A 114,440-nucleotide genomic window follows, 5' to 3' on the forward strand; every position below is an offset into this window, starting at 1 on the left:
TAGAGTTACGGCGGCTATAGCGGTGGGGAAACGCCCGGTCCCATTCCGAACCCGGAAGCTAAGGCCACCTGCGCCGATGGTACTGCACTCGACAGGGTGTGGGAGAGTAGGACACCGCCGGAACATCTTTCCCGAAGGCCCCCAGCACCCGCTGGGGGCCTTCGGCGTATTCGGGTACTTTGGTGGTATCCGGGTACATATCGAGAGATATGGATCCACAGAAAGCTCCCAGCGGTCGGGCAGTTCCGCTGAGGATGGGACGACAATGATCGAGGGCATGGTCATTCAAGCAGCGCCGGCCGCGCCGGCAGTCTCCGCTAACCGGCGGTCCCGGATCTTCACCTCGAAGAGTCCGCGGTCACTACGCCGGGTTTTGTCGGCGGTATGGCTGCCCGCGACCTACAGCTATGTCGGCCTGCTGTCCGCCATCGCCGTCGCCCTCACCATGGTGAGCGCGAAGTCCGAGACGCGCATCGTGTTGCATGCCAGTACGAACCTGCACAACCTGACCACGGGCCGGTTCGGCACGCTGTTCTCCAGCGCGTTCCTGGTCGGTGAGGGTGCCGCCACGGTGTTCGTGATCGTTCCGCTGCTCGCGTGCCTGCTGGCTCTGGCCGAGCGCAGGTTCGGCACCGTCAAGCTCCTCCACACCTTCCTGGTGGGCCATATCGGCGCGACGGTGCTGGTGGCCGTGGGCCTGTGGATCGCGGTGGAGTCGCAGCTGGTGCCGAACAGCATCACCATGGTCGAGGACGTGGGCGTCAGTTACGGCGCCATGGCCGTGGTCGGGGCTCTCGTCGCGGTGGTCCCCGCGCATCGCCGGTTCGTGTGGGCCGCCAGCTGGCTCACGCTGGCCCTGGGCGGGGTGGTGTGCTGGCACACCTTCACCAATGTGGGTCATTTCCTCGCGCTGTGCCTGGGCCTGGGTATCGGCCGGCTCATGATCCGGCGTCAGGCGACCCCGCATCCGCTGAACTGGCCGGAAACGCTGTTGCTGGCAGTCGGTTCCGTTTTCGCCTGCCTGATGCTGTTGGGCTGAGGCCCGGTCACTAGACTCGACCGGTGCGCCTTGTGATTGCTCGATGCCAGGTCGATTACGTTGGCCGTCTGACCGCCCACCTCCCCATGGCCCGCCGCCTGCTGATGATGAAGGCCGACGGCTCGGTGCTGGTCCACTCCGATGGCGGCTCCTATAAGCCGTTGAACTGGATGAGTCCGCCGTGCTGGCTGGAGGAACGCGAATCCGGTGCGGAGATCGGCCAATTGTGGGTGGTCACCAACAAGGCGGGCGAGGAGTTGCGCATCACGGTCGAGGAGATCGAGCACGACTCCAAGCATGAGCTCGGCGTCGACCCCGGTCTGGTGAAGGACGGCGTCGAAGCCCACCTGCAGGAGTTGTTGGCCGAGCACATCGAAACCCTCGGCGCCGGTTATACTTTGATCCGCCGCGAATACATGACGGCGATCGGCCCGGTGGACATCCTGTGCCGCGACGCCGACGGTGCGACGGTGGCGGTGGAGATCAAGCGCCGCGGCGAGATCGACGGTGTCGAACAGCTCACCCGCTACCTCGAACTCCTCAACCGGGACCCGCTGCTGGCCCCCGTCGCCGGCGTCTTCGCCGCCCAGCAGATCAAGCCGCAGGCGAAGACCCTCGCCACCGATCGCGGCATCCGATGCCTCATCCTGGATTACGATGCCCTGCGCGGCACCGAGTCCGACGTATTCCGCCTCTTCTGACCTTCGACACCATGCCTCGCCGGAAACCCCGTTCCAAGGAGTCGGCGCGATCCCACCGGGATCCGCGCCCCCTGGGCGACGTCTTCGGCCGCACCGAACCCGGTCCCGGCACCGATGACATTTTCATCGTCCGCACCGTCCCCGGTGCCCGTGCCGCCAAGTCATATCGTTGCCCCGGCTGCGACCAGGTCATCCCGCCCGGCACCCCCCACGTCGTCGCCTGGGCCGCCCACGGCGGGGAGGACGACCGCCGCCATTGGCACAACGGCTGCTGGAATGGCCGCAACACACGCACCATCACCCGCCGCTGGTCCTGATGACCACTGCCTCCAAGACCTACCGCGCCGGGTGGGCTGTCACGCGGATCGTGTGGGTGTGTTTCGTTCTGGCTGGCGCGCCGCCGGTGTTTCTGGTGCGCCGCCGCGCGGTGGCGCCGGATATTCCGGAAAGGCCTTATCGGTGGTGATTCCGGGTCGTGGTCGACAGGCGAGACCCGGGAAATGGGGGGATTCGCGGCGGAGACGTTGTCATTACACTGCGTGGAACTGAAATGACATAATTTCACAAGGGGTTCGAATGAAGTTCCGGCGAATCAGCCTGGTGCTGGGCGCATGCGCCGCTGTCGCGGTCACCGTCTTGGGCAGCCCGCTCGCTTCCGCGGACATCTCGAAAGTGGATGTCGAGCTCGGCCAGAGCGGCCCTTTCCACTCGTGGCAGGTGCTCGCGGAGATCAGTCCGTGCACCACCGCCACCATCACCTTCACCGACAACGGGCAGCCGCTGCACGGCAGTCCGGTCGCGGCGAGCTGCACCGGCGGCGAGGTCTTCGGCGTCGCCTATGCCGGCTTCACGCCGACGACCCTGGGCCTGCATCACATCGTGGTCTCTCAACTGAATTCGGATGGATCGGTCGAGAGCTCCAAGTCGCAGGACGTGAACGTCACCTACCTGCCCTGCCCGAGCACCGGCAGCGCCGCAACCCTGATCTGCAACGTCCCGCCCTACGCCATGCCCGGCACCGGTTCCGGTTCCTTGTCCGCCGGCACCGCCTCCTGACCACCTGAGAACAAATAGCTTCGAGAAGAGATTCGACATGGGATCCAGTCGAATCGGCCTAACGTTGAGCGCATTCGGGCAATCGTGTCGTCACAGCCGACATCGAGCTGATTCCTCGCTCTGATTGTCGATAGGCGCACATAAGGAAGGCCGCTTCCCCGGAGGGGAAGCGGCCTTCGAACGGATGCGGGTTGTCGCCCGGTCGGTGAATTAGCTGGAGACGTCAGCGTTCTCGCGCTCGTCGACGATCTCGTCGTCTTCGCGGGTGTCGGAGATGGCCTTGCGGCCGCTCTTGTTCAGGGAGCGCTGTTCCGGTGCGCCGTCGAGGAGTTCACTCTCGCGGTTGACGGCGGCGAGCATGGCCGGGACCGAGTCGAGCTGGCCGCGGATACCGAGCAGCTGGGCCAGCACGCGGCCGCGCAGCACGCGCATTTCCTCGGCGAGCTCCTTGGCGTGCGCGATCTTTCGATCCGCGGTGTTGGTCGCCGAGGTGATGAGGCGGTTGGCCTCGTCGGTGGCGTCCTTGATGCGCTGGGCGGCCTCGGCGCGCGAGCTGGCCTCCAGCTCCTCCATGGCGCGGGTCAGCTTGGTGCGCCGCTCCGCCATGGTGACCTCGAAGTCCTGCTGCGTGGCCTTGCGCTTGGCCTCGGACTCCTTGGTGAGGCGGTCGGCCTCGGCATTGGCGGCTTCGACGATCTTGGCGGACTCGGAGCGGGCGTTCGCGAGGGTCTGCTCGAATTCGATTTCGAGAGCTTCGCGCTTCTCCTTGGTTTCGGCGAGGAGCGATTCGTACTTCCCACGCATTTCGGTGGCCTGCTGCTCGGCGATCGAGATCATCTCGGCGGCCTCGGCCTGCGCCTGGGCGCGGACCTCGGAGGCCTCATCCGAGGCCAGACGCAGCATGCGGGAGATTCGATCGGACATGCCTTCGGCGGTGGTCGGCGGCACGGAGAGCCGGTCGACCTCCTTACGGAGCTCGTCGATCTCGTCCCGGGCATCCTCCAGCTGGGCCGCCAGATTGCGGGCCTGGGCTGCGGCGGCATCGCGGTCAGTGGCGGTGACCCTCAGCTCGGCATCGAAACGGTCGAAGTAGTTACGCACCTCGTCACGGTCATAGCCCTTCCGCACAACGGTAAAGGGCAGTGCAACGAAGCGATTACGATCGGGCTCAGTGGACGACATGACCCACAAACTACAGCCTGACGACCACTGATGGTGACCCGACCGCGAATGTTGTTATGCCCTCTTTAGGCGGACGGAACCCGGTACTAGTGGGTAGTTTTCGCCGCCGGTTCGACGAGTTCGACCAGCACACCGCCAGCATCCTTGGGATGGATGAAATTGATGCGGGAACCAGCGGTTCCACCTCGCGGCTCCGCGTACAGCAAACGCAAGCCCCGTTCGCGAAGTTGCGCGGAAACGGCCTCGACATCGGTGACACGATAGGCGAGCTGCTGCAGGCCAGGTCCGTTTCGGTCGATGAACTTCGCGATCGTCGACTCCTCGTTGAGCGGAGACAGCAACTGCAGAGCGACTGAGCCTGCCGGGGCGCCGGGCACCGACAGCATGGCCTCGTGCACGCCCTGCGCCTCGTTGATCTCGCGATGCGTCTCGACCATGCCGAGGTTGTCTCGGTACCAGGCCACCGCGGAATCGAGATCCGGCACAGCGATTCCCACGTGATCGACGGCGGTGACGTATTCAGACGGGATGAATTCGGTGTTCTCGGTGTTGCTCACACCAGTGACGGTAGCGCGCCCCTGGGAAGGTGGCCGGAATGCCGCGGGTTACCTTTGAGTACGGCTCCGATGGTTGGCGGAGCAGTCACCATACGACGTAAGCGAGGCTCATCGTGACCACCACCTCCGTCATCGTCTCCGGCGCCCGCACCCCGGTGGGCCGGCTGCTCGGATCGCTGAAGGACTTCAGCGGCTCCGACCTGGGCGGCATCGCCATCAAGGCAGCGCTGGAGAAGGGCGGAGTGGCGCCCGAGCAGGTCGATTACGTGATCATGGGCCAGGTGCTCACCGCGGGTGCCGGCCAGATCCCGGCCCGGCAGGCCGCGGTCGCCGCCGGCATTCCGATGGATGTCCCGGCGCTCACCATCAACAAGGTGTGTCTGTCCGGTATCAATGCGATTGCGCTGGCGGATCAGCTGATTCGCGCCGGTGAGTACGAGATCGTGGTCGCCGGTGGTCAGGAGTCCATGACCAACGCCCCGCACCTGCTCGAGAAGAGCCGCGAGGGCTACAAGTACGGCGACGTCAACCTGCGCGACAGCATGGCCTACGACGGCCTGTACGACATCTTCACCGACCAGGCCATGGGCGCGCTCACCGAGCAGCGCAACGACGCCGACCCGATCAGCCGCGCGGAACAGGACGCCTTCGCCGCCGCCTCGCATCAGAAGGCCGCCGCCGCCTGGAAGAACGGCCTCTTCGCCGACGAGGTGACCCCGGTCTCGATCCCGCAGCGCAAGGGCGACCCGATCGAGTTCGCCGAGGACGAGGGCATCCGCGCGGACACCACCGCCGAGTCGCTGGGCAAACTGCGCCCGGCCTTCCGCAAGGACGGCACCATCACCGCCGGTTCCGCCTCCCAGATCTCCGACGGAGCGGCCGCGGTGGTCGTCATGTCGAAGGCCAAGGCCGAGGAGCTGGGCCTGAGCTGGATCGCCGAGATCGGCGCGGCGGGCGTCGTCGCGGGTCCCGACTCCACCCTCCAGGACCAGCCCGCCAACGCCATCGCCAAAGCCTGTGCCAAGGAAGGCATTTCGCCCGCCGACCTCGACCTGGTCGAGATCAACGAGGCTTTCGCGGCCGTCGGCATCGCCTCCACCCGCAAGCTCGGCATCGACCCGGAGAAGGTCAATGTCAACGGCGGCGCCATCTCCATCGGCCACCCGCTCGGCATGTCGGGCGCCCGCATCGTCCTGCACCTGGCCCTCGAGCTGAAGCGTCGCGGTGGCGGTGTCGGCGCGGCCGCCCTCTGCGGTGGCGGCGGCCAGGGCGACGCCCTCATCGTCCGCGTGAAGTAAGAACCTCCGACGTACCGACCAGCCCCGGCCCGAACATGAGCCGGGGCTGGTTTCGTTGCGCCGCAAAGATTCCCACTCCGCCGCGACGAAGCAGACGCGCCATGACACGCGGCGAGCTCACGCGGCGTCGGTCGGCGCGCGGCTTCCCGAACGGTGGGCCCATCATCGGCGGCGTGGGCCGGAATCGAGTACGAACGGGGGAGTGCGGCCCGCGCAGCCGCTGGACGCCTACGCGGCATCGTCCTTTCGATTGATTCGCATACCAGGAATCCAGCACGCACGTCCACAATGTGACCAGGTCCACTACAGGGCGTCGTAGCCGTCCGGCAGAATGGTTGCCATGGGTGATCTCTTCGACCTGTCCATGGTCGCCAAGCGCGTGCGGTTCTTCGGCCTGCTGGAAGTTCCCTCCTGGGTGCTGTTGTTCATCGGCTCGGCCCTCAAGCGCGCGGATGCGTTGGGGATCGCCGATCAGCCGATCAAGTGGCCGGTGATGGTGTTCGGCATGCTGCACGGCCTCGTCTTCGTGGCCTACGCCATCAACTGCCTGCTGGCTTCGCGCGAGTTCGAATGGCCGGGCAAGACCACCGGTCTGGCGCTGCTGTCGTCGGTGGTGCCGTTCACGTCCGTGTTCTTCGAGCGGTGGGCGATCAACTCCGGTCAGCTGGGTGAACTGAGCCGAGTCGGGACACCCGCCGCCGCACGTTCGTGACAAACTGGATGTCGTGACTCGACCTGCACGCCGTCCTTCCGCCGCCGCAGCCGCCGCCATGTCGGGCGCGGTGGACCTGTCCGCTCTCAAGCAGCCGGCCGTCGCCGCGGATGTCCCGGGTGACCATGCCGTCACCGAGGCCAATTTCGAGGAACGAGTGCTGCGGCGCTCCACCCAGGTGCCGGTGGTGGTGGCGCTGTACTCGCAGCGCAGCCCCGGCAGCATCGAGTTGGTGAAGCTGCTGGAGAAGCTGGCCGGCCAGGGCGGCGGTGACTGGGATCTGGCCACCATCGAGGCCGAGGCCAATATGCGCATCGCGCAGGCCTTCGGCGTGCAGGGCATTCCGACCGTGGTCGCCGTGGCCGCGGGCCAGCCGCTCGCCGACTTCACCGGCAACCAGCCGGAGGAGCAGGTGACCCAGTGGATCGCCGCCGTGGTGGACGCCGTGCGCGGCAAGCTGCCCGGCGTCGGCGCGGAGGCCGCCACCGAGCCCGAGGTTTCCGAGGACCCGCGCTTCGTCGCCGCCGAAGAGGCTTTGGAGCGCGGCGAATTCGACGCCGCCATCGCCGCCTACCAGGCCATCGTGACCGCCGAACCGAACAATGCCGAGGCCAAGGCCGCGCTGCGGCAGGTCCAATTCCTGTCCCGCGTGCAGGACCTCGACCCCGCCGCCGTCGCCAAGTCCGACGCCGACCCGGCCGATCTGAACGCCGCCATCGCCGCCGCGGACCTGGAAATGTTCAATCAGCAGCCGGAAGCCGCCTTCGACCGTCTCATCGCCCAGGTCAAGCGCACCGCCGGCGATGATCGCACCCAGGCCCGCACCCACCTGCTCGAACTCTTCGAACTCTTCGACCCGGCCGAGCCGATCGTGGTCGCCGCGCGCCGCAAGCTCGCCGCCGCGCTGTATTAGTAACCCTCGTCATCCCGGGACGCAGGCAACCGCTCGTCATCCGGCCTACGTTTCGGCCGGATCCACTCCAGCAGCCGTGGATTCCGGTCAGAAGCGCGCCGGGATGACGAGCGGGGGACCTCAGCCAACTGTGGGGAGGCTGCTGAGGGCGGCGTCGACGCGGGACTGTGAGAGTTCGAAGTCGGGGATCTCGCCCGCGAGGTAGCGCTCGTAGGCTGTCATGTCGAAGTGGCCGTGGCCACACAGGGCGGTGAGCAGGACCTTCTCCTCGCCGGACGCGGTGCAGCGCTTGGCCTCCTCGATGATTGCCGCCAGGGCGTGCGAGGGTTCAGGGGCGGGGAGGATGCCCTCGGCCTTCGCGAAAGTGACCGCGGCGGCGAAGCATTCGCGCTGCTGCTTGGCGACCGCCTCGAACAATCCCAGCTCGTACATGTGCGACAGCAGCGGTGACATGCCGTGATACCGCAGCCCGCCCGCGTGCACCGGATCGGGGATGAAGTCGTGCCCCAGAGTGTGCATCTTCATCAGCGGTGTGAATCCCGCGGTGTCGCCGAAGTCGTAGGCATAGATGCCGCGCGTGAACGACGGGCAGGCGGCGGGTTCGACCGCGCGGATCACGGGATCGGCTCGGCCCGCGAGCTTTTCGCGCAGGAACGGCAAAAACAGTCCCGCGAAGTTGGAGCCGCCCCCGGTACAGCCGATGACGACGTCGGGCAGCCGTTCACCCGCGGCGGCGAACTGCTTCAGCGCCTCCTCGCCGATGACGGTCTGGTGCAGTAGTACGTGATTGAGCACGCTGCCCAGCGCATAGCGGGTGTTCGGGTCGGCGGCCGCCACCTCCACCGCCTCGCTGATGGCGATGCCCAGGCTGCCGGGGGAGTCCGGATGGTCGGCGAGGACTTTCGCGCCCGCCGCGGTTACGGGTGAGGGGCTGGCATGCACGGTCGCGCCCCAGGTCCGCATGAGCGTGCGCCGGTGCGGCTTCTGGTCGTAGGAGGCGCGCACCATCCATACCTCGCAGTCGATGCCGTACTGCGCGCAGGCGAAGGCGAGCGCGCTGCCCCACTGGCCCGCACCGGTCTCGGTGGTCAGCCGCCGCGTGCCCTCGGCGGCGTTGTAGAACGCCTGCGGCACAGCGGTATTCGGTTTGTGCGAGCCGGCGGGGGAGACGCCTTCGTATTTGTAATAGATGCGCGCCGGGGTGCCGAGCGCCTGCTCCAGCCGCCGCGCCCGGAACAGCGGTGTCGGCCGCCAGAGCCGGTACACGTCGATGACCTCGTCCGGGATGTCGAGGTAGCGTTCGCCGCTCACCTCCTGTCGGATGAGTTCCATCGGGAACAACGGTGCCAGATCCTCCGGCCCGACCGGCTGCCCGGTGCCGGGGTGCAGTGGGGGCGGCGGTGGCGCGGGCAGGTCCGGGATGACGTTGTACCAACGCCTCGGGATCTCGGATTCGTCCAGTGTGATCTTGGTGCGCTCGTCCACGGGACCCTCTCGGCTCGAAACGGCTGTCTGTCCAGACTGCGCCCGCAGCGGAGCCGTTGGTGTGGAATTCGCCGGATTGTCACTGTCCGCATCACCGAGAAATTAGTAAGCTAATGCTTATGATAAGCACCTACAAAGAATTGCTGGCCTCCGGGCCGGAACTGCTCGCGCTGGACGCCCGCGCGGTGCGTACGAGCATCGAGGTGGTGACGGGGCTGACCTCCGCCGACCTGGGTGCGACCACCCCCTGCGCGGGCTGGACTCTGCGAGACCTGCTGGAGCACATGATCGTTCAGCACTACGGGTTCGCGGCCGCCGCGCGCGGCGAGAACGATCTCGCGCTGTGGAAGCCGCAGCCCCTCGGCGACGATCCCGTCGGTGAATACCGGACCGCGGCCGAGCACGTGCTGGCCACCTTCGCCGAGCCGGGCGTCCTGGAACAGGAGTTCCCGCTGCCGGAGATCCGCGGCGGCATCGTGGTTCCCGCGCCGCTGGCGATCAGTTTTCACTTCATCGACTACATCGTGCACGCCTGGGATGTCGCGCGGGCCCTCGGAAAGATCGTGGAGTTCGACGCGGACCTGCTGAGCGCGGGGCTGCCGGTCGCCGAGGCGGTGCCGCGCGGCCCGGAGCGGGAGCAGCCGGGCGCATCGTTCGCGCCGGAGGTGGCGGCGCCGGAGTCGTCCGGACTGGATCGGATCCTGGCCGTCCTGGGCCGTTCGCCAGGCTGGCCCAAGTGATCGGGGATCATCCGCGGTTCCTCCCGCCCAGCGGGCAACCGGTCCGCTGAGCCCCCGGACAGGAGTCCCACTCGTCATCCCGGCATGCCTTCGGCCGGGATGGCTGTCGAGCCCGAACCGCACCCCGTCCGCGCGGATCTGTCAGAATTGCGCCGGCCTCGGCCGGATCACGGGGTCGATGACCAGATCCTTACCTGGCACCACGCCGCTGGACTCTGCTTTGCGGCTGGCGGCACGATCGTTACCAGCACCCGTAGTGACGAGGAGGACTTCCGACCAGCCCCTCAATCGGCGGGCGCCGTCTTCGACAACCATACGGCGCTGTGCGGCGCGAGCGTCAGGACGGCCGAGACCGGTCGGCCGTGCCACGGGATGGACTCCTCCGAAATCGCACCCGCATTGCCGGTTCCGTTGCCGCCGTAGGCGATGGCGTCGGTATTCAATACCTCGTACCACGAATCCGGTTCGGCCCCCGGCAATCCGATGCGATAGCCGTCGAGTTGGGCCCCGGAGAAGTTGTAGACGCAGGCCAGGATGGAGCCGTCGGCGCCATAGCGCAGGAAGGACAGCACATTGTTGTCGCGATCGTCGGCGTCGATCCAGGAATAGCCGCCAGGTGAGGTGTCCTGGCTCCACAGCGCGGGATTCGCGACATACAGCCGGTTGAGATCGCCGACCAGCTTCTGAATACCCTGGTGCAGTGGGTTTTCCAGCTCGTGCCAATCCAGCCCGCGATCATGGTCCCATTCCCGGAACTGGCCGAATTCCTGGCCCATGAACAGCAACTGCTTGCCGGGATGCGCCCACATGTACGCCAGCAGTGCTCGTACTCCACCCGCCTTGGTGAAATCGTCGCCGGGCATGCGGGTCCACAGCGTGCCCTTGCCGTGGACCACTTCGTCGTGGCTGATGGGCAGCACGTAGTTCTCGCTCCAGGCGTAGGTGAGCGAGAAGGTGATCTCATTGTGGTGCCAGGTCCGGTACACCGGATCGTGGGCCAGATACCCGAGGGTGTCGTGCATCCAGCCCATATTCCATTTCATGGTGAAGCCGAGTCCGCCCACCTCGGTGGCGCGCGTGACCCCGGGCCAGGTGGTGGACTCCTCGGCCACGGTCAGCACACCCGGAAAGTGCTTGTGCACGGTCGCGTTCATTTCCTGGAGGAAGGCGACGGCCTCCAGATTCTCCCGGCCGCCGTGGATGTTCGGCTCCCAGTCCGGGCGCGAGTAGTCCAGGTAGAGCATCGAGGCCACGGCGTCCACCCGCAGGCCGTCGACGTGGAATTCCTCGATCCAGTACAGCGCGTTGGCGACCAGGAAGTTGCGCACCTCGTGGCGGCCGTAGTTGAAAACGTAGGTGCCCCAGTCGAGTTGCTCGCCCCGGCGCGGGTCGGAGTGCTCGTAGAGGGCGGTGCCGTCGAATCGGGCCAATGCCCATTCGTCGCGCGGGAAGTGCGCCGGCACCCAGTCGAGAATGATGCCGATGCCCTTGCGGTGCAGGTGATCCACCAGATACCGGAAGTCGTCGGGGGACCCGAAGCGGGCGGTCGGCGCGTAGTAGGAGGTGACCTGGTAGCCCCAGGAGCCGCCGAAGGGATGCTCGGCCACCGGCAGCAACTCCACATGGGTGAAGCCCCGGGCCAGCACGTATTCCGCCAGCTGGTCGGCGATCTCGCGATAGCCGAGCCCGGGTCGCCACGAACCGAGATGCACCTCGTAGATGCTGACCGGTGCGCGCAGCGGATCGGTGCGCTCGCGGGCCCGTAGCCATTCCGCATCGCCCCAGGCGAATTCGCTCATGGTGATCACCGAGGCGGTCGCGGGCGGCACCTCGGTGGCGTAGGCCATCGGGTCGGCGTGGTCGACGGTGCGCCCGTCCGCCCCGTGCACACGGTACTTGTACAGCGCCCCCTCCCCGATGCCGGGCAGGAACAGCTCCCATACCCCGGAATCGCCGAGTTTCCGCATGGGCGCGGTGTTTCCGCTCCAGCCGTCGAAGTCCCCGATCACCGCTACGCCGCGCGCGTTCGGCGCCCACACGGCGAACGCCGTGCCGGACACCTCGCCGTCGAGGGTGGTGTACCGCCTCGGGTGCGCGCCCAGCGCCTCCCACAGCCGTTCGTGCCGTCCCTCGCCGAGCAGGTGCAGGTCGACCTCACCGAGCGTGGGCAGGAAGCGGTACCCGTCCGCGTCCACGACCGTGCGCCCGCCCGGATAAGAGGTGACGATGCGGTAGTCCCACAGCTCCGGGAACGACACGATGGCCTCGAACACCCCGTGATCACTGTGCGCCAGTGGATGATCCACGCCGCCGATCCGGGCCGCGACGGTCTCCGCGTGCGGCCGCAGCACCCGGATGATCGTTCCGTCGGGATGCGGGTGCGCTCCCAGCACCGTATGCGGATCGGGATGCGTGCCCGCCGCGAGCAGCAGAAGGTCGCGCCGATTCATCGGAACGATCGGCGGTAGGCGAGCTCGCTGCGCACGGCGGACGGCACCGGCGGCAGCCTGAGAATGTGCGCCGCCGCGCGAGCCGGGTCCAGGCGCACGTAATTGCACTGCCCCCAGTGGTATTCCTCGCCGCTGATCTCGTCGAACACCACCGGCCGGTCATGCCACTCGCGGCCGATGGCGGGCAGGTCCAGCGAGACCATGCCCTGTTCGGCGCCGAACGGATTCAGGTTCACCACCACCAACACGGCGTCACCGGTGGTGGGATCGAACTTCGAGAACGCCAGCAGCGCATCATTGTCCACGGGGTGGAAGTGGATGCAGCGCACCTGCTGCAGCGCCGGGTGCGCGCGGCGGATCTCGTTGAGCCGGGTCAGCCACGGCTCCAGCGATTCTCCGCGCGCGGCGGCCTCCGCGAAACGGCGCGGACGCAGCTGGTATTTCTCGGAATCCAGGTATTCCTCGCTGCCCGGCCGCACCGCCTGGTGCTCGTACAGCTCGAAGCCGGAGTAAACACCCCAGGTGGCCGCGAGCGTCGCGGCCAGCACCGCGCGGATCGCGAACATGCCCGGACCGCCGTGTTGCAGGCTCTCGTGCAGGATGTCCGGGGTGTTCACGAACAGGTTGGCGCGCGCCTCGTCGGCCTTGGCGGCCAATTCCCTGCCGAATTCCTCGATCTCGTGTTTGTGCGTGCGCCACGTGAAATACGTGTAGGACTGGCTGAATCCGCGCCGCGCGAGACCGTACATGCGGGCCGGGCGAGTGAAGGCCTCGGACAGGAAGATGATCTCCGGATTCTTTCGCTGCACCTCCTCGATCAGCCATTCCCAGAAGTCCGTCGGCTTGGTGTGCGGATTGTCGACCCGGAAAATGGTGACGCCCAAGCTGATCCAATGCCGCACCACCCGCAGCACCTCGGCGTACAGCCCGTCGGGATCGTCGTCGAAATTCAGCGGATAGATGTCCTGATACTTCTTCGGCGGATTCTCCGCGTAGGCGATGGTGCCGTCCGGCAAGGTGGTGAACCATTCCGGATGCGCCGCCACCCAGGGATGGTCCGGGGCGCACTGCAAGGCCAGATCCAGGGCCACCTCCAGGCCCAATTCCCGTGCGGCGGCCACGAAGTCGAGGAAGTCGGCTTCGGTGCCCAGCTGTGGGTGGATGGCGTCGTGCCCGCCCTCATCGGAGCCGATGGCCCACGGCGAGCCCACATCCCCGGGTCCGGCGGTCAGGGAGTTGTTGGGACCCTTGCGATTCACCTTGCCGATGGGGTGGATCGGCGGCAGGTACACCACATCGAAGCCCATGGCGGCGATGCGGGGCAGATCCTTGGCGGCCGTGGCGAAGGTGCCGTGTACCGGATTGCCCGCGGCATCCCAGCCGCCGGTCGAGCGCGGGAAGAATTCGTACCAGGCGCCGCAGAGGGCCCGCTGCCGTTCCACCCGCACGGTGTGCAGCGGCCCGTGAGTCACCAACTCCCGCAGAGGCGTTGCCCGCAGGATCGCGCTCACCTCGGCGCTGAAGGCCGGAGCCACCCGCGCGGGCAGCTGGGCGTCGCTGCGCAGTGCGGCGGCCGCGGCGCGCAGGATCTCCCACTGCGGCTTGGGCACCGCCAATGCCGCCCGGTCCAGCAGCCGTGCCCCGATCTCGAGATCGTTGGCCAGGTCGACGGCGCTCTGCCCGACCGCCAGCTTGGCCTCCACTCCGGATCGCCAGGTGGCGATGGGATCGTTCCAGCCCTCGATCCGAAAGGTCCAGCGCCCGGGCTTGGTCGGGGTGAACACGGCGTTGTACACGTCCGGCTCGTACTCCGGACTCATGCGAATGCGCTGTGTGCGTGACGAACCCGGCGACCGCACCGCGAGGGTGGCGGCCACGGCCTCGTGGCCCTCGCACCAGACCACGGCGCGCACCGGCACGACCTCGCCGACCACGGCTTTGGACGGCCGGCCGCCGGGAATCGCGGGGGCGGTGTCATCGATGGCGATGCGGCCGGTCACGCCTTCGAACTTACCGGAGCGGCTACTGCTGCCCGGGCTGGAGGAGCAGGAACAGGCCGTGCGCCTCGGCGCACAGGCGCTCGCCGTCGTGCAGGGTGGCGCGTACGAACACCTTGCGACCCTCCTGCCGCTCCACCCAGCCGCGCAGTTGCAGCTCGGTGTTCAGGGGCGTGATGGCCCGGTAGTCGATGTGCAGGAAGGCGGTGCGGGTGACCGATTTGGTGTACAGCGCCGCCGTCATGCCCAGCAGGTCGTCGAAGCCGAGCGCGATGTGGCCGCCGTGGGCCGCGCTGTTGCCACCCAGATGGAAGGTGCGGAAGGTGATGCGGGCCTGCACCCCGTCCTTGCCCGCGGATTCGACCTCGAACGGCGGCAGGGTGATATTGCCGCGCGCGGGCAGATCCGTGCGGTGCCAGGCGGGTGCGGCCCACTCGTCCACGACCGCCTCGTCGAGCTTGTCGTTCAGCTCTTTCAGCGTGGCGATGACGTCCAGCGCCAGCTCGTCGGACGGGGCGGCCAGCCGCACCCGGTCCATGAGCCCGCGCACCTGCTCGATGAATTCGCCATAGTGCGGTCCACCCCGGCTGGAATCGCGGCCCAGTTCGTGGATCGGCCGGAACCCGCCCTCGTGATGCTCCTGGGTGGGCAGTCCGTCGACCGCCTCCTGCTGCTCGCTCATGTGAAACACGTTATCGGTTGCCGACCGGATGCCCTTGCCCGGGGATGCTCTGACCAGCGTGAGATGCGCTCGAGGGTTCGCGGCCGTGCCGATTCTGGGCTTACGGAGCGTGGAAGCGGACGAGGGAAGAATCGAGACTTCGGGGCCGCGAACCCGCCCGGAGCCGAGCGGAGGGCAGAATAAGCATGGTGAAGGCATTGCGTCGATTCACCGTTCGCGCCCACCTGCCGGAGCGGTTGTCCGCATTGACCGAGCTGGCGACCAATCTGCGCTGGTCCTGGCATGGACCCACTCAGGATGTGTTCGCGGAGCTGGATCCCGGCCTCTGGGTGGAGGTCGGGCACGATCCGGTGCGGATGCTGGGGGAGTTGCCCGCGGCCCGGCTCGACGAGCTGGCGGAGGACGAGGCCTATGTGCGGCGGGTCGACACCGCGGCCGCCGACCTGCGGGACTACCTGGATCGTCCCCGCTGGTTTCAGAAGCAGCCGCGCGGGCCGCGCGGGATCGCCTATTTCTCCATGGAGTTCGGCGTCACCGAGGTCCTGCCCAATTACTCGGGCGGGCTCGGGATCTTGGCGGGTGACCATCTGAAGGCCGCCTCCGATCTGGGGTTGCCGCTCATCGGGGTCGGATTGCTGTACCGCTCCGGCTATTTCCGGCAGTCGCTGACCGCCGACGGCTGGCAGGCCGAGCATTACCCGGCGCTGGACCCCATGGGCCTGCCGCTGCGCCTGCTCACCGGCGGGGGCGCTGGGGCGGGGGGAGATTCAGCCGGTGCGCCGGTGCTCATTCACGTGGCCATGCCCGAGGGCAGGGTGCTGCGGGCCCGGGTGTGGATCGCCCAGGTGGGCCGGATTCCTCTGCTGCTCTTGGACTCCGATATCGCCGACAACGATCCGGAACTGCGGGCCGTCACCGACCGGCTCTACGGCGGCGACCAGGACCACCGCATCAAGCAGGAGATCCTGGCCGGTATCGGCGGCGTCCGGGCGGTGCGCGCGTACACCCGCGCCCACGGCCTGCCGGACCCCGACGTCTTCCACATGAACGAGGGCCACGCCGGTTTCCTCGGCATCGAGCGCATTCGCGAATACATGGCCACCGGAATGGATTTCGATTCCGCGCTGACCGCCGTCCGCGCCGGCACGGTCTTCACCACCCACACCCCGGTTCCCGCGGGCATCGACCGCTTCGCCGGCGCCCTGGTCCGCCGCTACTTCGGCGGCCCGCACGGTGAACGGGAATCGCTTGTGCTGCCCGGCGTTTCGGTGGATCGCATTCTGGCCATGGGCCGCGAGGCCGATCCGTCGGTGTTCAACATGGCCCACCTGGGCCTGCGACTCGCCCAGCGCGCCAACGGCGTGTCGAAGCTGCACGGCGAGGTCAGCCGCGCCATGTTCGCGCCGCTGTGGCCGGGCTTCGACACCGCCGAGGTGCCCATCGGCTCGGTCACCAATGGCGTGCACGCCCCCACCTGGGCGGCGCGCGAATGGATCGACAAGGCTCGCGAACTCATCGGCGACGAACTGGTCGAGGAAGCCCGCGGCTGGGAGCGGCTGTGCGATGTGGACCTGCGTGAGCTGTGGTCCATCCGGAACGCGCTGCGCGGCATCCTGGTCGGCGAGGTGCGCCGCCGCCTGCGCGACTCGTGGCTGGAACGCGGTGCCGCTGCCGCCGAACTCGGGTGGATCGACCAGGTTTTCGACCCGGGCGTGCTGACCGTCGGCTTCGCCCGCCGCGTCCCGACCTACAAGCGCCTGACCCTCATGCTGCGCGACCCGGAACGCCTGCGCGCCATGCTGCTCGATCCGCAGCATCCGGTGCAGCTGGTGGTCGCGGGCAAATCGCATCCGGCCGACGAGGGCGGCAAGGCTCTCATCCAACAGGTGGTTCGCTTCGCCGACGACCCGGCCGTGCGCCACCGCATCGTCTTCCTGCCCGATTACGACATGTCCATGGCCCGCTACCTGTACTGGGGGTGCGATGTCTGGCTCAACAACCCGCTGCGCCCGCTCGAGGCGTGCGGCACCTCCGGCATGAAGTCGGCCCTCAACGGCGGCCTCAACCTGTCCATCCGCGACGGTTGGTGGGACGAGATGTACGACGGCGAGAACGGCTGGTCCATCCCCACCGCCGACGGCGTCCGCGACGACCACCGCCGCGACGATCTCGAGGCGTCGGCCCTCTACGAACTGCTGGAACGCGCTGTGCTGCCGCGCTTCTACGACCGCGACCGGGACGGCCTGCCGGTGCGCTGGATGGAGATGGTCCGCCACACCCTGCGGACCCTGGGGCCGAAGGTGCTGGCCTCGCGCATGGTTCGCGACTACGCCGTCGACTACTACGCACCCGCCGCCGCGGCCTTCGAGGCGGTGTCCGCCGACGATTTCAAGGGCGCGCAGGATCTGTCGGCGTATCGCCGCCGCGTCGAATCCGCCTGGCCCAGTGTGAAAGTCGTCCAGGTGGACAGCTCCGGACTGCCCGACATCCCGGTCATCGGCGCGGAGTTGGCGCTGCGGGCCCGTGTCGATCTCGGCGGACTCACCCCCGGTGATGTCCGCGTACAGGCCGTGCTGGGCCGGGTCTCACCCACCGACGACCTCTCCGACATTCACACCTTCGACATGCGGCACACCGGAACCGATTCCGGCGTGGACGTTTTCACCATCCAGACGCCGGTCCCGCTGTCCGGTGCGGTCGGGTACACCATCCGCATCCTTCCGCATCACCCGCTGCTGGCCACCGACGCCGAACTGGGCCTGATCGCCTCGCCGAGCCCCTAGCGGTCAGGTCGGCGCGATCAGCATCCGCTTGAGGATCTTGCCGGTAGGGTTGCGCGGCAACGCCTCCAGGAAGGTGACGTCGCGCGGCACCGAGAATCGGCTGACCCGATGCCGGATGTAGTTGCGCACCATGTCCGAATCCAGCCCGGAGCCCGGCCGTTTCACCACGAAAGCGGCCAGGCGTTGGCCGAATTCGTGATCCGGCACCCCGACCACGGCCACCTCGCTCACCTGCGGCAGATGCGCCAGCGCCTCCTCGACGGCGCGCGGGAAGACATTCTCGCCGCCGGAGATGATCATCTCGTCGTCTCGCCCGGCCACGAACAGCTTGCCGGCGGCGTCCAGGAAGCCGATGTCGCCGGTGTCGAGCATGCCGTCGGCCTCCTCGGGCGGGGCGGCATCGGTGTAGCCGTCGAACAGCATGTGATTGCCGACGAAGATGCGCCCGGTCGCCCCCACCGGTACCGGCCGCCGATCCGGGCCCAGCACAGCGAGTTTCGTGCCCAGCGGCGGCCGCCCCGCGGTAGTGGGGGACATGCGCAGATCCGCGGAGTCGGCGATGGACGCCCACGAGACCTCGGTGGAGCCGTACACGTTGTAGAGGATGTCGCCGAAGGCGTCGAGGAACTTCAGTACCGTCGCACCGGTCAGGGGCGCACCGCAACTGGCCACGATGCGCAGACTGGACAGGTCGTAGCGGGCGCGAACCTGCTCGGGCAGGTCCAGGATTCGGTTCACCATGATCGGCACCACGACCAGCGCCGTCACCCGGTGCTCGGCGATGCGGCGCAGGCAGTCCTCGGCGTCGAAGCGGTCGCCCAGCAGCACCGTCGCCCGGATGGCCGTGGAGATCTGCAGGGCCCCCAGCCCCCAGGTGTGGAACAGCGGGGCCGGAATGAACATGGTCTCGTTGGTGCCGAACGGAATTCGCGACAGGAGTGCGGCCACCGTCCCGAAACCCTTGGGGTGCGGCCGCCGCGCGCCCTTGGGCGTGCCGCTGGTCCCGGAAGTGAGCACCACCAATCGACCTGGCCGCGGCGGTTTGCGCGGCGGCTCCTGCCGCATGGCGATGAGTTCCTCGATGGTGGTGCGCCCCGGATCCGGCGGCGCGTCGTCGCTGGTGAACCGGGGCAGGTCGGTGGGCAGATACCGCACCAGATGCTCGAATTCGCTGTCCACGAACAGCGCCGAGAGCCGATGTCGCTGCACGATCTCCTCGACCTGCCGCGCCGGTAGCCCGGTGTTGAGCAGTACCGCGTCCGCACCCGACTTGCCCGCCGCCACCATGCACTCGACCATGCCGGTGTGATTGCGGCACAGCAGCCCTACCGCGGTCCCCGGCCCGAACCCCAGCGCGGCGAAGGCACCCGCGAGAGCGCTACTGCGCGCGTGCAATTGGTGGAAGGTGCTCGAGTACCGTTCGTCGATTACGGCTGCTCGCCGCGGTGAGTGCGCGGCCGCCGCCGCATACCCGCCCGCCAGGCTGAAACCCCATTTGGCAAGGCCGCCGATCTGCCGCAGGCCGACATCGGGGCGATAGGTGCGCACCATGCCGGAGGCCACCATGCGCTTGACCACCCCGGCCTGTAAGCGCATCGGCGAATTCTCGCCATTGACCATGTACGAGGTCGGCGTGCCCAGGATCAGATCGCCCACCCGCTTCAGCCCCGCCAGCGTCCAGGCCACCACCGCGGAGTTGGGCAGGCGGGCCAGCATCGGATGCACCAGTCCGGCCTTGAAGTAGGTCACGTAGACCCGGGTTTGCCGCTCGTCGCCGTGCAGGCGCACGGTCGCGAAACTGCCCTGTTCGGGGCAGTGGATCTCGAACCCCTCGCCGGCGCGCGTGATGTGCAACTGCACGCGGAGCACCTGGACATCGATGGCATGGCCGCCGATCCGCATATTCGATGTCGGGTGCGCGTCGACGGTGTCGAGTTCTTCACACGCGCCGATTCCGGGAAATAGCCGGGGATAGGTCTGCGGGTCGACCAGGACATCCCAGATTGCTCGGCGATCGATCGCGAAGTCCGCGACCGCGTCTATGACATCGGTGACCACTGGCGTACTACTTCTGCCTGGCCGGTTCCCTGATCGCCCCCGGCTGATTGCGTATTTGTAACGTTCCAGCCAATAGCGGTCAAGGCTCCAGAATTACAGGCCGGTGGTTATTTAATTTGCCGATAAATTGCGAAAGTAGCGCCCGAAAAACAATGCTCAGGCAGGTGGGATTGCCCACAATTCGCGGTTTCAGTGACAGATCGTGCCATCGGGACAAGTACGGTGCCCACGGCAGTGTTCTACCCTCCCGCGGACTGGAGACACCACACTCATGAGCACCGACGTCCTCATACGCACCAAGGGGCGCGTCGACGCGTACTTCGGCATCAGCGAACACGGGTCGACCTTCAAGCGCGAGCTCATGGCCGGAACCGTCACGTTCCTGGCCATGTCCTATGTGCTCGCCGTGAACCCGCGCATCCTCGGTGACGGCCCGGCCGGCGATCTCCACGACAAGGGCATGCCGATCCAGGCCGTCTTCACCGCGACCGCCGTCGCCGCCATCTTCGGCACGCTGGTCATGGGCTTGTGGGCCAAGTATCCGGTCGCGCTCGCCCCCGGCATGGGCCTCAATGCCTTCTTCGCCTACACGGTCGTGCTGCATATGGGAATCCCATGGCAGGAGGCGCTGTCGGGCACGCTGCTCTCCGGCGTCATCTTCTTCGTCCTGGCCGTCACCAAAGTGCGCGAGAAGATCATCGAGGCCATTCCCATGCAGATGAAGCTCGCGGTCGGCGCGGGCATCGGCATGTTCGTGGCCTTCCTCGGACTCAAGAGCGCGGGCATCGTGACGGCCAGCGACGCCACTTTCGTGCACCTGGGCGACTTCCACGAGGGCACCACCCTGCTGGCGCTCTTCGGTCTCGTGGTGACCGTCGTCTTCCTTGCGCTCGGCTGGCACGGCGCGGTGCTCTACGGCATCCTCTGCACCACCGTTCTCGGCGTGGTCACCGGTCTGGTGCGGCTGCCGGACTCCCTCGCCGCCATGCCGCACGGACTGGACCAGACCTTCGGCCAGGCCATCATTCACCTGCCCGACGCCTTCACCGGGAAAATGGTGGTCGTCGTGCTGACCATGCTGTTCGTCGACTTCTTCGACGCCTCCGGCACTCTGATCGGCGTGGCCAACCAGGCGGGGCTGCTGACCGCGGACGGCAAACTGGAGCGCGCGGGCAAGGCGCTGGCCGCCGACTCGGTCGGCACGGCCGCGGGCGCCATCATCGGCACTTCGTCCACCACCGCCTATGTCGAATCCACCGCGGGCGTCTCGGCGGGCGGCCGCACCGGCCTGACCGCGGTCGCCACGGCCGGCTGGTTCCTGGTCGCCCTGTTCTTCTTCCCGATCTTCGCCACCTTCGCCGATGTGTCGGCCGTGACCGCGCCCGCGCTCATCGTGGTCGGCGTGCTCATGTCGCGCGCCCTGGGCGAGATCGACTGGAACAAGCTGGAATACGCGGTCCCGGCGTTCATCACCGTGATCATGATGCCGTTGACCTACTCGATCGCGAACGGCATCGCCATGGGCCTGCTGTTCTATCCGATCGTCATGCTGGCCAAACGGCGTGCGCGCGACGTGCATCCGGTCATGTGGGCGCTGATGGCGGTGTTCATCTACTACTTCTGGTACCTGGCCAAGTAGGGGCCACAACTCTCGGGCTCTCGGGGACTTACCCTGCAATCCCTTTTCGCGCGTTACCGGGCGCGAGGCGGTACAGCCTCGCGCCCGGTGTCGTTGAGGACCTGCTGTAGGCTCAAAGCGGACCACGGTCCGGATAGGACTGCCCGCGAGCCGAACAGACCCGAAAGAGAAGGACCCCGACATGACCGAAACCGTGAAGGCCAACGCCGCCACTGCTGCCGCCTCCTCCGGTGTGAACGGCGCCGACATCGGCCTGCTCGTCGCCCGGGTGGGCTTCGGCGGCCTGCTGGCCGTGCACGGCAGCCAGAAGCTGTTCGGCTGGTTCAACGGCTACGGCCTGGACGCGACCGCGCAGGGCTTCCAAGGAATGGGCTACCACCCGGGCAAGTCCTTCGCCACGCTGGCCGGTCTGAGTGAGATCACCGGCGGCCTGCTGCTGGTGCTGGGGCTGTTGACGCCGCTGGCCGCCGCCATCGCGCTGGGCACCATGATCAATGCGGTGAACGTCGGCTGGAGCGGCGGATTCGCGATGTGGGAACTGCCCGCCGTGTACGCCCTGGCGGCGGTCGCCTTCGCCTTCGCGGGCCCGGGTCGACTCGCGCTGGACCGGGGTCGCCCGTGGCAGCGTCAGGGTCTGATCTGGGGCGCCGGGGCGGTCGTGCTGGGCGTGGTCGCCGCTCTCATCACCCTCGCGTTGAAGTAGGCGGCGGAAAGTATCGGTGTCCCCGCGCCGCGTGCAGGGCTTGGCGCGGGGACGACGGACACGTCCGATGTGGGAATTGGGGGTTCACCGGAGTATCGAAAGCCAATTTACTTCTGATCAGAAGTAAGAACCACCCCTGTGACTGTTCTCACAGACGTCATTTCATTTGTGCGACACTATTTGTCAGTCTTTCGAGAGCTTTTGTCACAACGTGGGGATCTGATGTTTCCCAATACGGCGGCAAAGATGCTCGGAGATAACCGCCATAGCGTGCTGTGACCAGCCGCGAATCCAGAATTGCGATTACGCCGCGATCGTCCACACTGCGCAGCAAACGCCCCGTTCCCTGCGCCAAGAGCAGTGCCGCGTGATTGGCCGCGACGGACAGAAATCCATTGCCACCTCGCGATTCCACCGCACGCTGACGCGCCACCAGCAGGGGGTCGTCCGGGCGTGGGAACGGAATCCGGTCCAGGATCACCAGACTCAGCGACGGACCGGGGACATCAACCCCCTGCCACAGCGAAAGCGTCCCGAAGAGTGAGATTTCCGGGTCTTCGGCGAATTTCCGGACAAGTGCGCCGGTGGCATCGTCGCCCTGGCACAGGATCGGCGTGTCCAGGCGCTCGCGCAGTATTTCCGTGGCGGCCTTGGCCGCTCGCATGGACGAGAACAGTCCGAGGGTGCGCCCGCCCGCCGCGCGAATGAGGCGTTCGATCTCATCCAGGTACGCCTGCGGCAGGCCGTCCCGCCCGGGCGCGGGCAGATGCTTCGCCACGTACAGGATTCCGGACTTGGCGTGGTCGAAGGGCGAACCCACGTCGACCGAATTCCAGCGCAGCGATTTCTCGTCCGACGGGGTCTCCGCGCCATTGGCCAGCGCCGGGTCCACGGTGGCCGACGACTGCGGCGGCAGCCCCCAGGTCACCGCCAGATTGTCGAACGAGCCGCCGATCTGGAGGGTCGCCGAGGTGAGAACCACGGTGGCCGTACCGAACAGGCGGCTGCGCAGCAGCCCGCCGACCGATAGCGGGGCCATGTGCAGGGTGCGGCGGGCCACCCCGCGCACGTCCTCCGACGCCAGCCAGATGACATCGCGGTGCGCGGCCGGATCGGCCTCCTCGAAGGTGGTCAGCACCCGCACCGCCGCGTCGTGTATTTCCTCGACGGCCGCGAGCGCCTGATTGCGGGCCGCCGCGGATTCCGGGTCGCCCTGCGCGGAACCAGCGCCCTGCGGGGCGAGCGCGGTGCGCGCGTTCCAGGCGGCGTCACGAATCAGCGCGAGCACCGGGGCCGCGCCGTCGGGCATGCGATCCCAGCGTCCGGGGTTCAGCTCGTCGAGCAGGTTGTGCCAGGCCTCGGCCGCGCTCTCGAGCCGGTCCACCTCCTGTTCGTCGATGAGCTTCGAGCACCGCTTGGCGGCGGCGCTGATGGCGGGGGTGGACAGTTCGGCGGTGGCCACGCCGGTCACCCGGTCCACCAGTTCGTGCGCCTCGTCGATGACCACCACATCGTGTTCCGGCAGCACCTGGATGCCGCTGATGGCGTCGATGGCCAGCAGCGCGTGATTGGTCACCACCACATCGGCCTGCCCGGATTCGGCGCGCGCCTTCTCGGCGAAGCAGTCCTGTCCGAACGGGCAGCGCGACTTACCCAGGCATTCGCGGGAACTCACGCTCACCTGCCGCCATGCCCGGTCGCTCACGCCGGGGGCGAGTTCGTCGCGGTCCCCGGTCTCGGTGTCGGACACCCACTCGTGCAGCCGCTGTACCTCGCGGCCCAGTTTGGAAATGGCGAAGGCGTCGAAGAGTTCGGCCTCGGGCTCGTCCGGAATGGCGCTATTGATTTTGTTCAGGCACAGATAGTTGTTGCGCCCCTTGAGGATCGCGAACTGCGGCACCCTCCCGAGCGGCGTCGCCAGCGCGTCGGCCAGTCGCGGCAGATCCCGGTCCACCAGCTGCCGCTGCAAAGCGATGGTCGCCGTCGACACCACCACGGTCCTCCCGGTCCGCACCGCGTGCCGCAGGCTCGGCACCAGATAGGCGAGCGACTTGCCGGTGCCCGTCCCCGCCTGCACCGCCAGATGCTCGCCGGTGTCGATGGCGTGCGCCACGGCGGCCGACATGGTCTGCTGCCCCGTGCGCTCCTTGCCCCCCAACGCCTGCACAGCGGTGGCCAACAGCTTCGGAACGGGAGGCAGTTCGGGCACGCGGCCAGATTACTGCGCCGCGCCGACAGTGTTCGATTCGCGGCGGCTTCGCGGCCCTGGAGGTCTCGCTTCCCTCCTGCGCACCTCCATGGCGGCAGTCTACGAAGCCGTTCGCTTTCCCGCTCCGAGCGCGGGGAGGCGGAGCACAGTGCGGAACGAGACCGGCCGCGAACCTGCGATCCGGTTTCGAGCTCGAGGATCAGCTCTCCAGCGTTCCGGCCAGTTCGACGCCGCGGGCACGGAGTTCGTCCAGGGCGGTGGCGAGGGTGCCGGGGGAGACGGCGGCGGTGAGGCCGAGCAGGACGCGGGTGTCGAAACCCTGGGCGCGAGCGTCGAGGGCGGTGGCGCGGACGCAGTGGTCGGTGGCGATGCCGCAGACGTCGACGGCGTCGATCTCATGGGCGCGCAGCCAGTCGGCGAGGGTGGTGCTGCCGTCGGAGGCGGTGCCCTCGAAGCCCGAATAGGCCGCGGAGTACGCGCCTTTGGAGAAGACCTCCCGGATGGGCGTGGTGTTCAGGTTGGGGTGGAAGTCCGCGCCGGGGGTCCCGACGCGGCAGTGCGGAGGCCAGGTGTCGACGTAGTCGGGCCGGGCGGAGAAGTGCGCGCCCGGGTCGATGTGGAAGTCGCGGGTGGCGACGACGGTGGCATAGTCGGAGACGCTCAGGTATTCGGTGATGCGCTCGGCCACGGCCGCCCCGCCCGCGACAGCCAGTGATCCGCCTTCACAGAAATCGTTCTGCACGTCGACGACGATCAGGGCTCGGCTCATGGGCGTACCTCCCGGGAATCGGCGGCTGAACCAGGACGGCGCGCCGCTCGTATTGCATTGTGCCGCCCGGTGCCCCGCCGCGCCGCGTCGGCGTCGGTCGATGGATCGGGGGAAGCGATGAAGGGCGCCGCGCTCATGGCCCTGCGGTATTTCGTGGCCTTCGAGATCGCCGGTGTGGTGGCGGATCTGGTGTGGCACGACATTTCGTTCGAGGTCGAGGAGCTGCTGGGCACGCTGGCGCACACGGCCCTGTTCGCCGCGCCCGCCGCGGCGATCGCGGCGGGGCTGTGGCGGTTCAGCGCGAAAAGGTCGTCGGAATCGCGGGTTCGCCCGCCGACAGCTTCAGGCCCTCCCAGGGCAGACTGTTCAGGCCCTTGGCCACCTGTTCCCGGCTCTGCGCCAGGGTCGCGAGGTCCCCGACCGCCTCGCCATCGCGCACCAGCGGGACCTGGAGATCGCGGATCTCGAAGCCGTCCGGGTCCGGGCGGGCCGCGGTAGCGGGGTAGACGATCTCCTCCACGATGGTGCCGGTGCGGCGGGCGAGCCGCACGGCGCGCTTGGTGCCGCCCCGAGATTCTTTGTGGGGGCTGCGTTTCGCCACCGGAATGCCGTCCACCTCGACCAGCTTGTAGACCATGCCCGCGGTCGGCGCGCCGGATCCGGTGACCAGCGAGGTGCCGACGCCGTAGGCGTCCACCGGTTCGGCGCGCAGTGCGGCGATGGAGTATTCGTCCAGGTCGCCGGAGACCACGATGCGCGTGTGCACCGCGCCCAGGGCGTCGAGCTGCTCGCGCACCTGCCGGGCCAGCACGCCCAGATCACCGGAATCGATACGCACGCCGCCCAATTCGGGCCCGGCCACCTCGATGGCGGTGGCCACGCCGCGGGTGATGTCGAAGGTGTCCACCAGCAGCGTGGTGCCGACGCCCAGCGCTTCGACCTGGCTGCGGAAGGCCGCCGCCTCGTGCGCGCCGTCCGCGCCGCTGTGCAGCAGGGTGAAGGCGTGCGCGCTGGTGCCCGCGCTGGGCACGCCGAAGCTGCGGGTGGCCTCCAGATTGGAGGTGGCGTCGAAGCCGGCCAGGTAAGCGGCGCGGGCGCTGGCGGGGGCGGCCAGCTCATGGGTTCGGCGCGAACCCATTTCGATCATGCGGCGGCCGCCGGCGGCGCTGACCATCCGGGCGGCCGCGGCGGCGATCGCGCTGTCGTGGTTGTAGATGGACAGGATGAGGGTTTCCAGCAGGACGCATTCGGCGAAGCTGCCGCGCACGGTGAGGACGGGGGAGCCGGGGAAGAAGAGCTCGCCTTCGCGATAGCCGTCGATCTCGCCGCGGAAGCGGTAGTCGCGCAACCACTTCAGGGTGCGGGTGTCCAGGAACCGCTCCACGACCGCGAGTTCGGCTTCGCCGAAACGGAATTCGCTCAGTGCCGCCGGCAATCGCCCCGTCCCCGCGACCACTCCGTAGCGGCGGCCGTGCGGCAACCTGCGAGCGAATACTTCGAAGGTGCACTGGCGCTGGGCCGAACCATCGGCCAGCGCCGCGGCCAGCATGGTCAGCTCGTACTGGTCGGTCAGCAGGGCCGTACTGGTCAGTCCGTCGGCGATCATCACCGCGCCTATTTTGCCCTCCGCTTCGCTCCGGGCGGGTTCGCGGCCCCGAGGTCTCGATTCTTCCTTCCCTCGCTCCTCCGAGGCGCAGGTCTATGGAGCCGTTCGCTCCGTCGCCGCGGAGAATCCGGAATCGAGCGCTCCACATCTCTGCGCTTGGGCCGCGAATCAGGCGTTGAGCTGGCGCAAATGCGGTGCCGTTGCTCTTCGTTTGCCGCATGCGCCGCGTGCGGGAGCGACGCGCTTCGGCGTGTCGTGGGCTGTTGTCTTATCGCGGTCCAGTCGTACCCTGGGTGTTATGGGTCTGTGTAATCAGGACGTTGTCCGGGTCGCCGCCGGTCCGGCCGGCGTCAACGTGGCTATGTCGGCGGCACAGGCGACACCGGAGGCTGTGGAATACTCCGAGATTCTGGAGGCCGAGGACCGGCCGTGGGTCACCGTCGTATGGGACGATCCGGTCAACCTCATGCACTATGTGACCTACATCTTCCAGAAGCTCTTCGGCTATAGCAAAGGCAAGGCAACCGAGCTGATGCTGAAGGTTCACAACGAGGGCAAGGCTGTGGTGTCCGCCGGCTCGCGCGACAAGATGGAGCATGACGTCCAACGGCTCCACGCGGCCGGACTGTGGGCCACCATGCAACGTGACGAGTGATCGAGGCGACTACGGTAACCCTGTGCGGAAGTGGAGCAGAAAGAACTCCCTGGGCGGTCCGAAGCTGCGTTCGGAAATGGACGCCCACGAGGCGGAGGTATTGCGTTCGCTGGTCGGGGCCGTCACCGGACTGCTCACCGATCGCGCCCGCTCTGCACCTGAGGACGACCTCGCGGCGCTGACCGGGCTAGAGCTGGGCAACACCAGTCCGCCCGACGATCCGCGATTGGCCCGGCTGCTGCCGGACTTCCATCGCCCCGAACCCGGTTCCCCTGACGCCGACCGCGCCGACCTCAACGGCGCCCTGCGCAGCCTGCACGAGCCGGAGATCATCGAGACCAAGGTGGCCGCGGGCCTGGTCATCCTGGAGACGCTGCCGCCGCAGGGCGGCAGGATCGTCATCACCCAGGAACAGGCCGACGCCTGGCTCACCGCGCTCAATGACGTGCGGCTGGCGCTGGGCACGGCCCTGGACGTCACCTCCGACACGCCCGACCATTTTCCCGATGACGATCCGCGCGGGCCGAGTCTCGAGGTGTACCACTGGCTCACCTGGATGCAGGACTCGCTGATCCAGGCGCTCGCGCCCTAGCCATCGGACGCCACGTGGCCACCGAGGAGGAACTGCCGTGAACAGTGTGGCGGGACCACGTAATTCGATCACCGACGTCAGCGGCGTCCTGGTCGGCCATCATCACGCGCTGGACGCCGAGGCCACGCTCGGTTCCGGCGCGGCCACCGGCTGCACGGTGGTGCGGGTGCCGGGCGGCGCCGTCGCCTCGGTCGATGTGCGCGGCGGCGGTCCGGGCACCCGCGAGACAGACCTGCTGGATCCGGGAAACACTGTGCGGCAGGTGAATGCGATCCTGCTCACCGGCGGCAGCGCCTACGGGTTGGCCGCCGCCGACGGCGTCATGCGCTGGCTGGAGGAGCACAGGGAGGGGATCCCGATGGATCCCGCCGACCCTGCCCGCGTGGTGCCGATCGTGCCGGGGGCGGTCATCTTCGATCTTCCGGTGGGGGCGTGGAACATTCGGCCCGACGCCGACTTCGGCTACCTGGCCGCGGAGGCCGCGGGCACGGAGTTCGAGCGCGGTTCGGCAGGCGCGGGCGCCGGCGCGCGGGCGGGCTCGCTCAAGGGCGGAATCGGTACCGCCAGTGTGTGTTTCGACGACGGTCCGGCTGCGGGCATCACCGTGGGCGCGGTGATCGTGGCCAATCCGGTCGGCTCGGTCTTCGATCCGCGCACCGGATTCCCATGGGGCACGGGAACCGACGGCGCCGAGTATTTCGGGCTCCGTGCGGCCACCGCCGAACAGTTGGCCGCGGCGAACGCCCTCGCGGTGAAGGGCACCGTGCTCAACACCACCATCGGCGTGGTCGCCACCGACGCGGCGCTGGATCCGGCCGCCTGCCGCCGCTTGGCCGCTACCGCGCACGACGGGCTGGCCCGGGCCATCCGGCCCGCCCACTCACCGCTGGACGGCGACACCCTGTTCGCGATCGCGACCGGTACCGCCGAGCCGCGGCCGAGCTTGCCCATGCCGCCCGCCTTCCCCGCGGACCTGCTGATCCTGGACCAGCTGTGCACGGCCGCGGCGGTCTGTGTGGAGCGCGCGATCGTGGACGCCATCCTGTCGGCCACCTCGGTGGCGGGCATCCCGGCCTACCGCGACCTGTTCGGCGCAGAGGGGTGTGAGCGGATTCATCGGGAATAGCCGCATATTCTGACCTGTTGACGACAGCGTTTCGGCCTTTCGGCCGGAGGCGTCGAGCGGAAGGATGCGACTGTGCTGGTGATCGGAGCCGACCTCGTGGAGGCGATGGTGGCGCACGCCCGCGCCGACCACCCCGATGAGGCGTGCGGTGTCATCGCCGGTCCTGAGGGCTCCGATCGGCCCGAGCGTTTCATCCCCATGGTCAATGCCGCGCGCTCGCCCACCTTCTACGAGTTCGACTCGGGCGAGCAGCTGCGGCTGTGGCGGGAGATGGATGCCGCCGACGAGGAGCCGGTGGTCATCTATCACTCGCACACCGCCACCGAGGCGTACCCGAGCCGCACCGACGTCTCCTTCGCGTCGGAGCCCAATGCCCACTATGTGCTGATCTCCACCCGCGATCCGGAGCGGCACGACCTGCGCAGCTATCGGATCATCGACGGCGTCGTCACCGAGGAGCCCGTCGAGATCGTCGCGGCCCACAGCGAATCCGTCGACGCCTGAACGACTTTCAAGCACCCCGCACGCCGGAAGAATACAAGGAGTCCCCCCTCATGCCGGTCACCGTGTCCATCCCGACCATCATGCGCCCGATCACCAAGGGCGAGAAGCGCGTTCAGGCGCAGGGCGCGACCCTGGCCGCCGTCATCGCCGACCTCGAGGCCAACTACCCGGGCTTGGAGGCGAAGCTGCTCAAGGACGGCAAGCTGAACCGCTACGTCAACATCTACGTCGACGACGAGGATGTGCGGTTCAGCGGCGGGCTCGAGGCCGAGGTGCCCGCGGACGGCACCGTCACCATCCTCCCGGCGGTCGCCGGAGGCGCATCGGACACCGCCGACGGCGTCCGCTGACCATGGCGCGCTACGAGTCGCTGATCGCGACATTGGGCAACACCCCGCTGGTCGGGCTCAAGAATCTGTCCCCGCAGTGGGACGGTGACAACCACGTGCGGCTGTGGGCCAAACTCGAGGACCGCAATCCGACCGGGTCCATCAAGGACCGGCCCGCGCTGCGCATGATCGAGCAGGCCGAGGCCGACGGGCGGCTGACGCCCGGCTGCACGATTCTCGAACCCACCAGCGGCAATACCGGTATCTCGCTGGCCATGGCGGCCAAGCTCAAGGGGTATCGCCTGGTGTGCGTGATGCCGGAGAACACCTCGGTGGAGCGGCGGCAGCTGCTGACCATGTTCGGCGCCGAGATCATCGACTCCCCGGCCGCGGGCGGCTCCAATCAGGCTGTGGCGCTGGCCAAGCAGATCGCGGCGGAGAATCCGGACTGGGTGATGCTCTACCAGTACGGCAATCCCGCCAACGCGCTGGCGCACTACGAGACCACCGGTCCCGAGATCCTCGCCGACCTGCCCGAGATCACGCACTTCGTGGCTGGTCTGGGCACCACCGGCACGCTCATGGGCACCGGCCGCTTCCTGCGCGAGAAGGTCCCCGGCATCGACATCGTCGCCGCCGAGCCCCGCTACGGCGAACTGGTCTACGGCCTGCGCAATCTCGACGAGGGCTTCGTTCCCGAACTCTACGACGAGTCGGTCCTGACCTCGCGTTTCTCGGTCGGTCCTTACGACGCCGTCCGCCGCACCCGCGAATTGGTCCTCGAAGAGGGCATTTTCGCGGGTATCTCCACCGGCGCCATCCTGCACGCCGCCCTCGGCGTCGCCAAGAAGGCGCAGAAGGCCGGTCAACGCGCCGACATCGCCTTCGTCGTCGCCGACGGCGGCTGGAAATACCTTTCCACCGGCGCCTACGACGGCACCCTCGAAGAGGCGGAAGAAAAGCTCGACGGCCAGCTCTGGGCCTGATTCCAGCCTCGGCTTCCCGCGCCCGCTGCGAAAACGCAGCGGGCGCGCGGCATTTGCGGTCGAAGGTCGACCGCCGGCGGGCGGGTCCGCCCGACACCCGAACTCCGGCGAATGCCGACGCCCGCGCAGGGCCGCACCATCCGGCCAGGTCGCGGAGCCGATCACGGGTGTGCCGCTCGCCGGAGCGCGCCTCGGCGTCGGCTCCCTGCCGCAGCCCGCGGATTTCACGCGCCCACGCCGGGATGCCGTGCGCCGAGTTGATCTCGTGCTCGCAGGTCCGGAAGCTGTCGTGGCGGTGGCGCCGGTCCGGCCGTATCCGTGACCGGTCTGGTCGGCGATTCATGTCGGCCGGACGGTGAGTGACGCCGGGGGCATGGCCCCGGCATGAACAGGCGCGGATGACGACTTGCGGTCTCCGCCGCGGCCGGGGTCGAGCAGGCGTGTGGGAGGTTCGCGGATCGGGGAATTCCCCGAGGCGGTCGGGCGTATCGCGGCGGTAGGCTCGGGGCAAGGGCGGCTAGGAGGTCTTGGCATGGGCGGCGGGAGCGGCATGGGCGCGTCGTTCGATCCGGATCGGATCGCGCGGCTGCGGGGCCAGTTGGCGAAGCCGGCGGAGGGATCGGAGGGGAATGGCGCTCTGAAGCTGCTGTGGCAGCGTGCCATTGCGTTGACCCTGGGATTCACGGTGTTGCTGTATGGCGTCGAGGGGGTCAACAGCCTGACCGGCAACGAGCTGGATCAGGCGGGGGTGAAGCCGCGCAGCGGGGAGGGGCTGATCGGCATTCTGTTCGCGCCTGTGCTGCATGCCAATTGGGGGCATCTGTTCGGGAACACGCTGCCGGTCATCGTGCTCGGGCTGCTCACGTTGTTGACGGGGATCGGGCGCGGGCTGACGGCGACGGCCATCATCTGGGTGATCGCGGGAACGGGGCAGTGGCTCACCGCGCCGCCGCACAGTGTTTCGGTCGGGGCCTCGGTGCTCGTGTTCGGCTGGCTCACGTATCTGATCTGCTGGGGCTGGTTCTCGCGAAATGTGTTGCAGATCGCGGTCGGGCTGGTGGTGGCCGTGCTATACGGCTCGATCCTGTGGGGAGTCCTGCCCGGCAACCCGGAAATCTCTTGGCAAGGACATCTTTTCGGGGCGATAGGTGGAGTGGTTGCCGGATGGGTACTCTCTGGGAGTGAACGTCGTCATCGTCGCGGATCTGACGCCGGCCGTCTCGCGTTGTAGGGGTGACGCTGGACGTGGTCGGCGATATGGGGGATCCCTCCTTGAGTGAGAATGCAGCGTGGCAGCATGGGGGAATGCGCCTCACCGTCCTCGGGTGCTCGGGCAGCGTGTCCGGCCCGGATTCCCCGGCGTCGGGTTACCTGCTGACCGGCCCGGATATGACACCGACCGTCATCGATTTCGGCCCCGGAGTGCTCGGCGCGCTGCAGCGCCACCTCGATCCGGGTGAGGTCGACATCTTCCTGACCCACCTGCACGCCGACCACTGCCTGGATTTGCCGGGCCTGCTGGTGTGGCGTCGCTACCACCCGAATCCGCCCGCGGGTAAGGCCATCGTCTACGGCCCCACCGACACCTCGCTGCGAATCGGCAACGCCTCCGCGGAGATCGGCGGCGAAACCGACGATTGGTCCGACGTGATCGACATGCGGATCTGGCAGGCGGATACGCCGACCCCTTTCGGCCCCGGCCACACCGTCGAGGCCCGTCGCATGTACCACCCGCCGGAGTCCTATGGCCTGCGCATCACCACCGCCACCGGGCGCACCCTGGTTTACACCGGTGATACCGCCCTGTGCGACGAGGTCTTCGAGTTGGCCAGCGGCGCAAACGTTCTGCTCTCCGAGGCCTCCTGGACCCACGACCCGGCCAACCGCCCGCCGGGCATCCACCTGTCCGGTCACGAAGCGGGCCTGATCGCCGCCCGGGTCGGCGTCGGCGAACTCCTGCTCACCCACATTCCCCCGTGGACCTCCCGCGAGGACGTCATCGCCGAAGCCAAGGCGGTCTTCAGCGGTCCCGTCCACGCCGTGTCCCCGGGCGAGGTTTTCGATATCTGAGGCTCCCCCGCCTCGCCGGACCTTCAGCGGGCGGCTGAGTACGGGCGACTGTCGTGCATCCGTGCCGGCGGTTGGGCGCGGAACCAATTCACGCCGTACCCGATGAACCCCGACGGCTACGAAATCAGTGCTCACCTCTCCCGGGGAGGCAGGGGAGTCCGCTGAGGCGCGGGGCAGGCGGTATAGCCTGTTGGCCGTGTCGAAACGAGCCGATGGCAGGGCGGATGACGAACTCCGCGAAGTAAGGATCACTCGGGGATTCACCACGCATCCGGCGGGGTCGGTGCTGGTGGAATTCGGGCAGACGCGGGTGATGTGCACCGCGAGTGTCACCGATGGGGTGCCGCCGTGGCGCCGGGATTCCGGATTGGGCTGGCTGACGGCCGAATACGCCATGCTGCCCGCGGCGACCCATACCCGTTCGGGGCGAGAGTCGGTGAAGGGCAAGGTCGGTGGCCGCACCCAGGAGATCTCGCGGCTGATCGGCCGTTCGCTGCGTGCCTGCATCGACCTGTCCACCATCGGCGAGAACACCATCGCCGTGGACTGCGATGTGCTGCAGGCCGACGGCGGCACTCGTACCGCCGCCATCACCGGCGCGTACGTGGCGCTCTCGGATGCCATCACCTACCTGGGCGCGGCCGGGAAACTGACCGACCCGCAACCGATCTCCTGCGCCATCGCCGCGGTGAGCGTCGGCGTGGTCGATGGCCGGGTGCGGCTGGACCTGCCGTACGAGGAGGATTCGCGCGCCGAGGTCGATATGAACGTGGTGGCCACCGACACCGGCACCCTGGTCGAGATCCAGGGCACCGGTGAGGGCGCGACCTTCCCCCGCTCCACCCTCGACAAGCTGCTGGACTCCGCGCTCGCGGGCTGCGAGCAGCTGTTCGTGGTGCAGAAGGAAGCCCTCGCCCTGCCGTACCCGGGTGTGCTGCCCGAGCCCGAGGAATCCAAGAAGCGATGACTCGACGCGTCCTGGTCGCCAGCCGCAATGCCAAGAAGCTGAACGAGCTGCGCCGCATCCTGGATGAGGCTGGGATCGCGGGCATCGAGATCATCGGCCTGAACGACGTCCCGCCCTACGACGAGGCCCCGGAGACCGGCGCGACCTTCGAGGAGAACGCCCTCACCAAGGCCCATGACGGTTTCGCCGCCACCGGAATCCCCTGCGTCGCAGATGATTCCGGCCTGGAGGTGGATGCGCTGAACGGCATGCCCGGCGTTCTGTCGGCGCGCTGGTCCGGCGCCCACGGCAATGACGAGGCCAACAACACCCTGCTGCTGTCCCAGCTCGGCGACGTCCCGGACCAGCGCCGCGGCGCGCGTTTCGTCTCGGCCTGCGCCCTGGTCGCCGACGGCGTCGAAGAAGTGGTGCGTGGTGAATGGCCGGGCGTCATCGGCCGAAAGCCGGTGGGCGACGGCGGCTTCGGTTACGATCCGATCTTCTATCCCGCCGGAGGTGACGTCTCCTCCGCCCAGCTCACTCCCGCCGAGAAGGACGCCGCCTCCCATCGCGGCCGCGCTCTGCGCCAGCTTCTCCCCGCGCTGGCGGGTCTCGCCGCGGGCTGAATCGGCCCCCGCGATACGGCGATTCAGGGGCCGGGGTCGAGTACCCGGGCCCTGACCGTATCCGCCGCGCGGGAAACCGCCGGGCCGTTCTCGCATGGCGGCCGGCGCCGGTCGGTGCCACGGGCGGTGCGCCCATGCGGCGATGGAGCGGCCGATCGCGCACATCGGCCGGCCCAGGCCCGGGCGCTCGCACGGACCGCGGGGCACCTGGTTCGCAGATGTGCTCACGGGTCCTGAAACCGACCGCGCCCCGCCGATTCTTCGGCGGGGCGCGGTTTTCGTTCGATGCTCAGAGGCCGAAGGCGGATTTCACGTCGCGGGTGCGGTAGTGCTCGAACACGAAGGACAGGAAGGGGATCGTGCCCGCGAGGCAGGTGAGCGCGGTGGTCAGCGGCCTCCAGCGGGCCTTGATGCCGAGGTCGATGGTGAAGACCAGGTAGATCATGTAGAAGAGGCCGTGCACCTGGCCGATGTAGAACAGCCAGTGCGGGGCGGTGCTGGAATCGTCGAGGATCAGGTACTTGTAGATCATCTCGCCGCACAGCACCAGCAGCCACACACCGGTGATGTAGGCCAGCGCGCGGTAGCGGGTCAGCGCGCCGCGGATCTTCTCGGGCGCTGCGGCACCGAGCGGGCGGGGAGCCAGCGTGGTGGTCTCACCGGCGACGGGGGATTCTGCGGAGTTGTCGCGGGTGCTCAACCGGCGCTCCTCTCGGTGTGGTGCAGCCCGGCGTCACGGACCTTGTCGTCCATATCGCGGGCGTGCAGTTCGGCCAGGTACCTGTTGTATTCGGCGAGCTCGGGATCCTCGTCCTTGGCCGCCGTGGGACGCTCCGGCAGGATGCCCGCCGGAATCTCGCGCGGTGCCGCCGCTTTCGGCCGACGCGGCCGGGCGGCGGGCGCACCGGTCGGCGTGACCTCGGTGGTTGTGTCCGGAGCGGGAGCCGCGTCCTCCACGGATTCCTTCTCCAGACGCACGAATCGCACGTAGGCCCATACCACGAATCCCGCGAACAGCGGCCATTGCAAGGCGTAGCCGAGATTCTGGTACGTGCCACCACCCGATTCGAACCGGGTCCACTGCCAGTAGCCCAACCCCAGGCACGCCAGGAATGCCACGACCACGAAGACAATCAGGGCCGGACGGCGATGGGGAGCGGACACGCCCCCCACGGTACCTGCCTACTACGGCTCCCGTAGTAGGCAGGTCTGCTGATCAGAACTTGTATGTGACGCCGGTCAAACGCTCGGACTCTTCCCAGAGCCGGCGCATCAGTTCCGGGTCCCGCGAAATCTTGCTCGACGGCGACGGCTCGACCGGGCCCCGGCTGCCGAACCAGCGGGTCGGACCCCAGTAGACGGTGGGGTCGGCGTCGGGCTCGGTCGCGGCGAACAGGGAGGAGTAGGCCGCGTGGTAGGGAGACTGGCCGATGAGTCGGATGAACGGCTTGGAGATCGTGTCAAGGGGGGTTTCGGTGCGGGCGAACAGATCGGTGGCGGAGACGCCGGGGTGTACCGCGTAGGAGCGCTTGGACGAACCGGCCTCGGTCAGGCGCCGCTGGAGTTCGCGGGCGAACATGAGGTTCGACAGCTTGGACTGGGCGTAGGCGAGATTGCGCTGGTAGCGGCGATGTTCGTAGTTGAGGTCGTCGATCCACAACTTGGGGGTCTGCTTGTGGGCGATGGAGGCCAGGGTGACCACGCGGTCGCGGATCTTGTCCAGCAGCAGGCCGGTCAGCGCGAAGTGGCCGAGATGGTTGACGCCCCACTGGGTTTCGAACCCGTCCTCGGTGCGCGAGAACGGAATGTTCATCAGGCCCGCGTTATTGATGAGCACATCGAATTCGCCTGTGCTCGCGGCGAATTGACGTACCGAGGCGAGGTCGGCCAGATCCAGGTTCGCCACCCGCACGTCACCCTCGATGCGGTCGGCCACCTCCTGCGCCTTGGCGGCATTGCGGCAGGCCATGATGACGGTGGCGCCCTTGCTCGCGAGCACCCTGGTGGTCTGCTCGCCGATCCCGCCGTTGGCTCCGGTGATCACGAAGGTGCGCTCGGTCTGGTCCGGGATTTCGCTGGGCTTCCATGCCATGGCTGTTGACCTCGCAGGGTTCGGCGTTCGATGTGCGGGATCGCACTCGTCCCCTCGACCTTACTGCAGAGTAAGTTCTGGCGGTAGGCGAATCGGCCGCCCCGTGATCTTGACCGATGTGACCGGTGTCGGTAAACCTGGCTTCGTTCTAAAAATAGATCGACTACTAACTTGTGTCGGGTGTGGATATGCTCGTCGGCATGAGCGCACCCTCGGCCGAGACCGGTACCCCCGCGCTGGGCCTGCGCGCCCGCAAGAAGGCGCAGACCAGGCAGAACATCTCGAACACCGCCACTCGGCTGTTTCTGGACCGCGGGTACGACAACGTCACCATCGCCGAGATCGCGCAGGCGGCCGAGGTCGCCAAGATGACGGTGACCAACTACTTCCCGCGCAAGGAAGACCTGGTGCTGGATATTCACGACGCTTTCGTGGCGGGCCCGGCGACCGCGGTGCGTGAGCGGCAGCCAGGAGAGTCGGCGCTGGCCGCGCTGCGCCGCGCGTATCTCGCCGCGGTCGCGGCGAAGGATGCCGTGCTCGCTGGATTCTCCGGGCCGGACTTCGCCGCCCTGATCACCGGCAGTCCCGCGCTGGTGGCACGGCTGCGGGAGTTCCACGAGGACCGGGAGCGACATCTGTTTCAGGTGCTGGCTGAGGAAACAGGTTCCACCGCAGACGATTTCGCTGCTCGGATCGCGGCCGCGCTGCTGAGCGGAGTGCATCGAGTCCTGTTCGAGGAGGTGCTGCGCCGCACGGTCGCGGGGGAGCCGAACGAGGCCATCGCCGCGTCGCTGGCCGAGCGGGTCGCCGCTGCCTTCGACACCCTCGAGCCGGCGCTCGGCGACTACGCGGTCCGCACGAACTAATCGGTCGCTCTGCGGAATTGGCCGATCCGCCGTGTCGTTGCCACATATTCGCTGGTGAGCGCCACATACTGGGCCGATGACCGGTGCCAGCGCCACCGCCGAGAAGCCCGACGCGCCACCACAGCTGAGCCGGGTCCGCAGAAACGTCATCTTCGGAACCGTCGCGCTCGGCATGCTCATGGCCGCGCTGGATACCACCATCGTCGCCACCGCCCTGCCGACCATCGTGGCGGATCTGGGCGGGGCCGGGCACATGGCCTGGGTGGTCACCTCCTACTTGGTGGCCGAGGCCATCTCGACCGCCCTGTCCGGCAAGTTCGGTGACCTCTTCGGCCGCAAACTGGTCTTCCAGATCAGCGGCGCCGTCTTCATCATCGGCTCGATGGCTGCCGGGCTCGCGCACGGCATGACGCTGCTCATCGTGGCGCGCGCCATCCAGGGGCTGGGCGCGGGCGGGCTCATGGTCACCTCCATGGCCCTCATCGCAGATGTCATTCCGCTGCGCGAACGCGGCAAGTACCAGGGTGCGCTGGGCGCGGTCTTCGGCATCACCACGGTCATCGGGCCGACGCTGGGCGGGCTGTTCACCGACCATCTGAGCTGGCGCTGGTGCTTCTATGTCAACGTCCCCCTCGCCATCGTCATGATCGCCCTGGCGGCCCGCACCATCCCGATGATCAAAGCGGTCGTCCGACCGATCGTGGACTATCTCGGCATCGCGCTGATCGCGATCGGAGTCACCTGCCTGATCCTCGGATTGGAGTGGGGCGGGCAGGATTACGCGTGGAGTTCGCCCACCATCATCGGCCTGTTCGTGGCCGCGGCGGTGCTCGTGGGGACCTTCGTGGCCGCGGAGTTCCGAGCCCGCGAACCCATGCTGCCCATGCACCTGTTCCGCAGCAATGTGTTCACGGTGTGCTCGATCCTGAGCTTCATCGTCGGCTTCGCGCTGCTGGGCGCCATCACCTACCTGCCCGCGTATCTGCAATACGTGCAGGGTGTTTCGGCGACCGCGTCCGGCGTGCGGACGCTCCCGCTGGTGTTCGGCCTGTTCTTCACCTCGATCCTGTCCGGCAATATCGTCGGGAAGACGGGGCACTACAAGGTTTTTCCCATCATCGGCTGTGCGGTCATGGCGCTGGGCCTGTACCTCATGTCGACCATGGGCCCGAATACCGGCGTCTGGGTCATGTCCGTGTACATGCTGATCCTGGGTTTGGGTGTCGGTCTGGCCATGCAGGTGCTGACCATCGCGGTGCAGAACAGCGTCCCGTACTCGGATCTGGGGACGGCCACCTCCGGCGTCACCTTCTTCCGGACCATCGGCAGTGCGTTCGGCACCACGGTGTTCGGCACGCTGTACACCAACAAGCTGCGCCCGGATCTGGAAACGGCGCTCATCGAAGCCCGCGTCCCGCCGCAGGCGGCACAGAACCCCGCGCTGCTGCGGGACCTGCCGAAACAGCAGTCCGCGCCGATCATCCAGGCGTACGCGGATTCCATCGACTTCGTCTTCCGCTGGGTGGTGCCGGTGGCTCTGCTCGGCTTCGTAGTGGCGTTCTTCCTCCAGCAGGTGACGCTGCGCGACAGTGCGCGGGCCGAGGCCACCGATGTGGGGGAGCAGTTCTCCGTGCCGGACTCCGGCGACCGGTTGGTGCAGCTGGAGCGGGCCATCGCCCGGGTGCTGCGCAAGCAGCGTGACAATGCCCTGCCCGATCCGGGCATCCTGGCGGCGGCGGGCAGTGCGCTCGGCCGCGACGAGGCATGGGCGCTGGGCCAGGTGCACATGTACAACCGGCTGCGCCGCACCGCCACCATCGACGATATCGCCCGAACCCATTGGATCCCGGCGGAATTGATCGGTCCGGTGTACGCCAAGGCGGAACAGGAGGGCCTACTGCGCCGTGACGGAGACGAGCTGATCCTCACCGACAGGGGTGTGCAGGAGGTCGACCGGGTGCGCGGCGCGTGGAAGCGCTGGCTCGTCACGCAGCTCGGCGGTTGGGACCACGCCGATTCCTCCGACCGGATCCTGCTGGATCAGGCCATCGACAATATCGCCACCAGGCTGCTCGACGAGGCCGATCGCCCGGACGTCCTGCCGGTGCGCTGACCGACCTGGACCGCGCCCCGCCACGGAAATCGCGTCGGGGCGCGGCCTTTTCGAGCGTCAGACGGGCACGGCAGCGGGTCGCACGGTGGCGTCCCAATCGATCCGGAAGCGCTGCTCGGCGCCCAGCATCTTCTCCGGATCCATCCGCTTGAACATCAACGGCATCATCAGCTGCATGGCCTTGCGGGCGATGGGCCCGGCCGCCTTGGTCTGGTTCATCCGTGCGACCCGGGCCGCGACCCCCTCCACCCGCGGTCGCCGCAGTGCCTCGTAGGTGGCGAAAGCCATTGCCGGATCGTCGATATCGCGCAGGCACCGGGCCAGCTCGATCCCGCTCTCGATGGCCAGCGAGGCCCCCTGCCCGGAGGTGTTGCTGGGCGCGTGGATGGCGTCGCCGGTGAGCACCATCCGGCCGCGGTGCCAGTGCGGCACCGGCGGCATGATGTGCAGCGCGCCGATCACGGCCAGTTGCGCCGGGGTGGTGCTGCGGGCCAGCTGCTCGCCCGGATCCTCCCCGGCATAGGTCTCGCGCAGGGTGCGCAGCCACCGCTCGGCGGGTACGGCCCGGGCCTCGGTGAGTGAATAGTACTGCTCGCTGGGCAGATTCGCGCCCCACGCGACCCGGCCGTCCGGCATGGCCCAGTACAGGTAGTAGGCGCGCCGGCCGAAGGCGAAGGTCATCGTCTCCGGTTCCAGCTCGACCGGGCAGTCGGTGTACGCGCCGAAACCGAGCATGCGCAGATACGTCGGCGCGGGGGCCTTCGGATCGACCAGGGTACGCACGCTGGAACGGATTCCGTCCGCGCCGATGAGCACATCCGCGGTCGCGCTGCTGCCGTCGGCGAAGACGGCGGTCACGCCGCCCGCGTGCTCCTCCACCTCGACGAGCCGTTTGTCGTAGGCGAAGGGCACTCCGGCGGCGACGGCATTGTCGTGCAGGACCTGATGCAGGTCGGCGCGGTCGATCACGCGTAGCGGCTCGATATCCGCCATCCCCGGCAACTCGAATCGCTTGCCGTTGACCGACATCGCGGACCTGCTGATGGGTACGGCGCGGGCGCGCACCGCGTCGCCGGCCCCGACGATGTCGAGGGCGGCCACGCCATTGGGCGCGAGGGCCAGATTGGAGCCGATCCCGTAGGCCGGGCCCGGATAGGCCTCGAAGACGGTGGCGTCGATACCGGCCAGGCGGAGGGCGGTGGCGGTCACGGGACCGGAGATGCCGCCGCCGATGACGATTGCGGAACGAATGGACATGGTTCTCTCCCGAGATGTTCGTAGGTTTGTCGAAACCCCGAACCGACCCGTGCGTGGAAAACCCAGTTATCCTGTAGTTGCCAAACTCGGTGCCGGGTTCGCCTGCACGGACGCGGTTCGAGACGGTGTGTTCCCGGGCTTCGGCGGCGGTGTTGCAGCACCTTCGCCGAAGCCCGGTCCATGGGATCAGTCGTGCTGAGTCTGCGGCGTGTGCGCTCCCCCTTCCGCCAGCTCGGCGATCTCGGCGGGCATGACGCCCTCGCGATGCCAGGCCCGCCAGCCCTCCACACCCGGGAAGCTGCCGTCGGCGAGCGAATCGCGCAGCGCGCGTGCCCAGGTGGCCTCCGCCGCCAGCATGGTCAGCTCATAGTCCTCCTCGACCAGGAAGAGGTGCGGCACTGTGCCTTCCAGAGCGGCCAATTGGGCGCGGGTTTCGGCAATGGTCTTGTCCAGCTTGCTGATTCGCTGGGTGAGCAGATCGGTGACCTCCTCGGGCGGCAGCACCGAGGCGACCGACAGTCCGGCCACGAAGCGGCGCTTCTCGGGTTCCGGATCGGAGAGGAGTTCCCTTGTCCAGTCGGTGAGTTCGGCCCGGCCGGCGTCGGTGATCCGGTAGATGGTCCGCTCCGGCCGCGCGCCGTCGCGCTCGCTGCCGGCGACCTCGAGGAAACCGTGCTTGGCGAGGTTGTCCACGACGGTGTAGAGCGATCCCCATTTCACGCCCATGTCATTGTCCTTGCCCCATGCCCGCAACCTCGCGGCGATCTCATACCGATGCATGGGTTCGACGACGACGGCGGAGAGCACGGCCAACCCCATCAGATTGGCGACTTTGCGCTTGCGGGCCATCCGGCACCTCCTTACTCGTCTACGAATATACGTCTACGAGTATTGGGTGGCAAGCCCTCCGCCGGCTCGATATCCGATCGGCGCCTAAGCGGGGGAGAAGCGGGCGCGCAGGTAGTCGGAAGTGGCCTGATCGGCGGGCAGGAACGCCTCGAGGTGCAGCTCGGACAGGGTGATGTCGGTGGCCGTCGCGAAGGAGGTGACCGTCGTGATCAGGCGCAGCTCGCCCGCCTCGGACCGCAGCCGCAGCGGAACCGCGAAACCCAGATGCCCCGGTCCCGGTTCCACCGGCGGCAGATAGCTGTCGAGTTCGGCGATGAGTGCGTCCAGCTCGGCGTCCGGACTGCGGCCCGCTCTATTGCGCAGGCTGTCGGTGACGTGCCGTCCCCACTCCGGCAGGTTCTCCACCCGCCGCGCCAGGCCATCCGGATGCAGGGCCACACGCAGCACATTGACCGGCGGCTCCAGCAGCCGCGGCGCACAACCCTCGGTCAGCAGCTCGAATCCGGGATTGGCGGCCACCAATACCCCGAACGGCCGGGTCACCACCGCCGGATACGGCAGATGGCCTCGCAGGATGGTGTCCAGCGCATACCGCACCGCCCCGAGTTCCGGTGCGTTCAAGGAGGATTCGGGAAAGATCGGCGCGTAGCCGGCGGCCAGCAGCAACGCGTTGCGCTCCCGCAGCGACAATCCCAGCACCTCCGCGAGCCGGATCACCATGACCCGCCCCGGATGCGAACGCCCCTGCTCCAGAAAGCTCAGATACCGCTGGCTGGTCTCCGCGGCAATAGCGAGATCGAGCTGGCTCAACCGCCGCCGCGTCCGCCAGCCACGCAACTGCTGCGCGAACGGTGTCGTCGCCGGGGCCATGATCGTCATACCTCCACTGTGCTGGCGGGGATATCGCGTGGCGATTCCCTCCAGGGAATCGTCACACGAACGGCCGGGGGCTTCGGGGGCGGAGGCCCCAGCCGGCGCCCAGAGTTGGGCCGTCTCATTCCCTCCAGGGAATCGCGCGGGAAGCCCGCCCCGCACAGACTCGGTCCCATGGGCGATGGACAGAAGCAGTACGCGAAAGGCGTTGCGTTTCACATGGAGCCGCTGCGCGGGTTGGACGGGTTGAGCACCGAGGTGCAGGACGCTCCGATGCCCGGACCGCGTCAGGTCCTGGTGCGAGTGCGGGCCGCCTCCCTGAACCGGCGCGACATCATGCTGATGGAGGGCACCTACCCGCTGCCGGCCCGGCCCGGCGTGGTGCCGCTGGTGGACGGCGTGGGCGAGGTGATCGGTCTGGGCGAGGGCGTGACCCGGGCGGCGCTGGGCGACCGCGTGATGGGCACCTACTTCGTCGGCTGGAACGACGGGCCACAGACGCAGGAGCTCACCCGTCAGCAGTACGGCGCGACCCGCGACGGCTGGCTCGCGACTTATATACTGCTGGAAGAGGAATCGGTGGTACAGGCGCCACCGCATCTGACCGACGCGGAAGCGGCCGCACTCACCTGCGCCGGGCTGGTGGCCTGGGCAGGGCTGACCAAGCCGGTCCCGGTCGGTCCCGCCGACACGGTGCTGACCGTCGGCACCGGCCCGGTCGGACTGTTCGCGGTGCAGCACGCGAAAATGCTGGGCGCGCGGGTCATCTCGATCACGTCGTCGCCGGAGAAGCGCGAGAGGCTGCGCAAGCTGGGCGCGGACGAGGTGGTGGACCGCACCGAGACGCCGGACTGGGAGCACACGGTGCTGGAACTCACCGGCGGCCTCGGCGTCGAGCGGGTGGTGGATGCGGTCGGCAAGCGGACCGTGCCGAAATCCCTTGCGGCGACGGCTTACAACGGCCAGGTCGTCCTGATCGGCGCGTTCCCGGCCGAGCCCGGACAGCACCTCGCGGACCCGCTGGGCGGAAAGTACGTGGGCCTGCGCCGGATCGCGGTGGGCAGCCGGGCGGATCTGGAGTTCATGAACCGCACCATGGCCGAGCACCGTATGCGGCCGGTGATCGATCGGGTGTATCCGTTCGAGCGGGCCGTCGAGGCGTTCGAATACTTCGACGGGGGCGACCCGCTCGGCAAGGTGGTGCTCACCCTTTACTGAGCGCAACTTGTTGGCAATCGGTTGGAAAAGATATCCACCTGGAACTATTTCCTTACCGTGTAGCAGGTTCAGGTGATCAGCAAATCTGTGTAGCGTGCCTTGAAGGAATGGCTTTTCGGATTGGCGGCGTGGGCTTCGAGTCGAAGGAGTTCCCGGGTGGCGGTGGGCGCGGTACGCGAGAGACCCGACGGGGCGCGGGAGCAGTCCGCCACCTCCGCCGACGATGGCATCCCCGGTCTGACCGCGCCAGGGGAGATGTCGCCCAAGGTGCTCATGGGACTGGTCGTCCTCTCGCTGAGCGTGGTCTTCGCCCTCATCGGCGGCGCCCTGCTCGCCGGACTCGACAAGCCCAGCGGCCCCGCACCCGATACCCCGCGGGCCTCTAAGGCCGTCACCCAGCCGCCGATCAACGCGCAGCCCAAGGCGTCGCAGCCCAAGGCGTTGCCGCCCAAGGCGTCGCCGCCCGCCGCACCCCCGCCCGCCGCGTCCGCACCGCCGCTCGCTCCGACCGCCCCCGCGCAGAACCCCGCGCCCGCACCGCGAACCGAGCAATACGTCGCCCCGGCCCCGGCCGAGGTGGCCCCCGAACCGCCCGCGCCCGCCCCTGCGCCCGCCGCACCGCCGCCCGCGCCCGGCCCGCCGTCGCTGCCGGACATTCTGGCCCCCATCCTCCCGTTCCTGGTGCCACCCCCGCCCCCGCCGCCCGCCCCCTAGCGTCGCGGCCCGGAATCCGAAGGAGGACAGCCATGCTCGGTACTGTCGACGAGATCCGGCGCGACGAAGGCGATATCGATCCCAGCGGACTGGCCCGGGTGGTCCTGGCCGCTGTCCTCATGGCCCTCGGTGTCGGGGCGGGCATGTGGCTCACCGCCTCCGGTGATCGCCCGATCGCCGACACCTCGATCGTGAATGTGCCTCGCCCACATCCCGACCGCCATCCGCCCGCGCCGCGATCGCCGAATGTCGCTCCCGCCCAACAGGTTCCGTCCGCAGCCCCACCGGCGGCGCCGATCCACGCGCCCGCCGTGCCGGTCGCGCCGCCAGGCCGCGCCACACCGCATCCGGTGGAGATTCCGGCGCCGGTGGGCCCGGCTACCGGGCCGGTCGACGCTCCGGTCGAGTTGGCAGCACCGCCCGGCACTGCCGATCAACCCTCCGACTAGAGCCCGGAAACCCCTGCGATCTGGCCGATTCCGTAGGTGACGGCCATGGCCAGCGCGCCGCCGATGACGACTCGCAGCACAGCGCGGCGCGGATTGGCGCCGCCCAGCCGGGCGCTCACCGAACCGGTAACGGCCAATGCCACCAGGACCGCGGCGAAACAGATGGGGATGCGCCATGGGGTCGGGGGCAGCAGTATGGCCAGGATCGGCAGGATCGCGCCCACCGTGAAGGAGATGGCCGAGGACAGCGCGGCATGCCACGGATTGGTGAGTTCATGCGGGTTCAAACCCAATTCGGCCTCGGCGTGGGCGGCGAAGGCATCGTGGGCGGTGAGCTCCTCGGCCACCTGGCGCGCGGTCTCGGGGGTCAGGCCCTTGTCCCGGTAGATCTGGGTGAGTTCCACCAGTTCGTAATCCGGCTCCTCGGCCAGTTCGCGCTTCTCCTTGGACAGCAGGGCGCGTTCGGTATCGCGCTGGGTGCTGACGGAGACGTATTCGCCGACCGCCATGGAGAGGGCGCCGGCGGCCAGGCCCGCGATGCCCGCGGTGAGGATGGCGCTGGACTCGGTCGTGGCGGCCGCGACACCGACCACCAGACCGGCGGTGGAGACGATGCCGTCATTGGCGCCCAGCACGCCGGCCCGCAACCAGTTGAGTTTGGATGCGAGGCCCTCGTTGTGCGGTTCGTGCGGGTGGGGTAGCGCCGCGTCAGCGGTTCCGGCTCCTGTTTCATCCACATGGGCAGCCTAGTTCACCGCCGTGCACTCATGCGGTCACGCGATCGGGGGAGGCATGGCTCTCAACCGTGGGGTATGCGGATGGTTTGCTGGAACGATGGGGCTCATGGTGCGTTTGTGCAGGCGGTACTGGTCGGTCGTCCTCCCAGTGCTCGGGGCCGCGGTGCTGGCGGTGTCCTGGGGACATGAGCTGGACCCGGGCCCGGCGGTGCTGGTGGGCGCGATGCTGATCGGTGCGGTGCTGGCCGCGGTGCATCATGCGGAGACGGTCGCGCACCGGGTGGGGGAGCCGTTCGGGTCGCTCATCCTTGCGGTGGCGGTGACCATCATCGAGGTCGGGCTGATCGTCACGCTCATGGTCTCCAGCCCGCAGAAGTCCGCCTCACTGGCCCGCGACACCGTCTTCGCCGCCGTGATGATCACGTGCAACGGCATTTTCGGCCTCTCGCTGCTGGTGGGCGCACTGCGGCGGCGCGTGGCGGTCTTCAATGCCGAGGGCACCGGCGCGGCGCTGGCCACGGTCGCGACCCTCGCGACGCTCAGCCTCGTGCTGCCGACCTTCACCACCAGCGAGCCCGGCCCGGTGTTCTCGGCCTCGCAGCTGGCCTTCGCCGCCGGGGCGTCGCTGGTCCTCTACGGCGTCTTCGTCATGGTGCAGACGGTCCGGCATCCGGACGACTTCCTGCCCGTCGAGGGCATCACGGCGGCCGACGATGGGCATGAGGAGCCGCCCACACGCAGGCAGGCGCTGTGGAGTTTGGGTTTGCTACTGATTGCCCTGGTCGGCGTGGTCGGCCTGGCGAAGGTGGACACGCCGAATATCGAGGCCGGGATCGCCGCGGCCGGGCTGCCGCAGTCCGCGGTCGGCGTGGTGATCGCGCTGCTGGTGCTGCTGCCGGAAACCATTGCGGCCGTGCGGGCCGCGCGTCGCGACCGGGTGCAGATCTCGCTGAATCTGGCGCTCGGTTCGGCCATGGCCAGCATCGGCCTGACCATTCCGGCCATCGCGCTGGCCTCGATCTGGATCGCGGGCCCGCTCATGCTCGGCCTGGGCGCGACCCAGATGGTGCTGCTGGCGTTGACCGTGGTGGTCGGCGCGCTGACCGTGGTGCCGGGCCGCGCCACCCTGCTCCAGGGCTGTGTGCACCTGGTGTTGTTCTCGGCCTTCGTTTTTCTGGCGCTCAGCCCGTAATCAGGAGTTCCAGCGGTAGACCTGGCCGTCGCGGAGTTCATAGGACGTCGCGGGTTTCGTGGCACCGTGCCGGGACAGCAGCGCCATGACTCGGGTCCGACCGCGGGTGGTGACGCCGCCCTCGGTCCAATGCACATAGGGGTGCACCAGTTTCGCGAATTCCGCCCAGTCGCCGGCTTCGATCGTGTGCAGGACCGCCGACACCGTGTTGTCCACAGCCACAGTGAACACTCCGTGTCCGGGTTGCGCGTGGGTTCGGTGCGAAATCGGAGATTGCTGGGAGATCACTCAATTCCGATTTGGGCATTGCCGAGGGTTCGAAACAGGCATGCCGGAGGTTCGCCGGGGGTGTGGCCGGTGTCATATCGACAGTCGATCAGCTCTGATAACACGTTCTAGAATCGCAGGTCAAATGGCTATTTCTCTGCGTTGACCGGGAGTGGCGGCGGATGTACCTATCAGTAACTTGGAGGCCCTGGTCACACTCGGGCCGATTTGTTGTAACTCCGCGTAACTATTAGCTTTGATGGCAGGCAGTGTTGCCGATCACGGAGAAGAAATTTGAAGCTCGTCACCACGCGTCGGTTCCGGCGTCTCGATCAAGCAGTCCCGCGATGACCCGGGCCGTCCACAGTCGGTCCGCCGTGCGCATCGTGCGCGACAACTTCTCCGACACCTCGGTGGCGTCGCTGCGCACCTTCGGTCGCGCGGTCGGAATTGCCGAGGAAGCCGTGGTCGGCACCCTCACCGACATCGCGCGCCGCCGATTCCAATGGAAAGAGGCGATTCTCCAGGCGTGGCGGCTCATCACCGTCACCGCGATTCCGGCTGTGCTCATCGCGATTCCGTTCGGTGTCATCGTTTCGGTCCAGGTGGGCAACCTGATTCACACCCTCGGCGCCGATTCGCTGCTGGGCGCGACCGGCGGCCTGGGCGTCATCAAGCAGGGCGCACCGCTGGCCACCGGCTTCCTGCTGGGCGGCGCGGGCGCCGCGGCGCTGGCGGCGGATCTGGGCGCGCGCACCATTCGCGAGGAGATCGACGCGCTGAACACCATGGGCATCAGCCCGATACACCGCCTGGTGATCCCGCGCCTGGCGGCCATGGTCTTCGTGGCGCCGCTGCTGAACGTCCTCATCATCTTCGTGGGCGTGCTCGCGGGCTACGGCGTCGCCATCGGTGGGCAGGGCGTGACGCCGGGCTCGTACTGGTCCACCTTCGGTTCCTTCACCAGCACCGCCGATGTGTGGGTGTCGCTGTTGAAGGCCGTGACATTCGGCTTCCTCGTGGTGATCATCGCCTGCCAGCGCGGCCTCGAGGCGAAGGGCGGCCCGCGGGGTGTCGCCGACGCCGTGAACGCCGCGGTGGTGCTGTCGGTGGTGTCGATTGTGACCGTGAACCTGGTCGCCACCCAGATCACCGACCTGTTCCTGCCGACGAGGCTGGCCTGATGTCGGCTACCTATGTGCCCACGGGGCTCGGCTGGGCCGCGCGCGCCTACCGCCGCCGCGGCCTGATTCTGCGCCGCGTGGAGAACCTGGGGTTCGTGCTGGCCTTCGTCTGGCAGGTACTCTCGTCGATCCCGTTGACGCTGAAGCGGTATCGCAGTGAGACCATGCGGGCCATCTCGGATATGACCTGGGGCCGCGGCTCGGTCATCGTGGGCGGCGGGACCGTGCCGATGATGATCGTGCTCGGCCTGGTCATGGGCGCGTCGGTGGCGGTGGAATCGTTCACCACCCTCGACATGCTGGGCATGGGGCCGGTGTCCGGCCTGGTGTCGGCCTACGCCACCACCCGTGAGCTGGCTCCGATCGTGGCGGCCATCGGGTTCGCCGCCCAGGCGGGCTGTCGCATGACCGCCGAGATCGGGTCGATGCGCATCTCCGAGGAGATCGACGCCATCGAATCCCTGGGCCTGCGTTCGGTTCCCTTCGTGGTGACCACTCGCGTGCTGGCGGGCGCGGTCGCCATCGTGCCGACCTTCCTCATCGCGCTGATCCTGTCCTACGGGGCCTGCCGTGGGCTGATCACGCTGGTGCACGGGGCCTCGGCCGGGGTGTACGACCACTATTTCTTCCAGTTCGTGTCCGGGTTCGACGTCATCGCCGCCGTGGTGAAGGTGGCCGTTTTCGCGGTGGTCGTCATCCTGATCCACTGCTACTTCGGCTTTTTCGCGACCGGCGGCCCGGAGGGCGTGGGTATCGCCTCGGGCAAGGCCGTGCGGGCCAGCTCGGTGGCCATCGTGGCCATGGACATGGTGCTGTCGCTGTCCCTGTGGGGCTTCAACCCGGCGATCACGTTCACGGGGTAGGGGATGCCGAATTACGGAATGCCGGGTGTGGCCGTCGACCGCAAGCGGGCGATGACGGTCGGCGCCGTCGCACTCGCGCTGGTGGTGACGGTGGTGGCGGGCTGGGTGCTGGACCGGTCCCAGAAAACCGAAGCGGGACTGCCGATTTCGTTGCGCACCGAGCGGATCGGTGACGGTGTGTTGGTCGGCACCGACGTGCGGGCCAATGGCGTGGTGGTCGGCAAGGTCACCGCGATTTCGCCAGATCGGAATGGGACGCAGCAGATCTCGCTGCGGCTGGACGACTCCGAGCTGTTCGGGCTGGACGACAGCCTGCAGGTGGACTACGCACCCGCCAACCTCTTCGGGATCAGCGAGATCGAATTGCGCACGGGCGCGGGCGGTTCGCCGCTGCGCTCGGGCACGGTGCTGGACTTCACCGGTCGCCGCGCGAGTGAGGTCTACGACGCCACCATGGGCTCGATCCTGCGCAGCGCCGCGCAGATGGGCGATTCGGTGCTGACGCCGCAGATGGCGTCGGTGATCGCGCAGGCCGCGGCCGACACCCAGGCGTTCACGCCGCTGGCGCAGGCGCTCATCACCGCACAGCGGACCGTGACGAACAACCAGAAGATGCCCATGTCGGAGCTGGTCGGCAACCTCGGTCCGGCCTTCGACGGCGGTGGCCGGTTCGCGGGCGCGACCGTGCAGGTGGTGGATCTGATCCTCAGCATGCAACGGCTGCAGACCGATCGCGCGGCCTACGACAAGGGCGTCGCGACCGTCACCGGTCAACTGCTGCCCGCCCTGGCGACCACCTTCACCCAGGCCGGCAATCAGCTCTCCGGCACCACCGACATGCTGGTGCCGGTGCTGACCGCGTTGGCGCGGATGGTGCCGCAGCCGCAGCAGTCCGCGGCCGAATTGCGTCTACTGCTGGAGCGTTTGCGCGCCGCCATGCCCGATAACGGGCAGGGACCGGTGCTGAATGTGGAGGTCGACCTGAAGGGTGTGCCGGCCATCGCGGTGCCGCTGCTGGGAGGTATCGGATGAGGCGTGCATCGCGCAGCGATTTCCATCGAGGTGGCGGCGGGGCGACGGATGGGCGTGTGAAGTCGGCGGCTTGGCGGCTGGCCCTGTTCGCCGGCGCCATCGTGGTGGTGCTCATGCTGGTGCTCACCGCGATCGCGCGGCCGGTGTCGGGAGAGACCGAGACCCATGACGCCATCTTCACCGATGCCAACGGCCTCCGGGTCGGCGACGACGTGCGCATGTTCGGGGTGCAGGTGGGCAAGGTCAAGGCCATCGGCCTCGAGGGCTCGAAGGCGCGAGTCCGATTGTCGGTCAAGACAGATGCGCCCATCTACGACAACTCCAAGCTGGCCATCCGCTACCAGAACCTGACCGGTCAGCGGTACGTCGATCTGCAGCAGCAGCCGCGGCCGGGCAACCGGATTCCCGCGGGCGCGCGCGTCGGCGAGGACCACACGGTGCCGTCGTTCGACGTGACGCAACTGTTCAACGGCCTGAAGCCGGTATTGCAGACCATTTCTCCGGAGGCCATCAACCAGTTCAGTGCCAGCATGGTGGCCTTGATCGAGGGTGACGGCAGCGGTATCGGGCCGGCCATGGACGCGATCGGGAAACTGGCGTCGTACGTGGACAATCGGCAGCAGGTGATCGGGACGCTGATCCGGAACATGTCGGATCTGTCGGACCGGCTGGGCGGCCGGGTGCATTACCTGGTGCCGCTGCTGAAGCAGTTGTCCGACGTCTTCGAGGCCCTGCGGCAGAACATCGGCGGCCTGGCGCGATTCGCCATGACCGCGCCGTCGGTGCTGCGGCCCATCGACAATCTGCTGCGTTCGCTGGGGATCGACAGCGGCTCCGATGTGGATGCCCTGATCCGCAAGGTCTTCCCCGACGCCAAGGAGGCGGTGGACGCCTTCGGCCGCCTGCCCGCGGTGCTGGGCGCGGCCGACGCGGCGCTGCCGACCGGCCCGAGCGGTTGGAAGCCGGTGTGCAGCAAGGGAATCGCAGAGGTACCGCCGGTGGTCAAGGTGCTTCTCTCGGGACAGCAGGTGGCGATATGCAACGGATGAGTCTGCCGCGTGTCTTGAACGGACTCGGCCGCAAACGCGATGACCGCGTCGTCGACGACGCGACCGAACAGAAGCGGCACCTGCGCAAGGGCGTCATCGGCGCGGTGCTGGTGGTGCTGGGCCTGGCGGCCGTCGGTGCGTTGTACGCGATTCCGTTCGGCAAGCACACCTACACCGCGGAACTGTCCGAGGCGCAGTCGGTCAAGGCGGGCGATGACGTGCGCGTGGCCGGTATCTCCGTCGGCGAGGTCAGGTCGCTGGAGCTGAAGCCGGACAAGGTCGTCATGCGCTTCACGGTGAAATCCGATGTCTTCCTCGGTGATCAGACCTCGCTGGACATCCGCATGCTCACCATTGTCGGCGGCCACTATGTGGCGGTGTTCCCGGCCGGGAGCCGGCCGCTGGGTTCGACGCCCATTCCGGCGGACCGGGTGCGCCTGCCCTACAGCCTGATCGAGACCTTCCAGGACGCGGCCACCCCGCTGTCCAAGATCGACGGCTCGACGCTGAACAGGAACCTCGCGGCGCTGGGCAATTCGATCGACGGTTCGCCCGATACCCTGCGCACCACGCTGGCCACGGTCGACACCTACGTGGACGCGCTGGACAAACAGCGCTCCCAGGTGTCGAACGCGGTGGCCGTGGCCGATGAGTACGTACGCATGTACGACGGCGCGAAGACCGATCTCGGTCGGCTCATGGACAATGCCAATCTGCTCCTCACCGTGCTCGACGACAAGCATGCGGAGATGGCCGAGGCCATCCGGCTGCTCAGCGACGTACTGGGCCGGCTGGGCGGTGCGGAGCCGGCCTGGTCGGATCTGAAGCCCAAGCTGACCGATGCCATCACCCAGCTCGAGCAACTCGGCCAGAAGTTCCAGCCGACCCTGACGGCTGCGCAGGATCTCCAGAAGAAGCTGTCGGACCTGGTGATTCCGGACGGCGGGATGCGGATCGACCAGTCGCGGCAGACCGTGACGCTGCCGAATCTGCTCGTGGCGCAGCCGCAGGTGTGCGTTCCGGTGCCGGGGAAGGACTGCTGATGTTCAAGCGGATGCTCGGATCGCAGGCGTTCATGTCGGTCGCCGGTGCGGTGCTGGTGGTGCTGCTGGCCGCGGTCGGCTACCTGCTCTGGTTCGACCCCATGAAGAAGACCGTCTCCTACTGCGCCATCATGCCCGACGCGGTGGGCCTGTACGCGGGCAACAAGGTGACCATGCGCGGAATCCCGGTCGGCACCGTGGATTCCATCGATTCCGACGGCACCAAGGTCAAGGTGAGGTTCTCGGTCGCCGCCGAGTACCCCGTGTACGCGGACGCCGCCGCCACCACGGTCTCGGATTCCATTGTGGCCGATCGAGATCTGGCGGTGCTGGGCAGCGGCAAGAACCTGGCGCACTGGGATTCGTCGCAATGCATCACCAAGACCCTGACGCCCAAGAGTATTACCGAGACCCTGACCGCCTTGGCCGATCTGTCCTCGCAGCTGCAGCAGGCGCAGGCCCCGGATGCTCTGGCGCACAGCCTGTCCGCCCTGGACTCGGCCACTCGGGGCGCGGGCCCGCAGATCAACGAGATCGTCAAGAAGCTGGGTTCGGCTCTGGCCCAACCGGATGCCGACATCGGGCACCTGGCCGGCATCTTCGACGCCTTCGCCTCGGTCGGTGAGAAGGTCGAACAGCATTGGGGCGACCTGCGCTCCATGCTGCTGCGCCTGGGACCCGCCCTGAACAATGCCGGCACCGAACTGCTCGGTCCCGGTGCGAAACTCATCGATCGCCTCGGTGAGGCGCTGCCGATGCTCAATGATCTGGTCACCATCGCGGGCGACCCGATCATGCGCGCCCTCGACGACACCCTCCCGCTGGTGCGCCTGCTGCGCGCCAATGTCGGCTCGCTCTCGGAGGTCGTGCTGAAACTGCCGGTGCTGACCAACGCGGCCCGGAACATCATGGGCAACGGCATCACCTACGGCTCGCCGCGTGCGGCGCTGCCCGCCCCGCAGGCCGAACAGGTCTGCGCCGCGGTCAATGCCGTCACCGCGGGCAGCTGCACCGACGCCGCCGACGGCATGGTGCGCGTCCCGCTGGTTCCCCTGGTTCTCCAAATGGGAGGTGCGCGATGAGAATCGGACGTCGGCACATCACGATCGACACAGCGTCTTCCCGTCATCCCGGCGTGCCTGTGGTGGCCGGGATGACCAGGGGGCGGGTCAAGCGGGCCGGTGCCGCCGTGCTTGTGGCCGGGCTGCTGGCCGGGGCGGGCGGATGCGCCTTCGATCCGTCGGCGCTGCCGGTGCCCGGGACGACCATCTCCGGTCCGACCTATCGGATCCACATCGAATTCGGCAATGTGCTGAATCTGCCCGCGAAGGCGAAGGTCGTCGCCAATGGCGCCCAGGTCGGGTCGGTGAGCGGTGTGCGCGTGGTGGATTCGGCGCATGCCGGCGGTCGCGGCGGCTATGTCGTCGTGGACGCCGATATCTCGTCGATGGTGCAGTTGCCGGCCACCACGGTGGCCGAATTGCGGCAGAACACGGTGCTGGGCGACATCCACCTGGCGCTGACCACGCCGCCGGACGGGTTCTCGTCGCTGTTGCAGGATGGCGGGACCATCGGCCAGGACCACACACGACCGCCCGTGCAGCTCGAGGACACCATGGCCGCGCTGGCCGCCTTCACCCAGGGCGGCGCGGTCAACCAGTTGCAGGACATCATCAACCGGTTCAACGCGGTACTGCCCCGCGACCCCGAGGAGACCCAGAGGATCGCGCAGAACGCGGCCGGGAACGCGGTCGATCTGGCGGCGAACCTGGACCAGGTCGACAAGCTGCTCGACGGCCTCGGCGTGAACGCCCAGGTGTTGCACGACCGCGTGGACTTCCTGGACCACGAGCTCAGCCCGGAGTCGGTGGACGCCATGACCGCGGCCACCGCTTCGATCAAGGGCGTCACCCAGATCTTCGCGGTGCTGGGGCAGCTCGGCCAGTCGTTGGTGTGGCTGGCTCCGCTGGCCGGTGCGCTGGATCCGGTGACGCGGGCCTTCGCGCCGCTGGCGCTCTCGGGTCGCCCGCTGGATCTGTCGCAGCCGTCGAACCTGTCGGCACTGGTCTCGCTGTTGCGGGACAAGCTGATTCCGTTCGTGGAGAACGGACCGAAGGTGAATGTCACCGGTGTCAAAGCGGATTCGGTGTCCGGCGACGACCAGGTCACCGCCATGCTGGCCGGGCTGCGCATGATCGGAGCGGTGCGATGAGGTGGGGTGCGTTGGCGTCGCTGGGCGGTATCGCGGCCGTGACCGTGGTGGGCGCGAGCTATCTGACCTTCGGCGTGGTGCGGGCGGATCCGTTCGCGCACTACACCGACGGCTCCATGGTGATAGCCGATTCCGGTGGCGTGGGTGTGGGTTCGCCCATCCTGCTCACCGGCATGAAGATCGGCACGATCACCTCGGTGGACTCCACCGCGCGTGGCGTCGAGGTGGGCTTCCGCATCGACGGCGACCGCAGGCTGCCCACCGACAGCGACATCACCATCGAGCAGCTGTCCGCGCTGGGTGAGCCGTTCGTGGAATTCCGGCCCCGCACCGCGGGCGGCCCGTATCTGAAGGACGGTCAGCGCCTCGACACCGCCGCGGTGAAGTCGCCGCTGTCCATTCCCGAGGTGTCACGGCTGGTCAACAAGGTCATGAACCAGCTCGATCCGAAGGTGGCGGCCTCGCTGGTGAGCACGCTGGGGGTGGCCTTCCACGACACCGATTCGTCCATGCCGACCCTGACCCGGGCGGGCGATCTACTGGCCGCCGCCATTATGAGCCGCGAACCCAGAATCGCTCAGCTACTCAACAGCTTCCAGGTCGCGGCCTCGAATATCGATGGCATGAGCGAGGCGACCGCGACCGCGGCGCCGGCATTCGTCCAGTTCGAGCAGTCCCTCGAGGAACTCATCAATGCCGTCGGCAAATTGGTGGACCGTGCCCCCGGCCCGCAGGCCTATGTATCAGGCAACGGGTTGGCGCCCTTCCTGTCCCGGCTGACCGACTGGTTGCGGCACGCCGGACCCGAATTGCAGGCCCTCGCGCCCCAGCTGCGGCCGCTCGCCGATGCGGCGGGCACGGCCGGGCGGCAGCTCGATATCAGCAGCTTGATCTCGCAGGCGCTCGCGTCCACCGGTGACGGTGCCGTGCGCGTGCAGGTCGGCGTGAAGTAGCAGTATCAGCAAGGAGCAGACCCATGTCTCAGAACACCGAACCCACACCGCCGGTCGATCCGGACCCGGCGCCGGCCCGGGGCAAGACGGTGCAGCTGAAGGTCTCGACCCTGGTGACCGCCGTCGCGGCGGTGCTGCTCGTCGGCGCCCTGGTGACCGTCACCGTCCTGTGGCAATCCGCTCGCGGTGACCTGAGTGACCGCGACGGCCAGGCCGCCAATGACAAGCGCGCCGAGCAGGTGGCCTCGAACTACGCCATGGGCGCCGCCGATCTCGACTACTCCGACTTCAACGCCTGGACCGCGCGTCTGAAGTCCAACACCACAGCGGCCTTGGCGAGCAAGTTCGACGCCACCTCCTCGAAGCTCCAGGAGATCCTCGTTCCGCTGAAGTGGACCTCGAGCCCGACCCTGCTCAGCTCACAGGTCATCACCCGGGACAACGGCGTCTACAAGGTGAACGTCTATCTGAACGTCAACTCCACCAACGCTCAGAACCCCGACGGCGTCCTCACCACCATCTACTACACGGTGAACGTGGACCCGAAGAGCGACTGGAAGGTCACCGACGTCGGAGGCATCGACCTCCCGCTGCCCAAGCGGTAGTCGTTTTCGGGGCGCGGATGGCCGGCTGCCGAGCCCATCGCGCGGAAATGGTGGCGGTCACAAGGATTCGAACGTCGGCGGCGGATGTCGGGAGATCAGCGGCTCGGGCGCGTCCGCGAACGTGAGACCGACGAGCAGCGCCGCCGCGGCGACAGCCGCCGCGAGGACCCTCCTCGAGCACGCACGCCTTCGACCGTGCGAGCGCGATGCCGGGGTTGCGCACTCGATCATGGGGCAGACTGTATTGCGCACGAACACAAGGCATGTCGTCCCGACAGGAGGAGTCCGGCGTGGAACTGGGCCTGCACTATTGGAGTTACTCGCAACCCCCCGAAGCCGACCGGATCGCGCTGACCCTGGCGCATACCGCCCGCATCGCCGAGCAGGCCGGTTTCGCGCAGTTCACGGTCATGGACCACTACTTCCAGATGGAGCATCGCGGCACCGCCGACGAACCCATGCTGGAGGGCTACACCACCCTCGGTTACGTGGCCGCGCTGACCGAGCGCATGCGGCTGGGACTACTGGTGACCGGCGTGATGTACCGGTACCCCGGCCTGCTGGCGAAGATCGTCACCACCCTGGACGTGCTGTCGGGCGGCCGGGCCGAACTGGGCATCGGCGCGTCCTGGTACGAGCGGGAGCAGCGCGCGCTCGGCGTGCCGGTCGTGCCGATGGCCGAGCGGTTCGCGCGGCTCGAGGAGACGTTGCAGATCTGCCTGCAGATGTGGGGTCCGGACAACGGGCCGTACAAGGGCGAGTACCACCAGCTGGCCGAGACCCTCTGCGTGCCCGCGCCTTTGAGCCGGCCGCGGCCCCCCATCCGCATCGGCGGCGGTGGTGAGCGCAAGACGCTGCTGCTGGTGGCGCGCTACGCGGACGCCTGCAATCTCTTCGCGAGCGGCGCCGAGGAGGTCGCGGCCAAACTGGCGGTGCTGCGGGCGCATTGCGAGGCCGAGGGCCGCGACTACGATGCCATCCGCAAGACCGCGGTGTACGTGGCCCCCGACGTCCTCGACAATCCGGAGCGGGTTGTCCGGGACGCCGAACAGTTGGCCGCACTGGGCATCACCGAACTGGATTTCATGCCCGATCGAGACCCTGTCGTGTATGCGACCGAGTTCTCCGAACGCCTGCTTCCGCGTCTGACGGCCATATGACCGGTTCGGTTCGGTATCATCGCGCGCGCTGACGAACACCTGGAGGACACCGTGCCCGCGAATCCCACTGCCGCCGAACTATTGGCGACCGTAGCAGCTTCACCGCGGGCGGTCGGTGCGCACGACAAGACCGCCTGGGTGGGCCTTTTCGCCGACAACGGCAGCGTCGAGGATCCGGTCGGCTCGCGCCCGCATGTCGGGCGTGCGGCCATCGAGCGCTTCTACGACACCTTCATCGCGCCCAACGGCATCGTCTTCGACGTGACCGATGACGTGGTGTGCGGTATGACGGTCTTCCGCGATCTGACCATCGCCACCACTATGTCCACCGGGGTCACCCTGCATGTGCCCATGCACCTGCGTTACGACCTGGCCGAGGTGGACGGGGCATTGAAAATCCTTGCCCTGCGCGCACACTGGGAGTTGGCGGGCATGATCGGCCAGCTCCTGGGATCGGGCCTGCAGGGCCTACTGGCCGGGGCCAAGCTGGGCCCGCAGCTCATCGGCAACCAGGGCATCGGCGGGGCGGTGGGCTTCATGTCCGGCCTGCGCGGGGTCGGCGCGGCGGGCAAGCAGGCCGCCGGGCGGCTGCTGGATGCCGTGGCCGCCGGTGACTCGTCGGGTGCCCGTGCGGTTCTGGCCCCGGTCCCGCGCCTGGAGTGGGGCGTCGACGGGGCCATGTCGCTGGAGGACTTCACCACCAGGGTGAAGGGTCTGCGCTGGGGCAAGACCATTGCCGCCGGTCACACGGTGACCGTGTCGGTGGAGACCCGCGAGGGCCACGGCATCGCCGAACTCGACTTCGCCGATCGTGGGCTGCGCATCGAGTCGGCGCGAATCTTCGTGCGGACGAGCTAATCCCGGAGTCCGGCGATCTCCGCCAGCGGATTGCTCCCACTGAACGTGGTGCCCCCGGCCGCGCCGACGACCTTCCCGTGCACGCTGATCAACCACTGGCCGCACACACAGCGCAGGTACCGCACCCCGCGATGCGAGGAGACAGCAGTGGGGGAGGGCCAAGCGCAAGAAGGGCATTCGGCGATCATCAGGACATCCTGGACGCGCGGCCGCGACTTGACCATGATCGACACGCGGCAATCCGCAAATCAAGTGCAAGCGTGGGGCGGCGGAGCGGTCTCGCGCGACTCGCCGTGCATGATTTGCCAATGGGCCCACCGGAACTCGAAGGCAGTCCGCTGATACACCCTGTGGTCAGCCCGTTTTGCCCCTGCGCACCGCGGTCGGCGTTACACCCCACCAGCGCTGACAGCAGCGTGTGAACACCGACTGTTCCGATAACCCGATAAGCGAGGCCACCTGGCTCATCGGCATATCCGTGGTGGTCAGATAGCGTCGCGCCTCGGCGCGCCGCACCTCGTCGAGGATCGCGGCGAAGGTGGTGCCCTCGGCCGCCAGCCGCCGCTGCAGAGTGCGGGGATGGATGGTGAGCAGCCGTGCCACGGCGTCGATTTCGGGGGCGGCGGTGCCGAGCAACTTCTGCAGGGTGGTCCGGACCCGCGGCGTGAGGGCGGTGGCTCCGTCGCCGGACTGCTCGGCCAGGAAGGCCAGGGCCAGCCGATGCAGGTTCTCGTCACCGCCGGAGAGCGGCCGGTTGCCCAGGCCGGCCGGTACCCGCAGCAGCGCGGCCGGGCGCTCGATACGCACTGGCGCGCCGAAGAATTCCTCGTATGCCTGGATCGGGGCGGCGGGGCGATAGGGGACTTCCACCGAGCGCAGCCCGTAGCGGTCCTCGGCCAAGCGCTGAATCGTCCTGTGCACGAACGCCAGTCCGAGATCGGTGCCCTGCACGGGGGTGGGCAGGCCGGGCGCGGTGACGCCGTAGCGCAGAGCGATGACGCCGCGATCGCCGTACGGGTCGGGTTCCATGGTCAGGCTGAGTGAGCGGGCGTGCACGAACAGGTAGCGCGAGGTGCACTCCAGGACCCCGGCCAGGGTGGTGGCATTCCGGATGGCCAGTGCCAGCGGGCCCAGCATGTCCAGGTCCTGCCGCCACGCCATGCGCAGGCCCAGATCCGGGCAGTCGAGCCGATGCGCCGCCAGCTCCAGGACCGCCCCGACCGCGTGATCGGGGACCAGGAGATCGTCGGTGTCCAGGGCCGCGAGGGGGAGTCCGCACGCGGCGGCCAACTCCTCGGCGTCCCCGCCGAGCTCGGCCACGGTCGCGCGGAAACCTCGCAATCCCGCGGATCTGATCACAGACATGTCGCTCAGAATCAAATACTTGTCGCGCAGAGTCAAGGAACCGGATGGCGGACACAACAAACTGGAGGGCATGAACGCCGCGCAACCCCTCGCTGAACACCTCGACGTCGTCATCGTCGGAGCCGGGCTCTCCGGCATCGGCGCGGCGTATCGACTCCAGGCCGAACAGCCCGGCCGCAGCTACGCCGTCCTCGAGGCGCGCGACGCGCTCGGTGGCACCTGGGACCTGTTCCGCTACCCGGGCATTCGCTCCGACTCCGACATGTTCACCCTCGGTTACCCGTTCAAGCCCTGGCGCGACGCCAAGTCCATCGCCGACGGGCCGTCCATCCTGCGCTACATCGCCGAGACGGCCACCGAGAACGGCATCGACAAGCACATCCGATACGGCACCAAAGTCGTTGGCGCCGAATGGGACAGCGGTGAATCGCGGTGGACGCTGACACTCGAGCGGCCCACCGCCGACGGCATCGATCGCAGCACGCTCACCTGCGGTTTCCTCTACTCCTGCTCCGGCTACTACAACTACGACCACGGCCACTCGCCCGAGTTTCCCGGCGTCGGGGACTTCGCCGGCACCGTGGTGCACCCACAGTTCTGGCCTGAGGACTTCGACTACACCGGCAAGCGCGTGGTGGTCATCGGCAGCGGCGCGACCGCGGTCACCCTGGTCCCGGCCATGGCCGAGCAGGCCGAACTGGTAACCATGCTGCAGCGCAGCCCCACCTGGATCTCCGCGGTCCCCGGCCGCGACAAGGTGGCCGATCGGATGCGCGAACTGCTGCCGCCGAACCTGGCGCATCGGCTCATCCGCACCAAGAACATCCTGTTCAATATCGGCTTCTACCAGTACTGCCGTCGCCGTCCCGAGGCCGCCCGCAAGCTGCTCACCGGGCTGACCACGCGAATCCTGAAGGACGAGAAGCTCGTCGCCGAGCACTTCACGCCCGAGTACAACCCGTGGGATCAGCGGCTGTGCGCGGTACCCAACGCCGACTTCTTCAAGGCCATGCGCAAGGGCAAGGCCGAGGTGGTCACCGATCACATCGAAACCTTTGTGCCCGAGGGCATCCGGCTGCGGTCCGGCCGGGTGCTGGAGGCCGATGTGGTGGTGACCGCCACCGGCTTGCAGTTGCTCGCCTTCGGCGGCATCGACCTGGTGGTGGACGGCGCGCCGGTGAACCTGTCCGACCAATTCGTCTGGCAGGGCACCATGCTGACCGGCGTGCCCAACTTCGCGGTCTGCATCGGCTACACCAACGCCTCCTGGACGCTGCGCGCCGACCTCACCTCGCGGCTGGTCTGCAAGGTGCTGGGATTCATGGACCGCAACGGGTACAGCGCCGTGGTCCCGCAGCCGCAGCGCACGCTCGAGGAGCGGCCGCTGCTGGATCTGGCCTCCGGGTACATCCAGCGGTCCATCGGTGACTTCCCGCGCCAGGGCGATCGGCATCCGTGGCGGGTGCGGCAGAACTATCTGCTCGACACCGCGACCGTCATGCGGACCGACCTGAGCAAGACGCTGCGACCGGTGGCTCCGGCCAAGGTGCTCGAACGCGTGTGAAACGCGGGAGGTTCGCCGGCCGGCATGGCGAGGATCGTCTCCCAGCGGTCCATGCGGCCGGCGGACACGGCGGTGTCCGCCGCGCTCTTCGGAGCGGTCGGCGGATCCTCGCCGCCGGCCGATCAGCCGTCCCCGCCGCGCCCGCCGATTCGGCGACCCTGATCGCGGCCCACGGCATCGGCGATCGCATTCCGGCGGGCGTGGATCCGTCGCTCCGTCGCCCACCGGCCCGCTGCTCTCCCCATCCACTGATCTGCTCGGGCGGGCTCGCCCTGCTGGAGTAGCCCCGAAGGGGTGCGAAGACCGATTCCCGGTCGTTCGCGCCGGGCTCGAGTGCCATGCTGGCGCGGTATGGGAGCCACCGAGTCGAGGGGAGGGGCCGTGGCGTCGGAACATGGATTCCTGCTGCCCGCACCGCGGTTCGAGCCGCCGCTGCAACGGTGCCGCCGGGGACCGGAGCCGGATCGCCGCGCACCGGATCCCGGTCCGCACCGGCTACCCGCCGCGACTTCCGGCCGTGCGCCCGGCTGCCGGAATCGGGTGGACCGCAAATCGACGTCCCGGTCGTCGGGTCCGGCCGGTCTGCAACGGGTTCTGCGTTCTTCGCACGCTGTGAAAACCCGAGACAGTGATGAATGCAACACCGCGGCAAGGCAATTCGCCGGGCAGGCATTGCGTGTGGCGCTGGAGGTGCTGGACGGCCGCCGCCCGCCGGGCCAGCTGAGCCCGCTGGCCGAGCCGGCGGTGGTGGCCTCGGTGCGCACGCTCGCCGGTGCCGGTCGGCTTCCGGGGCGCGAACTCGGGAGCGCCACCCTCACCAGGGTGTATGTGATCATGGCCGAGCCCGGGAAGGCCGAAGTTTGCGCGGGTTACGATCGCGGCGGCCGACATTTCGCGCTCGCCGCCAGCATTGTCCGCGGTCGTTCCGGGTGGCGCCTGGCCGCATTCCGGGTGTGCTGAAGACCAGCCGGTCTCTGCGGTAATAGCAGAATAGTCTGGTGGCGCCTAATTCGATTCGTGCCTGGTTTGAATCCTGCATCCCGCGGCATTAGCATTTCGGCGAATAGCGGCACCTCACACGTGGAAGGGCAGTCGATGGCGAAGAAAGTCACCGTAACGCTGGTTGACGACTACGACGGCGAATCGAAGGCCGACGAGACGGTCTTTTTCTCGATCGACGGCAACGACTACGAGATCGACCTGTCGAACAAGAACGCCGGCAAGCTGCGGGAGGCCCTCGAACCATGGACCGATAAGGCCCGCAAGGTCGGTCGTTCCAAGCGCAAGGTGGCCGCGGGCGGCCGCACCCGTCCGGCGGTGGATCGCGAGGAGAGCACCGCGATCCGTGAATGGGCGCGCGCTCAAGGGCACCAGGTTTCCTCGCGCGGCCGTATCCCGGCCGAGATCGTCGACGCTTACCAGCGCGCCAAGAATTAACCAGCGCAAATCCGGCGCCGGGAATTCGGTGGGAGTCGAGAGCCCGCGGGCATCGGCTCCAAGCGCGGGAAGATGGAGCGACATATCAGGCCAATGGCGCGATCCGGATTTCTCGTGCATCAGGCCACGCGCAGTAGTGCGGCCCCGCAGTCGGGAAGTTCCGCTCGAATCCTTTCCAGCAGGCGTTCGGCGTGGTCGTGATGCGCCGCGGCCGCCTCGACATCGCCCAGGGCGGCGGCCAGGGCCGCCAGGATCGAGTCCATCGGGCCGAACTCGGTCATCCCGGTTTCGAGGCCGATCAGGGTCCCGCTGTGCGGGGCAAGGTATTCGTAATGCCGTCGAATTGCTGGAATGTCGCCGAGCTCGATGGCAGCGACCGCCCGCAATGCCGACATGAGGACCGGATAGAAGCCCGCCGCAATCGGATCCGAATCCTCGTACACGCCGCGTGCGCGCTCGCGCTGTCCGTCCTGCAGCAGGGCGAGCGTGTAGGCCGGAGCCGACGCCGCGGGCAGTGCCGCATAGGCGTTCGCGAGCCGATCCACCAGCCCGCCCAGTTCGCCGCGCGCCCAGCCGATCGAGAGCGCGCAGAACAACTCCGCCTCCGCGTGGTTGGCCACTCCGGAGAGCCGGGTGCGGGTGGTGAACCGGTGATATAGCTCATCGGCCAGATCGACGTTCCCGCGCAGCAGCTTCATGGTCGCGGCGAAACAGCTGATCATATCCAGCAGCGGCTGCAGCTGGCCCTCGTCGGCGAACTCCACGGCCGCGGTGGCGCGCCGTCCCGCCTCCCGCAGGTCGGCCCGGGCCACCGCGGCGCGATAGCCGAGATAATGCGCGAGAGCGCGGTACTCGGCCAGGCCCGCGGCAGTGGCCACCCGCTCCAACTCGGTGACCAGGGCCGCGAACTCCGCGTCGTACTCGCATGCCAGATAGGTGACCGCATTGATGGCGGCGCACAGTAGTTCGGGATCACCGGTGCGGCGGGCCACCTCGAGGGCCCGCCGGGCCAAGACGCGACCCGACGCGGACTCCATCAGCCCGGTTTCGAAGGTGGCCGCGACCAGCAGACGCGCCAGATCGACCTCCGTCGCGCCGCTCGAATCCTGTTTCACCACAATGACTTCAGCGCCCTGCCGGGCCGGTGTCCACGGGCCGGTGGGGTCGGATACGAGCAGGGCCAGGGTCGATGCGCCGACGCCATGCCGGGCCAGGGCTCGGGCCAAGCCCCGACGCATGTGCTGATCGGGCCTGCGCCAGTTGCGAATTGCCCAGATGATCGGGGCGCGCCAGCAGGTGAGAGCCTGGACCAGCAGGTCCGGATCGTCCAGCTGTTCGGCGAGGGTGAGCGCCCGATCGCGTTCGACACGGGCCTCCCGGGGGCGATTGTCGTAGGCCAGCGCGGTGACCAGCGCACAGCGGGTGCGCAGCAGCGCGATGCGGTCCGCGGTGGGTGCGTGGTCGGCGTCGTGGCGGGCCAACCGGTGCAGGTCCACCGCCGACCGCAGCAGCCGCGCACTCGCGTCGCGCATCCCGCGGCCGGCCCGGCGCTCGGCGGCGCGTTCCACGTATTCGATGGCGCGCGGGGCGGTTTCGGCGGTGGCACCCTGTACGGCGTGCCGCGCCAGCACATCCGGATCTCGTGCCACCGCGGGATAGGAATCGGCCTGCTCTTCCAGCAACTCCAATGCCGCCCAGTGCATCCGCCCGCGCCGCAGCGGCGGAATGCTCAGATACACGGCGTCCCGGATCAGCCCGTGCTCGAACCGAATGCTTCCGCCGCTGCTCGACCCCACCAGTCCCGCCGCCTCGGCGGCCGCCACCAGGTCGATCACGGCGTCCTCGGCCAGCCCCGCCGCCGCGCTCAGAATCGCCAGATCGACGCTCTCGCCCCAGATGGACAGCTGCCGCAGCACCTCGGCGACCCCGTCGGGCAGCTGGGCCACCCGGTCCTCGATCAATTCCCGGATCGAATCCGGCACCTCGTCCAGACTTCCCTGCGCGGCAGCCGCTTTCGCTACCTCCCGGACGAACAGTGGATTGCCGCCCGTCCGCCGATACAGCTGGTCGAGGGCTTCGACGTCGATCCCCCGCAGCCCCGCAGCCTCCGCGGTACGCCGGGTCCCCTCCAGATCCAGCCCGTACAGCTCTACCCACGCCCCGGTGTGCTGCGCCAGCGCCGCCACCGTATTGTGCGCTGCCGCACCGGCTTCCGACCGCCGCAGTGTCACCACGATGAGCACGGCATCATCCCGCAGCCAGCTCACCACCTGCCGCAATACCTGCAAGGTCCCCGGATCGGCGCGCTGCGCATCCTCCAGCAGCAAGGCCACCGGCGCGGAAGCGGCCGCGCGCCTGCACTTTTCCGCGATGACCCGTGCCAGCGTGAACGCGTCTTCCTGCCCGGATGATCCCGACTCCGTTGTGATCGGCGACGCCGCGGCGGGAACCGAGCCAGGCTCGGCCTCGTCGAGGGTGGTGAGGATCTCGGTCCAGGCCCAGGCCATGGGTGCGCCGTCGATCTCGGGACAGGTGCCGGTCGCCGTCGTCCAGCCCGCGGTGGCCAGCGTCGCGAGAGTGGCCTCCGCGAGCACGGTCTTGCCGATGCCGGCCTCCCCGGCCACCCATGCGACCCGCAGCCGCCCGGCCCGCGCCGTCTCGGCGGCATTCAGCAGCTCGGACAATTCGGTGATGTAGCCGGTGGCGCGATGGGATTCGCCGACGAGGGAGTCCGCTGTCGTCGACGTGGCCGACGGTGGTGTCGCGGCGGTCTGCGAGGGTGCGGCCGGACCCTTCGTCGCCGGGGCGGGGTCGGCCGGGTGACGGTCGTGGGCGGGCAGCGGTGGTGTCCGGGTGAGAGTGGCGGAATGGTTGAGGATGGCTGTCTCGAGTTGGCGGAGGGCAGGGGAGGGGTCCACGCCGAATCGGCCGCCGAGGAATTCACGGGAGCGGCGGATGGTGGTGAGAGCCTCGAGCTGCTGGCCCAGCTGGTATTGGGCGAGGGCCAGGAGACGGACGATCTCCTCCCGGCCGGGGTGGTCCTCGAAGAGCTGGCGGAGTTCGCGGACCACCTCGCCGGAACGGCCGAGTTCCAGTTCGGTGCGCGCACTGTGTTCCACCGCGGTGAGGTAGAGGTCGGTGAGCCGGTCGGCCTCGGCGATGGCCCAGTCCGCGTCGGAGAAGGCCTCCAGTGCGGGGCCGTGCCAGAGCGAGAGAGCGGTTTTCAGCAGGGCGTTGCGTTCGGCCGGGTCGGTGCGAATCTCCGGATTGCTGACCAGTTCCTGATAGGTCCGCAGTTGCTGCTCGAAATGCCAAGCGTCCACGGCGTTCTCGGGGATCTTCAGGGCGTACCCCGATGATTCGGACACGATGAAGCGGGACGGCGCGCGGCGCGGGCGCTGCGGTTCGAACAGCCGCCGCAGATTGTGTATGTGCACCTGCAGCACCGCGGCGGCCTTGGGCGGCGGACGTCCGGACCACAGGTCGTCGATCAGCCGTTCGGTGCTCACCGCCTGGCCGTGTGCCACGATGAGGCGGCCCAGCACGGCGCGCTGCATGGGGGTGCCGAGAGCGGTGTCGCGGCCGTCGACGGACAGGTGCAGGGGGCCGAGCACTCTCAGCTCCGCGCCTGCCATCGTTGTCCTCCTGCGACCGGAAGCGAACTGGACGTTCGCCGCGAGAAGAGCACTATCCCTCAAAAATCTGGAGATGCCAAAAGTTAGCCGAATGGTTGTCGAACAGTTACTGCGGTACGCCGCCGCAAAGAAGACCACGTGGTACGGATGAGCATCTTCAATGCTCACGGCGCGAACGCGTCGGCCAACCCGGCCGGAAGTGAACCGCAAGAGGTAGGGAGAATACTTCTGACTGGAAGCGACCTTGACGTTGAGGGGTGGTTGATATGAAGCGTGTGGATTTCCCCGGGGGTCTGGGTGCGACCGGCATCGAGCCCGAGGACGCCGGCATGTACCTGGACCGCGACGGTGACATCTGGGAGAAGCAGGAGGACGGCTGGCGCCTGATCCTCCAGCGCGGCGTCTCGGTCGACCCGATGTCCCTGTGGGATTGGACCGAGGGCCACGTTCGCGATTACGCGCCGTTCATGCCGGTGGTCGCCGGTCGCTGATCAGCCGCCGTCGCTATTCATTGCGGCACAGTCTTTTTCGGCGTCAGTGTGCCGGTCAGATGGTCGTAGGCCACCTGCGCGTGCAACCGTACTCCGGTGACGAGTGTGTCGTCGTCGGCGTAGAAGTGCGGGTTGTGGTTCATGAAGAGCCCGCGCCCGCCCGGCACGGGTACGGGCATGCCCACGGCGTCGAGCTGCGCATCCTGCACCCCCAGCGTCACGTACAGCCCGCCGTACCTGTTCACGAACTCCGAGACGTCGTCGTACCCGAGGGTGGCCCCGGTAGGCACCACCCGGTCGTCCCCGGCCACCCGCCTGAAGGTGGGCAGGCCCGCGTCGATCCACTTCTGCTCGTTGTGCAGCGCGGGCACATCCTGGAGGAAATCCACTGTGGCCGAACAGTTGTAGGCGGCCGCGGTATTGGTTGCGAGCGTGCGCAGCCGCTGCCGCACCTCGCCCATGTCGTGCTCCAGTGCGCACCGGATGGTGCCCCACAGCGTCACGGTCTGGCCGATGATATTGAACCGCCCGACGTCCTCGATGTGCCCGATGCTCACGGTGACCGGGTCGAAAGCGCTGACCTGCCGATAGAGCTGCCCGATCCCGGTCATGATCGCACCGGCCGCCGGCATCGGATCGATGCCCATCCACGGTGTGGACCCGTGTACCTGCTGCCCTGTGATGGTGATCTTGGCCAGGCAGGACGCCCCGAACTGGTTTCCGACCCGATACCCGATGTAGCCCTTGGGATACGGCGTGACGTGGAATCCGAAGGCCATGGTCGGCGCCGGATCGTCGAGCGCGCCCTCGGCGAGCATGGCGCGCGCACCGCCCTTTTCGCCCACCGGCGGTCCCTCCTCGGCGGGCTGGAACACGAAAAGTACTGTGCCGGGCAGTTTCTCGCGAACGCCCGCCAATACCGTGGCCGCGCCCAGGAGCATCGCGGTGTGGCAGTCGTGCCCGCAGGCGTGCGACACCGGGAACGGTCCGCCGGGATACCGCTGATCGACCACGTGCGAGGCGAACGGCACCCCGCACAGATCCGGCACCGGCAGCGCGTCGATATCCGCGCGCAGCGCGACCACCCGGTCGCCGGGCTCCCCGCCGCGCAGCACACCGACCACCCCGTGCCCGGCGATGCCGGTGCGAACCTCGTCCAGCCTCAACGACTTCAGATGTTCGGTGATGAACGCGGCCGTATCGACCTCGCGATTGGAGAGCTCCGGATACTGGTGCAGGTGTCGCCGCCAGTGCACGACCTGTCCGGCCACCGCCGCCGCGCGGGTATCGAGATCGTCGTGAATGGCGCTCATCAAAACTCCGTTCGGTCGGTGCTGCGACGGCGTGGCAAGGGCCAACCCGATCCAAAACAAAGTCGTTACGGCCATTTGCCGTGCGCGCCGAGGCTACTACTGTGGACACCGAGTTCGCTATCCGTTAGCTGACGCGTCGCCCGACTTCTTGTCCATCCGAGTCCTGCCGTCGCGTCACCCGAACCCGCGAGGTGATAATGACTCAGGGTTGGCCCAGTTCGATGGGATCGTTCGACTCCTTCGACGACATCTTCAACCGATTCTTCGGATCCGGAATGTCGCGCCAGCCACCGGTGCAGCGCATCGATCTGAGTCGATTGCTGAGCGAGAGCGCCAAACAGGTCGTGGACTCCGCCCGCCAGGCCGCCCACGACTGGGGCAGCGCCGAGATCACCCCCGAGCATCTGCTCTACGCGGCCGCCGCCATCGAGCCGTCCAAGAGCATCATCGCCGAAATCGGCAGGGACCCCGAACAACTGCGCAAGCAGATGCAGGCCGCCGCGGGCAGCGGCGTCGGCGCGCACGGCGCCGGCCACGCCTTGGTCCTGAGCCCGGCGGCCAAGCTGGCCCTACGCAATTCGCAGCGCGGCGCCGCCGAGGCGGGCAGCAGCTACATCGGGCCCGAGCACATCCTGCTCGGGATCGCGGGCCTACCCGACAGTCCGGCCGCCCAGGCCCTCGCGGGCGCGAAGATGCCGGCCGCCCCGACCGCCAAGGAGCCCTCGGACACCCCGACCCTCGACGAGTACGGCCGCGACCTCACCGCGGAGGCCCGCGCCGGCAAGGTCGACCCGGTGGTCGGCCGAGCCGAGGAGATCGAGCAGACCGTCGAGATCCTGTCGCGGCGGCGCAAGAACAATCCGGTGCTGATCGGCGACCCGGGCGTCGGCAAGACCGCCATCGTGGAGGGCCTGGCCCAGCGCATCGTGAATGGCGATGTCCCCGAGACGCTCGCCGACCGCCGCGTGGTCGCCCTGGACGTGAGTTCGATGGTGGCGGGCAGCAAGTATCGCGGCGAATTCGAGGAGCGGCTCACCAAGGTTCTCGACGAGGTGCGCGCGCACTCCGACGAATTGGTGGTATTCATCGACGAGCTGCACACCATCGTGGGCGCGGGCGGCGGTGGCGAGGGCTCCATGGACGCGGGCAATATGCTCAAGCCCGCGCTGGCCCGCGGTGAGCTGCACGCCATCGGCGCCACCACCATCGACGAATACCGCAAGTACATCGAGAAGGACGCGGCGCTGGAACGCCGCTTCCAGCCGGTTATGGTGTCCGAGCCGTCGGTGTCCGACACCATCGAGATCCTGCGCGGCCTCGCCGACGTGTACGAGGAGCACCACCAGGTCCGCTACCTGGACGAGGCGCTGATCGCGGCGGCCGAACTGTCCGACCGCTACATCACCGACCGCTTCATGCCGGACAAGGCCATCGACCTGGTGGACCAGGCGGGTGCGCGCGTGCGATTGCGCACGCGCACACCGGATCCCAAGGTGCGTGAGCTGGAAGAGAGACTGGCGCGCCTGAATCGGGAGAAGGACGCGGCGGTCGCCGGCGAGGACTACGAGAAGGCCAAGACGATCAAGGCCGAGATCGCCAAGCTGGAGAGGAAGACCGCGGACGAGGTGGATCGCACCGAGATACCGACGGTGGAGATCACCGATATCGCCGAGGTGGTCTCGCGCCAGACCGGCATCCCGGTCGCCGACCTCACCACCGAGGAGAGGGCGAAACTGCTGAAGCTGGAACAGGATCTGCATCGGCGGGTGGTGGGCCAGGAGGAGGCCATCGTGGCGGTGGCCGAGGCGGTGCGGCGCGCCCGCGCCGGCCTCAAGGATCCCCACCGGCCCATCGGCTCGTTCCTGTTCCTGGGCCCCACCGGCGTCGGCAAGACCGAACTCGCGAAAGCTCTGGCGGAGGCCGTGTTCGGCGACGAGGACCGGCTCATCCGCTTCGACATGAGCGAGTTCCAGGAGAAGCACACGGTCTCGCGACTGGTGGGCGCGCCGCCCGGATACGTGGGCTACGACGACGCCGCCCAGCTCACCGACAAGGTGCGCCGGCAGCCGTATTCGGTGATCCTGTTCGACGAGGTCGAGAAGGCGCATCCGGATGTGTTCAATGTGCTGCTGCAGCTGCTCGACGACGGCAGGGTGACCGACTCCAAGGGCCGCACGGTGGATTTCAAGAACACCATCGTCATCCTCACCAGCAATATCGGCTCCGATCTGATCCTGTCCGCGAAGGACGGCGACCTGGACTCGGTCACGCCACAGCTGGAGGAACGGCTGCGCAAGCAGTTCCGGCCGGAGTTCCTCAACCGGCTCGACGAGCAGATCGTCTTCCACCGGCTCGACAAGTCGCAGCTGCGCACCATCGTCGATCTGGTGCTGGACGGCACCCGGCGCCGGTTGCACGCACAGGACATCGCCCTGGACGTCTCGGACAAGGCCATGGATTGGCTGGCGGACAACGGCTATCAGCCCGAGTTCGGCGCCCGGCCGCTGCGCCGGACCGTGCAGAAGCAGCTGGACAACGCGCTGTCGAAGAAGCTGCTCGAGGGCGCGCTGGCCCCCGGTGACACGGTGCGCATCGATGCCGACGACAACGGCCTGCAGATCGAGGCGATCCACCACAAGATCACCGAGGAATCGGTGATGACCGTGGGCAAGGGTGGCAAGGGCAACAAGCCGGATACCAAGCAGACCGGCGGAAATGGCCACGGCAAAGGCGACGCCAAGGCCCCCAGAGGGAAGACGTCCTCGGGCAAGAGCTGAAGGATGACCGAAAAGTGCCGCGCCGGAATCGATTCCAGCACGGCGCTTTTCGTGAAACGAATGGTTCCGGCGCGGCGCGGAGATCCTTCCGCGACCCGCGAGCCACGGTTCCTATGGGTGCTCGAGGGAGGGGCCCTCGAACCTCCTGATCGCCGCGTGAGTGGAGATCAGCCGACGGCGACCATTCGAGCGGCGTTGGCCGCCTCGTCGTCCTTCGCCTCGTTCGCGGCCAATTCGGCGTGCACGCGGTCGAAGTAGCGGTTGATCTCCGCGTTGGTGCGCTCGTCGTCCCAGCCCAAATGCGGGGCGATGAGGCGGGCGATCTCCGGGGCCGCCCGCAGGCCGCGGTCGGGCACCTCGATGGAGATGCGGGTGCGGCGGGTGAGCAGGTCGTCCAGGTGCAGCGCGCCCTCATGGGTGGCGGCGTAGACGGCCTCGGCGGCCAGGTAGTCCTCGGCGCCCGGAATCGGTTCGCCCAGTGCGGGAACCGCGGCGATGAGGTCGAAGATCTCCTCGGTCAGCGAGCCGTAGCGGCCCAGCAGATGCGCCACGGTCTCGACCGGCAGTCCCGCCCGCGCCGCCACCTCGGCGATGCCGTCCCGCATGCCCTGGTAGCCGACCGCGCCCAGGATCGGCAGGTTCGCGGTCACCGACGGCGGGACATCGCCGCCCAGGCGCTCGGCGGCGGCATCCACCACGTCGGCGGCCATCACGCGGTAGGTGGTATACTTGCCGCCCGCGATGACGAACAGGCCGGGGGCCGGCTCGGCCACGGCGTGCTCGCGCGAGAGCTTGGAGGTCTCCTTGGACGCACCGGTCATGAGCGGCCGCAGGCCCGCGTAGGTGCCGACGATGTCGGCGCGGGTGAGCGGTTCGCGCAGTAGCGAATTGACGTGGTCGAGGATGTACTGCACATCCGCTGCGGTCGCCGTCGGGTGGTTCTTGTCCAGCGACCAGTCGGTATCGGTGGTGCCGATGATCCAGTGCTCACCCCACGGGATGACGAACAGCACGGACTTCTCGGTCTTCATGGCGATGCCGGTGCTCATGTCCAGCCGCTCGCGCGGCACCATGATGTGCACGCCCTTGGACATGCGCACGTGGAACGGGAAGTCCACGCCGGTCATCTTGATCATGTCGTCGGTCCACACACCGGTCGCCGAGATCACCGTCCGGGCCCGGATGCTGTGCTCCAGACCGGTTTCCAGGTCCATGACCCTCGCGCCCACGACCTGCTCCCCGTCGCGCAGCAGGCCGGTGACCCTGGTACGGGTCAGCACGGTGGCGCCGTGCCGGGCCGCGGTGCGGGCGACCATCATGGTGTGGCGGGCATCGTCGACCTGCGCATCGTAGTAGCGGATGGCGCCGGTCATGGCGTCTTCCTCGAGCGCCGGCGCCAATTCCAGTGCCCTGGAACGGCTCAGGTGCCGGTGCATGGGCACCGAACGCGCGCCGCCCATGGTGTCGTAGAGGGCGATGCCGGCGCCGATGTAGAAGCGCTCGTAATGCTTCTGTAGCGGAAACAGGAACGACACCGGGTGCACCAGATGCGGGGCCAGTGTGTTGAGCAGCAGTCCGCGCTCCTTCAAAGCCTCACGGACCAGCGCGAAGTCGAACTGTTCCAGGTAGCGCAGGCCGCCGTGGATGAGCTTGGAGGACCGGCTCGAGGTACCGGCGGCGAAATCGCGCGCCTCGACCAGGGTGACGGACAGCCCGCGCGTGGCGGCGTCGAGGGCGGCTCCCGCTCCGGTCACGCCACCACCGATCACGAGCACGTCGATTTCGGTGTCGCCGAGCGAATCAATCGCCCGGGCGCGGTAGGCGGGATCCAGTTGTGCGGACACGAAATACTCCTTGCTATCGGTGTTTTCAGACTGGTGGGGCGCAGTGGTCACCGGTCAGTCCTCGTCATCGAGATCGACCCAGTCGAGGGTGCGCGAGACGGCCTTGCGCCAGCGCGCGTAACCGCGCTGTCGCCGCTCCTCGGTCATGGTGGGCTGCCAGTTCTTGTCCTCGTCCCAGTTGGCGACGAGTTCGTCGGTGTCGCGCCAGAATTCGACCGCGAGACCGGCGGCGTAAGCGGCGCCCAGCGCGGTGGTCTCCGAGACCACCGGACGCGACACCGGCACGCCGAGGAAGTCGGCCTGTATCTGCATGGCGAGTTCATTGGCGGTGACGCCGCCGTCGACGCGCAGCGTGTCGAGGGTGACCCCGGAATCCTGCTGCATGGCCTCGACCACGTCGCGGGTCTGGTAGCAGATGGATTCCAGTGTGGCCCTGGCGATATGGGCATTGCTGCTGTAGCGCGACAGGCCCACGATCACGCCGCGGGCGTCGGCGCGCCAGTAGGGTGCGAACAGTCCGGAGAAGGCCGGCACGAAGTAGACCCCGCCACTGTCGCAGACCTGACGGGCCAGCGTCTCGACCTGTTCCGCGCGCGAGATGACGCCGAGCTGATCGCGCAGCCACTGCACGGCCGAGCCGGTGACGGCGATCGAGCCCTCCAACGCGTACACCGGCTTGTCGTCGCCGAACCGGTAGGCGACGGTGGTCAGCAGACCGTGCTTGGAGCGCACGATCTCGGTACCGGTATTCAGCATCAGGAAATTCCCTGTGCCGTAGGTGTTCTTGGCCTCGCCGGGCCGGAAGCAGACCTGGCCGACGGTGGCGGCCTGCTGGTCGCCCAGCACGCCCGCGATCTTCACCGCGCCCTTGAACGGGCCGTCCGGATGGGTGGTGCCGAAGCCCTCGGGATTCGACGAGGGCGCGATGCGCGGGAGCATGGTGCGCGGCACCCCGAACACGGCGAGCAATTCGTCGTCCCAGTCCAGGGTCTCGAGATCCATGAGCATGGTGCGTGAGGCATTGGTCGGATCGGTGATGTGCGCGCCGCCGCGGACGCCGCCGGTGAGGTTCCAGATGATCCAGCTGTCCGGGGTGCCGAAGAGGGCGTCGCCTTGCTCGGCGTCCTCGCGCACGCCGGGGACATAGTCGAGGATCCACTTCAGCTTGCCGCCGGAGAAGTACGGTGCGGGCGGCAGTCCGGCGCGTTCGCGAATGAGATCGCCCTGGCCGGTTTTCTCCAGCTCGGCCGCGATGCGGTCGGTGCGGGTGTCCTGCCAGACGATGGCGTTGTAGTAGGGACGTCCGGTGCGGCGGTTCCACACGATGGTGGTCTCGCGCTGATTGGTGACGCCGACGGCGGCCAGGTCGCACGCCGTGAGGTCGGCTCCGGCCAGGGCGCTCTTGATGACGGTGCGGGTGCGCTCCCAGATCTCGTCCGGATTGTGTTCCACCCAGCCGGCCCGCGGGAGAATCTGCTCATGCTCGAGTTGATGGCGGGCAACCACATTGCCGCCGTGGTCGAACACCATGAATCGCGTGGAGGTCGTGCCTTGATCGATGGCTCCGACGTACTGCGTCATCACGGTCCTTTCCGGGAGCTCGTCGTCGAGTCCGTTTGCCGGGGTCCCCGGGGAGGCGGCGGGCGGGCGGTGGACCGGTACCGGCCGCGCCCGACGTCCACGCTACGAAGCGGCCTCGCCCGATGACAGAAGAAGCGTTCGACAATGCCGAACGGTTTGCTGATAGATTACGGCCATGCCAGGTCCGATTCAGTCGATCGAGCGCGCCGCGGCCATACTGCGGCTGCTCGCGCGTGGGTCCGGGCGTATGGGAGTGGGGGAGATCGCCGCGGCGCTGGGGCTGGCCAAGCCGACCGCGCACGGCATCCTGCGGACGCTGCAGGGGGTCGGGTTCGTCGATCAGGATCAGGTGACGGGCAAATACCGGCTGAGTCCGGCCCTCCAAGATCTCGGCGCGGGGCACCTGGACGCCAATGAGCTGCGGTCGCGGGCCATCAACCGGGCCGACGCGCTGGCCGCGCGGAGCGGGGAGTCGGTGCGAATCGCCGCGTCGGTGGACGGGGCGGTCGTGGTGATCCACCACGTCTTCCGGCCCGACAATACCGAGCAGGAATTGGCGGTGGGCGAGCAATTGCCGCCGCACGCGACGGCTCTGGGCAAGGTGCTGCTCGCCTACGACACGAATCTCACCGAGAGCGTCCGCGACGGCGGGCTGCCCGCGATCACACATCGGACCCTCACCGACCCGCCGTCATTGCGGCGGGCCGTCGCCGAGGTTCGACGCACCGGCTGGGCAGGGGATATCGGCGAATACCGTTCCGATGAGGCGAGCGTCGCCGCGCCGATTCGCTCCCGGGGTGGTTTGGTGGTCGGCGCCATCGGTATCACCGGGCCGCTCGATCGTCTCTGCGATGGGCAGCTGCGGTTCCGGCTCCCGCTGATCGCCCAGGTGCGCGACGCGGCCGCCGCGGTCTCCCGGGATCTTGGTGGCGCGCAATGACTTTTCCGAACAGGAGCGGTCTCGGATGACGCAACGCTATGTGCTCGCCATCGACCAGGGCACCACCTCCACCCGGGCCATTCTCTTCGATCAGCGGGCTCGGCTGACCGGGGTAGCGCAGCGTGAACACAGGCAGCACTATCCGCGGCCGGGGTGGATGGAGCAGGACGCGCTGGAGATCTGGCGCAATGTGGAGCGCATCGTGCCCGCGGCACTGCGGGATTCGGGCATCACCGCCGATCAAGTGGCGGCGGTGGGTATCGCGAATCAGCGCGAGACCACGGTGGTGTGGGATCGGAGGACGGGGGCGCCCATGGCGCGCGCCATCGTGTGGCAGGACGTGCGCACCGAGGAGCTCGTCGAGCGGATGCGGAAATCGGCCGGGACGGAACGGATTCGGGAGCTCTGCGGCCTGCCGCTGGCGACGTACTTCGCCGCGCCCCGGCTGCGATGGCTGCTGGATCGCACGCCGGGGCTGCGGGAACGGGCCGAGCGCGGTGAGGTGCTATTCGGGACCATGGAGACCTGGCTCATCTGGAATCTCACCGGAGGCGCCGATGACGGGCTGCACGTGACCGATGTCTCCAATGCCGGCCGGACGCTGCTGATGAACCTGTCCACGCTGGAGTGGGACGAAGAACTGTTGCGGTTCTTCGATATTCCGAAGGCCATGCTGCCGCGGATCGAGCCCTCGACCGGTGAATTCGGCACGGCGCGAAGAGTATTGCCGGGGGTGCGGATCGCGGCGGCGCTGGGCGATCAGCATGCGGCGCTGTTCGGGCAGACCTGTTTCGCGCCCGGCGAGACCGAATGCACCTACGGCACAGGCGGTTTCCTGCTCATGAACACCGGGCGGGAGCTGGTGCGGTCCACACACGGCCTGCTCACCACCATCGGGTACCAGGTGGGGCCGGAGCCGGTATACGCGCTGGAGGGGCCGATCGCGGTGACGGGGTCGCTGGTGCAGTGGCTGCGCGACAACATCGGGCTCATCGCCAGCGCGCCGGAGATCGAAACCCTCGCGGGCACAGTGGAAGACAATGGCGGCTGCTATCTTGTGCCCGCGTTCTCGGGGCTGTACGCGCCGCACTGGCGCAGTGACTCGCGCGGGCTGCTGATCGGGCTCACCTCATATATCACCAAGGGGCACATAGCCCGCGCGGTACTCGAGGCCACGGCCTGGCAGACACGCGACGTGGTGGAGGCCATGAACGCCGACTCCGGACTGCACGCCGGGGCGCTGCGGGTGGCGGGCGGCATGACCTCGGACAACCTGCTCATGCAGATCATCGCCGACGTCCTCGACATACCGGTCATGCGGCCGATCGTGGCGGAGACGGTGTCGCTGGGCGCCGCCTACGCGGCAGGCCTGGCGGTCGGCTATTGGCCGGATCTCGAGGGCCTGCGCCACAATTGGCGCGTCGCGGCGCAGTGGCTTCCACGCATGGATCCGAGCCTGCGCGCCGAAGAGTACGACAACTGGAAGCGGGCGGTGGAGCTTACCTTCGGTTGGCTGCGGCCCAAGAAGTCCTTGACCTAACGTGGCAGGCATGCGGCTCTACGTCGGTTGCGCAATGTGGACACACCCGGACTGGCAGGACAGACCACTTCCCCCGGCCGAACGCCTGCGCACCTATTCCTCCTGGTGCAATGCGGTGGAGGGCAACACCACCTTCTACGCCGTCCCACAGCGCCGCACGGTCGAATCCTGGGCTCGCCAAACCGATCCCGACTTCCGCTTCGTGATCAAGCTGCCTCGCACCATCACCCACGATCGCCGCCTCACCGGCGTCGACGACGAGATGGCTACCTTCCTCGACGCCATCGAGCCGCTGGGCCGCCGCCTGCACTCGCTGTGGGTGCAGCTGCCCGCGGCCTTCACCGACCTGTCCGCCCTCGCCGACCTGCTCGCGGGCCTACCGTCCCGCTACCGCTGCGCCGTCGAAGTGCGCCACCCGGTGTTCTTCGAGAATCCGCGCGCCACAAGCCGACTCGAGGCCATCCTGGCCGCCGCCGGTGCGGAATGGATCCCCTTCGACACCGCCGTCCTCTTCGACGGCCCGCCCGCCAGCCCGGCCGAGTACGAGGCGCGCTCCAAGAAACCCAATAACCCGCGTCGCACGCACGCCCTCACCGACTTCCCCATCGTCCGCTACCACGGCCGCGACGACCTCGCCACGACCGTCGCGGGCTGGCAGCCCTGGATCGACACCACCGTCGCCTGGCTCCGTGAAGGCCGCTCTCCGACCGTCTTCATCCACACCCCCGACAACGCCGCGGCGCGCACCCTCGCCCGTCGCTTCCATGCCGAGGTCCGAACCCGCCTCCCCGACCTCGAGCCCCTTCCCGACCCCGTCCCCACCGACCCCATGACCCTGTTCTGACCCCGCTCCTGACACTCCGGCGCAGCCCGATCGGCGGCGGGACACAGGACGCATGGAACCGATCAGAGGGCGTGACCGCCTTGGTCATTCCGGCCGCCCCTCATCCGCGTCATCCGGCGCGGCTGCTGCTCGCTCTGGCCGCCGCCGGTGCGCGTGTGGTGCTCGGCCCGTTGTCCACCTGATCGCCGCGCTTGTTCCGGCCCGGCGAGCGGCGCATGGCGCAGAGGCCGTCCGGTGTGCTCCCGGCCATGCGCCACCGGAGGACTCAGCTGACGAGGACCGGTGGTCGTCCGGTGCGCCGGGCTTCGCGGGCGAGAGCGCGATCGCGCTGCTCCTCGAAGCGGACCACATCGGCGCGGAGTTTCTCGACGAACTCGCCGAGCCGGTTGCGGCAGTGGTCGCCGACCGCGCCGAAGTCGGTGCGCTCGAAGATGTTCCACTTCTTGAGGTTGGGGAGCAGCACCTCCTCCAGGTGCTGACGCAGGTCGTAGACGCCGTGCTTGGCCATGAGGACGCCGTTGCGGCGGAAGTTGGGCATGCCCAGGCCGGGCATCTGGAAGCCGAGCACGATATTGGTGATGGCCTCCATGGCCTGGTCGGGTGAGAGGTCCAGGGCCGCGGCGCACATGTCACGGTAGAAGATCATGTGCAGGTTTTCGTCCGCGGCGATGCGCTGCAGCATGCGGTCCGCGAGGGGGTCGTTGCACACCTTGCCGGTATTGCGGTGGGAAACCCGAGTGGCCAATTCTTGGAATGTCACGTAAGCGACAGAATGCATGAATCCGGCATCGGCCTGAACGTAGTCCCGATTCGCGTGCTTCTTGATCAGGTGCGCGGAGTTGTATCCGTTGGTCATGTGAATCATCCGGGCCTGTTCCAGCGCCACCGGATCGACGCCCCGGGTGACCACCAGGTAATCGCGAATTACGATGCCGTGCCGATTCTCCTCGGCCGTCCAGCGGCCCACCCAGGTCCCCCAGGCGCCGTCCTGTGAGAAGTTCTCGGCGATTTCTCGGTGATAGCTGGGCAAATTGTCTTCTGTGAGTAGATTAGTGATCATTGCCGCTTTGGCGACCTCGGTGAGCTTCGACTGTTCCGGGTCCCAGTTCACCCCGTTCATAGCTGCGAAGTTGCGACCGAGCTCCCAGGGTACGTACTCGTGCGGGTTCCAGTCCTTGGCCATTGATAGATGACGATTCACATTCTGCTCGGCAATCGGCTCCAGCTCGATGAGCAGCTCCAACTGCGTGAGACTCCTGGCCACGGTTGTGTGCCCTCCCTCGAAATGGCTCGGCGCTGCGTGAATGATGTAGGAGAGAATGCGGCGGATCCGGCGATCGCCGCCCCCGGCGAGAGGGGCTCACGGGATTGAGAAAGGATCCCCGCGTGTCGCTCGATGAGACTGGTCGGCTCCGCCTCGGATAATCTAGCCCAGTTCGCCGAAGATTGTCTCAATACCCGCCGATGCGTTCATGGCCGGGCCCGCTCGCTAGTTCCCAATCAGTCCTTGACAGCCTATGCGGATCGCACACTGGTTCGCCGAAGCATTGCTACGGAGAGTGAACATGCAGACGCTCAACCGCCGCCAGTACCCCAGTGTCGTCGTCACCGCGCTCGCGGCGACCACCGCGCTCGCGGGAGACGTCGACTCGACGTGGAAGGGACTGCTCAACGGGGAGAGCGGGATCGACGTCCTCGAGGACAGCTTCCTCGACGACTTCGGCCTGCCGGTCCGCATCGGCGGCCACTTGAAGACGCCGCCCGCCGATCAGCTCACCAAGGCCGAGGCTCGCCGCCTGTCCTATGTCGAGCAGATGGCGGTGGTGCTGGGCCGCGAGGTGTGGGCCAATGCCGGAAGCCCGGAGGTGGACCAGGATCGGCTCGGCGTCTCCATCGGCACCGGCCTCGGCGGCGCGGAGATGCTCATGTCGGCGCGCGACAAGCTGGTCAACGGCGGTTACCGCAAGGTGGTGCCGCACACCGTGCAGGCCGTCATGCCCAATGGCGCGGCCGCCTGCGTCGGCGTTGAGCTGGGCGCGAGGGCCGGTGTGTCCACGCTCGTTTCGGCATGTTCGTCGGGTTCCGAGGCGATCGCGAACGCCTGGCGCATGGTCGTCATGGGTGATGCCGACATGGTGGTCACCGGCGGCGTGGAGGGTTCCATCCAGGCGCTGCCCATTGCCGCGTTCTCCATGATGCGCGCCATGAGCACTCGCAACCACGACCCCAAGGGCGCCTCGCGGCCCTTCGACCTGGATCGCGACGGTTTCGTTTTCGGTGAGGCCGGTGCGCTCATGGTCATCGAGACCGAGGAGAACGCCAAGGCTCGCGGCGCCACGATCCATGCCCGCATCATGGGCGCTGGCGTCACCTCCGACGGCTTCCACCTGGTCGCTCCCGACCCGGAGGGCACCGGCGCGGCCCGTGCCATGTCCCGCGCCATGGAGTACGCGGGCCTGGCCAAATCCGATGTGGCGCATATCAATGCGCACGCCACCGCCACTCCGATCGGCGATAGCGCGGAGGCGAAGGCCATCAAGCAAGCCGTCGGCAATCATGCCGCGGTATACGCGCCGAAGTCCGCTCTCGGGCACTCCATCGGTGCGGTCGGTGCGCTGGAGTCGGTCATCACCGTCCTCAGCGTGCGGGACGGAATCGTGCCTCCCACATTGAATTTGGAGAACCAGGACCCCGAGATCGACCTCGACGTGGTGAAAGGCCAGGCCAGGCCGGGGAGCTATGACTACGCCCTGAACAACTCCTTCGGTTTCGGCGGGCACAACGTGGCCATTGCCTTCGGCCGCTACTGATCGCCTTCCGTCGCTACCGATACCGCCTTCGGACGTACCGAGTGACGGGGATTCCGGAACCTGCTAGGGTTCCCCACCCTCAGCTACATTCGAGCTTTCGGTGTCGATCTTTGTTCGGTGTCACTGCGCAGTCCTGACGGCTGTGAGTTGAAAAGGATAGGGAATGATCGGCGATACCATCGATGACTATCTGGACGAGCACGGCAACATCAAGATCCCCGACAACCAGACCATGGTCGACCTGGTCGACAAGCACGCCGCGGCGAACGGGGACGAGCTCGCCTACCGCTTTATCGACTATTCCCGCGAACACGACGGCGAGTACCACGACATCACGTGGAATCGCTTCGGCGTCCGGCTGCGCGCCGTAGCCGCCCGGCTACAGCAGGTCACCCAGCCCGGCGACCGCGTCGCCATCCTGGCACCGCAGGGACTCGACTACATCGTGGCCATGTACGCCGCGGTGTATGCCGGCAATATCGCGGTGCCGCTGTTCGATCCGGACGAGCAGGGCCACACCGACCGGCTGTACGCCGTGCTCGCGGACTGCAAGCCCGCGGCCATCCTGACCGTCAGCTCAGCCGCGCTCGGGGTGCGCGAGATCTACAAGCACCTGCCCGCGCCGCAGCGTCCGCGCATCATCGCGGTCGAGGCGATCCCGGACGGCGTCGGGGAGAGCTGGGTGCGGCCGCACGTGCAGATGGACGATGTGGCCTATCTGCAGTACACCTCCGGTTCCACCCGCACCCCGGCGGGCGTGGAGATCACCCACCGGGCGGTGGGCACCAACCTGCTGCAGATGATCGATGCCATCGGGATCACCGAGAAGGCGCGCGCCGTCACCTGGCTGCCGCTGTTCCACGACATGGGGCTGCTGACGGTCATCCTGCCCACCATCGGCGGCAAGTACATCACCATCATGTCGCCGAGCGCCTTCGTGCGCCGGCCCTACCGCTGGATCAAGGAGCTGGCAGCCCAGGAGGACGGCGCCGAGATCTTCGCCGCCGCACCGAATTTCGCCTTCGAGCACGCGGCGGCGCGCGGATTGCCCAAGCCCGGTGAGGATTTGGATCTGTCCAATGTCATCGGGCTGATCAATGGCAGCGAGCCGGTGTCGGTGAGCTCGATGAAGAAGTTCAACGACGCCTTCGCCCCGTACGGCCTGCCCAAGACCGCCATCAAGCCCTGCTACGGCATGGCCGAGGCCACCCTGTTCGTCTCAGCCACCAGGCGCGAGGACGAGGCCCGCACGGTCTGGGTGGACCGCACGGAACTCAATGCCGGGCGCATGATCGAGGTCGACGAGCACGCGGAAGACGCTGTGGCCCAGGTGTCCTGCGGTTACGTGGCGCTGTCCCAGTGGGCGGCCATCGTGGACCCCGACACCGGTGCGGAGCGTGCCGACGGCGAGGTCGGCGAGATCTGGTTGCACGGTGGGAACATCGGTCGCGGCTACTGGGGCCGCCCGGACGAGAGCCGGGCCACCTTCCACAACACGCTCACCTCCCGGCAGCCCACGAGCCACGCCGAAGGCGCCCCGGCGGACGGGAAGTGGATGCGCACCGGCGATTACGGCGCGTACTACGACGGCGAGCTCTTCATCATCGGCCGTGTCAAGGACCTGGTGATCGTGGACGGCCGCAATCACTACCCGCAGGATCTGGAGTACTCCGCCCAGGAGTCCAGCACCGCCCTGCGCCCGGGTTTCGTGGCGGCCTTCTCCGTCGCGGGGGACCAGCTCCCGGCCGCGACCGGCACGAGCAACGGGGCTGAGCCCGCCTCCGCCGCCGAGCAGCTGGTCATCGTGGCCGAACGCGGCACCGGCGCAGCCAAACTGGACCCGGAGCCCATTGCCGAAACCGTACGGGCGGCCATCGCCAAGCGTCACGGCGTCACCGTCCGAGATCTGCTCCTGGTCCCCGCGGGTTCGATTCCCCGCACCTCCAGCGGCAAGATCGCGCGCCGCGCCTGTAAGACCGCTTACCTGGAGGGCACCCTCCGCGGCGGCCAGCGCCAGCAGGCGTTCCCGGACGAGACCGACTGACCGACTCCGACGGCGAGTGGCACATCGTCGAGCCACGACCTCGCGGATGTGCACTCGGCGTATCGGGTCAGAGCGGCGATGAGGGGATGGACAGCGCGCACAGGCCGCGCGATGGATCAGGTATCGAGGCTTACCGAGGTGGCCGGCTCGGCGAGCTCGGCGGCGTGCGCGGCCAGCGCGCGGGCGGCGGCGTTGAGGCAGCCGCGGACATGCTGATCCGCAACCAGACCATCGGGTCCGATACTGCTCTGTAGCACGGTGATTCGGCCGCACGCCGCCTCCACCAGTTCGGCCCCGACATAGCCGAGTACGGTGCGCAGGGTGGCCACGGCGGCCTCGCCCCGGCCCTCGTAGGCGACATTCACGTAGGCGACCGGCTTCTCGCTGAGATCGGCATTGCCGACCGTCCATTCCAGCAGGTTCTTGAGGCTGCCTGGGATCATGCCCGCGTATTCCGGCGTGCAGAACAGCACGGCGTCGGCTGCGGCGAGCTGCCGGTGCAGGGCCTCGACCGCGGGCGGTTCGGGCTCCTCGCCGGGGACGAAGGCGGGCAGGCCGAGCAGGCCGTCGAACCGGACGGCTTCGAAATCGGACCCGGCGTCTGCGGCGATGGAGCGCAGCGCGGCGGTGTTGGTGGAGCCCTCGCGGGTGCTGCCCGAGATCAACAGGATGCGGGTAATGGTCACGACTGCGGCAACAGGGCTGGGGTCGGGAGTATTTCGAGGTCGCGGGCGCGTTGTCTCATATGCGCCGTCCCAATGGATGGGAGTTGTTGTGACAAGAGGTGTCGCTATCTCCCATAGTGGGTATGGTTTCGCCCAACCGGAATTGTCCCGGACAGCTGACGCCGCCCCTCGGATCCGGTTATGCGACAACTGCATAACGCGAGTGTGTGCAAGAAGGGCAGGCAATGATGACTGCGAACACCAACCGCTTCGACGAGGCGGCGGTCGGTGCCGGATATCCCGGTGCGTTCGAACCCGGCAGGCTGCTGGGCGCCGAACCGATGATCGCGCGCATGCTGCCCGGGATCCGGCTGCCCGCTCGCGCCTGGCGAACCAGCTACACCTCGACCACCGCCACCGGAGCTCCGACGCACGTCACCGGCACCGTGCTGGTGCCGAACACGCCGTGGCGCGGACCCGGCTCGCGGCCACTGGTCGGGTACGCGGTCGGCACGCAGGGTCTGGCGGGCACGGTCGCCGCCGCATCCTGGCAGCTGCGATTCGGGCTGGAATACGAATCGGTCTTCCTCCGCGCCGCCCTGCGTCGCGGCTGGGCGCTCGCGATCACCGACTATCCGGGGCTGGGCACCCCGGGGCTGCACCCGTACGTCATGGGCCGTGCGCTGGGCCCGGCTGTTCTGGACATCATGCGCGCCGCGCGCCGGCTACCCGATGCGGACCTGGATCCCGATGGCCCGCTGGGCATCTACGGCTACTCCGAGGGCGGCAATGCCGCGGGCTGGGCGTTGCAGTTGCAGCCCGACTACGCGCCGGATCTGCCGCTGGCGGGCGGGGTGGTGGGATCGGCTCCGGCCGACATGGTCGACATGGTGCGGTTCCTGGACGGCACCCCCTTCGCATTCCTGCTCTTCTACGGTGTGCTCGGCATCGAAGCCGCGTATCCGGAACTGAATGTGCTGCAACACCTCAAGCCACATGGCCGCGCCCTGGCCGCGCTGTTTCGCCGCACCCACATCGCCGCCGCGGCGATGCTCGGGATCGGCGCGGGCGTGGTCGTGCCCACCAAGGTCTCGACCTTCTGCCACCGGCCGCCGTTCGAAGTGCCCGAGGTAAAGGCCCGCCTACTGGAGAACCGGCTGGGCGGGATCGCGCCCGCCGCACCGGTCCTGGTCGCGGGCGGCACCGGTGAGCAGGTCATTCCCTATCCGCAGGCGGTCCGGCTCGCGGAGGACTGGGAGGCATCCGGCGCTGAAGTCACCATGCGCACCCTGCATGGTCGCGAACACATCGGCGGCGCAATGGCCTTCGCCGGACCGGCCATGCGGTTCCTCTCCGAGCGTTTCACCGAGCAGGCCGACGCTCCGGTGCTGCGCCGCGGCGCGTGATCCTCGCTCGAGGACGGCGAGCGGGGTCGCCGTCACGCCCGGCCCGATGACGGACCACCGGTCGGTGCCGAGTCGCCCGTGGGCGCCGAGTCACGACCATCGGGCGCCGGCGTGACCGGCGCGGGATGGGGACTGTTCGCCAAGGGGACAGCGCAATACAGCAGGTCTGCACTAGGGGGTGCCCGGCGGCTTCGGACAGCGTTGGAATCGGCCTGACTTCATCCCACGGCCCGATTATGGCCGAAAGTATCGATTTTCTGGCCGTGGCTCTGTCATGACCTGATGTGCGCCGGTCGTAGCGTCGAATTCGATCACATCGAGGTGAGAGAGGGACGCATGAGCAGCAGCCCGTCGATCGTCATCATCGGCACCGGCTTCGGCGGCATCGGTATGGCATCGGAGTCGACACGCGCCGGGATCGGTGACTTCGTCATCCTCGAGCGTGGCGGCGATGTCGGCGGCGTGTGGCGCGAGAACACGTATCCGGGTGCGGAGCGCGATGTGCCCTCCCCGCTGTACTCGTACTCGTACTCGTTCGAGCCGAACCCGTCCTGGTCCAAGCGGTGCGCGCCGCAGGCGGATTGCCGTGCGACCCGCCGCCCGAACCCCTCCCAAGACCGGCTCGTCGCGATCGCGCGCACGGAATCCCAGGAGTAACAATGCGATTCGACTACGACGTCCTCGTCATCGGTTCCGGCTTCGGCGGCAGTGTGAGCGCGCTGCGGCTGACCGAGAAGGGCTATCGCGTCGGCGTGCTGGAGGCGGGCCGGCGCTTCGAGGACCATGAGTTCGCGAAGACCTCATGGCGGCTGCGGCAGTATCTGTGGGCGCCGGCTCTGGGCTGCTTCGGAATTCAACGGCTGGCGTTGCTGAAGGACACCTTCATCATGGCGGGCGCGGGCGTCGGCGGCGGCTCGCTGGTCTACGCCAACACGCTTTACGAGCCGCCGGACAAGTTCTACGCCGACCGCCAGTGGGGTCACATCACCGACTGGAAGGACGAGCTCGCTCCGCACTACGACCAGGCCAAGCGCATGCTGGGCGTGACGGCCAATCCGGCGACCACCCCCGCGGATCGCGTGCTGCGAGGTGTGGCCGAGGACATGGGAATCGGCGACACTTACCGGCCGACCCCGGTCGGTGTCTTCTTCGGCGGACCCGGCCGCCGCCCGGGTGAGGACGTACCGGATCCGTTCTTCGGCGGGGCCGGGCCCGGCCGGCGCACCTGCACCCACTGCGGTGAATGCATGACCGGTTGTCGTCACAATGCGAAGAACACCCTGGTCAAGAACTACCTGTATCTGGCCGAAAAGGCGGGCGCCACAGTGCATCCGCTCACCACCGTCACCAATGTGCGACCGTTGAACGGCGGCGGCTACACGGTGGAGACCGTCCGCACCGGCGGCGTGCTCCGGAAGCGGCGTCGCGAATTCACGGCCGAACACGTGATCTTCGCCGCCGCCGCGCTCGGGACCCAGCGGCTGCTGCACCGGCTGCGCGACAAGGGCTCGCTCACCGGGATCTCCGACCGGTTGGGCTATCTGTCACGCACCAACTCCGAGGAGCTGCTCGCCGTGCGCAGCCGTGACGAGCACGCGGATTACACCAAGGGCGTGGCGATCACATCCTCCATCCACCCCGACCACGACACCCATGTCGAGCCGGTCCGCTACGGCAAGGGCAGCAATGCGTTCGGCCTGATGAGCACCTTCATGGTCGACGACGAGGGGGACACGCCACGCTGGCGGCTCTGGGTGCGTGCGGCTCGCCGCCGACCCCGCGACGCTGTCCGGGTGCACAATCCGCGGCACTGGTCGGAGCGCACCATCGGTCTGCTGGTCATGCAGTCGGTCGACAACTCCATCACCACCTACACCAAGCGCGGAGTGCTCGGCCGTCGCATGACCACCAAACAGGGTGAGGGCCAACCCAATCCGACGTGGGTCCCCGCCGGACACGAGGTCGCGCGCCGCGTCGCCGAGGCCATCGACGGTATCCCTCTCGGCGCCATCTCCAGCATTCTGAAAATTCCCATGACCGGACACTTCCTGGGCGGCTGCGCCATCGGTGACTCGCCGTCCACCGGCGTCGTCGACGCCTACCACCGCCTCTACGGTCACCCCGGCCTGCACATCATCGACGGCTCGACCATCTCCGCCAACCTCGGCGTCAACCCGTCGCTCACCATCACCGCCCAGGCCGAACGCGCACTCTCGTTGTGGCCCAACAAGGGTGAGCCCGACCCCCGCCCGGAGCTGGGCTCGGACTACCGGCGCATAACCCCGATCCCACCCCGTCACCCCGTCGTCCCGCCCACGGCGCCGGCGGCTCTACGGCTCCCGCTGGTCGGCTTCAACGAGAGCCCGAACGCGCACGCGGACAACTGATCCGGCTGCCCCGATCGATGGGTGAAGGCTCGTCCTGTGCTCGTGCGGTGCCGACCGATCGAACCCCCGGAGGCTCTGCGACTGCCGATGGTGGACATCGCGGCCCCGCGGATCCCGCGGGGACCTGACTCCGGATCGCGAGAGGGTCCGGAAAAGCGCAGGGCGGCGTTCGTATCTCGCCGTCCTGCGCTCGTTGGCGGCAGCGGCTCCGGGGAGAGTCCTCGGGCCGCGAGGCGAAGGGCAGGCGCGAGGTGCGCCCGCCCTTGGCGGCGAGGGGCCGGCGGACCGGTCAGAGCGCGAGCAGGCGGGCCTTGGCCTCGTCGTATTCGCGGATGAGGCGGTCGACCAGCTCGGCGGCCGGACGCACGGCGTCGACGGAGCCGATGCCCTGGCCGGAGCCCCAGATGTCCTTCCAGGGCTTGGCGCCCGGGGTGGTGGATTCGCCGGTGCCGAAATCCATGGCGGACGGGTCGGATTGGGCCAGATTATCGGGGTCCATGCCGGCGGCGGTGATGCTGCCGCGCAGGTAGTTGCCGTGGACGCCGGTGAAGAGGTTGGAGTAGACGATGTCGGCCGCGCCGGAGTCGACGATCATCTGCTTGTAGCCGGGGACGGCGTTGGCTTCGTCGGTGGCGATGAACGCCGAGCCGATGTAGGCCAGGTCCGCGCCCGCGGCCTGCGCGGCCAGGATGGAGCGGCCGTGCGCGATGGCGCCCGAGAGCAGCAACGGGCCGTCGAACCAGGTGCGGATCTCCTGGATCAGGGCGAAGGGGGACTGGGCGCCCGCGTGGCCGCCCGCGCCCGCCGCCACCGCGATCAGGCCGTCCGCGCCGCGTTCGACGGCCTTGTGCGCGAACGTATCGTTGATGATGTCGTGCAGCACGATGCCGCCGTAGGAGTGCACGGCCTCGTTCACATCGGGTCGCGCGCCCAGCGAGGTGATGATGATCGGCACCTGGTGTTCGACGATCGTGGCCAGGTCTTCCTCCAGCCGGTCATTGCTCTTGTGCACGATCAGGTTCACCGCGTACGGCGCGGACGGCTGGTCGGGATTGTCGGCGTCGTGCTTGGCGAGCTCCTCGTTGATCCGCACCAGCCATTCCTTGAACAGTGACTGCGGCCGCGCGTTCAGCGACGGGAACGAGCCCACGATGCCCGCCTTGGATTGAGCGATCACCAGCTCGGGGCCGGACACGATGAACATGGGGGAGGCGACCGCGGGCAGGCGCAGGCGCTCGGACAGGATGGGCGGCAGGCTCATTGACCAGATTCCTTCATACAGGGGTTACCCAGGGAACGTTACTCGCCGGTAATAACTTCAGGCGGCGCGGGTTTCGGCCAGCCGATCATGGCGGGCGTAGCTGCGATCCGGATCGTTCATCAGCGCGGCCCGCCGCAGCATGCGCTCGGTGGCCCGGCGGCCCAGCCGCTCACTCAGCCGGGTCGCGCCCGGGATGCAGCGGCGCGGCACCTCGAGCACGCTGTTGACCGCCGCGGTGGCCAGCACCGCCGCCAGGAAGACGCGGCTGTAGGGCATTTCCAGGAAGTCGGAGTTGGTCTTGCCCAGCAGGATTCGGCTGTAGGACACCGAGTACAGGGTGAAGGCCCGGCGCAACATCCGTGAGCGCAGGCCGGGGCCGTCGAAGCCGTAGATCGGGCCGAGCGCGGAGACCAACGCCCGCGACAGCCGCCGCGAATCCTCGTCCGGCAGGAATTCGTAATCCGCCTGCAGCCACAGCAGCCGCCAGGTGTCGGTCTCGTCGGCGGGCAGGATCTCCGGATCGAGCCCGATCAGGTGGCCGACATACCGCCACAGGTGATAGACCGCCGCCTTCTCCTTCTTGGAGAACCGCAGCCCGACCGCATTGCACCCGGCAATCGTGGCCAGCGAGAACAACATCAGCGTGCCGGCGGTCAAAGACTGGTTGAGCGGGTGATCCCACTGCTCGTAATCCCAGTCCGGCCGCCGGTTCATGCCCGCGCGTACTTGGGCGTGCATGATCCGGACCCGAACGGTGTTCTTGAATCCCGGCGCGAATCGCTCCAGTCCGTCCCGTGCGGTCACGTCGACCCACCAGGTCGCGGTCTCGACGACCCGCCGCGGCGCCATGGATTCCGCCGACAGCCCGCCGGTGCCGACCAGCACCTTGCCCGCGCGCGAGGCCAGATAGCCGCCGTTCAGAGAGAACATGGACAGGGCCAGATTGGTCGCCCACGGCCCGACCCGCCCGCTGACCCGCGCGGCCCGGTCCAGCTTGTCCTGGTCCAGCCAGAACGGGACCGAATCGAGGTGCGCGAAAAAGGCTTTCAGCTCGGTGGGCGCGTCCGGCACGGCGTCGATCCCGCGTTCCAGGGCCGTCTCGAACATGGCCCGACCCTGTCCGGTGGGCAGCCGCCCGAACATCTCGACCACGGCGTCGGCCAGTGGATCGCCCATGTGCGCGAACTTGCGGTAGGCCGCCTGTTGCTCAGGGGTCGGGCGGATATCGCCGGGGCCGAGAAGGCGGACCCCGATATTGAACGGGAATTCCCGGAAGATCACCGGATCGGGCAACTCGGAACGCGTCATTGCGTGCCTCCTGGAATGCGCTGAGCCTCTGGTGAAGGACGTCACCAGAACTTTGGTGATAGTCTTCACCAAACCCTCCGGCATGGCAACAGATGAGGCGGAAACCGTGGACGTATCCCGTGGCCGATACGCCGGACTCACGGCGGACGAGCGGCGGACCCAGCGGCGCGAGCGGCTGCGCGAAGTCGCTCTGGAGGTGATCGCGGAGGAGGGCGTCGCCGGGTTGAAGGTGCGCGCGCTCTGCGCCCGTGCCGGGCTCAACGATCGCTACTTCTACGAGACCTACAGCCACACCGACCGGCTGCTCTACGAACTGGTCGACGAGCAGTTGGCCGAGGTCGTCGCCGCGGTCATGGGTGTCATCGCCACCGCGCCCGCCGACACCAGGGTCCGGTTGCGGGCCGTGATCGAGGCCGGTGTCACCGTCATCGCCGATCACCCGGCCCGCCGCCGGCTGGCCATCGATATGCAGACCACCGACGAATTGCGCCGCCGCCGAACCGAACTCGTCGACCTGGTCGCCCGGGTCATGCTCGACCAGGGGCGTGAACTGCTCGGCGACGCCGCCGTCACCGGTGTGCACGCCGAGCTGGCCGCCCGCACGGTCGCCCACGGCGGGCTCGAGATCCTCATCGAATGGCTGCGTGATGAGCTGGACATCGACCGTGCCCAGCTCATCGACTTCCTGGTGGCCATGATCCTGACCGCGGCCGAGATCACCACCACCGTGCAGCGCGAAATGGCCGCTGGCTGAGTCCTTTTTCGGCGGCCCGAATCTTGCGGTAGACGCGCCCGTCGTAGCGCAGCCGCCGGGGAATCAGCGGCCAGGTAGCACGGATCGCACCCGCGAAGACCTGGAAACCGGCCTCGTCCCGGCGGTTCCAGTCGATGCCCAGGATCTCCCGGCCGCGTGGCGGCATGAGCGCCCCGATCAGCCACACATTGAACTGCATGAAGGGGCGACGGATCACCGCCCACACCCATTCCGGGACTCCGGGCACCGGCGGAATGGAGATGGCGGCCGACCGCAGCGCGAAGTCGGTGGTCGCGTTGGCCTCCAACCCCTCGGCGAGCATGCGCTCCCAATACGCCTGGAACTCTTCGTAAGTCCCGAACACCGGCTGCATGGACAGTCCGTAGCGCTCCCACCAGGTGACGCCCTCGGCCCAGAGCTGCTGTTTCTGAGCATCGGTCAGCGGCGTGCCGAAGTGCTCGTTCATGGTCATGACGGCCTCGACGAAGGTGACGTGCGTCCACCAGTAGATGTCGGGATTCAGGGCGTGATACCGCTGCCCGTGGTGGTCCACGCCTTTGATGTCGCGGTGGTAGTCGCGTACGCGCACGGCCGCGCCGGATTCGGGCGGGTCGTAGATCGAGTCCTGGATCCGGGGCACCGAACGCAGCAGGCGGTCCCACGGATCGTCGAAGAAGTTCGAATGCTGTTGCAGCGCCGCGGAAACCGCCGGGTGCATGTTCTGGAGGGTGCCGGAGCGTCCGAAGAACAGATTGAGCCGGCGATCGCCGAAGTACTCCCACAGCAGTGAGCCGGGGCCCAGGGGTGCGCCCGTAGGAATGGTCGTCGGCTGTTCGGTCTCTGCTGCGCTACTCATGTGCACGGCCTCCACGTCATTGGAAACTCCTGCCGATGAGTGCAACACATGATCTCTCTTTGTCGCAAGACGGCGCGACAAATTTTGTCGTCCTGTCGCACCGCGTTAGACTCCCGGTCAGGAGGTGCGCTCGGTGGAATCACCCTTGTCGCTACAGGCCCTGCTCACGGCGGTCGAACCCGACGATGCGGTAGACACGCGCATCAAAGAGGCTGCGCTGGAACAGTTCTCGCTGGTCGGTATTCGTCGGACCAGCGCCGACGACATCGCCAAGCGGGCCGGGGTGAACCGGGCCACGCTCTACCGGCGGATGGGCGGGCGCGAGGAGATCACCCGGGCCGCGCTCACTCACGAGGTGCGCCGGACCCTGGTCGCGATCGAGCAGGGCATCGGTGATATCGCCGATCCGCTGGAACGCCACACCCGCGGGTTCGTCATCACCGTCACGACGCTGCGCGATCATCCGCTGCTGCGCCGGCTCTTCGCGGTGGACCGCGACGAGGTGCTGGGCTGGCTCACCCTCGAGGCCGGAGAGATCCTGCGCATCGCGACCGAGTTCGTGACCGTGCAGGTGAACGCGGGTCGTGCCCAGCTCGGGCTGGACGCGGGCGAGCAATCGGAGTTCTACGCCACCACCATCGTGCGGCTCATCCACTCCTTGGTGCTGACGCCGGATGCGCCGCCGCTGCTGGACTCCGAGGAACGGCTGCGCGATTACGCGGTCCGCTATCTCCAGCCGCTGCTGACCGCGCCCTGACGGTATCCGTGTTGGGTGAATCCCGCTGTGGCCCAGCAATGTCCGGACCACGGCAATGTCCGGACCACGGCGATCACCGAGGCGGTCCGGAGGTGTCCGGGTCAGGGCAGGACGATCGTGAAATTCGGATCGGCCTTGTCGAGCAGGCCGGTGAGCCGCCGCCACACTCCGGTATCGCCCTTGGTCTGCAGGCCGTCGAACGAACCCGTGGCCATCAATTGGAGCAGGCCGAGCTTGGTGAGGGTGATGTCGAGATCGGCATCGCGCGTGCGGGTCGCCGGGTGGTGAATGAGCGCGCCGTTACTGAGTTCCATGTGGTAGTTCTCGCCGCTGTCGGTGAAATGCCACGCGATGCTGAACTTTTCGGCCCATGCCTGTGGGCCGACGATATTCAGCGAGAGCGTGTCGAACAACTGGGTGGTGCTCATGGCGAGCGCCACCGCCTGGCTGGCCGATATCGGGGTGGGCGAGACGCCCTGCAGGAGTTCCTGCGCGCCGGTGAGGAAACAGTTGCGCCAGGTGGCGTTCTCGGAGCCGAACCCGAGTTTCTCGAACACCTCGGCCAAGCTCTGCTTGGCTCCGGCGTGCGAGGGATCGGCGAAGACCGCGTGGCTGCCGAGTTCGGCCGCGAAGCGCAGGTCGCCCTTGTCCGCGAATTCCTTCACCTTGGCGACGGTCGCGTCGATACCGCCGAGCAGTTCTACGTAGCGCGCGCCCTGCGCCCGCGGCGGGTGCTGCCACAGATGCGCCGGATTGGCGTCGTACCAGCCGAGATAGCGCTGATAGACGGCCTTGACGTTGTGGCTGATCGAGCCGTAGTACCCGCGGTTGTTCCATTGCGCCGCGAGTGCGGGCGCCAGCGGGAAGTCCTCGGCGATCTCGCTCCCGATCTCGCCCTGGTTCATCCGCCGCACCGTCTGGTCGTGCAGGTAGGCGTAGGTGTCGCGCTGCTGGATCAGGAATTGGAGAATGTTGTCCCGACCCCAGATGGGCCAGTGGTGCGAGGCGAAGACGACATCGGCGCGGTCGATGAACATCTCGATGGCCTCGGCGATGTAGCGCGACCACATGCGGGAATCACGCACCTGCGCGCCGCGCAGGGTGAGGACATTGTGCAGTGTGTGACAGGCGTTCTCGGCCATGCACAGCGCATTGCGGTCGGGCAGCAGAAAGTTCATCTCGGCCGGGGCCTCGGTGCCGGGCGTCATCTGGAAGATGATCCCCACGCCGTCGACCTCTTCCTCCTGGCCGGTCGCGATGATGTCGAGAGTCGGTGCCAGCAGGCCGAATTCGCCTGCCGAGGCCACCGGGCCCAGGCCCATGCCGACCACACCGCGTGGATTGCGCGGGAGGGTGGCCCCGGAGTAATAGCCGCCGCGCCGCAGCATGGCGGCGCCCGCGTAGACGTTCTCCGAGACCGCGTGCTCCATGAAGTGCTCCGGCGCGATGATCGGCACCGTGGTGTTCTCGTCGACCACGCCGAGCACGCCACCGAAGTGGTCGGCATGCGGGTGGGTGTAGATCACCGCGGTGACCGCGCGATCGCCGCGATTCTCGCGGTACAGGGCCAGCGCCGCCGCGGCGGTCTCCGCACTCACCAGCGGGTCGACCACGATGACGCCGTTGTCGGACTCGATCAGCGTCATATTCGAAATATCCAGGCCGCGAACCTGATACACGCCCTCGCACACCTCGTAGAGACCGTGGATCGCGGTCAGCTGGGACTGCCGCCACAGGCTCGGGACGACGGTGTCCGCGCCCTCGGCTTTGAGGAAGTCGAAGGAATCCGCGTCGTAGGCGACGCCGCCGTTCTTCCCCGGAATCACAGCGGGCGCGAGCCGGGCGATGAAGCCCCGGTCCGCATCGTCGAAATCGGTGCGATCGGCGGGTGCTGCTGTCATGTTCACCTCACTGTTGGTTTTCCGACTGTCGATCCCGTTGGTTCCGAGGTCGAACGGCCTTGGTGACCGGCCCGAGATCTCGGGTGCGGCCTCGACGGTGCCGTTGAGCACGATGACCACCCCTCGAGCCCCTACTCGCACACTGTCCACTCCGCGTTCACCGTCAGCCTCACACGGGGCGGGCGAATGTGCGGCAATTTGAGATAGGTCTGTTGCATATGGATATCGAGGGTGAAATTGGCGGAATTCTGGAATTCAGCTATCTATCGGATACGCAACGTTCCGTTCGGTGTGGCCGCATTGACCCTGGACGAATCCGGTCCCGCATCCCAGGATGAGACCTGATCTTCATCGATGAGGAGTGGGTATGGTGACCGAGCACCGCGTGGACTGGCTGGCGGGTGGCGTGCGGCGGTCGGTCGCCTCCGACCGGATCGTCGGCGTCGCGTCGGAGCTGTTCCAGACGCGCGGGTTCGACCATGTGGGGATGGACGAGGTGGCGCACGCGGTGGGGTGCTCGCGGGCCACGCTGTATCGGCACTTTCCGGGGAAGGCGGCGCTGTTCGACGCGGTCATGGCCAGATCGGCGGTCGGCGTGGCCGAGCGGGTGACGGCGGCGGTGCGGCGCTACGAGGGGTCGCGGCGGATCGTGGAGGCGATACTGGCCTCGGTGGCCGCGGTGCGTTCGGATCCGATGCTGGCCAAGGGTTTCGCGGGCACCCGGGCCGGCGGGGGTGGCGGGGCGTTCGCGAGCTCGCCGGAACTGGGGCGGATCGCGACCCTGCTCACCGGTATCGCGCCGGATGACGAAGCGGCGCAATGGATTGTGCGCATGGTGCTGTCGCTGCTGACCTGGCCGCTGGCCGATGCCGCCAGTGAGAGGCGGATGGTCGAGCGCTTCATTCGCTGAGCTGGGGAGCGGCGCGCCGGAGTGGAGGGTGAGGCCGCGGGACGCGCGGTGGCCGCGAGTGTGCCCCACACCGCGTGCATTGATTCGGTGGCGGGGTCTGGCCTCGGAAAGCAAGAAACCCGCGCGATTCGCGCGGGTTTCCGTGTTCGTCGGCTCCTAGATGACGCGGACGCTCTGGGCCTGCGGGCCCTTCTGGCCTTGGCCGATCTCGAACTCGACACGCTGGCCCTCGTCGAGGGACTTGTAGCCGGAGCCGGAAATCTCGGAGTAGTGGACGAAGACATCCGGGCCGCCCGCGTCCTGCGCGATGAACCCGAAACCCTTTTCGCCGTTAAACCACTTCACACTGCCTTGTGACATGTACTTTTTGTGACTTCCTGTAGCGAGCCGGGCGATCATTGCAACAACCCGTGCTCGGTACCCACCATGCCACACCCTCCCCGCGCGGGGGAATGTGGGTGGTGCGACAGCTCGTCGGCGGTCGGAATCACGGTTGTTCCCGGGCCCCGGCGACACGAAAAATTCTGTAGTGGTGACTGTAGACATTCGCCGTAGTGTGCGGTAACTTCGGTGCCGTTGGAAGTGGAAGAAGTATCCAGATGGCACGGGAGATAATGAACTGCCCGTGGGAGGGAAGCCGGCGGGCGCGACTGCGGGACCAGCACGTACGACGGTCCCGGCGCCCGCCGGAGTGCACGATGAAGTTGAATGGAAAGAATGAAGTAACCCGGTGAGTAGAAGGGAGAAGTTGCCCGTCGGGTTACCCGGAAGCACGTGTGGTGCGGGTGATCGCCGACGTCTTGGTTACATGTCGGAAGACGAAAGTAAATTCCCCCCTTCGACGCCCCGGTGTCCTCATGGCACCGGGGCGTTTCCGCATATGGAGGCAGTACGATTTCTCAACCCCCGACCGTGAACGACAAGTTCGACGACGACGACTACCCCGCCTACACGATGGGCCGGGCCGCGGATCTGCTCGGTACCACCCAAGCCTTCCTGCGCAGCCTGGACGAGGCGAAACTGATCGTCCCGCAACGCTCAGCCGGCGGGCACCGCCGCTACTCGCGCTACCAGCTGCGCATCGCCGCACGCGCCCGCGAACTCGTCGACCACGGCACGCCGCTCGAGGCGGCGTGCCGGATCATCATCCTCGAAGACCAACTATCCGAAGCTCTCGAGCTCAACGCCAAACTCACCCAGCAGGATTGAGCCGGGCATCACGCCTCGCCGGAACCTGCCCCACCATTCCGGATATCGAGTGTCGGCCGGGAACCGTGGACGGATCGAATCGGGTACTCCCGGCTACCACGAAGGCGGGCTCTCAGGGCCGGGTGAGTTCGGCGCGGGTGGCGGTGAGCATGGCGGTGATGGCGGCGGGGAGGGCTCGAGCGGGGTCGGGGGCGAAGCGGGAGGAATGGTTGGAGGGGAAGTGGGGTGGGAGGGCGCCCTCCGACAGCATGTAGGCCTGGTCTGCTTCGGTGAACCGGGCGGGGTCTGTGCCGCCGATGTGCCAGAAGACGGAGGGGGCTTTGGCGGCGGTGCCGAAGGCGCCGAAGTCCTCGCTGCCGGTGATGGGGTTGTCCATGGACATGACGGGGAGGTTGCCGGCGGTGAGGGTGGCGAGCACTCGTTCGGTGTCGCCGGGGGTGTTCTCGGTCACCGGGAAGTGGTCGTAGAACTCGACTTTCGGTTCTTGCGGCGCTCCCGCGGCGGCGGCTTCGGCTTCGGCCATGCGCTGGATGCCCTCGATCATGTGGTTGCGGGAGCTGTCGGTGAAGGTGCGCAGGCTGAGCAGGACCTCGGAGGTGTCGGCGATGATGTTGGGGCGGCTGCCCGCGTGCAGGGCGCCGGCGGTGAGGACCGGGGTCGAGGCGATGGCGGTCCGGCGAGCGGTCAGCGATTGCAGGCGCACCACCAGGGAGGCCGCCATGAGCAGCGGGTCGACGGCGGTGTGCGGCTGCGAGGCGTGACCGCCCTTGCCCAGGAAGGTGATTCGGACCGAGTCGGAGGCGGCCATCAGGGTGCCGGGGCGGCTCAGGATGAGGCCCGCGGGCAGCGGGCTGACATGCTGGCCGAGCACGATGCGCGGATGCGGGAAGCGGTCCAGCAGACCGTCATTGATCATGCCCTGCGCACCCGCGCCGGTCTCCTCGGCGGGCTGGAACAGGGCGACCACGGTGCCGGGCAATGGATTCGCCGACAATTCGGCGCAGGCGCCGAGTAAGGCCGTGACGTGCACATCGTGGCCGCAGGCGTGCATGACGCCGGGCACCGTGGAGGCGTAGTCGAGACCGGTCTCCTCCTGCACCGGCAGCGCGTCCATATCCGCGCGCAACCACACCACCGGACCGGGCCCGCTGTGCAGTACGCCGACAACGCCTGTGCCGCCGACGTTCTCGGTCACCTCCCAGCCGGGCAGGGCGCGCAGCTCATCGGCCACCAGGCGGGCGGTGGCGTGCTCCTCGCCCGACAGCTCCGGATGGGCGTGCAGGTGGCGGTAGACCTGTTGCCAGTGTTCGGTCATGTCAGACTCTCCTTCGACGGGACGGTCGCCGAGGTGCGGCGGGCCAGAGTCCCCCGGAACGCGTCGGCGGTTTGCGGAACCACGGCCGCCGCCAGCAACGCCAGCAGCGGGCCGATGGCCATGGTCTCGAAAGCCGTTGTGTACGAGACATGATCGGTGACGACACCGAAGGCGAGCGGGCTCGCCACGCCCGCCAGTTGCCCGCCGAAGATAATGAGGCCGGTGGCCGCGCCGATGTAGCTGCTCGGCAGCGAGCGCAGCGGCACCGAGAACGCGGGCATGTAGGCCATTCCGGCGACCAGGCTCATCGCCGTGCCCAGCAGCACGAACAGCGGGAACGACTCCGCGCGCGGGAGGGCGAAGAGCATCGCGGCGGTGAAGGCCATGGCGGGAACCACGATCACCCGCGGCCGCCCGCCGATCCGGTCCGACAGCCGGGCGCCGAGCACCACCCCGGCCGCCGCCGCCAGCGTCGTCGGCACCGCGGCGAAGGCGATGCCGGCCATCGAGATGCCGCGCTGCTCGTGCAGAAAGGTCGGCGTCCACGCGGTGACACCCCATACCAGCACGTCGTAGCCGAAGAAGATGACCGCGAAGCCGATCAGCGCGGGGGAGAGCAGGACAGCGCGGCGTTCGGCCTCGGCGCCGACGTTCGCGACCGGAATCTCGTCCCGCGCCAGCGGTTCCGGCATCCACCGCCGCCACGCGAGGATGACCGCGACGCCGAGCACCGAGATGACTCCGAACATCACCCGCCACCCGACCGTGGGCAGCATGACGCCCGCGATCATCGCGGCCAGCAGCAGGCCCGCCGCATTGGACGAGTTGGTCCAGCCCGCCGCGGTCGTGCGCTGTTCGGGCAGGCTGCGCTCCGCCAGCGCCTTGATGGCGGCCGCCGGGAACACGCCCTGCACCAACCCGAACAGGAAGCGGATGGCCAGTAGAACCGCGAAAGACCAGGCGACCGCGGTCAATCCGGTGAAGATCGACCAGGCCGTCAAGCCGACAATGCCGACTTTCAGGGCCCCGTACCGATCCGCCAGCAAACCTCCGGGAATCTGGACGAGCGCGTACGCGATGAAGAACACCGACACCAGCAGACCCTGTTGCGTGTGGTCGAGTCCAAGGTCGTCGCCGATCGAGGGCAGCGCGAAGTTGATCACGGTCCGATCGATGTAGTCGACAACCCATGCGGCGAACAGCAGCAGGATGGTTATCCGGGTGGTGCGTGGCATCCAAGCCCCTTCGCAACGGGAGGAGTGGCTGGGTGCCACACTGGGCCCCATGCCCGAGGATACGGTGGAATCGCCGGATACCGCCATGGAAGGCGGCCGGGTGCCGGAATCCGCCGTGCTGGCGGCTTTCGACGAGCGCGACCTGAATCTGGTGAACGCTCTGCAAATCAATCCGCGGGCCTCTTGGACCCGCATCGGCGCCTCCCTCGGCATGGACGCCACGACCGCCGCCCGGCGCTGGCAGCAGCTCACCGCATCGGGGCTGGCGTGGATCACCGCCTACGCGCCGGAGTTGGCCACCATCGCCTATCTGCGGGTGCGCTGCCGAGCCGACAGGCTGGCCGAGATCTCGGATCGGGTCGCGGCCATGCCCTGCGCCTTCAGCGTCGAACGCGTCACCGGCGGCTTTCCGCTGCAGCTGTCGGTGGCCGTCGAAAACCTCGCGGCCCTGGACGATTTCACCACTCGGGAGCTGGGCGGGCTGCCCGGTGTGGAGGAGATCCGTACCGCGGTGAATCAGCATGTCTATGTCGAGGGCAGCCACTGGCGGCCGCAAGCCCTCGATCCGACACAGCGCACTCTGCTCACCGATCCGGTCGGATCCGCCCCGGCGCGGTCGCGTCCGCGCCCGGGCGACCCCGCGCTGGTACTGGCCCTCGCCGCCGACGGCCGACGCAGTATCGCCGACCTCGCTCGCGACACCGGGCTCACCGAGACCACGGTCCGCCGCCGCATCACCGATATGACCCGCTCGGGACGTCTGGTGCTGCGCTGCGATTTCGCCGAGCAGGCGGCGGGTTGGTCGGTCACCGCCAACTACTGGGCCCAACTCCCCGCGCCCGCCATCGACGCGGTGGGCGCAGCGCTGGCGTCCTGGCCGGAGATCCGGCTCTGCGTCTCCACCGCGGACGACAGCAATGTCCAGCTCATCGCCTGGCTGCGCAACCCCCGTGAGGGCGTGCTGCTGGAAACGCGGCTGCAGCGCGACTTTCCGGACCTGCGGATCACCGAGCGGCAGTTGACGCTGCGCACGATCAAACGCATGGGGCGTCTGCTCAGCCCGCGCGGCCGCGCCGTCGGCTACATCCCCTTCGATATCTGGGGCCGGAAACCGGAACAACCGTCTCGTTGAGGCTCGCCCCACTGCCGACGGGCGCTGTCCGCACCCGGCCCGCGCGATCTTCGGAACCGCGACATGCCCATCTGGGGCTCACGCTGAACCGCGGCAGGCCGCCGATCGTAGATCCGGATGGACCGGCTCCGCGCCGGTAGCCGTCCAGATGCGGTCCGGTTATCCCCCTGCGTCCGGACCGGGGACCCCGCCGAAGTAGCCCCGGCGGGGTCTTTGCATGGCCAATTTGCCTGGGTTACAGCACTTTTCGGGCAACAGTGTGACCTGTGACACGTTGATCACGCTCGCTCCGGCTGGATACCTTGTGTGCGATGTATCGCGGACAAGGCAATGTGAGACGGAGGATCGTGTTCGAGAGCGCACCCGAATTCCGAACCGTGGCCGACCTCGTCGTCGAGCGGATCGCGGTCCACACCGACCACCTCTTCGGAGTAGGCGGCGCCAATATCGAGGACCTCTACGACTCCCTCCATCGCCACCCCACCCTCACCGGCATCATCGCCAAGCACGAATACGGCGCGGCCACCATGGCCGACGGCTACGCCCGCGCCACCACCCGTCTCGGCGTGGTGGCGGCCACCTCCGGCGGCGGCGCCATGAATCTTCTCGCCGCCCTGGCCGAATCCTTCGACTCCCGAGTCCCGGTCCTGGCCCTGGTCGGCCAGCCCCCGACCGCCCTCGAAGGTCGTGGCGCCTTCCAGGACACCGGCGGCCTCCCCGGCCGCCTCGACGCCGCCCGCATTTTCGCCTCGGTCTCCCGGTACTGCGCCAAAATCACCCGGCCGCAGGACATCTGCGATGAACTGGACCACGCCATCGAGGTCGCATTGTCGGGCGGCCCGGCGGTCCTGCTACTACCCAAAGACATTCAGGCGGCCCCCTCGGCGATGCCCGCGGAGGCGAAAAAAGCTCAGCCGCGAATCGACCGGGGAGGACCTGTCGCCGCCGGCTCATCCGGGAGTCCCCTCCTGCCCCACTGGGATCCAACCCCGCCGTCGGGGCGCGGTCGGGGCGCACCGTCGATCGCGGAATCGCCTCCGGAAAATGGTTTCGCCGCAAGGCAACTCGGTGGTGGTTCCGCACTGCCGCGCGGCGTCCTCGAAACGCTGGCGGAGGTACCCGCCGGTGCGCCGGTGGCGATCATCGCCGGTCCCGAGGTCGGCACCGCCGATGCGCGCGTGGAGCTGGCGGCGGTGGCGCGGGCGCTGGAGGCGGCCGTGCTGGTCACGCCGGACGCCAAGGACGCCTTCCCGAATCGCGATCCCCGGTTCGCCGGTGTCGTCGGCGTCATGGGGCATCCCCACGCGCCCGAGCTCGTCGCGGAGGTGCAGCTGTGCCTGCTGGTGGGCACGCCGCTTCCACTGACCGCACGGGCGGGATTGGATACGGCGCTGGCCGCATGCCCGCGGGTGGTGCACCTCGGCGCGGAGCAGCCGTTCGTCCCGGTCCACGCGGAGGCCCGGGGACCGCTGGCCACCCTGCTGAACGAGCTGGCAGCCCTCGCGAGCGGCGTGGCGGGGAAGGCCCGGCATCGCTCTGTCTCTGCGGCGACAGTCGATGAAGAGCCGGTCCCCATATCCACGGCAGCGCCGGGATCCATCGGTGCGCGGTCGGATCGCGGTGTTCTGCCCGAGCTCATGGCGCCGCCCGCATCCGGTCCGGGAGTGCGGTATCGCCCGGCGGTGGCGGCGCTCGAGGCGGCGTTGGAGCCGGGGACCGATGTGATCGCGGATGCCGGGAACACCGGGGCGGCTGTCGTGCACTACCTGCGGGTGCCCGAGGACGGACGGTTTCTCATCGCGCTCGGGATGGGTGGGATGGGGTACTCGTTCGGGGCCGGGATCGGGTGCGCGCTGGGTCGGGGGCGGCGGGCGATGGTGGTCGCCGGGGATGGCGCGTACTTCATGCACGGGCACGAGGTGCACACGGCCGTCGAGTATCAGGTCCCCGTCACGTTCGTGGTGTTCAACAACAATGCGCACGCCATGTGCGTGACACGCGAGCAGGTCTTCTACTCCGGCGAGTACAGCTTCAATCGATTCCGGGCGGCGGAGATCGGGGCGGGGGTGGCCGCCATGTTTCCGGGGCTGCCCACCTGGACCGCACGCACACTGACCGAATTCGAGCACGCACTCGAGAAGGCGCGGGCGACACCCGGACCCGCGTTCATCGAACTGCGGTGCGACCCAGACGAAATCCCACCGTTCGCACCCTTCCTGAAGGAGCCTGTCGCATGACCGAGACCGTCAAGGGCGAGCCGATCGAAGTCCCGGAGTTGGATGTGCCGGGCGTATACCGCATCGAGACCATGGCCCTGCGCGAGGGCATGCCGCTGGTGCTGGACATGACCCGCGCCGTGTACCCGCACGACGAGATCTACGGGCAGTACTGCACCGTCACCGAATTCATCGCCGCTCCGCCGGACGAGGTGTACGGATATCTGGCCGATACCCGCAGCCTCTGCGAATGGACCTACAGCATGCGGGGTTTCGAGCGAACCGAGGACCCCGAGATCTGGGTGTCGGACGACCGTATCGGCTCGCACACCCGCATCTACACCCGCACCGTCGCCAATGCCGACGCTCGCACCGTGGACTATCACTGCGCCTGGGATCAGGCCGACCATCTGTGGATGATCTACCTGATGCGGGTCGTGGACGCGCAACTGGTGTTGAACAAGCCGGGATCCGTTGTCACCTGGACCAATTGCCACCACCCGTTCTACGAGGACAACGGCTATCCGGAGGCCGCGCCGGAGGGCCGCCCGGTGTGGGTGGGCGACTTCTGGCACCTCTTCGCCGCCGGTCACCTGCTGGAACTGCGCAATCTCAAAGCGATCTGCGAACACCGGCACGCCAACGGCCGGCCGATCAAGCCGGAATGGATGGACTGAACATGAGCACCGTCAGCCTGATCGACGTCGCCGGGTACCTGCCCGAGAACATCGTCGCCGCGGACTATTTCGCGCAGTACGCCGATCCCGACGAGGTCACCTCGAACCTCATGTTCAAGGCGCCCGAGTTCCGCCACCACGTCGCGCCCGGTGAGGCGCCCGCCGATATGGCCGAGCGCGCGGTGGCCCCGATCCTGGCCCGCCAGGGCCGGGACACGCTGCGCGACATCGACATTCTCATCGTCCACACCCAGCTGCCCGATATCGGCATCGTCGGCAGCGGCGGTGATGTGGCCGCTCGCCTCGGCATCGCGCCGGAATGGCTGATAGACCTGCACAACGGCGGCTGCGCGTCGTTCGTCTACGGCATGAAACTGGCCCGCCAGATCCTGCTCTCCTCCGATGCCCGCTCCGCGCTCGTGGTGACCATCCAGAACGTGGCGGGCCAGATCTTCACCCAGGAGCAGGTGCGCGGCAAGGCGCAGGCCGCCATCCCGGGCGACGGCGCGGGTGCGGGACTGCTGGTGAAGTCCGGTGACTCGCCCATCCTGGATATCGAGACCCGGCATCTGCCGGAGTTCGCGGGGCAGATGACCGTCATCGCCGATCCGCCGCGCCGCTACTGGGAGGCCGGCGTCGGCCAGATGCACGTGGGCTTCACCGAATCCAAGATCGCCAAGGTGCTCCAGCGCGGTAACCGCCTGGTGCCCGAGGTCGCGAACGCGGTGTGCGAGCGCATCGGGGTGTCCTCGCAGGAGCTGGATCTGCTCGTCACCAACCAGCCCAACCGCGCCTTCCTGCGCAACTGGCGTGATGCCCTGCAACTGCCGCGGGAACGGCATCCCGATACCTTCGACGACTGCGGAAACCTGTTCGGCGCTGGCATTCCCGTCACCTTCGACCGGGCCGTGGACGAGGGCCGGGTGCCGACCGGGTCGCTGGTGATGTTCGCGGGCTTCGCGCACGCGGGCGATTTCGCCGGGGCCGCCGCGGTCCGGTGGGGCGGGCGTTGAGGGGCCGACCGCGATGAGCCCGCTGATCACGGCCGGATATCGGCTGCAGCTCAACGAGATTCCCTACGGACCACCGCCCTCGGTGCGGGAGGCGCTCAGCGCCGCCTTGGCCTCGGCCAACCGCTATCCGGAATTCCTGCCGCAGCGGCTGCCGCGGCTGATCGCCGAACGACTCGGCTGCGCACCCGACCGCATCGTGGTGGGGGCGGGCGCGACCGGCGTGATCATGCACATCGTGCAGGAGTTCGGTTCCGGCGCGGCGGAAGTCGTCATGGCGACGCCCACCTTCGACGGATTCCCCATCCTGACAACCATGGCCGGCGGACGGCCGGTAGCGGTGCCGCTCACCGAATCCGGTCGTCAGGATCTGGCAGCGCTGGCCGCCGCGGTGACCGAGCGGACCCGGCTGATCGTGGTGTGCCGCCCGCACAATCCCACCGGAACCATGGTTCCCGCAGCGGAATTCGAGGACTTCCTGCACGAGATTCCGGCGGCGGTGACCGTCGTGCTCGACGAGGCCTACGTGGACTTCGTCGCGCGAGCCGACCGCATCGACGTCCTCGCCCTACTGGAACGCCATCCGAACCTGCTGGTCCTGCGCACCTTCTCGAAGGCGTACGGCCTCGCGGCCCTGCGCGTCGGCTATGCCCTCGGCGCGCCAGAGCTCATCGAGCGAATCGCCCGGTGGCAGTTGCCGTTCGGCATGACCGGACTGGCCGAGGTGGCGGTGCGGGCCTGCTACGAGGCCGAGCACGAGATCGAGGCGCGAGTGGCTCTGCTCGGCGAGCATCGGGATCACCTCACCGGCGGCCTGCGCGGACTCGGCCTGTCCGTCCCCGATAGCTACGCCAATTTCTCCTACCTGACCCTGCCCGGTCCCGAGGCGGACCGGGTGGCAACCGCGCTGGCCGGCGCGGACATCCACGTCAAGTCCTATCCCACCGGCATCCGAATCACGGTCGGTGATCGCGCGGCCACCGACGCCGTGCTCGCCACGGTCCGCAGTACAGTGCAGTAATGCACGAACATCCGCCTTCCGCACCCGACGGGCAACGGGCCGGAGCGGACGAGGAGATCGACTACGCACTGCTGTCGCTCAATGCCCAGTTGTGCTTCGCGCTGTACTCCGCGTCGCGATCCATGACCGCTGCCTATCGGCCGTTCCTGGACGAGATGAACCTGACCTACCCGCAGTACCTGGTCTTGCTGGCCTTGTGGGAACACCCCGGCATCACCATGAAGGAGTTGGGTGAGCAGGTGCATCTCGACTACGGCACACTCTCGCCCCTGGTCCAGCGACTACAGTCGCGCGGCCTGGTCGAGAGCGTGCGCAGCGCCACCGACGGCCGGGCCGTGGTCCTGCACGCCACCGACGCCAGCCGCGTGCTGCAGCCGGGCGCACAGCAGATGATCCACACCGTGGTGGATCTGGTCGGCATCCCGATGGAGGACATCGAGACCCTCCGCGATCGGGTCAAGGTCCTGGGCGAGCGCCTGGACGCCGCGGCGGCGGCCGCTCGCGCCCGCTAGACCCGCCCGGCCCGCGTGCGTGTGGTGACCGACCGCCTGATCGGCGTCGGCCGGGAAGTCGGTGTTCACGCCGACGGGATAGTCGAGGCCGCGGTGGAGGTCGGAGTGAATCAGGCGAATTTGGCCAACGCGTCCGAGACGATGGCGTCCAGCCGCGCGTGGTGCGCGCCCTTCCAGTAGGTCTGGCCGCAGTCGACGCACTGGACGAAGGAGTCGTAGCTCTGGCCTGTGTTGTCGGGCAGGCAGTCGCGGACGGCTTCTCGGTCGGCGGCGCGCAGGGTGCCGTTGCAGGAGGTGCAGCGGGTCCAGGGGGCCAGGGGCGGGGCGAAGCGGGACAGCACGTCGTCCAGCTGCTCAGCCGGGTGGTGGCTGTAGACATAAGCACCGGAATAGATTTCGCGTCGGCGCAGCAGGCCGCGATCGCGGGACAGCAGAACGCGGTGCTCGGCGGCGGAGCGGGCCGCCAAGGCGGCGTCGCCGATATCCGGATTCTCGTATGCCGCATCGATTCCCAGCAGGCGCAGCCGCCGGGTCAAAGTGCCCAGGTGGATGTCGAGCAGGAAGCGCAGTGGTTCGGGGCTGATCTGCGGACGGGCCACCGCCGCCACCGTCACGGTCTCGCCGCCGCGGGGAATGTGGCCTGTCGCAACCGGTTCGCCGTTCACCAGTAGTGCGCCCACCTCGGTGAGCGGCACACCCAAGGACTCCACCACGTGTCCCAGCGTCGAGGTGCCGTCCACGCGAACCGGCGTGCTGTCGCGCTGACCGACGAGCACGCGCAACTCGGGCGCGAACTCGACGGCGATGTCCCCTGCGTTCACCAGCCCAGGATCCCAGAAAGCGCGCGCCGGTGAGCAACGGACAGCCGGTGGATTCTGCCCGGCGATATGTTCGCGCGGCATCCGCGGCGCCAGTGGGGGGTCGGGCGTGGAAGGGGACTCAGGTCCCGTCAGGTCACGCAGGTAGACGTTACCGCAAATAACATGTAATACTCGATGTGTCCGGACGCGGGTGTCCGGGCGCGACGAGAAGCGAGAACCTCAATGACGCGGCATGTCGACGTACTGATCATCGGGGCCGGCCTCTCCGGTATCGGCATGGCCTGCCATCTGACCCGGGAAAAGACCGGGCGCAGCTACCTGATCCTGGAGCGCCGGACCGCCATCGGCGGCACCTGGGACCTGTTCAAATACCCCGGCATCCGGTCGGACTCCGACATGTACACCTTCGGCTACGGCTTCCGGCCCTGGCACGGCACCAAGGTGCTCGCCGACGGACCGCGCATTCGCCAGTACATCGAGGACACCGCCGCCGAGTACGGCGTCACCGACCACATCCGCTTCGGCCGCAAGGTCACCAAGACCTCATGGACCAGCGACGAGGGCGGGTGGACCGTCGAGGTGCTCGACGAGCGCACCGGCAAGACCGAGACCTACACCAGCGACTTCCTCATCGGCTGCACCGGGTACTACGACTACGACAACGGCTACCGGCCGCGGTTCCCGGGCGAGGAGAACTTCGGCGGGCAGATCGTGCACCCGCAGCACTGGCCCGAGGACCTGGACTACCGCGGCAAGCGCGTGGTCGTCATCGGCAGTGGCGCGACCGCCATCACGCTCATCCCGGCCATGAGCACCGATGCCGCGCACGTCACCATGCTGCAGCGCTCGCCCACCTACATCGCCGCGCTGCCCGCCGACGACCCCGTCGCGGTCGGCTTCAAGTTCGCGAAAGTGCCTGCCGCCATTGCCTACAAGGCGGGCCGGGCGCGCAATATCGCGCTGCAGCGGGCCAGCTACCAGCTCTCGCGCACCAACCCGAAGCTGTCGGCCAAGCTCATGCTGGCCGCGGTGCGCGCGCAGGTCGGGCCGGACATCGATATGAAGCACTTCACCCCGAACTACAATCCGTGGGACCAGCGCCTGTGCGTGGTGCCCAACGGCGACCTGTTCCGGGTGCTGCGCAGGGGCGAGGCGTCCATCGTCACCGACACCATCGAGACATTCACCGAGAAGGGCATCCGCCTGTCCTCGGGCGAGGAGCTCGAGGCCGACATCGTGGTCAGCGCAACGGGTCTCACCGTGCAGATGCTCGGCGGCGCGCAGCTCGAGGTGGACGGGCAGACCCTGGCCACCCGGGATCTGGTGGCCTACAAGGGCGCGCTTCTCGGCACCGTGCCGAACATGATGGTGATCCTGGGCTACACCAACGCCTCCTGGACCCTCAAGGCCGATCTGGCCGCGGAGTACTTCTGCCGCCTGCTGAACCACATGCGCGACAATGGATACACCGAGGTCGTCGCGATCCCCGAGGAGGGCGACCGCTCCGAGGCGTCGCTCATGGGCGGCGCGCTGACCTCCGGTTACATCCAGCGCGGCGACGGCGTGATGCCCCGTCAGGGCACCCGCGGCCCGTGGCAGGTCGTCAACAATTACTTCCGGGACCGCGCGCTGCTGCGCAAGGCCCCGCTGGAGGACGGCATTCTGCGCTTCCGCCGCACCACCCGGAAGACCGCACCGGTCACCGCCGAAACCCGTTCGGCCTGACGCCTTCTCGCCCGCGAGCCCGGCCGTGCCCCCGTGTACGGCCGGTGGTTCACGAGGCGGTGACGGCCACCCCTCCCGCCGTCACCGCCATCGCCACCCGCGAGAGCGGGAGCATTCCCTCGCCGACCAGGGCCGCCGTCGTGTCCACGAACCAGAACGGTTGCGGTGCGGGCATGTTCACCGGGAGTGGCGGCGAGCTGATTACGCCGATCGAGCTGGATCTCCGGTGGGTCATGAGATCTCCTCCCGGGATCTCGAAAACCGGTGCCGGTCAGCGGATTCGCCGATCAGCCATGGACCGGGGCGGCCCGATGGGGCGGCGCGGCCGAATCGGTCCGCCGTTCCTGCCGGTCGGACCGATTCCACAGCCGCACAAGAACTTCGCGCAGCGTGAAGCCGAGCTCACCGGCCAGCAACTCGGCCACCTCCAGGGCCTGGTCGAGATCCTCGGGGTCCGGATCGCTCAGTATCTCGTCGAGCAGCATGGCGTGGCACGCCGCCTCGAGGGAGAACAAGCGGTCCGGGGCCCAGGTGAGGCGCCAGCTGTCATCGGAAGGAGTTGTGCGAATTGCCATTTCGGGCGTCTTGTCGCTGCGGATCACCCAGGGCCGGTGCTGGGGTTTCATCTCGAGGGCCATGAGGTTTCGGGCACCTCCTCGAAAGCGGTTGTAGCACAAGGATACTTCAGCGCAGGGATGGCACATAGCGAGAAGATTTGCTCATGATCGATACAAGATAAGCGCACGGTGCTAATAAGTAAGCGTCGTGCACTGTTCGTATCTCGAATATCGCAAATATCAGGCGTCTTCCGCTGCTAAAAGCGCATTACGGTCCAGCCGAAGGTGTAGCTGGGCGATGTCTCGCCTGTCCATCCTGGGTGATTTGACCGGTTAACCTGTCCGGTAAACGAATCCGGAGAAGCCTGCACGTTTCGTAATGGCAAAAATGACACAGCGTGCTTAGGATGAGCTACGCGTGACACGTCTGAGCAATGCAGAACATGATGGGAGACGAGCATGTCTCGCTCGGCCTCGGACGGCGAGCCTATCGGCGCGGTGGTCAAGCGACTGCGCCGGCAACGCAATCTCACCCAGGAGGCGTTGGCCGAACGGGTCGGCTGCTCGCGCAGTCTGATTCAGCAGATCGAGAACGGCAAACGCATACCGCCGCGCCTGCAACGGGAGAAATTGAGCGCGGTCCTGGGCGAACGCCTCCCCGGCCTCGGTGAGGAGACCGATGCCGAGGCCGCCATCAGTGACCTGCGCATCCGCTTCGACATCCTGCTGAGTCGGAAGCCGGATCTAGCCGACCGGGTTCTCACCCTCGCGCAGAGCCTCGCCGCGCTCGACGACACGGGCGAGGAACTCGTCCCGCTCCGGGAGATCGCCGAGCGGCAGCTGGCCCGGGCCGAGGAGGTCCTGATCCAGATCCCTTCCGGCAGCGTCGTTGTGCGGGAATGGAATACGGTCATCGACTGGCTCACCGTCCTGGATCGCGCGCGGGAGCGGATCTGCGCGATCCACAGCGCCGAACTGGGAGCGATCGGCGGCGACGTCGGCGACGAGTATCACCGGGCAATCCTCGCGAAGGCGCAGTCCGGTGTGTCGGTGCAGCGTGTCTATGTCCTGGACGACGTCGTGGACGTGACCCTCTATGAGGACAAGCTCTGGCAGCAGGTCAAGGCGAAGGTGGAAACCATACTGGTGAACCGGGAGTTCGCTCCCAATGCGCAGGGCATGCTGATTGTCGACGACAGCTATGTCCTGGCGGGCGATTACGATTTCCGCCGCCGCGAGCGGGACTCCAGCAGATTCTCGTCACTGTGGCAGGACGTCCAGGCCGCACACCGCAAATTCAACCATCTTCGTGACCTCAGGAGCTTCGGAAAGGCGCTTGTAGTCAACGATCTCGTCGAGCGGACGGGACTGGCCCGGTTCGAGCGCTTGGACCAGGAAGACTGCCGTGGCCGTTTTCAGGAGGCGCTGCGTCGGGCGTGGACCAACGAGGAGCCCGGATCCGAAGGCGCGCCCAGATGAGCCGAGGGGTCGCGGCCTCGCAGTCGCTGGACCCGGTCGACGTGGCGGACCGTTCCGACCAGCGCAAGCAGATCGCGCGGAGGTATCTCGACAGCGACAGCCGTTTTCCCGGGACGAACGGCCGCAGCCATCGCGGGATCATCGACGCCTATCACGGCGAGACCGGCCTGCCCATGGACGAGAACGCCGTGGCGGCCCTCAACAACGCATGGGCGGAGGTGATGGCCGGTCATGGCGCCGCGGGCGGCGGGAACCTCACCGACGGCCGGGACGGGACGCCGTACGCCAAGAGACAGCCACTGGTTTTGCGGAGACTGGCCGCGGAGCGGCTTTTCGCGCGGATATCGCGGCCTGTTGCCGGCATGCCCGGTGTCGACATCGATCCCGGCGAGGTGATCGTCGGTCCCTATTCGAGCACCGTCCTGTTGGAGGAGGCGATCGCCACGCTGGCCCGGCCGGGCGGTGTCCTGGTATGCCCGGAGGGCTACTACAAGAGTGTGGCCGGGCACGTCGCCAAGTTCGGCCTGCGAATGGCGGCCAGTAGCGTGACCGGCGACAACGACTTCAGGATCGATCCCGATTCCCTCGAGCGAACGCTGAAATCCCATGCGGCGCAGGGAAACCTGTGTGGCGTCCTGCTGACCCTACCCGGCAACCCGGTGGTCGCCGACTACACGGTCGAGCAGCTGGTCGAGATCGGCCGCGTCCTCGTCGCCGCCGAGGTGCCGGTGATCTGCGATATGTCGTTCGACCTGCTCGTCGAGGGACATATACCGATCGCGTCGATCGTCGTTCCCACGGCCCGCGGGCCGGTCCGTCTGTACGACCGTGTCCTCAGCATCACCGGTAATTCCAAGGCGTTCAATGCCTTCGGTCCGTGCAAGCTCGGTGCGGCGTGTTCGGGCGACAAGGTGTGGTTGGCCTCGGTTCGCGAGCGTCTGCGCGTCGCGTTCCAGCGTGAGACGACGCATCTGGTCCGGGCCACGATCGAGGGCACCTCGGAGGACTACCTGATCCGCAACCGCACACTGCTCCGGGAGCGGATGGCAACCGCACGGGCCCTGGTGGCCGGGATCAATGCCGGATTCGGCACCGAGCTGCTGCGGTGCCTGGGCAGCCAGGACGGCATGTTCCTCACCATCGAATTCGATGCCGAGGTGATGTCGGCGGCGGCGGTACGGTCCAGCGCGGATCTGGAGGACCTGCTGCTGATTTCGGCCGGTGTCGACTGCGTCGCACTGGACCGCACCGGATCACGTCGAATGGGCGTGCGGCTCAATGTGACAACGCCCCGGCGTGCTACCGGCGAAGTGGGCCCCGGCCTGGTACCCGAGTTGTTCGACCGCATCGAGCGCCTGCTCCAGCGGATCGACGACGGCATGACGTATTCCGGCGCCCTGCTGGAACGCCGCATTCCCGCCCGCTCCCCGCGCGTCACCACCGTCGGCGTGCTGCGCGAAACCGCCGCGGACGAGTTGCGTGTCGCCTCGACCCCCGACGATGTGACGGCCTTGGTCCGGAGCGGGCTGAAAGTGGTGGTGGAGCAGGATGCCGGCCGGTGGGCCACCTTCGACGACGCCGACTATCGGGCCGCGGGGGCCTCGGTGGTGCCCGGACCGGAGTCGGTCTTCGCTGCCGCCGACCTGATCACATGGGTGAAACCGCCTGCCTACGACCTCGATACGATGCCGACCAGAACCGGGCAACTGCTGCTCGGGTTCCAGGATCCGGTGAAACGCCGCCGGTCCATTCACCGGCTGAGTCAATACGGGGTCGAGTCGGTGGCTTTCGAGCACATGCCGCCGGATCTCGAAACGGCCCAGCTCGATCCGCTGAGCGCCATGAGCCGGATCGCCGGTGAAGTGGCGTACCTGGAGGGGCGCGGGCAGCTGCGCGATCAGGATCCGGATTGCGTGGTGTGTGCCCTGGTCATCGGCTGTGGGCAAGCCGGGCTCGCGGCCATCGACGCCGCGGTCCGCTCCGGCGATGTACCGCCGGCCGCGATCGGCAGCCGTGTCGAGCAGCGCGCGGTCGCATTCGCACACGGCGCGAAGAGGTTCGTCCTCGATCCGGATCCGGCTATGGTCGCCCGCTGTATCGCTTCCGTCCGGCCGAATCTGGTGGTGTGCGCCGCAGGGCGTCGCGGGAGGCCCGCACCGGTGCTACTCGACCGGGAGGGTCTGGCGGCGCTCCCGTTCGGTACGGTGGTGGTCGATTTGACGGCCAAAGCCGGTGGCAACTGTGTGGTGACCCGCGTCGACGACACGGTGACGCTGGCCAATAATGTCACCGTGGTGAGCCGTTCCAACTTCCCTTCCGCCCGTCCGGATATCGCGAGCCGTGCCTACGGCGCGGCGGCGGCCACCGCGATTCTGGGGTACAGCGCGGCCACATAGATCAGGCGGAAGGGATGTCATCCCACGCCTGAGCGTATGCCGCGCTCAGCGCAGCGCGGGAATGACCTCGCGCTCGAAGAGTTCCAGGCCCGAGGTGTCGTAGGCGATTTCGGGGAAGTAGTGGATGGCGTAGGCGAGGCCGAGATCCTTGATGCCCGAGAGCCTTTCGACGATCTGCTCGGGGGTGCCGACGCCGAGGGAGCCACGGAACAGATCCTTCACGTGCTGTGCCGCGCCTTCGGCGCCGACGAACGGGGTCAGCCGCGCTTCCAGCTGGGACAGGCGATCCTGGACCTCGGCGTCGGTCGCGCCGACCAGGGTGTTGAAGTTGGAGCCGCGGGTGATGGCGTCGAAATCCGTTCCGACCTCGGAACAGTGCGTGCGCAGCAGTTCGGACTTCCGGGCGAACGTCTCCGGATCGCCCGCGAAGTTGGTGTACTGCGCGTGCTTTGCCGCGATCCGCAGCGTCACCTTCTCGCCTCCGCCCGCGATCCAGATCGGAATCCCGCCCTCCTGCACCGGAAGCGGGCGCACGATCGCGCCGTCGACCTGGTAGTGCTTGCCGTCGAGGGTGGCCTTACCGGTGGTCCACGCCTGCTCGAGGATCTGCACGCCTTCGTCGAGACGCCCCAATCGCACACCGGCGGAGGGGAATCCGTAGCCGTAGGCGCGCCATTCGTGTTCGTACCAGCCGCCGCCGATGCCCATCTCCACGCGGCCGCCCGAGATGAGGTCCACGGTGGCGGCGACCTTGGCCAGGTAGGCCGGATTCCGGTAGCTCATGGCGGTGCACATCTGGCCCAGCCGGATGCGTGCGGTGCTCGCGGCCAGCGCCGACATGAGCGACCACGCCTCGTGGGTCGCCTCCTCGGTGGGCACCGGCACGGTGTGGAAGTGGTCGTAGACCCACAGGGACTCCCAGGCGTCCCCGGAATCCGCGCGCTGGGCCAGGTCCCGCATCACTCCCCATTGCGCGGCGGGGTCGATGCCGACCAGGTCGAGTCGCCAGCCCTGCGGGATGAAGATGCCGAAACGCACGAGATATCTCCTCTGGTCGAATCATTCCGATCGAATCCGGTGGGATCGATTCCCGCGTCCACTGTTCCCGTCGCCCGCCCGCTGGGCAACCGTTCGGTACAGCCCGCGCCGAACTACGGCGCGCCGACTCCGGGCGAGGCTATCTCGGTCGGGGCCAGCACCTTGCGCAGCGCCGCGGCCACGGTCTCGAGTTCGGCCGGATCGAGCTTGCCGCCGAAGCGCCGCTCGATTCCGGCCAGGTAGTGCGGCGCGGCCTCGCGGAAGCGGCGGCGGCCCGTGTCGGTGATGCTCACGAATGCCGAACGCCCGTCGTCCGGGTTGGATTCGCGCCGCACCAGCCCGTCCGACTCCATCTCGGTCACCAGCCGGCTGACCCGGGTACGGCTGAGCACCACGCGTTCACCCAGATCGCTCATCCGGAGCCGGTGCGGCCCATCGAGTTCCAGCAGCACGTCGTACCAGCTCAGCGGGAGCCCGGTGGCGCGTCGCAGTTCGGCGTCGAGTTCGGGCACGAGCCTGGCGTGGACCTGCAGGAGCGCGGCCCAGGCGTGCACGGCGGGAAGGGATCGGGATGCGGACACCCGCCCATCATAACCAGTTGCGTGCGCGCGCACTCAAATAGTAGCGTGCACACGCACATAATTTTCGGGAAAGGAACCCCATGACCGCACTCATCACGCGCGCCGAACTCGTCGAGGAGATCGAGGCCGGTTCGGTCATCGTGCTGGACGCCCTGGGCGGCGAGTACTACGCCGAGGCCCACCTTCCCGGTGCGCTCGCGCTGGTCGAGGCCGAGGTGGAAAACCTCGCACCACAACTGCTTCCGGATCGTGACGCGGCCATCGTCACCTACTGCTCCAATGCCGCGTGCCCCAATAGTCAGAACGTGGCCACCAAGCTGGAGCGCCTGGGCTACACCAATGTCCGCAAGTATCGCGACGGCATTCAGGATTGGGTCGAGGCGGGCCTGCCCGTCGAAAGCTGAGCACGCACACCGCGAATCGCCCGCCCCCGTCGCGACGCGCGGCGGGGAGCGGCGGATTGTCCCAGACGCGTTACGATGCCTCGGTTAGTTCGATCTCCGACGGAGGGGCGCACCGGTGAGCACGATCCAACTGACCACGCCCAACGGCACCATCGACGCGTACGTCGCCACCCCGGCCGGATCTGGGCCTTGGCCGGGCGTTGTGGTGCTGCACGACATGGTGGGCGTCAACCACGACATGCGGACGACCGCCCGCCGCCTGGCCGAGAACGGCTACCTCGCCATTGTCCCGAACCTGTTCGCGCGCGGCCGCGTTCGCTGCGTGCCGAGCATGATCCGCGAACTGCTCTCCAATGGCGAGGGCACCACCGTCCACGACATCCTCAGCGCTCGCGCCCATCTCATCGCCGACCCGCACTGCACCGGCCGGGTGGCCGTGGTCGGGTTCTGCCTGGGCGGCGGGTTCGCGCTGCTGGTCGCGACCAAGGGCTTCGATGCCGCGGCGCCTTTCTATCCCTCCGGCCGCGGCAACTACGAGGACATCCTGCGCGGATCCTGCCCCATCGTCGCCAGCTACGGTGCACTCGACCCGGCCAATCCCGGCCGCGGTCCGAAACTCGAACGGGTGCTGACCGAGTACGGCATCGACCACGACGTGAAGACCTACCCCGGCGTCACCCATGCCTTCGCCAACCTCACCCCCGCCGAACCGGTGATCCGGGT

Annotated in this window: 105 protein-coding genes and 1 rRNA gene (1 of these 106 running past the window's edge); 68 read left to right on the top strand and 38 right to left on the bottom strand. The window is 68.0% G+C overall.

Annotation, left to right across the window (positions count from 1 at the left end; translation table 11 throughout):
- The first annotated feature begins 6 nt into the window (after positions 1–6).
- The 6 genes from rrf (at position 7) to GLP40_RS24325 (ending at position 2,796) form a co-directional block, all read left to right on the top strand.
- Positions 7–123, top strand: a 5S ribosomal RNA gene (rrf, locus tag GLP40_RS24300).
- A 154-nt stretch (positions 124–277) separates the two neighbouring features.
- Positions 278–1,039, top strand: coding sequence for a rhomboid-like protein (locus GLP40_RS24305; protein WP_196054773.1), 762 nt, complete (start codon positions 278–280; stop codon positions 1,037–1,039).
- 23 nt (positions 1,040–1,062) lie between these two features.
- Positions 1,063–1,740, top strand: a complete 678-nt coding sequence (gene nucS, locus GLP40_RS24310) for an endonuclease NucS (protein ID WP_328290592.1) — start codon at positions 1,063–1,065, stop codon at positions 1,738–1,740.
- An 11-nt stretch (positions 1,741–1,751) separates the two neighbouring features.
- Positions 1,752–2,057, top strand: a complete 306-nt coding sequence (locus GLP40_RS24315; RefSeq protein WP_154790331.1) for an LIM domain-containing protein — start codon at positions 1,752–1,754, stop codon at positions 2,055–2,057.
- Positions 2,057–2,206 (top strand): hypothetical protein, encoded by a 150-nt coding sequence (locus tag GLP40_RS24320; protein WP_154790332.1) that lies wholly within the window; start codon positions 2,057–2,059, stop codon positions 2,204–2,206. Before GLP40_RS24315 ends, GLP40_RS24320 begins: the two co-directional genes overlap by 1 nt.
- Before the next feature lie 110 nt (positions 2,207–2,316).
- The gene (locus GLP40_RS24325; RefSeq protein ID WP_154790333.1) at positions 2,317–2,796 is read left to right on the top strand and encodes a hypothetical protein; all 480 of its coding nucleotides are present in this window, start codon (positions 2,317–2,319) and stop codon (positions 2,794–2,796) included.
- A gap of 210 nt (positions 2,797–3,006) precedes the next feature.
- On the opposite strand, the gene GLP40_RS24330 is transcribed toward GLP40_RS24325, so the two are convergent.
- Both GLP40_RS24330 and mce read right to left on the bottom strand, forming a co-directional pair.
- Entirely contained in the window at positions 3,007–3,978 is a 972-nt protein-coding gene (locus GLP40_RS24330; protein ID WP_154790334.1) for a coiled-coil domain-containing protein, read from the bottom strand.
- Between the two features lie 86 nt (positions 3,979–4,064).
- The gene (gene mce, locus GLP40_RS24335; protein ID WP_328290593.1) at positions 4,065–4,535 is read right to left on the bottom strand and encodes a methylmalonyl-CoA epimerase; all 471 of its coding nucleotides are present in this window, start codon (positions 4,533–4,535) and stop codon (positions 4,065–4,067) included.
- 113 nt (positions 4,536–4,648) lie between these two features.
- On the opposite strand from mce, the gene GLP40_RS24340 reads away from it, so the two are divergent.
- The 3 genes from GLP40_RS24340 (at position 4,649) to GLP40_RS24350 (ending at position 7,458) form a co-directional block, all read left to right on the top strand.
- On the top strand, positions 4,649–5,833 hold the full coding sequence (locus tag GLP40_RS24340; protein ID WP_328290594.1) for an acetyl-CoA C-acetyltransferase: 1,185 nt from the start codon (positions 4,649–4,651) through the stop codon (positions 5,831–5,833).
- A gap of 340 nt (positions 5,834–6,173) precedes the next feature.
- The gene (locus tag GLP40_RS24345) at positions 6,174–6,545 is read left to right on the top strand and encodes a DUF3817 domain-containing protein (protein ID WP_154790335.1); all 372 of its coding nucleotides are present in this window, start codon (positions 6,174–6,176) and stop codon (positions 6,543–6,545) included.
- A 58-nt stretch (positions 6,546–6,603) separates the two neighbouring features.
- On the top strand, positions 6,604–7,458 hold the full coding sequence (locus tag GLP40_RS24350) for a tetratricopeptide repeat protein (protein WP_154790508.1): 855 nt from the start codon (positions 6,604–6,606) through the stop codon (positions 7,456–7,458).
- Between the two features lie 120 nt (positions 7,459–7,578).
- On the opposite strand, the gene GLP40_RS24355 is transcribed toward GLP40_RS24350, so the two are convergent.
- Positions 7,579–8,943, bottom strand: coding sequence for a TrpB-like pyridoxal phosphate-dependent enzyme (locus tag GLP40_RS24355; RefSeq protein WP_328290595.1), 1,365 nt, complete (start codon positions 8,941–8,943; stop codon positions 7,579–7,581).
- 119 nt (positions 8,944–9,062) lie between these two features.
- On the opposite strand from GLP40_RS24355, the gene GLP40_RS24360 reads away from it, so the two are divergent.
- The gene (locus GLP40_RS24360) at positions 9,063–9,683 is read left to right on the top strand and encodes a TIGR03086 family metal-binding protein (RefSeq protein ID WP_154790337.1); all 621 of its coding nucleotides are present in this window, start codon (positions 9,063–9,065) and stop codon (positions 9,681–9,683) included.
- A gap of 284 nt (positions 9,684–9,967) precedes the next feature.
- On the opposite strand, the gene glgB is transcribed toward GLP40_RS24360, so the two are convergent.
- From glgB to GLP40_RS24375, 3 genes are read right to left on the bottom strand one after another with little or no spacing between them, the layout of a single operon-like run.
- Positions 9,968–12,133 (bottom strand): 1,4-alpha-glucan branching protein GlgB, encoded by a 2,166-nt coding sequence (glgB, locus tag GLP40_RS24365; RefSeq protein WP_154790338.1) that lies wholly within the window; start codon positions 12,131–12,133, stop codon positions 9,968–9,970.
- Entirely contained in the window at positions 12,130–14,133 is a 2,004-nt protein-coding gene (locus tag GLP40_RS24370) for an alpha-1,4-glucan--maltose-1-phosphate maltosyltransferase (protein WP_328290596.1), read from the bottom strand. Before GLP40_RS24370 ends, glgB begins: the two co-directional genes overlap by 4 nt.
- 22 nt (positions 14,134–14,155) lie before the next feature.
- Positions 14,156–14,812 (bottom strand): PaaI family thioesterase, encoded by a 657-nt coding sequence (locus tag GLP40_RS24375; RefSeq protein ID WP_154790339.1) that lies wholly within the window; start codon positions 14,810–14,812, stop codon positions 14,156–14,158.
- 188 nt (positions 14,813–15,000) lie between these two features.
- Here GLP40_RS24375 and glgP point away from each other — a divergent pair, with 188 nt between their 5' ends.
- Positions 15,001–17,595, top strand: a complete 2,595-nt coding sequence (gene glgP / locus GLP40_RS24380) for an alpha-glucan family phosphorylase (RefSeq protein WP_328290597.1) — start codon at positions 15,001–15,003, stop codon at positions 17,593–17,595.
- 3 nt (positions 17,596–17,598) lie between these two features.
- Here the strand turns inward: glgP and GLP40_RS24385 are convergent, their stop codons facing one another.
- Complete coding sequence (locus GLP40_RS24385; protein ID WP_328290598.1) at positions 17,599–19,653, bottom strand: AMP-binding protein; 2,055 nt, start codon at positions 19,651–19,653, stop codon at positions 17,599–17,601.
- A 271-nt stretch (positions 19,654–19,924) separates the two neighbouring features.
- On the opposite strand from GLP40_RS24385, the gene GLP40_RS24390 reads away from it, so the two are divergent.
- Positions 19,925–21,292 carry an NCS2 family permease gene (locus GLP40_RS24390; protein ID WP_154790342.1) on the top strand — a complete coding sequence of 456 codons (1,368 nt, stop codon included), beginning with the start codon at positions 19,925–19,927 and terminating at the stop codon, positions 21,290–21,292.
- A gap of 181 nt (positions 21,293–21,473) precedes the next feature.
- Positions 21,474–21,995: a DoxX family protein gene (locus tag GLP40_RS24395; RefSeq protein ID WP_154790343.1), complete on the top strand. Its 522-nt coding sequence runs from the start codon at positions 21,474–21,476 to the stop codon at positions 21,993–21,995.
- A gap of 157 nt (positions 21,996–22,152) precedes the next feature.
- Here GLP40_RS24395 and GLP40_RS24400 read toward each other — a convergent pair whose 3' ends face one another.
- The 3 genes from GLP40_RS24400 to GLP40_RS24410 form a co-directional block, all read right to left on the bottom strand.
- Positions 22,153–24,204 (bottom strand): ATP-dependent DNA helicase, encoded by a 2,052-nt coding sequence (locus GLP40_RS24400; RefSeq protein ID WP_328290599.1) that lies wholly within the window; start codon positions 24,202–24,204, stop codon positions 22,153–22,155.
- 199 nt (positions 24,205–24,403) lie between these two features.
- Positions 24,404–24,973, bottom strand: a complete 570-nt coding sequence (locus GLP40_RS24405; protein WP_154790344.1) for a nicotinamidase — start codon at positions 24,971–24,973, stop codon at positions 24,404–24,406.
- Between the two features lie 295 nt (positions 24,974–25,268).
- The gene (locus tag GLP40_RS24410; protein ID WP_154790510.1) at positions 25,269–26,579 is read right to left on the bottom strand and encodes a nicotinate phosphoribosyltransferase; all 1,311 of its coding nucleotides are present in this window, start codon (positions 26,577–26,579) and stop codon (positions 25,269–25,271) included.
- Between the two features lie 298 nt (positions 26,580–26,877).
- Here GLP40_RS24410 and clpS point away from each other — a divergent pair, with 298 nt between their 5' ends.
- The 10 genes from clpS (at position 26,878) to rdgB (ending at position 34,413) form a co-directional block, all read left to right on the top strand.
- A complete protein-coding gene (gene clpS / locus GLP40_RS24415; protein WP_154790345.1) occupies positions 26,878–27,234 on the top strand; it encodes an ATP-dependent Clp protease adapter ClpS in 357 nt (118 codons plus the stop codon).
- Positions 27,235–27,256: 22 nt separating this feature from the next.
- On the top strand, positions 27,257–27,826 hold the full coding sequence (gene aosR, locus GLP40_RS24420; RefSeq protein WP_328290600.1) for an oxidative stress transcriptional regulator AosR: 570 nt from the start codon (positions 27,257–27,259) through the stop codon (positions 27,824–27,826).
- A gap of 37 nt (positions 27,827–27,863) precedes the next feature.
- On the top strand, positions 27,864–28,952 hold the full coding sequence (locus GLP40_RS24425) for a P1 family peptidase (RefSeq protein ID WP_328290601.1): 1,089 nt from the start codon (positions 27,864–27,866) through the stop codon (positions 28,950–28,952).
- Positions 28,953–29,024: 72 nt separating this feature from the next.
- On the top strand, positions 29,025–29,456 hold the full coding sequence (locus GLP40_RS24430) for a M67 family metallopeptidase (protein ID WP_328290602.1): 432 nt from the start codon (positions 29,025–29,027) through the stop codon (positions 29,454–29,456).
- A 50-nt stretch (positions 29,457–29,506) separates the two neighbouring features.
- Positions 29,507–29,806, top strand: coding sequence for a MoaD/ThiS family protein (locus GLP40_RS24435; RefSeq protein ID WP_154790347.1), 300 nt, complete (start codon positions 29,507–29,509; stop codon positions 29,804–29,806).
- Positions 29,807–29,808: 2 nt separating this feature from the next.
- Positions 29,809–30,771, top strand: coding sequence for a PLP-dependent cysteine synthase family protein (locus GLP40_RS24440; RefSeq protein ID WP_154790348.1), 963 nt, complete (start codon positions 29,809–29,811; stop codon positions 30,769–30,771).
- 532 nt (positions 30,772–31,303) lie between these two features.
- Positions 31,304–32,002, top strand: coding sequence for a rhomboid family intramembrane serine protease (locus tag GLP40_RS24445; RefSeq protein ID WP_230329891.1), 699 nt, complete (start codon positions 31,304–31,306; stop codon positions 32,000–32,002).
- Positions 32,003–32,076: 74 nt separating this feature from the next.
- Positions 32,077–32,841 carry a cyclic nucleotide-degrading phosphodiesterase gene (locus GLP40_RS24450; protein WP_154790349.1) on the top strand — a complete coding sequence of 255 codons (765 nt, stop codon included), beginning with the start codon at positions 32,077–32,079 and terminating at the stop codon, positions 32,839–32,841.
- A gap of 196 nt (positions 32,842–33,037) precedes the next feature.
- Entirely contained in the window at positions 33,038–33,808 is a 771-nt protein-coding gene (rph, locus tag GLP40_RS24455; protein WP_328290603.1) for a ribonuclease PH, read from the top strand.
- Positions 33,805–34,413 carry an RdgB/HAM1 family non-canonical purine NTP pyrophosphatase gene (rdgB, locus tag GLP40_RS24460; protein WP_154790351.1) on the top strand — a complete coding sequence of 203 codons (609 nt, stop codon included), beginning with the start codon at positions 33,805–33,807 and terminating at the stop codon, positions 34,411–34,413. The genes rph and rdgB overlap by 4 nt, the downstream gene beginning before the upstream one ends.
- A 289-nt stretch (positions 34,414–34,702) precedes the next feature.
- Here rdgB and GLP40_RS24465 read toward each other — a convergent pair whose 3' ends face one another.
- The 3 genes from GLP40_RS24465 to GLP40_RS24475 are packed head-to-tail and all read right to left on the bottom strand — an operon-like array spanning position 34,703 to position 36,505.
- Positions 34,703–35,113 (bottom strand): DUF3817 domain-containing protein, encoded by a 411-nt coding sequence (locus GLP40_RS24465; RefSeq protein WP_407671659.1) that lies wholly within the window; start codon positions 35,111–35,113, stop codon positions 34,703–34,705.
- Entirely contained in the window at positions 35,110–35,577 is a 468-nt protein-coding gene (locus GLP40_RS24470) for a transcriptional regulator (protein ID WP_328290604.1), read from the bottom strand. Before GLP40_RS24470 ends, GLP40_RS24465 begins: the two co-directional genes overlap by 4 nt.
- Before the next feature lie 52 nt (positions 35,578–35,629).
- On the bottom strand, positions 35,630–36,505 hold the full coding sequence (locus tag GLP40_RS24475; protein WP_154790352.1) for an oxidoreductase: 876 nt from the start codon (positions 36,503–36,505) through the stop codon (positions 35,630–35,632).
- Positions 36,506–36,705: 200 nt separating this feature from the next.
- On the opposite strand from GLP40_RS24475, the gene GLP40_RS24480 reads away from it, so the two are divergent.
- Both GLP40_RS24480 and GLP40_RS24485 read left to right on the top strand, forming a co-directional pair.
- Positions 36,706–37,371 (top strand): TetR/AcrR family transcriptional regulator, encoded by a 666-nt coding sequence (locus GLP40_RS24480; RefSeq protein WP_230329892.1) that lies wholly within the window; start codon positions 36,706–36,708, stop codon positions 37,369–37,371.
- Positions 37,372–37,447: 76 nt separating this feature from the next.
- Positions 37,448–39,484 (top strand): MDR family MFS transporter, encoded by a 2,037-nt coding sequence (locus GLP40_RS24485; protein WP_154790353.1) that lies wholly within the window; start codon positions 37,448–37,450, stop codon positions 39,482–39,484.
- A gap of 57 nt (positions 39,485–39,541) precedes the next feature.
- Here GLP40_RS24485 and GLP40_RS24490 read toward each other — a convergent pair whose 3' ends face one another.
- The 3 genes from GLP40_RS24490 to GLP40_RS24500 all read right to left on the bottom strand — a co-directional run bounded on the left by GLP40_RS24490 (position 39,542) and on the right by GLP40_RS24500 (position 42,469).
- The gene (locus tag GLP40_RS24490; protein WP_154790354.1) at positions 39,542–40,741 is read right to left on the bottom strand and encodes an FAD-dependent oxidoreductase; all 1,200 of its coding nucleotides are present in this window, start codon (positions 40,739–40,741) and stop codon (positions 39,542–39,544) included.
- A gap of 186 nt (positions 40,742–40,927) precedes the next feature.
- Positions 40,928–41,590: a PadR family transcriptional regulator gene (locus tag GLP40_RS24495; RefSeq protein WP_154790355.1), complete on the bottom strand. Its 663-nt coding sequence runs from the start codon at positions 41,588–41,590 to the stop codon at positions 40,928–40,930.
- A gap of 84 nt (positions 41,591–41,674) precedes the next feature.
- Positions 41,675–42,469, bottom strand: a complete 795-nt coding sequence (locus tag GLP40_RS24500; RefSeq protein ID WP_154790356.1) for a helix-turn-helix domain-containing protein — start codon at positions 42,467–42,469, stop codon at positions 41,675–41,677.
- 168 nt (positions 42,470–42,637) lie between these two features.
- Here GLP40_RS24500 and GLP40_RS24505 point away from each other — a divergent pair, with 168 nt between their 5' ends.
- The 3 genes from GLP40_RS24505 to GLP40_RS24515 all read left to right on the top strand — a co-directional run bounded on the left by GLP40_RS24505 (position 42,638) and on the right by GLP40_RS24515 (position 44,844).
- Complete coding sequence (locus tag GLP40_RS24505) at positions 42,638–43,681, top strand: zinc-dependent alcohol dehydrogenase family protein (protein WP_230329893.1); 1,044 nt, start codon at positions 42,638–42,640, stop codon at positions 43,679–43,681.
- Between the two features lie 156 nt (positions 43,682–43,837).
- Positions 43,838–44,395 carry a hypothetical protein gene (locus GLP40_RS24510; protein ID WP_154790357.1) on the top strand — a complete coding sequence of 186 codons (558 nt, stop codon included), beginning with the start codon at positions 43,838–43,840 and terminating at the stop codon, positions 44,393–44,395.
- Positions 44,396–44,427: 32 nt separating this feature from the next.
- Positions 44,428–44,844, top strand: coding sequence for a hypothetical protein (locus tag GLP40_RS24515; protein WP_154790358.1), 417 nt, complete (start codon positions 44,428–44,430; stop codon positions 44,842–44,844).
- Here the strand turns inward: GLP40_RS24515 and GLP40_RS24520 are convergent.
- Positions 44,841–45,581, bottom strand: coding sequence for a VIT1/CCC1 transporter family protein (locus tag GLP40_RS24520; protein ID WP_328290605.1), 741 nt, complete (start codon positions 45,579–45,581; stop codon positions 44,841–44,843). The two genes, GLP40_RS24515 and GLP40_RS24520, sit on opposite strands and share 4 nt — an antisense overlap.
- Positions 45,582–45,687: 106 nt before the next feature.
- On the opposite strand from GLP40_RS24520, the gene GLP40_RS24525 reads away from it, so the two are divergent.
- The gene (locus tag GLP40_RS24525) at positions 45,688–46,773 is read left to right on the top strand and encodes a calcium:proton antiporter (protein WP_154790359.1); all 1,086 of its coding nucleotides are present in this window, start codon (positions 45,688–45,690) and stop codon (positions 46,771–46,773) included.
- Here the strand turns inward: GLP40_RS24525 and GLP40_RS24530 are convergent, their stop codons facing one another.
- A complete protein-coding gene (locus GLP40_RS24530; protein ID WP_154790360.1) occupies positions 46,774–46,995 on the bottom strand; it encodes a nuclear transport factor 2 family protein in 222 nt (73 codons plus the stop codon). It abuts the gene before it with no gap.
- Positions 46,996–47,387: 392 nt separating this feature from the next.
- Between GLP40_RS24530 and GLP40_RS24535 the strand changes: the two genes are divergently transcribed.
- The 11 genes from GLP40_RS24535 (at position 47,388) to GLP40_RS24585 (ending at position 57,999) form a co-directional block, all read left to right on the top strand.
- A complete protein-coding gene (locus GLP40_RS24535) occupies positions 47,388–48,224 on the top strand; it encodes an ABC transporter permease (RefSeq protein ID WP_154790361.1) in 837 nt (278 codons plus the stop codon).
- The gene (locus GLP40_RS24540) at positions 48,224–49,087 is read left to right on the top strand and encodes an ABC transporter permease (RefSeq protein WP_154790362.1); all 864 of its coding nucleotides are present in this window, start codon (positions 48,224–48,226) and stop codon (positions 49,085–49,087) included. Before GLP40_RS24535 ends, GLP40_RS24540 begins: the two co-directional genes overlap by 1 nt.
- Before the next feature lie 3 nt (positions 49,088–49,090).
- A complete protein-coding gene (locus tag GLP40_RS24545) occupies positions 49,091–50,119 on the top strand; it encodes an MlaD family protein (RefSeq protein ID WP_154790363.1) in 1,029 nt (342 codons plus the stop codon).
- A gap of 56 nt (positions 50,120–50,175) precedes the next feature.
- The gene (locus tag GLP40_RS24550) at positions 50,176–51,168 is read left to right on the top strand and encodes an MlaD family protein (RefSeq protein WP_328290606.1); all 993 of its coding nucleotides are present in this window, start codon (positions 50,176–50,178) and stop codon (positions 51,166–51,168) included.
- Positions 51,156–52,211: an MlaD family protein gene (locus GLP40_RS24555; RefSeq protein ID WP_230329894.1), complete on the top strand. Its 1,056-nt coding sequence runs from the start codon at positions 51,156–51,158 to the stop codon at positions 52,209–52,211. The genes GLP40_RS24550 and GLP40_RS24555 overlap by 13 nt, the downstream gene beginning before the upstream one ends.
- Entirely contained in the window at positions 52,211–53,293 is a 1,083-nt protein-coding gene (locus tag GLP40_RS24560) for an MlaD family protein (protein WP_154790365.1), read from the top strand. Before GLP40_RS24555 ends, GLP40_RS24560 begins: the two co-directional genes overlap by 1 nt.
- Before the next feature lie 71 nt (positions 53,294–53,364).
- A complete protein-coding gene (locus GLP40_RS24565; protein ID WP_154790366.1) occupies positions 53,365–54,423 on the top strand; it encodes an MlaD family protein in 1,059 nt (352 codons plus the stop codon).
- On the top strand, positions 54,420–55,376 hold the full coding sequence (locus GLP40_RS24570) for an MlaD family protein (RefSeq protein WP_154790367.1): 957 nt from the start codon (positions 54,420–54,422) through the stop codon (positions 55,374–55,376). The genes GLP40_RS24565 and GLP40_RS24570 overlap by 4 nt, the downstream gene beginning before the upstream one ends.
- Before the next feature lie 23 nt (positions 55,377–55,399).
- Positions 55,400–55,981 carry a hypothetical protein gene (locus tag GLP40_RS24575; protein ID WP_154790368.1) on the top strand — a complete coding sequence of 194 codons (582 nt, stop codon included), beginning with the start codon at positions 55,400–55,402 and terminating at the stop codon, positions 55,979–55,981.
- 263 nt (positions 55,982–56,244) lie between these two features.
- Positions 56,245–57,141 (top strand): LLM class F420-dependent oxidoreductase, encoded by an 897-nt coding sequence (locus tag GLP40_RS24580; RefSeq protein ID WP_154790369.1) that lies wholly within the window; start codon positions 56,245–56,247, stop codon positions 57,139–57,141.
- Between the two features lie 51 nt (positions 57,142–57,192).
- Positions 57,193–57,999, top strand: a complete 807-nt coding sequence (locus GLP40_RS24585) for a nuclear transport factor 2 family protein (protein WP_328290607.1) — start codon at positions 57,193–57,195, stop codon at positions 57,997–57,999.
- On the opposite strand, the gene GLP40_RS24590 is transcribed toward GLP40_RS24585, so the two are convergent.
- Both GLP40_RS24590 and GLP40_RS24595 read right to left on the bottom strand, forming a co-directional pair.
- Positions 57,996–58,223, bottom strand: a complete 228-nt coding sequence (locus tag GLP40_RS24590; protein WP_154790520.1) for a hypothetical protein — start codon at positions 58,221–58,223, stop codon at positions 57,996–57,998. The genes GLP40_RS24585 and GLP40_RS24590 overlap by 4 nt on opposite strands.
- Before the next feature lie 130 nt (positions 58,224–58,353).
- Positions 58,354–59,364 (bottom strand): AraC family transcriptional regulator, encoded by a 1,011-nt coding sequence (locus GLP40_RS24595; protein WP_154790371.1) that lies wholly within the window; start codon positions 59,362–59,364, stop codon positions 58,354–58,356.
- Positions 59,365–59,434: 70 nt separating this feature from the next.
- On the opposite strand from GLP40_RS24595, the gene GLP40_RS24600 reads away from it, so the two are divergent.
- The 3 genes from GLP40_RS24600 (at position 59,435) to GLP40_RS24610 (ending at position 62,365) form a co-directional block, all read left to right on the top strand.
- A complete protein-coding gene (locus GLP40_RS24600) occupies positions 59,435–60,928 on the top strand; it encodes a flavin-containing monooxygenase (protein WP_154790521.1) in 1,494 nt (497 codons plus the stop codon).
- Positions 60,929–61,309: 381 nt separating this feature from the next.
- Positions 61,310–61,888, top strand: coding sequence for an Rv3235 family protein (locus GLP40_RS24605; RefSeq protein WP_154790372.1), 579 nt, complete (start codon positions 61,310–61,312; stop codon positions 61,886–61,888).
- Between the two features lie 135 nt (positions 61,889–62,023).
- Positions 62,024–62,365: a histone-like nucleoid-structuring protein Lsr2 gene (locus GLP40_RS24610; RefSeq protein WP_154790373.1), complete on the top strand. Its 342-nt coding sequence runs from the start codon at positions 62,024–62,026 to the stop codon at positions 62,363–62,365.
- 119 nt (positions 62,366–62,484) lie between these two features.
- Here GLP40_RS24610 and GLP40_RS24615 read toward each other — a convergent pair whose 3' ends face one another.
- Positions 62,485–66,000: a BTAD domain-containing putative transcriptional regulator gene (locus tag GLP40_RS24615; protein WP_154790374.1), complete on the bottom strand. Its 3,516-nt coding sequence runs from the start codon at positions 65,998–66,000 to the stop codon at positions 62,485–62,487.
- Between the two features lie 266 nt (positions 66,001–66,266).
- On the opposite strand from GLP40_RS24615, the gene GLP40_RS24620 reads away from it, so the two are divergent.
- Complete coding sequence (locus GLP40_RS24620) at positions 66,267–66,491, top strand: hypothetical protein (RefSeq protein ID WP_154790375.1); 225 nt, start codon at positions 66,267–66,269, stop codon at positions 66,489–66,491.
- Between the two features lie 17 nt (positions 66,492–66,508).
- Here the strand turns inward: GLP40_RS24620 and GLP40_RS24625 are convergent, their stop codons facing one another.
- Positions 66,509–67,804, bottom strand: a complete 1,296-nt coding sequence (locus tag GLP40_RS24625) for a M20 metallopeptidase family protein (RefSeq protein WP_154790376.1) — start codon at positions 67,802–67,804, stop codon at positions 66,509–66,511.
- Between the two features lie 197 nt (positions 67,805–68,001).
- On the opposite strand from GLP40_RS24625, the gene GLP40_RS24630 reads away from it, so the two are divergent.
- A complete protein-coding gene (locus tag GLP40_RS24630; protein ID WP_154790377.1) occupies positions 68,002–70,581 on the top strand; it encodes an ATP-dependent Clp protease ATP-binding subunit in 2,580 nt (859 codons plus the stop codon).
- A 167-nt stretch (positions 70,582–70,748) separates the two neighbouring features.
- On the opposite strand, the gene glpD is transcribed toward GLP40_RS24630, so the two are convergent.
- Positions 70,749–72,425, bottom strand: a complete 1,677-nt coding sequence (gene glpD / locus GLP40_RS24635) for a glycerol-3-phosphate dehydrogenase (protein ID WP_328290608.1) — start codon at positions 72,423–72,425, stop codon at positions 70,749–70,751.
- A gap of 54 nt (positions 72,426–72,479) precedes the next feature.
- Positions 72,480–74,006 carry a glycerol kinase GlpK gene (gene glpK / locus GLP40_RS24640; protein ID WP_154790378.1) on the bottom strand — a complete coding sequence of 509 codons (1,527 nt, stop codon included), beginning with the start codon at positions 74,004–74,006 and terminating at the stop codon, positions 72,480–72,482.
- Positions 74,007–74,181: 175 nt separating this feature from the next.
- On the opposite strand from glpK (GLP40_RS24640), the gene GLP40_RS24645 reads away from it, so the two are divergent.
- The 3 genes from GLP40_RS24645 to GLP40_RS24655 are packed head-to-tail and all read left to right on the top strand — an operon-like array spanning position 74,182 to position 77,330.
- The gene (locus GLP40_RS24645; RefSeq protein ID WP_154790379.1) at positions 74,182–74,946 is read left to right on the top strand and encodes an IclR family transcriptional regulator; all 765 of its coding nucleotides are present in this window, start codon (positions 74,182–74,184) and stop codon (positions 74,944–74,946) included.
- 25 nt (positions 74,947–74,971) lie between these two features.
- Positions 74,972–76,486 carry a glycerol kinase GlpK gene (glpK, locus tag GLP40_RS24650; protein WP_154790380.1) on the top strand — a complete coding sequence of 505 codons (1,515 nt, stop codon included), beginning with the start codon at positions 74,972–74,974 and terminating at the stop codon, positions 76,484–76,486.
- Positions 76,487–76,496: 10 nt separating this feature from the next.
- Entirely contained in the window at positions 76,497–77,330 is an 834-nt protein-coding gene (locus GLP40_RS24655) for a DUF72 domain-containing protein (protein WP_154790381.1), read from the top strand.
- Between the two features lie 265 nt (positions 77,331–77,595).
- Here GLP40_RS24655 and GLP40_RS24660 read toward each other — a convergent pair whose 3' ends face one another.
- Positions 77,596–78,594 carry an acyl-ACP desaturase gene (locus GLP40_RS24660; RefSeq protein WP_328290609.1) on the bottom strand — a complete coding sequence of 333 codons (999 nt, stop codon included), beginning with the start codon at positions 78,592–78,594 and terminating at the stop codon, positions 77,596–77,598.
- 301 nt (positions 78,595–78,895) lie between these two features.
- On the opposite strand from GLP40_RS24660, the gene GLP40_RS24665 reads away from it, so the two are divergent.
- Both GLP40_RS24665 and fadD32 read left to right on the top strand, forming a co-directional pair.
- Entirely contained in the window at positions 78,896–80,140 is a 1,245-nt protein-coding gene (locus GLP40_RS24665) for a KasA/KasB family beta-ketoacyl-ACP synthase (protein ID WP_154790382.1), read from the top strand.
- Positions 80,141–80,303: 163 nt separating this feature from the next.
- On the top strand, positions 80,304–82,184 hold the full coding sequence (gene fadD32, locus GLP40_RS24670) for a long-chain-fatty-acid--AMP ligase FadD32 (protein ID WP_154790383.1): 1,881 nt from the start codon (positions 80,304–80,306) through the stop codon (positions 82,182–82,184).
- 116 nt (positions 82,185–82,300) lie between these two features.
- Here the strand turns inward: fadD32 and GLP40_RS24675 are convergent, their stop codons facing one another.
- Positions 82,301–82,870, bottom strand: coding sequence for an NADPH-dependent FMN reductase (locus GLP40_RS24675; RefSeq protein WP_328290610.1), 570 nt, complete (start codon positions 82,868–82,870; stop codon positions 82,301–82,303).
- A 227-nt stretch (positions 82,871–83,097) separates the two neighbouring features.
- Between GLP40_RS24675 and GLP40_RS24680 the strand changes: the two genes are divergently transcribed.
- From GLP40_RS24680 to GLP40_RS24690, 3 genes are all read left to right on the top strand, one after another.
- Positions 83,098–84,255, top strand: coding sequence for a lipase family protein (locus GLP40_RS24680; RefSeq protein WP_154790385.1), 1,158 nt, complete (start codon positions 83,098–83,100; stop codon positions 84,253–84,255).
- A 336-nt stretch (positions 84,256–84,591) separates the two neighbouring features.
- On the top strand, positions 84,592–84,912 hold the full coding sequence (locus tag GLP40_RS24685) for an NAD(P)-binding protein (protein ID WP_154790386.1): 321 nt from the start codon (positions 84,592–84,594) through the stop codon (positions 84,910–84,912).
- A gap of 2 nt (positions 84,913–84,914) precedes the next feature.
- Positions 84,915–86,642 carry a GMC family oxidoreductase N-terminal domain-containing protein gene (locus tag GLP40_RS24690; RefSeq protein ID WP_154790387.1) on the top strand — a complete coding sequence of 576 codons (1,728 nt, stop codon included), beginning with the start codon at positions 84,915–84,917 and terminating at the stop codon, positions 86,640–86,642.
- A gap of 289 nt (positions 86,643–86,931) precedes the next feature.
- On the opposite strand, the gene GLP40_RS24695 is transcribed toward GLP40_RS24690, so the two are convergent.
- Both GLP40_RS24695 and GLP40_RS24700 read right to left on the bottom strand, forming a co-directional pair.
- Complete coding sequence (locus tag GLP40_RS24695) at positions 86,932–87,903, bottom strand: NAD(P)H-dependent flavin oxidoreductase (protein WP_154790388.1); 972 nt, start codon at positions 87,901–87,903, stop codon at positions 86,932–86,934.
- Between the two features lie 57 nt (positions 87,904–87,960).
- Positions 87,961–89,211: an oxygenase MpaB family protein gene (locus GLP40_RS24700; protein WP_154790389.1), complete on the bottom strand. Its 1,251-nt coding sequence runs from the start codon at positions 89,209–89,211 to the stop codon at positions 87,961–87,963.
- An 82-nt stretch (positions 89,212–89,293) separates the two neighbouring features.
- On the opposite strand from GLP40_RS24700, the gene GLP40_RS24705 reads away from it, so the two are divergent.
- The gene (locus GLP40_RS24705; protein WP_154790390.1) at positions 89,294–89,965 is read left to right on the top strand and encodes a TetR/AcrR family transcriptional regulator; all 672 of its coding nucleotides are present in this window, start codon (positions 89,294–89,296) and stop codon (positions 89,963–89,965) included.
- On the opposite strand, the gene GLP40_RS24710 is transcribed toward GLP40_RS24705, so the two are convergent.
- Entirely contained in the window at positions 89,928–90,821 is an 894-nt protein-coding gene (locus GLP40_RS24710) for an oxygenase MpaB family protein (RefSeq protein ID WP_154790391.1), read from the bottom strand. The two genes, GLP40_RS24705 and GLP40_RS24710, sit on opposite strands and share 38 nt — an antisense overlap.
- A 133-nt stretch (positions 90,822–90,954) precedes the next feature.
- Between GLP40_RS24710 and GLP40_RS24715 the strand changes: the two genes are divergently transcribed.
- The gene (locus tag GLP40_RS24715; protein ID WP_328290611.1) at positions 90,955–91,578 is read left to right on the top strand and encodes a TetR/AcrR family transcriptional regulator; all 624 of its coding nucleotides are present in this window, start codon (positions 90,955–90,957) and stop codon (positions 91,576–91,578) included.
- 101 nt (positions 91,579–91,679) lie between these two features.
- On the opposite strand, the gene GLP40_RS24720 is transcribed toward GLP40_RS24715, so the two are convergent.
- Positions 91,680–93,479, bottom strand: a complete 1,800-nt coding sequence (locus GLP40_RS24720; RefSeq protein WP_154790392.1) for an alkyl/aryl-sulfatase — start codon at positions 93,477–93,479, stop codon at positions 91,680–91,682.
- 367 nt (positions 93,480–93,846) lie between these two features.
- Here GLP40_RS24720 and GLP40_RS24725 point away from each other — a divergent pair, with 367 nt between their 5' ends.
- Positions 93,847–94,389, top strand: a complete 543-nt coding sequence (locus GLP40_RS24725) for a TetR/AcrR family transcriptional regulator (RefSeq protein WP_154790393.1) — start codon at positions 93,847–93,849, stop codon at positions 94,387–94,389.
- 156 nt (positions 94,390–94,545) lie between these two features.
- Here the strand turns inward: GLP40_RS24725 and GLP40_RS24730 are convergent, their stop codons facing one another.
- Positions 94,546–94,749 (bottom strand): cold-shock protein, encoded by a 204-nt coding sequence (locus GLP40_RS24730; RefSeq protein WP_154790394.1) that lies wholly within the window; start codon positions 94,747–94,749, stop codon positions 94,546–94,548.
- Between the two features lie 594 nt (positions 94,750–95,343).
- On the opposite strand from GLP40_RS24730, the gene GLP40_RS24735 reads away from it, so the two are divergent.
- Positions 95,344–95,598, top strand: coding sequence for a MerR family transcriptional regulator (locus GLP40_RS24735; protein ID WP_154790525.1), 255 nt, complete (start codon positions 95,344–95,346; stop codon positions 95,596–95,598).
- A gap of 112 nt (positions 95,599–95,710) precedes the next feature.
- Here the strand turns inward: GLP40_RS24735 and GLP40_RS24740 are convergent, their stop codons facing one another.
- Entirely contained in the window at positions 95,711–96,913 is a 1,203-nt protein-coding gene (locus GLP40_RS24740) for an amidohydrolase (protein ID WP_154790395.1), read from the bottom strand.
- The gene (locus tag GLP40_RS24745; RefSeq protein WP_196054774.1) at positions 96,910–98,148 is read right to left on the bottom strand and encodes an MFS transporter; all 1,239 of its coding nucleotides are present in this window, start codon (positions 98,146–98,148) and stop codon (positions 96,910–96,912) included. The genes GLP40_RS24740 and GLP40_RS24745 overlap by 4 nt, the downstream gene beginning before the upstream one ends.
- A 49-nt stretch (positions 98,149–98,197) precedes the next feature.
- Between GLP40_RS24745 and GLP40_RS24750 the strand changes: the two genes are divergently transcribed.
- From GLP40_RS24750 to GLP40_RS24775, 6 genes are all read left to right on the top strand, one after another.
- On the top strand, positions 98,198–99,280 hold the full coding sequence (locus tag GLP40_RS24750; protein WP_196054775.1) for an Lrp/AsnC family transcriptional regulator: 1,083 nt from the start codon (positions 98,198–98,200) through the stop codon (positions 99,278–99,280).
- A gap of 347 nt (positions 99,281–99,627) precedes the next feature.
- A complete protein-coding gene (locus GLP40_RS24755; protein WP_407671661.1) occupies positions 99,628–101,517 on the top strand; it encodes a thiamine pyrophosphate-binding protein in 1,890 nt (629 codons plus the stop codon).
- Entirely contained in the window at positions 101,514–102,173 is a 660-nt protein-coding gene (locus GLP40_RS24760) for an SRPBCC family protein (RefSeq protein ID WP_154790399.1), read from the top strand. Before GLP40_RS24755 ends, GLP40_RS24760 begins: the two co-directional genes overlap by 4 nt.
- A 2-nt stretch (positions 102,174–102,175) precedes the next feature.
- Positions 102,176–103,186, top strand: coding sequence for a 3-oxoacyl-ACP synthase III family protein (locus GLP40_RS24765; RefSeq protein WP_154790400.1), 1,011 nt, complete (start codon positions 102,176–102,178; stop codon positions 103,184–103,186).
- A gap of 13 nt (positions 103,187–103,199) precedes the next feature.
- Positions 103,200–104,204 carry a pyridoxal phosphate-dependent aminotransferase gene (locus tag GLP40_RS24770; protein ID WP_154790401.1) on the top strand — a complete coding sequence of 335 codons (1,005 nt, stop codon included), beginning with the start codon at positions 103,200–103,202 and terminating at the stop codon, positions 104,202–104,204.
- 122 nt (positions 104,205–104,326) lie between these two features.
- Positions 104,327–104,716: a MarR family winged helix-turn-helix transcriptional regulator gene (locus GLP40_RS24775; RefSeq protein WP_230329915.1), complete on the top strand. Its 390-nt coding sequence runs from the start codon at positions 104,327–104,329 to the stop codon at positions 104,714–104,716.
- Positions 104,717–104,826: 110 nt separating this feature from the next.
- Here the strand turns inward: GLP40_RS24775 and GLP40_RS24780 are convergent, their stop codons facing one another.
- A complete protein-coding gene (locus tag GLP40_RS24780; protein ID WP_328290612.1) occupies positions 104,827–105,537 on the bottom strand; it encodes a Mut7-C RNAse domain-containing protein in 711 nt (236 codons plus the stop codon).
- A 222-nt stretch (positions 105,538–105,759) separates the two neighbouring features.
- Here GLP40_RS24780 and GLP40_RS24785 point away from each other — a divergent pair, with 222 nt between their 5' ends.
- On the top strand, positions 105,760–107,262 hold the full coding sequence (locus tag GLP40_RS24785; RefSeq protein ID WP_154790404.1) for a flavin-containing monooxygenase: 1,503 nt from the start codon (positions 105,760–105,762) through the stop codon (positions 107,260–107,262).
- A 49-nt stretch (positions 107,263–107,311) separates the two neighbouring features.
- Here the strand turns inward: GLP40_RS24785 and GLP40_RS24790 are convergent, their stop codons facing one another.
- Together GLP40_RS24790 and GLP40_RS24795 are read right to left on the bottom strand one after the other, a co-directional pair.
- On the bottom strand, positions 107,312–107,497 hold the full coding sequence (locus GLP40_RS24790; RefSeq protein ID WP_154790405.1) for a hypothetical protein: 186 nt from the start codon (positions 107,495–107,497) through the stop codon (positions 107,312–107,314).
- A 52-nt stretch (positions 107,498–107,549) separates the two neighbouring features.
- Entirely contained in the window at positions 107,550–107,900 is a 351-nt protein-coding gene (locus tag GLP40_RS24795) for a hypothetical protein (RefSeq protein ID WP_154790406.1), read from the bottom strand.
- A 378-nt stretch (positions 107,901–108,278) separates the two neighbouring features.
- Here GLP40_RS24795 and GLP40_RS24800 point away from each other — a divergent pair, with 378 nt between their 5' ends.
- Positions 108,279–109,298: a helix-turn-helix transcriptional regulator gene (locus tag GLP40_RS24800; RefSeq protein WP_154790407.1), complete on the top strand. Its 1,020-nt coding sequence runs from the start codon at positions 108,279–108,281 to the stop codon at positions 109,296–109,298.
- Positions 109,295–111,694: an aminotransferase class I/II-fold pyridoxal phosphate-dependent enzyme gene (locus tag GLP40_RS24805; RefSeq protein ID WP_154790408.1), complete on the top strand. Its 2,400-nt coding sequence runs from the start codon at positions 109,295–109,297 to the stop codon at positions 111,692–111,694. The genes GLP40_RS24800 and GLP40_RS24805 overlap by 4 nt, the downstream gene beginning before the upstream one ends.
- Before the next feature lie 45 nt (positions 111,695–111,739).
- On the opposite strand, the gene GLP40_RS24810 is transcribed toward GLP40_RS24805, so the two are convergent.
- Positions 111,740–112,732, bottom strand: coding sequence for an LLM class F420-dependent oxidoreductase (locus GLP40_RS24810; protein ID WP_328290613.1), 993 nt, complete (start codon positions 112,730–112,732; stop codon positions 111,740–111,742).
- A gap of 113 nt (positions 112,733–112,845) precedes the next feature.
- Positions 112,846–113,313 (bottom strand): MarR family winged helix-turn-helix transcriptional regulator, encoded by a 468-nt coding sequence (locus tag GLP40_RS24815; protein ID WP_328290614.1) that lies wholly within the window; start codon positions 113,311–113,313, stop codon positions 112,846–112,848.
- Positions 113,314–113,393: 80 nt separating this feature from the next.
- Here GLP40_RS24815 and GLP40_RS24820 point away from each other — a divergent pair, with 80 nt between their 5' ends.
- Together GLP40_RS24820 and GLP40_RS24825 are read left to right on the top strand one after the other, a co-directional pair.
- Positions 113,394–113,717 (top strand): rhodanese-like domain-containing protein, encoded by a 324-nt coding sequence (locus GLP40_RS24820; protein WP_154790409.1) that lies wholly within the window; start codon positions 113,394–113,396, stop codon positions 113,715–113,717.
- A gap of 115 nt (positions 113,718–113,832) precedes the next feature.
- Positions 113,833–114,440, top strand: the 5' portion of a protein-coding gene (locus tag GLP40_RS24825; protein WP_328290615.1) for a dienelactone hydrolase family protein. It continues 82 nt past the right edge of the window; only the first 608 of its 690 coding nucleotides appear in the window; its start codon is at positions 113,833–113,835; its stop codon lies off the right edge, out of view.

Source organism: Nocardia aurantiaca (assembly GCF_009708175.1).
GTDB lineage: Bacteria > Actinomycetota > Actinomycetes > Mycobacteriales > Mycobacteriaceae > Nocardia > Nocardia aurantiaca.

Coding starts and splice junctions, on each gene's coding strand:
- GLP40_RS24305 (WP_196054773.1), top strand. CDS start 278: ATGGTCATTCAAGCAGCGCCGGCCGCGCCGGCAGTCTCCGCTAACCGG.
- GLP40_RS24315 (WP_154790331.1), top strand. CDS start 1,752: ATGCCTCGCCGGAAACCCCGTTCCAAGGAGTCGGCGCGATCCCACCGG.
- GLP40_RS24320 (WP_154790332.1), top strand. CDS start 2,057: ATGACCACTGCCTCCAAGACCTACCGCGCCGGGTGGGCTGTCACGCGG.
- GLP40_RS24325 (WP_154790333.1), top strand. CDS start 2,317: ATGAAGTTCCGGCGAATCAGCCTGGTGCTGGGCGCATGCGCCGCTGTC.
- GLP40_RS24330 (WP_154790334.1), bottom strand. CDS start 3,978: ATGTCGTCCACTGAGCCCGATCGTAATCGCTTCGTTGCACTGCCCTTT.
- GLP40_RS24345 (WP_154790335.1), top strand. CDS start 6,174: ATGGGTGATCTCTTCGACCTGTCCATGGTCGCCAAGCGCGTGCGGTTC.
- GLP40_RS24350 (WP_154790508.1), top strand. CDS start 6,604: ATGTCGGGCGCGGTGGACCTGTCCGCTCTCAAGCAGCCGGCCGTCGCC.
- GLP40_RS24360 (WP_154790337.1), top strand. CDS start 9,063: ATGATAAGCACCTACAAAGAATTGCTGGCCTCCGGGCCGGAACTGCTC.
- glgB (WP_154790338.1), bottom strand. CDS start 12,133: ATGAATCGGCGCGACCTTCTGCTGCTCGCGGCGGGCACGCATCCCGAT.
- GLP40_RS24375 (WP_154790339.1), bottom strand. CDS start 14,812: ATGAGCGAGCAGCAGGAGGCGGTCGACGGACTGCCCACCCAGGAGCAT.
- GLP40_RS24390 (WP_154790342.1), top strand. CDS start 19,925: ATGAGCACCGACGTCCTCATACGCACCAAGGGGCGCGTCGACGCGTAC.
- GLP40_RS24395 (WP_154790343.1), top strand. CDS start 21,474: ATGACCGAAACCGTGAAGGCCAACGCCGCCACTGCTGCCGCCTCCTCC.
- GLP40_RS24405 (WP_154790344.1), bottom strand. CDS start 24,973: ATGAGCCGAGCCCTGATCGTCGTCGACGTGCAGAACGATTTCTGTGAA.
- GLP40_RS24410 (WP_154790510.1), bottom strand. CDS start 26,579: ATGATCGCCGACGGACTGACCAGTACGGCCCTGCTGACCGACCAGTAC.
- clpS (WP_154790345.1), top strand. CDS start 26,878: ATGGGTCTGTGTAATCAGGACGTTGTCCGGGTCGCCGCCGGTCCGGCC.
- GLP40_RS24435 (WP_154790347.1), top strand. CDS start 29,507: ATGCCGGTCACCGTGTCCATCCCGACCATCATGCGCCCGATCACCAAG.
- GLP40_RS24440 (WP_154790348.1), top strand. CDS start 29,809: ATGGCGCGCTACGAGTCGCTGATCGCGACATTGGGCAACACCCCGCTG.
- GLP40_RS24445 (WP_230329891.1), top strand. CDS start 31,304: ATGGGCGGCGGGAGCGGCATGGGCGCGTCGTTCGATCCGGATCGGATC.
- GLP40_RS24450 (WP_154790349.1), top strand. CDS start 32,077: ATGCGCCTCACCGTCCTCGGGTGCTCGGGCAGCGTGTCCGGCCCGGAT.
- rdgB (WP_154790351.1), top strand. CDS start 33,805: ATGACTCGACGCGTCCTGGTCGCCAGCCGCAATGCCAAGAAGCTGAAC.
- GLP40_RS24475 (WP_154790352.1), bottom strand. CDS start 36,505: ATGGCATGGAAGCCCAGCGAAATCCCGGACCAGACCGAGCGCACCTTC.
- GLP40_RS24480 (WP_230329892.1), top strand. CDS start 36,706: ATGAGCGCACCCTCGGCCGAGACCGGTACCCCCGCGCTGGGCCTGCGC.
- GLP40_RS24485 (WP_154790353.1), top strand. CDS start 37,448: ATGACCGGTGCCAGCGCCACCGCCGAGAAGCCCGACGCGCCACCACAG.
- GLP40_RS24490 (WP_154790354.1), bottom strand. CDS start 40,741: ATGTCCATTCGTTCCGCAATCGTCATCGGCGGCGGCATCTCCGGTCCC.
- GLP40_RS24495 (WP_154790355.1), bottom strand. CDS start 41,590: ATGGCCCGCAAGCGCAAAGTCGCCAATCTGATGGGGTTGGCCGTGCTC.
- GLP40_RS24500 (WP_154790356.1), bottom strand. CDS start 42,469: ATGACGATCATGGCCCCGGCGACGACACCGTTCGCGCAGCAGTTGCGT.
- GLP40_RS24505 (WP_230329893.1), top strand. CDS start 42,638: ATGGGCGATGGACAGAAGCAGTACGCGAAAGGCGTTGCGTTTCACATG.
- GLP40_RS24515 (WP_154790358.1), top strand. CDS start 44,428: ATGCTCGGTACTGTCGACGAGATCCGGCGCGACGAAGGCGATATCGAT.
- GLP40_RS24525 (WP_154790359.1), top strand. CDS start 45,688: ATGGTGCGTTTGTGCAGGCGGTACTGGTCGGTCGTCCTCCCAGTGCTC.
- GLP40_RS24535 (WP_154790361.1), top strand. CDS start 47,388: ATGACCCGGGCCGTCCACAGTCGGTCCGCCGTGCGCATCGTGCGCGAC.
- GLP40_RS24540 (WP_154790362.1), top strand. CDS start 48,224: ATGTCGGCTACCTATGTGCCCACGGGGCTCGGCTGGGCCGCGCGCGCC.
- GLP40_RS24545 (WP_154790363.1), top strand. CDS start 49,091: ATGCCGAATTACGGAATGCCGGGTGTGGCCGTCGACCGCAAGCGGGCG.
- GLP40_RS24555 (WP_230329894.1), top strand. CDS start 51,156: ATGCAACGGATGAGTCTGCCGCGTGTCTTGAACGGACTCGGCCGCAAA.
- GLP40_RS24560 (WP_154790365.1), top strand. CDS start 52,211: ATGTTCAAGCGGATGCTCGGATCGCAGGCGTTCATGTCGGTCGCCGGT.
- GLP40_RS24565 (WP_154790366.1), top strand. CDS start 53,365: ATGACCAGGGGGCGGGTCAAGCGGGCCGGTGCCGCCGTGCTTGTGGCC.
- GLP40_RS24570 (WP_154790367.1), top strand. CDS start 54,420: ATGAGGTGGGGTGCGTTGGCGTCGCTGGGCGGTATCGCGGCCGTGACC.
- GLP40_RS24575 (WP_154790368.1), top strand. CDS start 55,400: ATGTCTCAGAACACCGAACCCACACCGCCGGTCGATCCGGACCCGGCG.
- GLP40_RS24580 (WP_154790369.1), top strand. CDS start 56,245: ATGTCGTCCCGACAGGAGGAGTCCGGCGTGGAACTGGGCCTGCACTAT.
- GLP40_RS24590 (WP_154790520.1), bottom strand. CDS start 58,223: ATGGTCAAGTCGCGGCCGCGCGTCCAGGATGTCCTGATGATCGCCGAA.
- GLP40_RS24595 (WP_154790371.1), bottom strand. CDS start 59,364: ATGTCTGTGATCAGATCCGCGGGATTGCGAGGTTTCCGCGCGACCGTG.
- GLP40_RS24600 (WP_154790521.1), top strand. CDS start 59,435: ATGAACGCCGCGCAACCCCTCGCTGAACACCTCGACGTCGTCATCGTC.
- GLP40_RS24610 (WP_154790373.1), top strand. CDS start 62,024: ATGGCGAAGAAAGTCACCGTAACGCTGGTTGACGACTACGACGGCGAA.
- GLP40_RS24615 (WP_154790374.1), bottom strand. CDS start 66,000: ATGGCAGGCGCGGAGCTGAGAGTGCTCGGCCCCCTGCACCTGTCCGTC.
- GLP40_RS24620 (WP_154790375.1), top strand. CDS start 66,267: ATGAAGCGTGTGGATTTCCCCGGGGGTCTGGGTGCGACCGGCATCGAG.
- GLP40_RS24625 (WP_154790376.1), bottom strand. CDS start 67,804: ATGAGCGCCATTCACGACGATCTCGATACCCGCGCGGCGGCGGTGGCC.
- GLP40_RS24630 (WP_154790377.1), top strand. CDS start 68,002: ATGACTCAGGGTTGGCCCAGTTCGATGGGATCGTTCGACTCCTTCGAC.
- glpK (WP_154790378.1), bottom strand. CDS start 74,006: ATGACGCAGTACGTCGGAGCCATCGATCAAGGCACGACCTCCACGCGA.
- GLP40_RS24645 (WP_154790379.1), top strand. CDS start 74,182: ATGCCAGGTCCGATTCAGTCGATCGAGCGCGCCGCGGCCATACTGCGG.
- glpK (WP_154790380.1), top strand. CDS start 74,972: ATGACGCAACGCTATGTGCTCGCCATCGACCAGGGCACCACCTCCACC.
- GLP40_RS24655 (WP_154790381.1), top strand. CDS start 76,497: ATGCGGCTCTACGTCGGTTGCGCAATGTGGACACACCCGGACTGGCAG.
- GLP40_RS24665 (WP_154790382.1), top strand. CDS start 78,896: ATGCAGACGCTCAACCGCCGCCAGTACCCCAGTGTCGTCGTCACCGCG.
- fadD32 (WP_154790383.1), top strand. CDS start 80,304: ATGATCGGCGATACCATCGATGACTATCTGGACGAGCACGGCAACATC.
- GLP40_RS24680 (WP_154790385.1), top strand. CDS start 83,098: ATGACTGCGAACACCAACCGCTTCGACGAGGCGGCGGTCGGTGCCGGA.
- GLP40_RS24685 (WP_154790386.1), top strand. CDS start 84,592: ATGAGCAGCAGCCCGTCGATCGTCATCATCGGCACCGGCTTCGGCGGC.
- GLP40_RS24690 (WP_154790387.1), top strand. CDS start 84,915: ATGCGATTCGACTACGACGTCCTCGTCATCGGTTCCGGCTTCGGCGGC.
- GLP40_RS24695 (WP_154790388.1), bottom strand. CDS start 87,903: ATGAGCCTGCCGCCCATCCTGTCCGAGCGCCTGCGCCTGCCCGCGGTC.
- GLP40_RS24700 (WP_154790389.1), bottom strand. CDS start 89,211: ATGACGCGTTCCGAGTTGCCCGATCCGGTGATCTTCCGGGAATTCCCG.
- GLP40_RS24705 (WP_154790390.1), top strand. CDS start 89,294: ATGGCAACAGATGAGGCGGAAACCGTGGACGTATCCCGTGGCCGATAC.
- GLP40_RS24710 (WP_154790391.1), bottom strand. CDS start 90,821: ATGAGTAGCGCAGCAGAGACCGAACAGCCGACGACCATTCCTACGGGC.
- GLP40_RS24720 (WP_154790392.1), bottom strand. CDS start 93,479: ATGACAGCAGCACCCGCCGATCGCACCGATTTCGACGATGCGGACCGG.
- GLP40_RS24725 (WP_154790393.1), top strand. CDS start 93,847: ATGGTGACCGAGCACCGCGTGGACTGGCTGGCGGGTGGCGTGCGGCGG.
- GLP40_RS24730 (WP_154790394.1), bottom strand. CDS start 94,749: ATGTCACAAGGCAGTGTGAAGTGGTTTAACGGCGAAAAGGGTTTCGGG.
- GLP40_RS24735 (WP_154790525.1), top strand. CDS start 95,344: ATGGGCCGGGCCGCGGATCTGCTCGGTACCACCCAAGCCTTCCTGCGC.
- GLP40_RS24740 (WP_154790395.1), bottom strand. CDS start 96,913: ATGACCGAACACTGGCAACAGGTCTACCGCCACCTGCACGCCCATCCG.
- GLP40_RS24745 (WP_196054774.1), bottom strand. CDS start 98,148: ATGCCACGCACCACCCGGATAACCATCCTGCTGCTGTTCGCCGCATGG.
- GLP40_RS24750 (WP_196054775.1), top strand. CDS start 98,198: ATGCCCGAGGATACGGTGGAATCGCCGGATACCGCCATGGAAGGCGGC.
- GLP40_RS24760 (WP_154790399.1), top strand. CDS start 101,514: ATGACCGAGACCGTCAAGGGCGAGCCGATCGAAGTCCCGGAGTTGGAT.
- GLP40_RS24765 (WP_154790400.1), top strand. CDS start 102,176: ATGAGCACCGTCAGCCTGATCGACGTCGCCGGGTACCTGCCCGAGAAC.
- GLP40_RS24770 (WP_154790401.1), top strand. CDS start 103,200: ATGAGCCCGCTGATCACGGCCGGATATCGGCTGCAGCTCAACGAGATT.
- GLP40_RS24775 (WP_230329915.1), top strand. CDS start 104,327: ATGACCGCTGCCTATCGGCCGTTCCTGGACGAGATGAACCTGACCTAC.
- GLP40_RS24785 (WP_154790404.1), top strand. CDS start 105,760: ATGACGCGGCATGTCGACGTACTGATCATCGGGGCCGGCCTCTCCGGT.
- GLP40_RS24790 (WP_154790405.1), bottom strand. CDS start 107,497: ATGACCCACCGGAGATCCAGCTCGATCGGCGTAATCAGCTCGCCGCCA.
- GLP40_RS24795 (WP_154790406.1), bottom strand. CDS start 107,900: ATGGCCCTCGAGATGAAACCCCAGCACCGGCCCTGGGTGATCCGCAGC.
- GLP40_RS24800 (WP_154790407.1), top strand. CDS start 108,279: ATGTCTCGCTCGGCCTCGGACGGCGAGCCTATCGGCGCGGTGGTCAAG.
- GLP40_RS24805 (WP_154790408.1), top strand. CDS start 109,295: ATGAGCCGAGGGGTCGCGGCCTCGCAGTCGCTGGACCCGGTCGACGTG.
- GLP40_RS24820 (WP_154790409.1), top strand. CDS start 113,394: ATGACCGCACTCATCACGCGCGCCGAACTCGTCGAGGAGATCGAGGCC.